The 115,343-nt window shown below is 73.0% G+C and carries 85 protein-coding genes, 2 pseudogenes and 1 riboswitch (2 of these 88 cut by a window edge); of the genes and pseudogenes, 49 read left to right on the forward strand and 38 right to left on the reverse strand.

Features of this window, described 5'->3' with window-relative positions:
• Together OG403_RS32445 and OG403_RS32450 are read left to right on the forward strand one after the other, a co-directional pair.
• On the forward strand, positions 1-2,158 hold the 3' portion of the coding sequence (locus OG403_RS32445) for a helix-turn-helix transcriptional regulator (protein ID WP_329570730.1). It extends 794 nt beyond the left edge of the window; only the last 2,158 of its 2,952 coding nucleotides appear in the window; its start codon lies beyond the left edge, outside the window; it ends in the stop codon at positions 2,156-2,158.
• 199 nt (positions 2,159-2,357) lie between these two features.
• Entirely contained in the window at positions 2,358-4,052 is a 1,695-nt protein-coding gene (locus OG403_RS32450; protein WP_329570732.1) for a hypothetical protein, read from the forward strand.
• Between the two features lie 132 nt (positions 4,053-4,184).
• Here the strand turns inward: OG403_RS32450 and OG403_RS32455 are convergent, their stop codons facing one another.
• The 3 genes from OG403_RS32455 to hppD all read right to left on the reverse strand — a co-directional run bounded on the left by OG403_RS32455 (position 4,185) and on the right by hppD (position 7,845).
• A complete protein-coding gene (locus OG403_RS32455; RefSeq protein WP_329570734.1) occupies positions 4,185-5,501 on the reverse strand; it encodes an aminotransferase-like domain-containing protein in 1,317 nt (438 codons plus the stop codon).
• A complete protein-coding gene (locus tag OG403_RS32460) occupies positions 5,498-6,598 on the reverse strand; it encodes an alpha-hydroxy acid oxidase (RefSeq protein WP_329572676.1) in 1,101 nt (366 codons plus the stop codon). Before OG403_RS32460 ends, OG403_RS32455 begins: the two co-directional genes overlap by 4 nt.
• An 80-nt stretch (positions 6,599-6,678) precedes the next feature.
• The gene (gene hppD, locus OG403_RS32465) at positions 6,679-7,845 is read right to left on the reverse strand and encodes a 4-hydroxyphenylpyruvate dioxygenase (RefSeq protein ID WP_329570735.1); all 1,167 of its coding nucleotides are present in this window, start codon (positions 7,843-7,845) and stop codon (positions 6,679-6,681) included.
• Positions 7,846-8,240: 395 nt separating this feature from the next.
• Here hppD and OG403_RS32470 point away from each other — a divergent pair, with 395 nt between their 5' ends.
• The 6 genes and pseudogenes from OG403_RS32470 to OG403_RS36805 all read left to right on the forward strand — a co-directional run bounded on the left by OG403_RS32470 (position 8,241) and on the right by OG403_RS36805 (position 30,613).
• Positions 8,241-19,280, forward strand: coding sequence for a non-ribosomal peptide synthetase (locus tag OG403_RS32470; protein ID WP_329570737.1), 11,040 nt, complete (start codon positions 8,241-8,243; stop codon positions 19,278-19,280).
• Between the two features lie 4 nt (positions 19,281-19,284).
• Positions 19,285-27,732 (forward strand): non-ribosomal peptide synthetase, encoded by an 8,448-nt coding sequence (locus tag OG403_RS32475; RefSeq protein WP_329570739.1) that lies wholly within the window; start codon positions 19,285-19,287, stop codon positions 27,730-27,732.
• An 83-nt stretch (positions 27,733-27,815) separates the two neighbouring features.
• Positions 27,816-28,037 (forward strand): MbtH family protein, encoded by a 222-nt coding sequence (locus tag OG403_RS32480; RefSeq protein ID WP_329570741.1) that lies wholly within the window; start codon positions 27,816-27,818, stop codon positions 28,035-28,037.
• Positions 28,038-28,132: 95 nt separating this feature from the next.
• Entirely contained in the window at positions 28,133-28,894 is a 762-nt protein-coding gene (locus OG403_RS32485; protein ID WP_329570743.1) for a thioesterase II family protein, read from the forward strand.
• A gap of 156 nt (positions 28,895-29,050) precedes the next feature.
• Positions 29,051-30,325 (forward strand): annotated as a pseudogene (locus OG403_RS36800) (right-handed parallel beta-helix repeat-containing protein); the annotation flags it as partial.
• 45 nt (positions 30,326-30,370) lie between these two features.
• On the forward strand, positions 30,371-30,613 hold the full coding sequence (locus OG403_RS36805) for a hypothetical protein (RefSeq protein ID WP_442911099.1): 243 nt from the start codon (positions 30,371-30,373) through the stop codon (positions 30,611-30,613).
• Positions 30,614-30,735: 122 nt separating this feature from the next.
• On the opposite strand, the gene OG403_RS32500 is transcribed toward OG403_RS36805, so the two are convergent.
• From OG403_RS32500 to OG403_RS32510, 3 genes are all read right to left on the reverse strand, one after another.
• Complete coding sequence (locus OG403_RS32500; RefSeq protein WP_329570745.1) at positions 30,736-31,575, reverse strand: bifunctional 5,10-methylenetetrahydrofolate dehydrogenase/5,10-methenyltetrahydrofolate cyclohydrolase; 840 nt, start codon at positions 31,573-31,575, stop codon at positions 30,736-30,738.
• Positions 31,572-32,192 carry a cyclodeaminase/cyclohydrolase family protein gene (locus tag OG403_RS32505; RefSeq protein WP_329570747.1) on the reverse strand — a complete coding sequence of 207 codons (621 nt, stop codon included), beginning with the start codon at positions 32,190-32,192 and terminating at the stop codon, positions 31,572-31,574. Before OG403_RS32505 ends, OG403_RS32500 begins: the two co-directional genes overlap by 4 nt.
• A 220-nt stretch (positions 32,193-32,412) precedes the next feature.
• The gene (locus tag OG403_RS32510) at positions 32,413-33,054 is read right to left on the reverse strand and encodes a hypothetical protein (protein ID WP_329570749.1); all 642 of its coding nucleotides are present in this window, start codon (positions 33,052-33,054) and stop codon (positions 32,413-32,415) included.
• A 124-nt stretch (positions 33,055-33,178) separates the two neighbouring features.
• Here OG403_RS32510 and OG403_RS32515 point away from each other — a divergent pair, with 124 nt between their 5' ends.
• Complete coding sequence (locus OG403_RS32515) at positions 33,179-33,592, forward strand: hypothetical protein (RefSeq protein ID WP_329570751.1); 414 nt, start codon at positions 33,179-33,181, stop codon at positions 33,590-33,592.
• A gap of 52 nt (positions 33,593-33,644) precedes the next feature.
• On the opposite strand, the gene OG403_RS32520 is transcribed toward OG403_RS32515, so the two are convergent.
• On the reverse strand, positions 33,645-33,773 hold the full coding sequence (locus OG403_RS32520) for a hypothetical protein (protein ID WP_329570753.1): 129 nt from the start codon (positions 33,771-33,773) through the stop codon (positions 33,645-33,647).
• A gap of 648 nt (positions 33,774-34,421) precedes the next feature.
• On the opposite strand from OG403_RS32520, the gene OG403_RS32525 reads away from it, so the two are divergent.
• The gene (locus OG403_RS32525; RefSeq protein WP_329570755.1) at positions 34,422-36,488 is read left to right on the forward strand and encodes a hypothetical protein; all 2,067 of its coding nucleotides are present in this window, start codon (positions 34,422-34,424) and stop codon (positions 36,486-36,488) included.
• On the opposite strand, the gene OG403_RS32530 is transcribed toward OG403_RS32525, so the two are convergent.
• Positions 36,382-37,260, reverse strand: a complete 879-nt coding sequence (locus OG403_RS32530; protein WP_329570757.1) for a LysR substrate-binding domain-containing protein — start codon at positions 37,258-37,260, stop codon at positions 36,382-36,384. The two genes, OG403_RS32525 and OG403_RS32530, sit on opposite strands and share 107 nt — an antisense overlap.
• A gap of 126 nt (positions 37,261-37,386) precedes the next feature.
• On the opposite strand from OG403_RS32530, the gene OG403_RS32535 reads away from it, so the two are divergent.
• The 6 genes and pseudogenes from OG403_RS32535 to OG403_RS32560 all read left to right on the forward strand — a co-directional run bounded on the left by OG403_RS32535 (position 37,387) and on the right by OG403_RS32560 (position 42,480).
• A complete protein-coding gene (locus OG403_RS32535; protein ID WP_329570759.1) occupies positions 37,387-38,424 on the forward strand; it encodes a bile acid:sodium symporter family protein in 1,038 nt (345 codons plus the stop codon).
• Between the two features lie 236 nt (positions 38,425-38,660).
• Positions 38,661-38,840 (forward strand): annotated as a pseudogene (locus OG403_RS36810) (YbaB/EbfC family nucleoid-associated protein); the annotation flags it as partial.
• A gap of 376 nt (positions 38,841-39,216) precedes the next feature.
• Positions 39,217-40,380 (forward strand): hypothetical protein, encoded by a 1,164-nt coding sequence (locus tag OG403_RS32545; protein WP_329570762.1) that lies wholly within the window; start codon positions 39,217-39,219, stop codon positions 40,378-40,380.
• A gap of 21 nt (positions 40,381-40,401) precedes the next feature.
• Positions 40,402-40,845 (forward strand): FtsK/SpoIIIE domain-containing protein, encoded by a 444-nt coding sequence (locus OG403_RS32550; RefSeq protein WP_329570764.1) that lies wholly within the window; start codon positions 40,402-40,404, stop codon positions 40,843-40,845.
• Positions 40,833-42,302 carry an FtsK/SpoIIIE domain-containing protein gene (locus OG403_RS32555; RefSeq protein ID WP_329570766.1) on the forward strand — a complete coding sequence of 490 codons (1,470 nt, stop codon included), beginning with the start codon at positions 40,833-40,835 and terminating at the stop codon, positions 42,300-42,302. Before OG403_RS32550 ends, OG403_RS32555 begins: the two co-directional genes overlap by 13 nt.
• Complete coding sequence (locus OG403_RS32560) at positions 42,232-42,480, forward strand: hypothetical protein (protein ID WP_442911020.1); 249 nt, start codon at positions 42,232-42,234, stop codon at positions 42,478-42,480. The genes OG403_RS32555 and OG403_RS32560 overlap by 71 nt, the downstream gene beginning before the upstream one ends.
• Positions 42,481-42,541: 61 nt before the next feature.
• Here the strand turns inward: OG403_RS32560 and OG403_RS32565 are convergent, their stop codons facing one another.
• The 9 genes from OG403_RS32565 to OG403_RS32605 all read right to left on the reverse strand — a co-directional run bounded on the left by OG403_RS32565 (position 42,542) and on the right by OG403_RS32605 (position 50,980).
• On the reverse strand, positions 42,542-43,870 hold the full coding sequence (locus OG403_RS32565; protein ID WP_329570770.1) for an ammonium transporter: 1,329 nt from the start codon (positions 43,868-43,870) through the stop codon (positions 42,542-42,544).
• Positions 43,870-45,246 (reverse strand): ammonium transporter, encoded by a 1,377-nt coding sequence (locus tag OG403_RS32570; protein WP_329570772.1) that lies wholly within the window; start codon positions 45,244-45,246, stop codon positions 43,870-43,872. The genes OG403_RS32565 and OG403_RS32570 overlap by 1 nt, the downstream gene beginning before the upstream one ends.
• 66 nt (positions 45,247-45,312) lie before the next feature.
• Complete coding sequence (locus tag OG403_RS32575) at positions 45,313-46,263, reverse strand: urease accessory protein UreD (protein WP_442911021.1); 951 nt, start codon at positions 46,261-46,263, stop codon at positions 45,313-45,315.
• Positions 46,260-46,880: an urease accessory protein UreG gene (gene ureG, locus OG403_RS32580; RefSeq protein WP_329570774.1), complete on the reverse strand. Its 621-nt coding sequence runs from the start codon at positions 46,878-46,880 to the stop codon at positions 46,260-46,262. The genes OG403_RS32575 and ureG overlap by 4 nt, the downstream gene beginning before the upstream one ends.
• A 45-nt stretch (positions 46,881-46,925) precedes the next feature.
• Positions 46,926-47,621 (reverse strand): urease accessory protein UreF, encoded by a 696-nt coding sequence (locus OG403_RS32585; protein ID WP_329570776.1) that lies wholly within the window; start codon positions 47,619-47,621, stop codon positions 46,926-46,928.
• Positions 47,618-49,342, reverse strand: a complete 1,725-nt coding sequence (gene ureC / locus OG403_RS32590) for an urease subunit alpha (RefSeq protein WP_329570778.1) — start codon at positions 49,340-49,342, stop codon at positions 47,618-47,620. Before ureC ends, OG403_RS32585 begins: the two co-directional genes overlap by 4 nt.
• Positions 49,342-49,776, reverse strand: coding sequence for an urease subunit beta (locus OG403_RS32595; protein WP_329570780.1), 435 nt, complete (start codon positions 49,774-49,776; stop codon positions 49,342-49,344). The genes ureC and OG403_RS32595 overlap by 1 nt, the downstream gene beginning before the upstream one ends.
• 4 nt (positions 49,777-49,780) lie before the next feature.
• On the reverse strand, positions 49,781-50,671 hold the full coding sequence (locus tag OG403_RS32600) for a cobalamin biosynthesis protein CbiX (protein WP_329570781.1): 891 nt from the start codon (positions 50,669-50,671) through the stop codon (positions 49,781-49,783).
• Between the two features lie 3 nt (positions 50,672-50,674).
• A complete protein-coding gene (locus OG403_RS32605) occupies positions 50,675-50,980 on the reverse strand; it encodes an urease subunit gamma (RefSeq protein ID WP_329570783.1) in 306 nt (101 codons plus the stop codon).
• A 719-nt stretch (positions 50,981-51,699) separates the two neighbouring features.
• On the opposite strand from OG403_RS32605, the gene OG403_RS32610 reads away from it, so the two are divergent.
• Complete coding sequence (locus OG403_RS32610; RefSeq protein ID WP_329570785.1) at positions 51,700-52,122, forward strand: hypothetical protein; 423 nt, start codon at positions 51,700-51,702, stop codon at positions 52,120-52,122.
• A gap of 158 nt (positions 52,123-52,280) precedes the next feature.
• Here the strand turns inward: OG403_RS32610 and OG403_RS32615 are convergent, their stop codons facing one another.
• Both OG403_RS32615 and OG403_RS32620 read right to left on the reverse strand, forming a co-directional pair.
• Positions 52,281-53,162, reverse strand: coding sequence for a polysaccharide deacetylase family protein (locus OG403_RS32615; protein WP_329570787.1), 882 nt, complete (start codon positions 53,160-53,162; stop codon positions 52,281-52,283).
• A gap of 67 nt (positions 53,163-53,229) precedes the next feature.
• Complete coding sequence (locus tag OG403_RS32620) at positions 53,230-54,489, reverse strand: chitinase (protein ID WP_329570789.1); 1,260 nt, start codon at positions 54,487-54,489, stop codon at positions 53,230-53,232.
• 388 nt (positions 54,490-54,877) lie between these two features.
• Between OG403_RS32620 and OG403_RS32625 the strand changes: the two genes are divergently transcribed.
• Entirely contained in the window at positions 54,878-55,804 is a 927-nt protein-coding gene (locus tag OG403_RS32625; protein WP_329570790.1) for an SURF1 family cytochrome oxidase biogenesis protein, read from the forward strand.
• Positions 55,805-56,035: 231 nt separating this feature from the next.
• Positions 56,036-61,495, forward strand: coding sequence for a pullulanase-type alpha-1,6-glucosidase (pulA, locus tag OG403_RS32630; protein WP_329570792.1), 5,460 nt, complete (start codon positions 56,036-56,038; stop codon positions 61,493-61,495).
• A 93-nt stretch (positions 61,496-61,588) separates the two neighbouring features.
• Here the strand turns inward: pulA and OG403_RS32635 are convergent, their stop codons facing one another.
• The 3 genes from OG403_RS32635 to OG403_RS32645 all read right to left on the reverse strand — a co-directional run bounded on the left by OG403_RS32635 (position 61,589) and on the right by OG403_RS32645 (position 67,451).
• Entirely contained in the window at positions 61,589-62,938 is a 1,350-nt protein-coding gene (locus OG403_RS32635) for a chloride channel protein (RefSeq protein WP_329570794.1), read from the reverse strand.
• A gap of 129 nt (positions 62,939-63,067) precedes the next feature.
• The gene (locus OG403_RS32640; protein WP_329570797.1) at positions 63,068-66,253 is read right to left on the reverse strand and encodes an NACHT domain-containing protein; all 3,186 of its coding nucleotides are present in this window, start codon (positions 66,251-66,253) and stop codon (positions 63,068-63,070) included.
• A 229-nt stretch (positions 66,254-66,482) separates the two neighbouring features.
• A complete protein-coding gene (locus OG403_RS32645) occupies positions 66,483-67,451 on the reverse strand; it encodes an aldo/keto reductase (RefSeq protein ID WP_329570799.1) in 969 nt (322 codons plus the stop codon).
• Between the two features lie 347 nt (positions 67,452-67,798).
• On the opposite strand from OG403_RS32645, the gene OG403_RS32650 reads away from it, so the two are divergent.
• Positions 67,799-69,262 carry a GuaB1 family IMP dehydrogenase-related protein gene (locus tag OG403_RS32650; RefSeq protein WP_329570801.1) on the forward strand — a complete coding sequence of 488 codons (1,464 nt, stop codon included), beginning with the start codon at positions 67,799-67,801 and terminating at the stop codon, positions 69,260-69,262.
• 141 nt (positions 69,263-69,403) lie between these two features.
• On the opposite strand, the gene OG403_RS32655 is transcribed toward OG403_RS32650, so the two are convergent.
• The 3 genes from OG403_RS32655 to OG403_RS32665 all read right to left on the reverse strand — a co-directional run bounded on the left by OG403_RS32655 (position 69,404) and on the right by OG403_RS32665 (position 73,022).
• On the reverse strand, positions 69,404-71,041 hold the full coding sequence (locus OG403_RS32655) for a cellulose binding domain-containing protein (protein ID WP_329570803.1): 1,638 nt from the start codon (positions 71,039-71,041) through the stop codon (positions 69,404-69,406).
• A 250-nt stretch (positions 71,042-71,291) separates the two neighbouring features.
• Complete coding sequence (locus OG403_RS32660) at positions 71,292-72,038, reverse strand: DUF5995 family protein (RefSeq protein WP_329570805.1); 747 nt, start codon at positions 72,036-72,038, stop codon at positions 71,292-71,294.
• Between the two features lie 96 nt (positions 72,039-72,134).
• Positions 72,135-73,022, reverse strand: coding sequence for an NAD-dependent epimerase/dehydratase family protein (locus tag OG403_RS32665; RefSeq protein WP_442911022.1), 888 nt, complete (start codon positions 73,020-73,022; stop codon positions 72,135-72,137).
• 183 nt (positions 73,023-73,205) lie between these two features.
• On the opposite strand from OG403_RS32665, the gene OG403_RS32670 reads away from it, so the two are divergent.
• Positions 73,206-74,057, forward strand: a complete 852-nt coding sequence (locus tag OG403_RS32670) for a helix-turn-helix transcriptional regulator (protein ID WP_329572681.1) — start codon at positions 73,206-73,208, stop codon at positions 74,055-74,057.
• Positions 74,058-74,115: 58 nt separating this feature from the next.
• On the opposite strand, the gene OG403_RS32675 is transcribed toward OG403_RS32670, so the two are convergent.
• Both OG403_RS32675 and OG403_RS32680 read right to left on the reverse strand, forming a co-directional pair.
• A complete protein-coding gene (locus OG403_RS32675; RefSeq protein WP_329570809.1) occupies positions 74,116-75,897 on the reverse strand; it encodes a CoA transferase in 1,782 nt (593 codons plus the stop codon).
• 305 nt (positions 75,898-76,202) lie between these two features.
• Positions 76,203-76,691: a hypothetical protein gene (locus tag OG403_RS32680; protein WP_329570811.1), complete on the reverse strand. Its 489-nt coding sequence runs from the start codon at positions 76,689-76,691 to the stop codon at positions 76,203-76,205.
• A 263-nt stretch (positions 76,692-76,954) separates the two neighbouring features.
• Between OG403_RS32680 and OG403_RS32685 the strand changes: the two genes are divergently transcribed.
• The 11 genes from OG403_RS32685 (at position 76,955) to OG403_RS32735 (ending at position 85,964) form a co-directional block, all read left to right on the forward strand.
• Entirely contained in the window at positions 76,955-77,398 is a 444-nt protein-coding gene (locus OG403_RS32685; RefSeq protein WP_329570813.1) for an ester cyclase, read from the forward strand.
• Between the two features lie 26 nt (positions 77,399-77,424).
• Positions 77,425-77,952, forward strand: coding sequence for a DUF5990 family protein (locus OG403_RS32690; RefSeq protein ID WP_329570815.1), 528 nt, complete (start codon positions 77,425-77,427; stop codon positions 77,950-77,952).
• Positions 77,953-78,123: 171 nt separating this feature from the next.
• A riboswitch (FMN riboswitch) is annotated at positions 78,124-78,251 on the forward strand.
• Positions 78,252-78,444: 193 nt separating this feature from the next.
• Positions 78,445-79,155, forward strand: a complete 711-nt coding sequence (locus OG403_RS32695) for a riboflavin synthase (protein WP_329570817.1) — start codon at positions 78,445-78,447, stop codon at positions 79,153-79,155.
• Positions 79,152-79,799 (forward strand): nicotinamide mononucleotide transporter family protein, encoded by a 648-nt coding sequence (locus OG403_RS32700; protein WP_329570819.1) that lies wholly within the window; start codon positions 79,152-79,154, stop codon positions 79,797-79,799. Before OG403_RS32695 ends, OG403_RS32700 begins: the two co-directional genes overlap by 4 nt.
• Positions 79,796-81,061, forward strand: a complete 1,266-nt coding sequence (locus tag OG403_RS32705; RefSeq protein ID WP_329570821.1) for a bifunctional 3,4-dihydroxy-2-butanone-4-phosphate synthase/GTP cyclohydrolase II — start codon at positions 79,796-79,798, stop codon at positions 81,059-81,061. Before OG403_RS32700 ends, OG403_RS32705 begins: the two co-directional genes overlap by 4 nt.
• 75 nt (positions 81,062-81,136) lie before the next feature.
• Positions 81,137-81,610, forward strand: a complete 474-nt coding sequence (gene ribH / locus OG403_RS32710; protein WP_329570823.1) for a 6,7-dimethyl-8-ribityllumazine synthase — start codon at positions 81,137-81,139, stop codon at positions 81,608-81,610.
• A 102-nt stretch (positions 81,611-81,712) separates the two neighbouring features.
• A complete protein-coding gene (locus tag OG403_RS32715; protein WP_327065557.1) occupies positions 81,713-81,985 on the forward strand; it encodes a phosphoribosyl-ATP diphosphatase in 273 nt (90 codons plus the stop codon).
• 63 nt (positions 81,986-82,048) lie between these two features.
• On the forward strand, positions 82,049-82,894 hold the full coding sequence (gene hisG / locus OG403_RS32720; RefSeq protein ID WP_329570826.1) for an ATP phosphoribosyltransferase: 846 nt from the start codon (positions 82,049-82,051) through the stop codon (positions 82,892-82,894).
• Between the two features lie 26 nt (positions 82,895-82,920).
• The gene (locus OG403_RS32725; RefSeq protein WP_329570828.1) at positions 82,921-83,391 is read left to right on the forward strand and encodes a PH domain-containing protein; all 471 of its coding nucleotides are present in this window, start codon (positions 82,921-82,923) and stop codon (positions 83,389-83,391) included.
• A 210-nt stretch (positions 83,392-83,601) separates the two neighbouring features.
• Positions 83,602-84,927, forward strand: a complete 1,326-nt coding sequence (locus OG403_RS32730; protein WP_329570830.1) for a hemolysin family protein — start codon at positions 83,602-83,604, stop codon at positions 84,925-84,927.
• A complete protein-coding gene (locus tag OG403_RS32735; RefSeq protein WP_329570832.1) occupies positions 84,924-85,964 on the forward strand; it encodes a hemolysin family protein in 1,041 nt (346 codons plus the stop codon). The genes OG403_RS32730 and OG403_RS32735 overlap by 4 nt, the downstream gene beginning before the upstream one ends.
• A gap of 84 nt (positions 85,965-86,048) precedes the next feature.
• Here the strand turns inward: OG403_RS32735 and OG403_RS32740 are convergent, their stop codons facing one another.
• Both OG403_RS32740 and OG403_RS32745 read right to left on the reverse strand, forming a co-directional pair.
• The gene (locus OG403_RS32740; RefSeq protein WP_329572684.1) at positions 86,049-88,127 is read right to left on the reverse strand and encodes an AAA family ATPase; all 2,079 of its coding nucleotides are present in this window, start codon (positions 88,125-88,127) and stop codon (positions 86,049-86,051) included.
• Positions 88,128-88,685: 558 nt separating this feature from the next.
• Positions 88,686-89,291: a uridine kinase family protein gene (locus tag OG403_RS32745; RefSeq protein WP_329570834.1), complete on the reverse strand. Its 606-nt coding sequence runs from the start codon at positions 89,289-89,291 to the stop codon at positions 88,686-88,688.
• Positions 89,292-89,533: 242 nt separating this feature from the next.
• Here OG403_RS32745 and OG403_RS32750 point away from each other — a divergent pair, with 242 nt between their 5' ends.
• On the forward strand, positions 89,534-90,709 hold the full coding sequence (locus tag OG403_RS32750) for an acyl-CoA dehydrogenase family protein (protein WP_329570837.1): 1,176 nt from the start codon (positions 89,534-89,536) through the stop codon (positions 90,707-90,709).
• A gap of 66 nt (positions 90,710-90,775) precedes the next feature.
• Here the strand turns inward: OG403_RS32750 and OG403_RS32755 are convergent, their stop codons facing one another.
• Entirely contained in the window at positions 90,776-91,252 is a 477-nt protein-coding gene (locus tag OG403_RS32755; protein WP_329570838.1) for a hypothetical protein, read from the reverse strand.
• Positions 91,253-91,502: 250 nt separating this feature from the next.
• Between OG403_RS32755 and OG403_RS32760 the strand changes: the two genes are divergently transcribed.
• From OG403_RS32760 to fxsA, 4 genes are all read left to right on the forward strand, one after another.
• On the forward strand, positions 91,503-91,943 hold the full coding sequence (locus tag OG403_RS32760; protein WP_329570840.1) for an Lrp/AsnC family transcriptional regulator: 441 nt from the start codon (positions 91,503-91,505) through the stop codon (positions 91,941-91,943).
• A gap of 44 nt (positions 91,944-91,987) precedes the next feature.
• Complete coding sequence (locus OG403_RS32765; RefSeq protein ID WP_329570843.1) at positions 91,988-93,625, forward strand: amidohydrolase; 1,638 nt, start codon at positions 91,988-91,990, stop codon at positions 93,623-93,625.
• Between the two features lie 171 nt (positions 93,626-93,796).
• Positions 93,797-95,605: an apolipoprotein N-acyltransferase gene (gene lnt, locus OG403_RS32770; RefSeq protein ID WP_329570845.1), complete on the forward strand. Its 1,809-nt coding sequence runs from the start codon at positions 93,797-93,799 to the stop codon at positions 95,603-95,605.
• Entirely contained in the window at positions 95,602-96,216 is a 615-nt protein-coding gene (fxsA, locus tag OG403_RS32775; RefSeq protein ID WP_329570847.1) for an FxsA family membrane protein, read from the forward strand. Before lnt ends, fxsA begins: the two co-directional genes overlap by 4 nt.
• A 93-nt stretch (positions 96,217-96,309) precedes the next feature.
• Here fxsA and OG403_RS32780 read toward each other — a convergent pair whose 3' ends face one another.
• The 3 genes from OG403_RS32780 to OG403_RS32790 all read right to left on the reverse strand — a co-directional run bounded on the left by OG403_RS32780 (position 96,310) and on the right by OG403_RS32790 (position 98,895).
• Positions 96,310-96,684, reverse strand: coding sequence for an RNA polymerase-binding protein RbpA (locus tag OG403_RS32780; protein WP_101384134.1), 375 nt, complete (start codon positions 96,682-96,684; stop codon positions 96,310-96,312).
• A gap of 296 nt (positions 96,685-96,980) precedes the next feature.
• On the reverse strand, positions 96,981-98,570 hold the full coding sequence (locus OG403_RS32785; RefSeq protein WP_329570853.1) for an FtsK/SpoIIIE domain-containing protein: 1,590 nt from the start codon (positions 98,568-98,570) through the stop codon (positions 96,981-96,983).
• 130 nt (positions 98,571-98,700) lie between these two features.
• Positions 98,701-98,895 (reverse strand): hypothetical protein, encoded by a 195-nt coding sequence (locus OG403_RS32790; RefSeq protein WP_035840595.1) that lies wholly within the window; start codon positions 98,893-98,895, stop codon positions 98,701-98,703.
• 496 nt (positions 98,896-99,391) lie between these two features.
• Here OG403_RS32790 and OG403_RS32795 point away from each other — a divergent pair, with 496 nt between their 5' ends.
• From OG403_RS32795 to OG403_RS32810, 4 genes are all read left to right on the forward strand, one after another.
• Entirely contained in the window at positions 99,392-99,817 is a 426-nt protein-coding gene (locus tag OG403_RS32795; protein ID WP_329570857.1) for an ankyrin repeat domain-containing protein, read from the forward strand.
• Between the two features lie 106 nt (positions 99,818-99,923).
• Positions 99,924-100,403: a GNAT family N-acetyltransferase gene (locus tag OG403_RS32800; protein WP_329570859.1), complete on the forward strand. Its 480-nt coding sequence runs from the start codon at positions 99,924-99,926 to the stop codon at positions 100,401-100,403.
• A 438-nt stretch (positions 100,404-100,841) separates the two neighbouring features.
• Positions 100,842-101,060, forward strand: a complete 219-nt coding sequence (locus OG403_RS32805) for a hypothetical protein (RefSeq protein ID WP_329570861.1) — start codon at positions 100,842-100,844, stop codon at positions 101,058-101,060.
• 11 nt (positions 101,061-101,071) lie between these two features.
• Positions 101,072-101,767, forward strand: coding sequence for an acyl-CoA thioesterase (locus OG403_RS32810; protein ID WP_329570863.1), 696 nt, complete (start codon positions 101,072-101,074; stop codon positions 101,765-101,767).
• A 77-nt stretch (positions 101,768-101,844) separates the two neighbouring features.
• On the opposite strand, the gene OG403_RS32815 is transcribed toward OG403_RS32810, so the two are convergent.
• The 3 genes from OG403_RS32815 to OG403_RS32825 all read right to left on the reverse strand — a co-directional run bounded on the left by OG403_RS32815 (position 101,845) and on the right by OG403_RS32825 (position 104,140).
• Entirely contained in the window at positions 101,845-102,252 is a 408-nt protein-coding gene (locus OG403_RS32815) for a RidA family protein (protein WP_329570864.1), read from the reverse strand.
• Between the two features lie 68 nt (positions 102,253-102,320).
• Positions 102,321-103,061 (reverse strand): IclR family transcriptional regulator, encoded by a 741-nt coding sequence (locus tag OG403_RS32820; RefSeq protein ID WP_329570866.1) that lies wholly within the window; start codon positions 103,059-103,061, stop codon positions 102,321-102,323.
• Positions 103,058-104,140 (reverse strand): sugar kinase, encoded by a 1,083-nt coding sequence (locus OG403_RS32825; protein WP_329570868.1) that lies wholly within the window; start codon positions 104,138-104,140, stop codon positions 103,058-103,060. The genes OG403_RS32820 and OG403_RS32825 overlap by 4 nt, the downstream gene beginning before the upstream one ends.
• Before the next feature lie 115 nt (positions 104,141-104,255).
• Between OG403_RS32825 and OG403_RS32830 the strand changes: the two genes are divergently transcribed.
• The 3 genes from OG403_RS32830 to OG403_RS32840 are packed head-to-tail and all read left to right on the forward strand — an operon-like array spanning position 104,256 to position 107,898.
• Positions 104,256-105,602: an alanine racemase gene (locus OG403_RS32830; RefSeq protein WP_329570870.1), complete on the forward strand. Its 1,347-nt coding sequence runs from the start codon at positions 104,256-104,258 to the stop codon at positions 105,600-105,602.
• Positions 105,602-107,212, forward strand: a complete 1,611-nt coding sequence (locus OG403_RS32835; RefSeq protein WP_329570872.1) for an N-acyl-D-amino-acid deacylase family protein — start codon at positions 105,602-105,604, stop codon at positions 107,210-107,212. The genes OG403_RS32830 and OG403_RS32835 overlap by 1 nt, the downstream gene beginning before the upstream one ends.
• On the forward strand, positions 107,209-107,898 hold the full coding sequence (locus OG403_RS32840) for a bifunctional 4-hydroxy-2-oxoglutarate aldolase/2-dehydro-3-deoxy-phosphogluconate aldolase (protein WP_329570873.1): 690 nt from the start codon (positions 107,209-107,211) through the stop codon (positions 107,896-107,898). The genes OG403_RS32835 and OG403_RS32840 overlap by 4 nt, the downstream gene beginning before the upstream one ends.
• Before the next feature lie 33 nt (positions 107,899-107,931).
• On the opposite strand, the gene OG403_RS32845 is transcribed toward OG403_RS32840, so the two are convergent.
• Together OG403_RS32845 and OG403_RS32850 are read right to left on the reverse strand one after the other, a co-directional pair.
• On the reverse strand, positions 107,932-108,807 hold the full coding sequence (locus OG403_RS32845; RefSeq protein WP_329570874.1) for an SGNH/GDSL hydrolase family protein: 876 nt from the start codon (positions 108,805-108,807) through the stop codon (positions 107,932-107,934).
• Positions 108,808-108,922: 115 nt separating this feature from the next.
• On the reverse strand, positions 108,923-109,801 hold the full coding sequence (locus OG403_RS32850) for a hypothetical protein (protein ID WP_329570875.1): 879 nt from the start codon (positions 109,799-109,801) through the stop codon (positions 108,923-108,925).
• A gap of 213 nt (positions 109,802-110,014) precedes the next feature.
• On the opposite strand from OG403_RS32850, the gene OG403_RS32855 reads away from it, so the two are divergent.
• From OG403_RS32855 to OG403_RS32875, 5 genes are all read left to right on the forward strand, one after another.
• Positions 110,015-110,512 carry a DUF6299 family protein gene (locus OG403_RS32855; RefSeq protein WP_329570877.1) on the forward strand — a complete coding sequence of 166 codons (498 nt, stop codon included), beginning with the start codon at positions 110,015-110,017 and terminating at the stop codon, positions 110,510-110,512.
• 446 nt (positions 110,513-110,958) lie between these two features.
• Positions 110,959-112,599: an APC family permease gene (locus tag OG403_RS32860; protein ID WP_329570879.1), complete on the forward strand. Its 1,641-nt coding sequence runs from the start codon at positions 110,959-110,961 to the stop codon at positions 112,597-112,599.
• An 84-nt stretch (positions 112,600-112,683) separates the two neighbouring features.
• Complete coding sequence (locus tag OG403_RS32865) at positions 112,684-113,571, forward strand: SAM-dependent methyltransferase (protein WP_329570881.1); 888 nt, start codon at positions 112,684-112,686, stop codon at positions 113,569-113,571.
• A 239-nt stretch (positions 113,572-113,810) separates the two neighbouring features.
• Positions 113,811-115,040 (forward strand): esterase/lipase family protein, encoded by a 1,230-nt coding sequence (locus OG403_RS32870; RefSeq protein ID WP_329570883.1) that lies wholly within the window; start codon positions 113,811-113,813, stop codon positions 115,038-115,040.
• Positions 115,041-115,054: 14 nt separating this feature from the next.
• Positions 115,055-115,343 carry the 5' end (the start) of an alpha/beta fold hydrolase gene (locus OG403_RS32875; protein ID WP_329570885.1) on the forward strand. Its footprint extends 746 nt past the window's final position, so the window shows 289 of its 1,035 coding nt (coding positions 1-289); its start codon is at positions 115,055-115,057; its stop codon lies off the right edge, out of view.

Genomic DNA, 115,343 nt, shown 5'->3' on the forward strand with positions numbered 1-115,343 from the left:
CGATCCGCTGCCGGTGCCGCGCGGGCTGCGCGAGCTGTTCGCCGAAGCGCTGCGGGCGCTCTCCCCGGACCTGCTGGGCACCCTGCTGCCGGTCGCGGTCGCCACCAGCGCGGGCCCGGAACGCCGTTGGCCCACCGGCCCGGCACTCCGCGAGGCGCTCGCCGCCGGCCTGCTCGCCCGCGCCCCCGGCGGCGAGCCGTGCTTCGCGCACCCGCTGCTGCGCGAACTCGTGCACGCCGAGGCCACGGTGGAGCAGTGCCGCCGGTGCCATGCCACGCTGGCCGAGCAGGTGGCGGATCCGTTGGAGCGCGCCAGGCACCGCGCGCTGGCCGACCCCGAGGCGGAACCCGAACGCGCCGCCCAACTCGCCGCCGAGCTGGCCGCGGCGGCCGAGCTGGCCGTGCGGCGCGGAGCACCCGCCCAGGCCGCCGAGTTGGCCCAGTTGGCTGCCGAACGCACCCGGCACGAACCGTGGTTGGCCGCCGAGCGGCTGCTGGTCGCGGCCCGGCACGCGCTCGACGCCGGGCAGACCGACCGGGCCGAGCAGGCCTGCGCCGCCGTGCTGCGCGGCGCGAACCGGGCCGCCCGGGTCGGCGCCCGGCTGCTGCTGATCGAGCTGGCGGGCGGCGACCGGTCCGGTGTGCCCGCGCTGCTGGACGCCGCGCAGGCCGAGGCCGGCGACCTGCCCAAGCTGCGTACGGCCGTCCAACTGCACCGGGCCGAGCATGCCTTGAGCACCGGGCGGCGCGATCAGGGGCTGGCTGAACTGGCCGAGGCGGCCCGCCACGCGGAGCGCAGCGGCGACCTGGACCAGCAGCTGGAGGTGATCGCGCTGCGGGCCCCGATCGAGATGCAGCTGCGGCCGGACCGGGTGCTGCCCGCGCTGCGCCGGGCCGCCGCCCTCGCCGCCGGCCTGCCGGGAGACTCGGGTCAGGCGAAAGACTCGGGGCGGCCGGGCGCGGTCGGCCTGTTGGACATCGGCGGCGAACTGCTGGGCACCGGCGCCGGTCGGCCGGGAGCCCTGGAACGTCCGGGAGCACCCGTCCGCCCGGCCCCCGCGCTGACCGCCGCCTCGATCCAGATCCGCAGCTGCCTGGTCGTCTGGCTGCTGCGGGCCGGTGCCGTCGGCGAGGCGATCGCGGAGGTCAACCAGCTGCGGGAGGAGGTCGAGCGCGCGGGCCGGGTCAAGGACCTGGCCAACGTCCTGCACCTGGTCGCCTCCACCCACGAGCGGGCTGGCCGCTGCGCCCAGGCGTACCAGGCGGGCCGGCTCGGCGGGCGGCTGCGCCGGGAGCTGGGCCCCACGCCGGCCCCGGGGCTGGTGCTGAGCGCCGCCGCCGAACTCAACGGCGGCACCGCCGAGTGCGCCACCGACCTGGCCACGGCCGCCGTGCGCGCCGCCGAGGCCGCGGGTGACGTCGAGTGGACCGCGTACGCCCTGGGCCTGCTCGGCCGCGCCGACCTGCTGGGCGACCAGTTCGCCCGGGCCGCCCAGCACCTGGGCCGCTGCCGCTCACTGCTGCGCGGCCTCGGCTTCACCGACCCGGCGCTCTTCCTGGTGGACGCCGATCTGATCGAGGCGCTGGCCCGGTCGGGGGCGGCCGGGGCGGCCGAGCGGGCCTGGCAGCTGCTGGCGGAGGCGGACGCCGAGACGGCCCGGCTGGACCGGCAGGTGCTGCGGCTCGGCCTGGTCCGGGCCAGGGCCGTGCTGACCGCCCGCGACGGCGATCCGCGCGGCGCCGCCGACGAGTTGCGTGCCCAGCTGCCGCCCGCCCACCCCTACCCGTTGGAGCGGGCCCGCGCGCTGCTCACCCTCGGCGACCTCGAACGGCGGGCCCGGCGCCGCGCCGCTGCCCGGGCGGACCTGCGGGCGGCCGGTGAGGCGTTCGCCGCCGCGCACTGCCTGCCCTGGCTGGCCCGCACCGAGGACCGGCTGGCCCGCCTGGACGGGCTGGACGGCGCCGGCGGCACGGGGCCGGCGCTCAGCGAGCTCGAGCGCCAGGTCGTCGCCCTGGTCCGGGACGGGGCGACCAACCGGCAGGTCGCGCTCGCCCTGCACGTCTCGGTGAAGTCGGTCGAGGGCACCCTGACCCGCCTCTACCGCCGGCTCGGGGTGCGCGATCGCGCCGGGCTGACGGCCTGTCGGCTCGCGCTCTGACGAGGTGCCGACAAGGGTCCGCCCTCAACAGGGCAAGTCCAGGGCAAGGGTGGCACTTTGACTTCGATTCATTGACCGGCTTCAGGGTGCGGGCTACGTTTTGCGCTCAACCCGGGAAGTGCAGCCCCCACGCCTTCGCTCCCACCCCACCCCACCCCACCCCACCCCACCCCACCCACCCCACACCAGAGGAATCCGCATGGACGACCGCCATCCGGAACGCCGCACACTCCGCTCGCCCAGATCCCCCCGAACCCGCCCGCTGGCCCCGCTCGCCGTCCTCGGCCTGCTGGTCGCCTCCCTCTCCAGCGCCTTCACCACCCCCGCCGTCGCTCTCCCCACCGGCGCGGACGCGGTCACCGTGACGCGCTCCTGCGCCGTCCCCAGCCGCCCCGGCGAAGAGGCCTGCCTGGCGCTCAAGCGCACCGACCTCCACCAGAACGCGCTCTCCCCGCAGGCGACCCCCTCCGGCTACGGGCCCAGCGACCTGGTGAGCGCGTACAACCTGCCCAGCGGTGGCGGCGCCGGCCAGACCGTGGCCCTGGTGGACGCCCAGGACGACCCGAACGCCGAGTCGGACCTGGCCGCCTACCGCGCCCAGTACGGCCTGCCGGCCTGCACCACGGCGAACGGCTGCTTCCGTAAGATCGACGAGAACGGCGGCGCCAACTACCCGACCGCCGACACCGGTTGGTCCGGCGAGATCTCGCTGGACGTCGACATGGTCAGCGCGGTCTGCCCGAACTGCCACATCCTGCTGGTGGAGGCCGACTCGGCCAACATGTCGGACCTGGGCACCGCGGTCAACCAAGCCGTCGCCCAGGGCGCGAAGTTCGTCTCCAACAGCTACGGCGGCTCCGAGGACTCCTCGATCACCTCCGCCGACTCGGAGTACTTCGACCACCCGGGGGTGGCGATCACGGCCAGCGCCGGTGACTCCGACTACGGCGCCGAGTACCCGGCGACCTCGCAGTACGTGACCGCGGTCGGTGGCACCTCGCTCACCAAGGCCGCCAACGCGCGCGGTTGGAGCGAGAGCGTCTGGAACACCAGCGCCACCGAGGGCACCGGTTCGGGCTGCTCGGCGTACATCGCCAAGCCGTCCTGGCAGCACGACACGGGCTGCGCCAACCGGATGGAGACGGACGTCTCGGCCGTCGCCGACCCGGCCACCGGCGTCGCGGTGTACCAGACCTACGGCGGCAGTGGCTGGTCCGTCTACGGCGGCACCAGCGCGGCCTCGCCGATCATCGCCTCGGTCTGGGCGCTGGCCGGAGCGCCGAACGCGGGCGACCGGGCCAACCAGTACCCGTACAACCACACCAGCAGCTTCAACGACGTCACCTCGGGCAACAACGGCTCCTGCTCGCCCTCCTACTTCTGCACCGCCGGCCCCGGCTACGACGGCCCGACCGGTTGGGGCACGCCGAACGGCACCAGCGGCTTCACCGCCGGGACGGCCGCCGAGAGCGTCACGGTGACCAACCCGGGCGGCCAGAGCAGCACCGCGGGCACGGCGGTCTCGCTGCAGGTCTCGGCGAGTGACTCGGCGGGCAAGGCGCTGACGTACTCGGCGACCGGTCTGCCGGCGGGGCTGTCGATCAGCTCCTCGGGTCTGATCAGTGGCACGCCGAGTGCGGCGGGGACCTCGAGCGTGACGGTGACCGCGAGTTCGGGCACCGCCTCGGGCAGCGCGGCCTTCGGCTGGACGGTCAGCACCGGCGGCGGGGGCGGCTGCGCGGGCCTGGCGGCCTGGAGCGCCGGCACCTCCTACGTGCCTGGCAACCAGGTCTCCTACGGCGGCCACAAGTGGCTCTCCACCTGGTACTCGACCGGCGCCACACCCGGGGCGCCGGCCTCCTGGTCGGTCTGGTCGGACCAAGGGTCCTGCTGACCGGCTCCCGGCCGGGCACCGCGGGGGAGCGGTGACCTGACCGGAGGGCAACGGGTCGCGATGGTGGGGCCCATCGCGACCCGTTGCCCTGTGCGCGCTGTCGCCCGGTGCGCGCAGGTCGGCCGGTGAAGGTCAGTCGGCCAGCCGGTCGTTGATCAGCTGGTCGTTGATCAGCCGGGCCAACCGCCGCAGCCCTTCGTCTACCTGATCCGGCGTCAGCAGACTGACCGCCAGCCGCAGTTGCCGGCGTGCCTCGGGCGCGTCGGTGAAGTGGTGCATCGGGGTCCAGAGCAGCCCGTAGTCGCGCGCCGAGGTCTCCAGCAGCGCGTCGTCCACCTCGAACGGCACACTCACCACCAGGAAGAACCCGCCGCTCGGGGTGTTCCACTTGACGCCCGAGCCGGCCGGGAACGCCTGGACCAGCCCGGCCAGCAGCCGGGCCAGGTTCTCCCGGTAGAGCGCGATCTCCCGGGCGTTGGCCCGCACCAGGCTGCCCTCGTGCTCCAGCAGCTTGCCGGCGATCACCGCCTGCGCGATCGGCGCGGTGTTCACCGTCAGCATGCTCTTCAGCTTGGCGAGTTCGTCGGCGAGCAGGGACTGCGTGCCGTCCGCCGCCGCGACCAGCTGGTCGGCGACCACGAACCCGACCCGGGCGCCCGGCAGTCCGGTCTTGGCGTACGAGCCGAGGTAGACCACCTGGCGCCGCCGGTCCAGCGCCTTCAGCGTGGGCGGCCGGTCCTGCGGGTCGCTGGCGAAGACACCGTAGGGGTTGTCCTCCAGCAGCAGCAGGCCTTCCCGCTCGGCCAGTTCGAGCAGCGCGTGCCGGGTCGGCAGGTCCAGGCTCAGGCCCGAGGGGTTGGAGTGGTCGGCCAACAGGTAGCAGGCGCGCGGGCGCAGACCCTGGGCGCGGGCCCGGGCGACGGTGGCCGCGAGGTCCTCCAGGTCGATCCCACCGGGGCCGCCGGCCACCGTGAGCACCGGCATGTCCACCAACTTGGCCGCGCCGGTCAGCCCGACGTAGGTCGGCGCCACGGCCAGCACGGCGTCCCGCTCGTCGCGCCGCAGCGCGCGCAGTATCAGGAACATCGCCTCCTGGCAGCCGACGGTCACCACGATCGACTCTGGGTCGACCGAGATCCCCTCGTCCACCGCCAGGTTGTCGGCCACCAGCTGGTGGATGATCCCCTTGGTGCGGCCGTACTGGAAGAACGCCCGCCGGGCCTGTTCCGGTGTCAGCTGCTGAGTCTGCGTCAGATGTCTTTCGTAGCGCTCGAGATAGCGCTGGATGTCGGAGATCTCGAAGAACTCCTCGTGCGGCCGCCCGGCGGCCAGCGAGAGTGCCTCGGGGTAGCGGTTCGCGACCTCGTTGAGGAAGTTCATCGACTCCAGGGCCGGGTCGGCGAGCGAGCCGTGCAGCTCCAGCAGGGCAAGGGTGGTCAGGTCGGTCACATCGACTCCAAGCGGTGCGGACGGATGACGGTGCGCAGCGTACGGGCCTCGGCGGGGGCCGCGCAGCCGGCCAGCCCGAGTGCGTCGTCGAACTCGAGGGCCAGCAGGTCCAGCACCCGCCGCGCTCCGGCCTCGCCGTCCGTCGCCAGGCCCCAGATCAGCGGGCGGCCGACCAGCACGCCGTCGGCGCCCCGGGCCAGGGCCCGCAGCACGTCCAGGCCGCTGCGGATGCCGCCGTCGAGCAGCACCTGGCAGTCGTCGCCGACCGCGGCACCGACCGCCTCGCGGACCTCGCCGACCAGCTGCACCGCCGGTACCGCGCCGTCCAGTTGCCGCCCGCCGTGGTTGGAGACCACCACGGCGGCCGCGCCGGCCCGGGCGGCCAGCACGGCGTCCTCGGGGGCCAGCACCCCCTTGAGCACGATCGGCAGCCGGGTGAGGGTGCGCAACTCCTCGACATCCGCCCAGGTCAGGTCCGGGGCGAAGGCCAGGGCGGTGTGCGTGGCGACCGCCGAGCCACCGCCGTCGGTGCGGTGCGCGGCCGAGCCGGCGGCCTCGGTCAGGTTGGCGGCCACCACGTCGGACGGCAGCGCGAAGGCGTTGCGCACGTCGCGCAGCCGGCGGCCCATCCAGGGGACGTCCACGGTCAGCACCAGCGCGCTGCAACCGGCCGCCTCGGCCCGGCGGATCAGCTCCAGACGGTGGCCCGGATCGCGCAGCCAGTAGAGCTGGAACCAGGTGTCGGCGCCGGTCGCGGTGATCTCCTCGATCGGATAGCTGCTCAGCGTTGCCGCGGTGAACGGCACGCCGGCCTGCGCGGCGGCTCGCGCGACGGCCAACTCGCCGTCGGGGTGGGCCAGTCGGTGGTAGGCGACGGGTGCCACGGCGAGCGGCAGCGCGGCCGGGGCGCCGAGCAGCCGGGTCGCGGTGGTCCGGGCGGAGACGTCCCGCAGCATCCGCGGCACCAGGAAGATCTCCTCCAGCGCGGCGCGGTTGGCCCGCAGCGAGAGCTCGCCCCCGCTGCCGCCGGCCACGAAGTCCCAGACTCCGGGCGGCAGTACGGCGCGGGCTTGGCGCTCGACGTCGGCCAGGCTCAGGGCGGCAGCGGCCGCGGTGCTCGCGGTGGTGTCGGTGGCGGTGCTCGCGGAGTCGGCGGCCGGGGAACCGCTGTTGCCGGTCACCGGGCGGTGTCCCCCGAGCGCTGGCGCTCGACCTCGACGGCCTCGTAGAGCGCCTTGATGTTGGAGCCGCCGAAGGTCTTCGCGCCGATCCGCTCGATCACCTCGTAGAAGAGCGTGCGCTTCTCGTGCTCGGTGCGGGTGAAGATCTGGAACAGCTGGCCGCCGTGGTCCTCGTCGATCAGCAGGCTCAACTCGCGCAGCTCCGCGACCGAGTGGGCCCTGGGCGTGACCCGCTCGGCCAGCGCGTCGTAGTAGGCGCCCGGCGTGCTGAGGAACCGCACGCCCCGGGCGGCCAGGGTGCGCACCGCGCGGACGGCGTCCTCGGTGCTGAACGCCAGGTGCTGGACGCCGGCGCCGCCGTGCCGCTTCAGGAACGCGTCGATCTGGCCGGGCTCGGCGCTGGTGTCGGGTTCGATCACGGTGAACGTGACGGTGCGCGAAACGCTCTGCACCACAGTGGAGTTCATCGCCTGGGTGCCGACCTTGATCTGCTCGGTGAAGGTCTCCTCGAAGCCGAGCACGGTGCGGTAGTAAGAGATGGTGGCCGCCAACTCGTCGGCCGGTACGCAGACCGCGAAGTGGTCGACCTCGGCCAGTGCGGGCGGCTCCTCGGCCGGGCCGCCGCTCGGAGCCGCCAGTCTGGCGGGTTCGTCGGCCGGGAGGTCGGCCTGTGCCAGTGCCTCCTGGAAGCCGGTGAGCGGCACGAAGCCGACCGGCAGCCGGGCCGGGTCGCCCGGCGCGCGCTGGACCAGGGTGTGCACCACGTCGCCGAAGCCGCCGATGGTCGCGGTCACGGCCGGGAACTCGCCCGGGTGCGCGACGGGTTCGGCGATCGGGCGCCCGCCCCGGGCGACCGCCTGGGCGAAGGCTTCGGCGGCGTCGGCGGTGCACAGCGCGATGTCGGCGATGCCGTCGCCGTGCGCCAGCACGTAGGCGGTGGCCGGGTGGTCGTCGACGGTGGCCTGGGTCAGCACCAGGGTCATCGCGCCCTGGGTGAGGGCCAGGCTGCGAAAGCCCTCGGCCGGGGAGCCCGCGCGCCCCGCCGGGGTGAAGCCGTACCGGTCGCGGAAGGCCATGGCCGAGGCCTCGGCATCGGCCACGTAGAACTCTACGTAGTCAAGCTCGAGGTCGGCCGGGAGAGCTGCGGTGGGCAAGGCACGCATGCTGAGTTCCTCTGCTCGCTCCAAGGGGCCGTCAGTGATCCGGACAGTAGTCGGGTCCGTGGGCCGCAGTGACCGGATGAGTGTGGGGCCAAAGGGGTCAGAAACCATCAAGTTGAACGTCAATCGGCCAAGTTACAGTCATAATCCGCCAACTTGAGCACCTAGTGCATGCTTTCGATGGGGTGATTGTTTGGATGATCTTCATGCTTGGTACGTCTGACCACGGTCAAGCTCGCGAGAGGTGCGCTTTAGATTGATCACCACGAAGCGTGACCAGGCGTCCGTGGGCGATCCCCGACGCCACCGCTTGTGAGTCATGACGCTGACGCGGCCCCTGCCACCAGCGGGCGGCCGTGTAGCACGTAACGCCGCCGACGAACCGGAGCACTGAAACCATGTCGGATTCGCCGACCACCCCCAGCTGGCCGCTGATGGCCGGGCAGTCCGGCATCTGGTTCGCCCAGCAACTCGATCCCGCCAGCCCGGCCTTCCAGATCGCGGAGTGCGTGGAGATCCACGGTGCGGTCGACCCCGAGCTGTTCGCGACCGCGCTGCGGCAGGTGCTGACGGAGGGTGAGGCGCTCCGGCTGGCCTTCCGCACCGAGGGCGGCGAGGTGCGACAGAGCGTGCGCCCGCCGGCGGATTTCCCGCTGCTGGTCGAGGATCTGGGCGCGCGGGCCGACCCGTGGGCCGCCACCCGGTCCCGGATCGAGGCGGACCTGGCCCGGCCGCTGGACCCGAGCACCGGACCGGCGTTGGTCCAGCAGCTCTTCCTGGCCGGCCCCGACCGGAGCTTCTGGTACCAGCGCGGGCACCACGCGCTGGTCGACGGCTTCACCGGGCCGCTGGTGGCCGGCCGGATGGCCGAGGTCTACAGCGCGCTGGTCGAGGGCCGCGAACCCGCTGCCGAGGGCGCGCTGTCCGGCTTCGGCGAGCTGGTGGCCGAAGAGCGGGCTTACCAGGGCTCCGAGCGGCGGGAGATCGAGCGCGGCTACTGGCTGGACCAGCTGGCCGACCGCCCGGAGCCGGTCGCCCTGGCCGGCCGCACCGCCTCGGCCGCCCATCGCCACCTGCGTCACGAGATCCAGTTGACGGCGCGGCACGCCGACACCCTGCGGGTGGCCGCCCGCGCGCTCGGCGTCAGCTGGTCCGCCCTGGTGCTCAGCGCGGTCGGCCTCTACACCGGCCGGCTGACCGGCGCCGACGAGGTCGTGATCGGCCTGCCGGTGCCGGCCCGGATCGGCCGCACCGCCCGCTCGGTGCCCGCGATGCTGACCAACGTGCTGCCGCTGCGGCTCGACGTCCGCGCCGAGCTGAGCCTGCGCGAGCTGGTCCGGCGGACCAGCGCCACGACCCGGGCGGCGCTGCGCCACCAGCGCTACCGGTACGAGGACCTGCGCCGCGAGCTGGGACTGGTCGGCGGCGAGGGCCAGTTGCTCGGGCCGACGGTCAACATCATGTCGTTCGACTACGACCTCGCGTTCGGCGGCCACCCGGCCACCCTGCACAACTTCGCCAACGGCCCGGTCGAGGACCTCTCCTTCGTGGTCTACGACCGGCGGGCTGGCCACGGCATGCGCCTGGTGCTGGACGCCAACCCCGACCTCTACGACCAGGAGGCGCTGGCCGGGCACGCGGAGCGCTTCCTGCGGCTGCTCGACACCCTGGCCGCTGGCCAACCGGACCACCCCGTCGGTCTGTTCGACCTCGTCAGCGCGAACGAGCGCGAGCTCGTCCTGCACCGGTGGAACGATACGGCGCGTGCGGTTCCGCCGGGGCTGATCCACCAGCACTTCGAGCGGCAGGTGGAGTTGGCGCCGGATGCGGTGGCGGTGGCTTGTGAGGGTGTGGAGTTGTCGTATGGGGAGGTGAATGGGCGGGCGAATCGGTTGGCGCGGTTGTTGATTGAGCGTGGTGCGGGTCCGGAGCGGTTCGTGGCGTTGGCGTTGCCGCGTAGTGAGTTGATGTTGGTGGCGTTGCTGGCGGTGTTGAAGTCGGGTGCGGGGTATCTGCCGGTGGATCCGGAGTATCCGGCTGACCGGATCGCCTACATGTTGGAGGATGCCGAGCCGGCGCTGGTGGTGACGGTCGCGGCGGTGGCGGGCGGGTTGGCGCTGGGTGACCAGGCGGTTGTGGTGGTGGATGAGCCCGGTGTTGGGGCGGAGTTGGCGCAGTGGTCGGACGCTGATGTCGAGGACGTCGAGCGGGCCGTGCCGTTGGTGGCGGATCATCCGGCGTATCTGATCTATACGTCGGGTTCGACGGGTCGTCCGAAGGGTGTGGTGATCGCGCATCGTGGTATTCCGGGTCTCGCGCACGCGAAGGTGGAGTGGTATGCGACGACGTCGGAGAGTCGGGTGCTGCAGTTCTCGTCGTTGAGTTTTGACAGTCATGTCTCCGAGGTGTGGTCGGCGCTGTTGGGGGGTGGTCGTCTGGTGGTTGCTCCGTTGGAGCGGATGATGCCGGGGGAGCCGTTGGTGGAGTTGGTGGCGGAGCAGGGGATCACGCATATCGATCTGCCGCCGGCTGGTTTGGCGGTGATGCCGGAGGGTTCGTTGCCCGAGGGTGGGACGTTGATTGTTGGTGGTGAGGCGAGTTCGCCGGCGTTGGTGGAGCGGTGGTATCGCAACCGTCGGATGATCAATTCGTATGGGCCGACTGAGGCGACGGTGTGCGCGAGTATGAGTGATCCGATCTCGGATGCGGCGATTCCGCCGATCGGTCGGCCGGTGTGGAACAAGCGGGTGTATGTGCTGGATGGGGGTCTGCGGTTGGTGCCGCCGGGTGTGGTGGGTGAGTTGTATGTGGCGGGGGAGGGTCTGGCGCGGGGGTATCTGGGTCGGCCTGGTCTGACGGCTGAGCGGTTCGTCGCCGACCCGTTCACCCCTGGCGCTCGCATGTACCGCACGGGTGACTTGGTGCGGTGGGGTGCGGATGGGCAGTTGGTGTTCCTGGGTCGGGCGGACAGTCAGGTGAAGGTGCGGGGTTTCCGGATCGAGTTGGGGGAGGTGGAGGCGGCGATCGATGCGCTGCCGGGGGTGGCGCAGGCGGTGGTGCTGTTGCATGAGGCTGCGGTGGGTGATCGGCGGCTGGTGGCGTATGTGGTCAGTTCGACGCAGAGCGCTGCCGGGTTGCGGGAGCAGTTGGGCCGGACCTTGCCGGATTACATGGTTCCGTCGGCGTTCGTGGTGTTGGACGCGTTGCCGTTGATGCCGAACGGGAAGGTGGACCGGCGGGCGTTGCCGGAGCCGGACTTCGCCGCCGCGGCCACCGGCCGCGCGCCGCGCACCGAGCGGGAGGCCCTGCTGGCGGAGATCTTCGCCGAACTGCTGGGCCTGCCGAGCGTCGGCATCGACGACGACTTCTTCACCCTGGGCGGCCACTCGCTGCTGGCCACCCGGCTGGTCAGCCGGGTGCGGGCCGCGCTCGGCGTCGAGTTGGCGATCCGCGACCTGTTCGAGGCGCCGACCGTGGCCGGCCTGGCCGAGCGGCTGGACCGCGCCGAGCTGGCCCGCCGCGCGCTGGTGCGCGCCGAGCGGCCCGAGCGGGTGCCGGTCTCCTCCGCGCAGCGTCGCCTCTGGTTCATCGGGCGGCTCGGTGCGTCCGGCGCCGCCTACCACATGCCGCTGGCAGTGCGGCTGACCGGCGCGCTCGACCGGGCGGCGCTGGTCGCAGCACTGGCCGATCTGACGCGGCGTCATGAGACCTTGCGCACCGTCTTCGCCGAGGGGCCGGACGGGCTGCCGCACCAGCGCGTGCTGCCCGAAGTCCACCCCGAGCTGCGGGTCGCCGGGGTCACCGAAGCCGAGTTGGACCGGGCCCTGGCCACCGAGGCGGCCCGACCCTTCGACCTGGCCATCGATGTCCCGCTGCGGGCGGCCCTCTTCACGCTCGGCGCGGACGAGCAGGTGCTGCTGCTGACGCTGCATCACATATCCGGCGACGGATGGTCGCTGGTCCCACTGGCCCGCGACCTGTCCACCGCCTACACCGCCCGGCTCGGCGGCGCGGTTCCGCAGTGGTCGCCGTTGCCCGTCCAGTACGCCGACTTCGCCATCTGGCAGCAGCAGCTGCTCGGCGCCGAGGATGACCCGAAGAGCCTGCTGTCGCGTCAACTGGACTACTGGCGGCGGGCGCTGTCCGAGCTGCCGGAGGAACTGGCGCTGCCTACCGACCGGCCCCGCCCGGCGACCGCCGGACACCGGGGCGCGACCGTCGCCGTGGAGCTTCCCGCCGAACTGCACCGCAGGCTCGCCACGCTGGCCCAGCAGCACGGCGCCACCCTCTTCATGGCCCTGCAGGCCGGCCTGGCCGCCTTCCTGACCCGGTTGGGTGCGGGGGAGGATATCCCGCTGGGGACGCCGGTGGCCGGGCGGACCGACGAGGCGTTGGACGAGTTGGTCGGGTTCTTCGTCAACACGCTGGTGCTGCGCACCGACACCTCGGGTGAACCGAGCTTCACCGAACTGCTGGCCCGGGTGCGGGAGTCGGACCTGGCGGCGTTCGCGCACCAGGACGTGCCGTTCGAGCAGCTGGTGGACGCGTTGAACCCGACCCGCTCGCTGGCCCGCCACCCGCTCTTCCAGACCATGCTGGTGCTGCAGAACACCACCGAGGCGGAGCTGGACCTGCCGGGCCTGCGCGGTACCGTGCAGCCGGTCGGCATCGACACGGCCAAGTTCGACCTGTTCTTCAACCTCGCCGAGCGGACCGGCCAGGATGGTGCCCCGGCCGGTGTCAGCGGCGTCGTCGAGTACGCCACCGACCTGTTCGAGCACCGCACCATCCAGCAGCTGGCGGACCGTTGGATCCGGTTGCTGGCCCAGCTGGTGGCCGCCCCGGCCCGGCCGATCGGGCAGGCCGAGCTGCTCGCCGAGGGAGAGCGGCAGCAGCTGCTCACCGAGTGGAACGCCACCGCCGCCGCCGTGCCCGCCGCCACGCTGCCCGAGCTGTTCCAGGCCCAGGTCGCGCGCACGCCGCAGGCGACCGCGCTGGCCTTCGAGGGCGCCGAGTTGAGCTACGCCGAGTTGAACGCGCGGGCCAACCGGCTGGCCCGCCTGCTGGTGGAGCACGGCGCCGGCCCGGAGCGGCGGATCGCGCTCGCCCTGCCGCGCACGCCCGAGCTGCTGGTCGCGCTGCTCGCGGTGCTCAAGTCCGGTGCGGCGTACGTGCCGATCGACCCCGAGTACCCGGCCGACCGGATCGCCTACGTGCTCGCCGACGCCGCCCCGGCCCTGGTGCTGGTCGCCGCCGCGACCGCCGGCCGGCTGCCGGCCGGCGACGGCGCGCCGGTGCTGGTGCTGGACAGCCCCGAGACTCTCGAGGCGCTGGCCGCGCGCGGCGAGGACGACCCGCGGCACGCGCCGCGTCCCGAGCATCCCGCCTACGTGATCTACACCTCCGGCTCGACCGGCCACCCCAAGGGCGTGGTGCTGCCGCACGCGGCGCTGACCAACTTCCTGGCCGACATGGCCCTGCGCTTCCCGCTGGAGGGGCACGACACCTGGGTGGCGGTCACCACGGTCGCCTTCGACATCGCCGCGCTGGAGCTGTACCTGCCGCTGATCAGCGGCGCCCGGGTCGAACTCGCGCCCCGGCACACGGTGATCGACCCGGCGGCGCTGACCGCCCTGCTGCGCGGCTCGGGTGCCACCGTGTTGCAGGCCACCCCCTCGCTCTGGCGGGCGCTCGCCGAGCGGGCCGAGGCGCTGGCCGAACTCCCGGGCCTGCGGGTCCTGGTGGGCGGTGAGGCGCTGCCGGGCCCGCTGGCCGCCACGCTCGCCGGCCTGGGCGAGGTCACCAACCTCTACGGCCCGACCGAGACCACCATCTGGTCCACCGCCGCCCGGATCACCGACGCGGCGATCCCGCCGATCGGCCGCCCGATCGCCAACACCCGTCTCTACGTGCTGGACGCGCGGCTGCGCCCGGTGCCGGTCGGCGTCGCGGGCGAGCTGTACATCGCGGGCGCGGGCCTGGCCCGCGGCTACCACGAGCGGCCCGCGCTGACCGCCGAGCGCTTCACCGCCGACCCGTTCGGCACGCCCGGCAGCCGCATGTACCGCACCGGCGACCTGGCCCGCTGGACGGCCGAAAGCGAGCTGCGGTTCGTCGGCCGGGCCGACACCCAGGTCAAGGTGCGCGGCCACCGGATCGAACTCGGCGAGATCGAGGCCGCGTTGCTCACCCACCCCGGGGTCACGCAGAGCGCGGTGCTGGCCCGCGAGGACCAGCCGGGCGATGTCCGCCTGGTCGGCTACCTGCTGTTCGGCGACCCGGCCTGCGGCGAGCCCCCGGTGGCGCCGCTTCCGGCGCCCGCCGCAGCCCCGGCGTCCGACACCAACACCCCGGCCGGCTCGCGCGACCTGGCGGGCCTGCTGCGCGAGCTGCGCGCGCACCTGGCCGAGCGGCTCCCGGAGTACATGGTGCCCAGCGCCTTCGTGGCGCTGGAGGCGATGCCGCTCACCCCGAACGGCAAGCTGGACCGCAAGGCGCTGCCCGCGCCCGAGCAGACCGGCGCCCAGGCCGGGCGTGCCCCGCGCACCGAACGCGAGGAACTGCTCTGCGCCCTCTTCGCCGAGGTGCTCGGGCTCGCCTCGGTCGGCATCGACGACGCCTTCTTCGCGCTCGGCGGCCACTCACTGCTGGCCATCCGGCTGGTGAGCCAAGTCCGCGCGGTGCTCGGCGTCGAGTTGGCGATCCGCGACCTGTTCGAGGCGCCGACCGTGGCCGGCCTCGAGCGGCGGCTCGCCGACGCGGGCGCCGCCCGGCCGGCCCTGCTGCCCGCCGAGCGTCCCGCCACCGTGCCGGTCTCCTACGCCCAGCGCCGGCTGTGGCTGCTGGAGAAGCTCGGCAGCGCCGGCGCCGCCTACCACCTGCCGATGGCGCTGCGGCTGCGCGGTCCGCTGGACCTGCCCGCCCTGGAAGCCGCGCTGGCCGACCTGGTGGCCCGCCACGAGGCGCTGCGCACCGTCTTCGGCGAGGGGCCCGACGGCCTGCCGTACCAGCGGGTGCTGCCCGCGGCGGTGTCCGTCCTCACCCGCGCCGAGACCACCGCGGCCGAGCTGACCGAGGCGCTGGCGGCCGAGGCCGCCCGGCCGTTCGACCTGGCGGTGGACGTGCCGCTGCGAGCGGCCCTCTTCGCGCTCGGCGCGGACGAGTGCGTGCTGCTGCTGACGCTGCATCACATCGCTGGTGACGGCTGGTCGCTGGCCCCGCTGGCCCGCGACATCGAGACCGCGTACGCGGCCCGGCTCGGTGGCGCGGCGCCGCAGTGGTCGCCGCTGCCGGTGCAGTACGCGGACTACGCGCTCTGGCAGCGCGAGCTGCTCGGTGACGAGGGCGAGGCCGAGAGTCTGGCGGCCCGTCAGGTCGACTACTGGCGCCAGGCGCTGGCCGGGCTGCCGGAAGAGCTGGAACTGCCCACCGACCGCCCGCGCCCGCTCGCGGCCGGCCACCAGGGCGCCGCCGTCTCGCTGACCGTCCCCGCCGAGCTGCACCGCAAGCTCGTCGACCTCTCCCGCGAGCACGGGGTCACCCTCTTCATGACCCTGCAGGCGTCGCTGGCCACCCTGCTGCACCGCCTCGGCGCCGGGACCGACATTCCGCTCGGCACCCCGGTCGCCGGGCGCACCGACGTCGCCCTGGACGAGCTGGTCGGGTTCTTCGTCAACACCCTGGTGCTGCGCACCGACCTGTCCGGCGACCCGAGCTTCACCGAACTGCTGGACCGGGTCCGCGAGTCGGACCTGGCCGCGTTCGCCCACCAGGACGTGCCGTTCGAGCATCTGGTGGACGCGCTCAACCCGACCCGCTCGCTGGCCCGGCACCCGCTGTTCCAGGTGATGCTGGCGCTGCGCAACAACACCGAGGCCGAGCTGGCGATGCCGGGCCTGACCGTCACCGCGCTGCCCACCCAGGTGCGCTCCGCCAAGTTCGACCTGTCGCTCTTCGTCACCGAACAGCGCGGCGCGGACGGTGCCTTGGGTGGGCTGCGCGGCGAACTGGAGTACGCCACCGAGCTGTTCGACCACTCGACGGTCGAGGTGCTGGGCGAGCGCTGGGTGCGGCTGCTCGACGCGCTGGTCGCCGAGCCGAAGCTGGCGGTCGGACAGCTCGACATCCTCGGCCCCCGGGAGCGCGAGCGGATCCTCCACGAGTGGAACGACACCACCCGCGAACTGCCCGTCGCCACGCTGCCCGAGCTGTTCCAGGCGCAGGCCGCCCGCACCCCGCGGGCGACCGCGCTGGTCTTCGAGGGCGCCGAGCTGAGCTACGCCGAGCTGAACGCCCGGGCCAACCGCCTGGCCCGGGTGCTGGTCGCCCGGGGCGCCCGGCCCGAGCGGACCGTGGCGCTGGTCCTGGAGCGCTCCACCGAGATGGTGGTGTCGCTGCTCGCGGTGCTCAAGTCCGGTGCGGCGTACCTGCCGATCGACCCCGAGTACCCGGTCGACCGGATCGCCTACCTGCTCGAGGACGGCGCCCCGGCGCTGGTGCTGGCCACCAGCGCGACCGCTGCGGCGGCGCCCGGCGGCGCCCTGGTGCTCGACACCCCGCGGCTGGCGGCCGAGTTGGCGGCCCAGCCGGACGCCGACCTCACCGATGCCGACCGGCTCGCCCCGCTGCGTCTGGCCAATCCGGCCTACGTGATCTACACCTCCGGCTCCACCGGTCGCCCCAAGGGCGTCGCCGTCCCGCACCGGGGCGTCGCCAACCGCCTGGCCTGGATGCAGACCGACCACGTGATGCGTCCGGGCGAGGACCGGGTGCTGCAGAAGACGCCGTTCGGCTTCGACGTCTCGGTCTGGGAGTTCTTCTGGCCGCTGTTCAACGGCGGGACCCTGGTGGTCGCCAAGCCCGGTGGCCACAAGGACCCGGTCTACCTGGCCGAGTTGATCCAGCGCGAGCGGATCACCATCGCGCACTTCGTACCCTCGATGCTCCAGGCCTTCGTGCAGGAGCCCGCGGCGGCCCGCTGCACCGGCCTGCGCGGGGTGTTCTGCTCGGGCGAGGCACTGACCGCCGAACTACGCGACCGATTCAGACAGTTGCTCGCCGAGGTCCCGCTGCACAACCTGTACGGCCCCACCGAGGCCTCCGTCGAGGTCACCGCCTGGACCTGCGAGGCGGGCGAGGGCGGCGTCGCGGTGCCGATCGGGCGGCCGGTGGCCAACACCCGGGTCTACGTGCTGGACGCGGCGCTGCGGCCGGTCGCGCCGGGCGTGCCGGGTGAGTTGTACCTGGCGGGCGTCCAGCTGGCGCGCGGCTACCTGAACCGCCCCGGCCTGAGCGCCGAGCGCTTCGTCGCCGATCCGTACGGCGCGGCCGGTACCCGCATGTACCGCACGGGTGACCTGGTGCGCTGGACCGCCGAGGGTGCGCTGGTCTTCGTGGGGCGCGCCGACGACCAGGTGAAGATCCGCGGCTTCCGGATCGAACTCGGCGAGATCGCAGCGGCTCTGACCAGCCATCAGGACGTCGCCCAGGCGGCCGTGCTGGTCCGCGAGGACCGCCCCGGGGAGAAGCGCTTGGTGGGCTACCTGGTGCCGGCGGTGGCGCAACCCGATCTGCCCGGCCTGCGGAAGCACTTGGCCGGCCTGCTGCCCGACTACATGGTCCCGGCCGCGCTGGTGGTGCTGGCGGAACTCCCGCTGACGGCCAGCGGCAAGCTGGACCGCACGGCGCTGCCCGCCCCGGACTTCACCGCCGCCGTCACCGGGCGGGCGCCGAGCACCGAGCGTGAGGAGGTGCTGGCCGGGCTCTTCGCCGAGCTGCTGGGTCTGGCGAGCGTGGGGGTCGACGACGGGTTCTTCGAGCTGGGTGGTGACTCGATCATCTCGATCCAGCTGGTGGCCCGGGCCCGGCAGGCGGGCCTGGTGTTCAGCGCTCGCGATGTCTTCAGCTGCCAGAGCGTCGCCGAGTTGGCGCTGGTCGCGCGGGGCGCCGAGGCGGCTGTCGCGGAGGACGCGGACGCCGGGATCGGTGAGCTGCCGGCCACCCCGATCATGCACTGGCTGCGCGAACGCGGCGGCCCGGTGGACGGCTTCCACCAGGCGATGCTGCTCCAGGTCCCGGCCGAGCTCGGCGCGGACCGGCTCACCGAGGCGCTGCGGACCCTGCTGGATCACCATGACGCGCTGCGCGCCAGGCTGCTGGTCGCCGAGGACGGCGGCTGGTCGCTGGTGGTGCCCGAGCGCGGCGCGCCGGGCGCGGCCGGGCTGGTCACCCGGATCGACACCGCCGACCTGGACCCGGCCGGGCTGCGCGCTCTCTTCGAGCGCGAGGCCGCCGCCGCACAGGACCGCCTGGCTCCGGCCGACGGGGTGATGGTCCAGCTGGTGTGGTTCGACGCCGGCCCGCAGCGCCCGGGGCGCCTGCTGCTGGTGGTGCACCACCTGGTGGTGGACGGGGTCTCCTGGCGGATCCTGCTGCCCGACCTGGCCGCCGCCTGGCGCGGCGAGCAACTGCCGCCGGTGGCCACCTCGCTGCGCAGCTGGGCCACCGCCCTGGTCGCCGAGGCCGGCCGCCGGGACGCCGAACTGCCGCTCTGGCAGGGCATGCTGGACGGCCCTGACCCGCTGCTCGGCAGCCGGGCGCTGGACCATGCCCGGGACACCCGGCAGACCGTCGGCCACCTGGAGCTGACGCTGCCGCCGGAGCTGACCGAGCCGCTGCTGACCAGCGTCCCGGCGCTGTTCAACGCCGAGGTCAACGACGTACTGCTGACCGGCCTGGCGCTCGCCGCCAACCGCTGGCGGGCGGACCGGGCGGGCCTGCTGTTCGAGCTGGAGGCGCACGGGCGCGAGGAGTTCGCCGAGCGCATCGACCTCTCCCGCACGGTCGGCTGGTTCACCAGCGCCTACCCGGTCCGGCTGGACCCGGGCGCGGCCGACTGGGGCGACGTCACCGAGGCCGGCCCGGGGCTCGGCCGCTCGCTGAAGGCGGTGAAGGACCAACTGCGCGCCATCCCGGACCACGGCCTCGGCTACGGCCTGCTCCGCCACCTGCGCGCCGACACCGGCGCGCGGCTCGGTGCGGCCGCCCGCCCGCAGCTGGGGTTCAACTATCTCGGCCGGTTTGCCATCGAGCAGCGCGGCGAGCCGACCGAGTGGGGTCCGGCGCCCGAGATGGGCGCGATGTTGGGCGGCGCCGACGCGCTCGCCCCACTGGCCCACAGCGTCACCGTCAACGCCCGCACCGAGGACCGGGCCGACGGCCCGAGCTTCGTGGCCTCCTGGTCCTGGGCGACCGGGGTGCTGGACGAGGCGCGGGTGCGCCGGCTCGGCGAGCTGTGGTTCGAGGCGCTGGCGGCACTGGTGCGGCATGCGAGCGGCACGGACGCCGGCGGGCTGAGCACCTCGGACGTATCCCTGGTCGAGCTGAGCCAGGACGAGATCGACATGTTCGAAGACGAGTTCGCGGATTGGGACCTCTAAGACCATGGCCAACGCACGTATCCAGGACATCCTGCCGCTCTCGCGGCTCCAGGAAGGCCTGTTCTTCCACGCCCAGTTCGATGCCGAGGGCGTCGACGTCTACTCCTCCCAGCTGACCCTGCACCTGGACGGCCCGCTGGACGCCGAGGCGCTGCGGGCGGCCGGCGCGGCGCTGCTGGAGCGGCACCCGAACCTGAAGGCGGCCTTCCGCCAGGCGGATTCGGGCAAGTCGGTGCAGCTGATCCCGCGCCAGGTCAAGCTGCCCTGGACCGAAGTGGACCTCGGTGACCTGCCCGAGGCCGAGCAGCGGGCCGAGGTCGCCCGGCTCTGCGTCGAGGACCGCGAGCGCCGGTTCGACCTCGGCAAGCCGCCGCTGCTGCGCTTCCTGCTGATCCGGCTCGGTGGGCAGCGGCACGTGCTGGTGCTCAACCACCACCACATCCTGTGGGACGGCTGGTCGAACGCGCTGCTGATGGCCGAGCTGTTCGCGCTCTACCAGAGCGGTGGGGACGCCAGTGGACTGCCCAGAGTCGCGCCGTACAAGAACTACCTTGCCTGGGCGGCCAAGCAGGACCGCGCGGCTGCCGAGGCGGCCTGGCGGGGTGCGCTGGCCGGGCTGGAGGAGCCGAGCCTGCTGGCGCCGAGCGGCGGCGAGGAGCGCGCCGCGGTGCTGCCCGAGCGGCGCGAGCTGGAGCTGTCCGAGGCCACCACCGAGGCGCTCGGCACCCTGGCCCGGCGGCTCGGGGTGACCGCCAACACCATCGTGCAGGCCGGCTGGGGACTGCTGGTGGCGCGGCTGACCGGCCGGGACGACGTGGTCTTCGGCGCCACCGTCTCGGGGCGTCCGCCGGAGCTGCCGGGCGTCGAGCGGATGGTCGGCCTCTTCATCAACACGCTGCCCGTGCGGGTCGGTTCGAGGCCGGCCGAGAGCGTGGCCGAGCTGATCACCCGGCTGCAGGCCGAGCAGTCGGCCCTGCTGCCGCACCAGCAGGTGGGCCTGGCCGACGTGCAGCGCTGGGCCGGCCTCGGTGAACTCTTCGACACCAACCTGGTGTTCGAGAACTACCCGCTGGACGCCGAGTCGCTCTCGATGGCCGGCTCGACGGTCAAGGTGACGGCGGCCGAGAGCCGCGAGGCGACGCACTACGCGTTGAACCTGGCCGTGGTCCCCGGCGCCCGGCTGAGCCTGCGGCTGGATCACCGCACCGACCTCTTCGACGCCGCCGCGGCCGACCGGCTGCTGGAGCAACTGGCACACACCTTGGGCGAGTTCGCCGAGGACCCGGCGCAGCCGGTCGGCCGGCTGCGCAGTGTGACGCCGGCCGACCGGCAGCGGCTGGTCCAGGAGTGGAACGACACGGCGGCCCCACTGCCCGGCGCCACGCTGCCCGAGCTGTTCCAGGCCCAGGTGGCCCGCGACCCCGAGGCCACCGCGCTGCTCTTCGAGGAGGGCGGCCGTTCGGCGGGCGGCGGCACGCTGAGCTACGGCGAGTTGAACGCGCGGGCCAACCGGCTGGCGCGGCGGCTGGTCGAGCTCGGCGTCGGGCCGGAGAGCGCGGTCGGTCTGCTGATGACCCGCTCGGTGGAGCTGGTGGTGGCGGTCCTCGCGGTGCTGAAGGCGGGCGGCTGCTACGTCCCGCTGGATGCCCGCTACCCGTTGGCGCACCGGCAGTTGATCCTGGCCGAGACTGCGGCCGCGGTGCTGCTGACCGATGAGGCACTCGCCGAGGAGGCCCGTGGTCTGGCGCAGCTGCCGGTGGTCGTGGTGGGCCGGGACGGCACCGAGGGCGACCCGGGCGACCTCGAACTCCCCTGTGACGGCGACCGGCTCGCCTATGTGATGTACACCTCCGGGTCGACCGGCCGCCCGAAGGGCGTGGCGGCCACCCACCGGGGCGTGCTGGCCCTGGCCACCGACCGGCGGTTCACCTCCGGCGCCTACCGGCGGGTGCTGCTGCACGCCCCGTACTCCTTCGACGCCTCGACGGCCGAGCTCTGGGTGCCGCTGCTCGGTGGCGGTCAGGTGGTGATCGCCCCCGACGGGCCGGTCGGCGCCGCCGAGATGGAGCGGCTGCTCGCCGAGTACGCGGTGACCGGCGTCTTCGTGACGGCCGGCCTGTTCGGGCTGATCGGGGAGGAGCGCCCGGAGTGCTTCAAGGGCGTGCGCGAGATCCTCACCGGCGGTGACGTGGTCTCCGCGACGGCGGTGGCCCGGGTGCGCGAGGTCTGCCCGGGGACCGAGGTGGTGATCGGCTACGGCCCCACCGAGGTCACCATGCTGGCCAGCACCCACACGGTGGACGGCACCGAGCCGGGCGCCGTGCCGATCGGCCGACCGCTCGACAACACCCAGGCGTACGTGCTGGATTCGGCGCTGCGCCCGGTGCCGGTCGGGGTCGCGGGGGAGCTGTACGTGGCGGGCGTCGGCACCGCGCGCGGCTACCTGAACCGCCCCGGCCTGAGCGCCGAGCGTTTCGTGGCCGACCCGTACGGGCTGCCCGGCTCGCGGCTCTACCGCACCGGTGACGTGGTGCGCCGACTGCCCAGCGGCGTGCTGGCCTTCGTCGGCCGGTCGGACGAGCAGGTGAAGATCCGCGGCTTCCGGATCGAGCCGACCGGCATCGAGGCGGTTCTCGCCGGTCACCCGGCGGTGGCCCGGGCCGTGGTGCTGGTGCGCCAGGACCGGCCGGGGGAGAAGAGGTTGGTCGGCTATGTGGTGCCCGCCGAGGGCGCCGAGCTGACCGTGGCCGAGCTGCGGGCCCACCTCGGCGCGGCGCTGCCGGAGTACATGGTGCCCAGCGCGATCGTGCTGCTGGCGACGCTGCCGCTGACGCCGAACGACAAGGTGGACCGGAAGGCGCTGCCGGCACCGGAGTTCGAGTCCACCGCCCCCGGCCGGGCGGCCCGCACCGCGCGCGAGGAGACCCTGGCCGGCCTCTTCGCGGAGGTGCTGGGCCGCGAGAGCGTCGGGATCGACGACGGGTTCTTCGAGCTGGGCGGTGACTCGATCACCTCGATCCAGCTGGTCGCCCGGGCCCGCAAGGCCGGCCTGGTCTTCACCGCGCGCGATGTCTTCACCCGCCAGAGCGTCGCCGAACTGGCCCAGGTGGCAAGGGGCGAGGAGAGCGCGGTCACCGAGGAGGGCGACGCCGCGCTCGGCCTGGTGCCCGCGCTGCCGATCACGCACGCGCTGCGCGAGCACGGCCCGATCGCCGACGGCTTCCAGCAGGCCGTGCTGCTCCAGGTCCCCGCCGGCCTCGACGCGGACCGGCTGACCGGCGCGCTCCAGGCCCTGCTCGACCACCATGACGCGCTGCGCGCCCGCTACCTGGAGAGCGAGGGCGGCGCGCTGCACGTCCCGCCGCGCGGCGAGGTGAAGGCGGCGAGCCTGCTCACCCGGGTGGACGTGACCGGCGCCGACGAGCGGACGCTGCGCACGGCCGTCGCCACCCAGACCCGCGCCGCCCGGGGCCGCCTGGCGCCGCGCGCGGGCGTGATGGTGCAGGCGGTCTGGTTCGACGCCGGGGACCGGGCGGCGGGCCGGCTGCTGGTGATGATCCACCACCTGGTGGTGGACGGGGTCTCCTGGCGGATCCTGCTGCCGGACCTGGCCACCGCGTACGCGGGCGGCGAACTCCAGCCCACCGGCACCTCGCTGCGCACCTGGGCCACCGCGCTGACCGCCGAGGCCCACCGCCGCACCGCCGAACTGCCGTTCTGGCAGCAGGCCCTGACCGGCGCCGAGCCGCTCTTCACGGCCGGCGGCGGCACCGCGTCCCGGCTGGAACTGACGCTGCCCGCCGCGCTCACCGAGCCGCTGCTGAGCACCGTCCCGGCCCTGCTGCACGCCGAGGTCAACGACGTGCTGCTCACCGGCCTGGCCCTCGCGGTCAACCGGGTACTCGCCCGCGACGGCGGGGTGCCGATCGAACTGGAGGGCCACGGCCGCCAGGAGCTGGGCGAGCGCACCGATCTCTCGCGCACGGTCGGCTGGTTCACCAGCGCCTACCCGGTGCGCCTGGAGCCGGGCACCGGCGGCGACCTCGGCCAGGCGCTGCGCGCGGTGAAGGAGCAACTGCGCGCGATCCCCGACCACGGCCTCGGCTACGGCCTGCTGCGCCACCTGAACCCCGAGACCGCGCCGGTGCTGGCCCAGGCTCCGTCCCCGCAGCTCGGCTTCAACTACCTGGGCCGGATCGGCACGGCCGCCACCGCCGGCACCGACTGGGCACCGGCCGCCGAGCCGCTCGGCGCCGACCCCGTGATTCAGCCGCACGCGCTCGCCGTCAACGCCTGGGCCCAGGAGGGCCCCGAAGGGTCGCGGCTGACCGCCGCCTGGTCCTGGAGCACGCCGGAACTCACCGAGGAGCGGGTCCACGAGCTGGGCCAGGCCTGGTTCGAGGCGCTGGCCGCCCTCGCCGAGCACGCCCGCACGCCCGGCGCCGGCCGCCTCACCCCCAGTGACGTCCCGCTGCTCCAGGTCGGCCAGGCGGAGCTGGACCGGCTGTCCGCCGACCGGCCGCTGGCCGAACTGCTGCCGCTCGCGCCGCTGCAGGAGGGCCTCTACTTCCACGCCCAGTACGGCCGGGCCGACGAGCTGGACGTCTACACCTCCCAGCTCACCCTCCGGTTGGACGGCCCGCTGGACAGCGCCGCACTGCGCGCGGCCACCGAGGCCGCGCTGGCCCGCCACCCGCAGCTGACCGCCTTCCTGGCCCAGCTCGACGACGGCCGCGCGGTCCAGGCCGTACCGCGCCGGACCGAGCTGCCCTGGCACGAGGTCGACCTGACCGAGAACGCCTCGGCCGAGCAGGAGTTGGACCGACTGCGGGCCACCGAGCGGGCGCACCGCTTCGACCTCGCCACCCCGCCGCTGCTGCGGATCACCCTGGTCAAGCTCGCCGCCGAGCAGCACGCCCTGCTGCTGACGAACCATCACATCATCTGGGACGGCTGGTCGATCGGCGTGCTGATCGGCGAACTCTTCACCCTCTACCGGGGCCAGGGGGGCGCCCTGCCGCAGGTCGTCCCGTTCCGTGACTACCTCGGCTGGGTCGCCGCCCACGACGAGAAGGCCGCCCGCGCCGCCTGGCAGCAGGCGCTGGCCGGCATCGAGGAGGCCACCCTCCTCGCGCCGCGCGACCACGGGCGGCAGAGCCTGCTGCCCGAGAAGCTGCAGACCCTGCTGCCGGAGGAGCTGACCGAGGCGCTCACCGCCACCGCCCGCCGGCACGGCGTCACCCTCAACACCGTGGTGCAGGCGGCCTGGGGACTGCTGCTGGGCCATCTGACGGGACGTCAGGATCTGGTGTTCGGCGCCGTCGTCTCCGGCCGCCCGCCGGAGCTGCCCGGTGTCGAGCGGATCGTCGGCCTGCTGATCAACACGCTCCCGGTCCGGGTGCGGATCGACCCGGCCGAACCGCTCGCCGCGCTGCTCACCCGCCTGCAGCGGGAGCAGACCGCGCTGCTCGCGCACCAGCACGTCCCGCTGGCGGAGCTGCAGCGCTGGACCGGCACCGGTGAACTCTTCGACACCGCCCTGGCGTTCGAGAACTACCCGGTGGACGCGGCCGCGCTGGCGGATACCGCGCAGGAGCTGCGGATCACCGACGCGAGCATCCAGGACGCCACCCACTACCCGCTCACCCTGGTCGCCATCCCCGGCGCCCGGCTCGACCTGCGCCTGGCCTACCGCCCCGACCTCTACGACCAGGCGGCGGCCACCCGGGTGCTCGACGGCTTCCGCACGGTCCTCGCGACCCTGGCCGCCACCCCCGAGCTGCCCACCGGCCGCCTCGACCTGCTGACCGAGGCCGAGCGCGCCGAACTGGTGCCCGCGCACCGCCCGTCGCCGGCCGCCGGAACGCTCGGGGCCGGCGCCACCCTGCCCGAGCTCTTCCAGGCCCAGGCCGCCCGCACCCCCGAGGCGATCGCACTCAGCAGCCCGGGGGAGCCCGGCCACCGCTACGCCGAGCTGAACGCCGCCGCCAACCGCCTGGCCCGCCTGCTGATCGCCCACGGCGCCGGCCCGGAGCGGGCGGTGGCCCTCGCGCTGCCGCGCTGCGCCGACCTGGTGGTCGCGCTGCTCGCGGTGCTGAAGACCGGCGCGGCCTACCTCCCGGTCGACCCGGACTCCCCGGCCGACCGGATCGCCTACATGCTGGACGACGCCGCGCCGACCCTGCTGATCACCCACCAGGAGGTCGCCGACCGGCTCCCGGCGGGCAGCCAGCTGCCCAACCTGCTGCTCGACACGGCCGAGACCGCCACCGCACTCGCCGACCAGCGTGCCGAGGACCTGACCGACGCCGAGCGCCTGGCCCCGCTGCTGCCCCAGCACCCGGCCTACATCATCTACACCTCCGGCTCCACCGGGCGCCCCAAGGGCGTGCTGATCCCGCACCAGAACGTGGTCCGGCTCTTCACGCGCACCGACCACTGGTTCGGCTTCGGCGCGGACGACGTCTGGGCGCTCTTCCACTCCTACGCCTTCGACTTCTCGGTCTGGGAGATCTGGGGCCCGCTGCTGCACGGCGGCCGCCTGGTCGTCGTCCCCTACCTGGTCAGCCGCTCGCCCGCCGACACCCTGGACCTGCTGCTGCGCGAGCGGGTCACCGTGTTGAACCAGACCCCCGCCGCCTTCTACCAGCTGCTCCAGGCCGAGGAGGAGCACGCCAGCGGCGCGCTCGCGGCGCTGCGCACGGTGGTCTTCGGCGGCGAGGCGCTGGACCTGGGCCGGCTGACCGCCTGGTACCGGCGCCATGCGTCGGGCGGGCCGCGCCTGGTCAACATGTACGGGATCACCGAGACCACCGTGCACGTCACCTACCGGCCGCTGGACGCCGAGACCGTGGCCACCGCGCCCGGCAGCCTGATCGGCGCCGCCATCCCCGACCTCGCGCTGCACGTGCTGGACGGCGCGCTGCGCCCGGTGCCGGCCGGCGTGGCGGGCGAGCTGTACGTGGCGGGCGCGGGCCTGGCCCGTGGCTACGCCGGGCGTCCGGGCCTGTCCGCCGAGCGCTTCGTCGCCGACCCGTTCGGCCTGCCCGGCACCCGGATGTACCGCACCGGCGACGTGGTCAAGCGGCGCGCCGACGGCGAGTTGGAGTACCTGGGGCGCGCCGACGACCAGGTGAAGATCCGCGGCTTCCGGATCGAGCTGGGCGAGATCGAGGCCGCGCTGCTCAGCCACCCGCAGGTGCGGCAGGCCGCCGTCGTCGTCCGCGAGGACCGGCCCGGTGACAAGGCGCTGGCCGGCTACACCGTGCCGGCGGTGGCGAGCGAGGAACTGCGCGCGCACCTGGCCGCGCTGCTGCCCGCCTACATGGTCCCGGCCGCGCTGGTCGGCCTGGCCGCCCTGCCGCTGACCGGCAACGGCAAGCTGGACCGCAAGGCGCTGCCGGCCCCCGGGTCCACTGGCGCCGGGAACGGCCGTCCGCCGCGCACCGAGCGCGAACGCGCGCTCTGCGGCCTCTTCGCCGAGGTGCTGGGCCTGGACGCGGTGGACCTGGACGGCGACTTCTTCGCGCTCGGCGGCCACTCGCTGCTGGCCATCCGCCTGGTGGGCCGGCTGCGCGCGGCGCTCGGCGCCGAGTTGGGCATCCGCGACCTGTTCGAGGCGCCCAGCGCGGCCGAGCTCGCCGAGCGCCTGGCGCGGGGGGTCGCGGGCGCCGGTGACCCGTTCGCCCCGCTGCTCCCGCTGCGCGCCACCGGCAGCCTGCCGCCGCTGTTCTGCGTGCACCCGGGCTACGGCCTCGGCTGGTCGTTCCGCGGCTTGGCCGAGCACCTGCCGCAGGACCGCCCGCTCTACGCCTTGCAGGCGCCGAGCCTGCGGCCGGGCGAGCCGCTGCCGGCCAGCGTTGAGGAGCTGGCCGTCGAGCACCTGGCGCGGATCCGCTCCGTCCAGCCGTCCGGGCCCTACCACCTGCTCGGCTGGTCGTTCGGCGGGGCGGTCGCGCACGCGATGGCCACGCTGCTCCAGGAGGCCGGCGAGCGAGTGGAGCTGCTGGCCGTCCTGGACGTCTACCCCGGAGTGCCGGTCGCCCAGGAGGACTCGCCCGAGCTGCGCCGCCGACTGACGGCGGACGTCCGGCGGGCGCTCGGCGACGGCGCGCCGGCCGCCGGGTCCGAGCTCTCCGACCTGCCCGACCTGCCCGAGTTGCCCGAGTTGCCCGAGCTGACGGTGCGGCAGGTGGACGCGGTGGTGGCGACCCTGGTGCGGAGCGCGAGCCTGCTGGACAAGTTCACCCCGAAGTCGTTCGACGGTGACCTGCTGTTCTTCCGCGCCGATCATGGTCGAGCGGACTGCGCACCCACCGCCGAGGTGTGGCGCGAGTACTGCACGGGCGAGCTGCGGGTCACCGGGGTCGACTGCGCGCACGACGACCTGACGCTACCCTCCGCCCTGGGTGTGATCGGCCCGATGGTGGCCGCCGCGCTGCGGGGAGAGTGAGCGTGACCGACCCCGACCGCTTTGCCCGTTGCCCAGATGTTCAGAGACGCTAGATGTTCAGACGTTAGAGAGGACGAAAACCCATGGCGAACCCGTTCGAGGACGCTGACGGAAGCTACCTGGTGCTGGTGAACGAGGAGAACCAGCACTCGCTCTGGCCCTCCTTCGCCGAGGTGCCGGCCGGCTGGACCGTCGCGCACGGCCCGGACAGCCGCCAGGCCTGCCTCGACCACGTGGAGGCCAACTGGACGGACATGCGCCCGGCCAGCCTGATCCGCGCGATGGCCGAGGCCGAGTCCAACTGACCGACTCGGGGCCCGGTGCGTTGAGCGGATCCTGTGATCCGATCAACGCACCGGGCCCTTTGCCTACCCACCCCGACACCTGAAAGGCTGCCGCCATGTCACTGCAGCCCACCTCACCCGCCGACGCCTGGGTCCGCCCGCTGGTCGCCCGCCCGCAGGCCCGCCTGCGGCTGATCTGCTTCCACCCGGCCGGGGCCGGGGCGTACCTGTACCGCACCTGGGCCAAGCTCCTGCCGGCGGACATCGAACTGCTCGCCGTCCAGCTGCCGGGCCGCGAGGCGCGGCTCGCCGAGCCCTGCCTGACGGACTACCAGGAGGCCGTCGAGCAGACGTACGCGGTGCTGCGCCCGCTGCTGGACCGCCCGTACGCGTTCTTCGGCCACAGCATGGGCGGGATGCTCGCCTACGGGGTGACCCGCAGGGCGGCCGAGCAGGGCGACCGGCTGCCGAGCCGGCTGCTGGTGAGCGGCTGCCCCGGGCCGGGGTCGGCCAGCCGCAGGCCCGGCCGGGAGGGCTGGTCGGACGCCGAACTGATCGAGGACCTGCGCGAGATGGGCGGCACCCCCGAGGAGGTGCTGAGCCAGCCCGACCTGCTGGAGCTGATCCTGCCGACGCTGCGCGCCGACTTCGCACTCTGCGCGGGCTACCACGCCGCGCCTCCGGTCGGCCCGGCCCTGGACGTACCGGTGTCGGTGCTCGCCGGAGTGGACGACACCATCACCGAGGCGGACCTGGAGCGCTGGATGGCCGTCACCCGCGCGGGCAGCTCGCTGCGGATGTTCCCCGGCGGCCACTTCTTCCTCACCGGCGAGTCGCAGGACCAGGTGCTGGCCGCCGTCACGGCCGACCTCGCCTGAGGCCCGACCTCGCCTGAGGCTCGTCAGGGCCCAGCGGGACAGGGACATCAGAACGGGGGACTGTCCGCCGCTGCCTGACAGGCTGCCCGTACACAGGCATCAGAGGCCCGGGAGCGCCGCCGACGCGGCCCCGGGCTCAGCGAGAGCGGCAAGGCCGGTGTGCTGGCCGGCGGCGAGGCGCTGGCGCGACTGCGGGACACCACCGTGGCCGCCGCCGAGCTGAGCGGAATCGCGGTGGAGGGCGGCGATCTGACGGCACGTCAGTGCACGGTCACGCGCAGCGGCACCGGGATCAGCCTGAGCGGCCCGCACCGTCCGCTGATCGATGGCTGCACGGTGGCCGACTGCGCTGAGACCGGCCTGCGGATCGGCGCGCGGAGCGGCGCGCTGGTGGTGGACACCACGGTCAGCGGCACCCGGTCGGCCGGCGTGCTGATCGGCGAGGGCGCCACCCCCTGGCTCAGCGACTGCGCGATCAGTGACACCGAGGGCAGTGGCCTGGTGGTGCGGGGCGAGGCCCGGCCCCGGTTGCGCGCGGTCACCGTGGCGCGGACCGGCAAGAACGGCCTCTACGTCGCCGACGGCGGCCACGGGGTCTACCGCGACTGCGAGTTCACCGCCACCGCGTTCCCCGCCGTCTACGCGGGCGCGGGCGCCGACCCGGTGCTGCGCGGCTGCTGGATCCACGCCACCGATGAGGACGTCAAGCTGGCCGAACAGGCCGCCGCGGTCTTCGAGGACTGCCTGGTGGAGGAGGTCAAGCTCAGCTCGCTGCCCGAGGCCGGCCGCGCCGCCACGACCGGCGCGGGCGCGGCGGGCGCACCGGCCCGGCGCGGGGCCTCGGCGGTCCGCACCACCGGCGCGGGCCCGGCCTACGGCACCGGCGAGCAGGAGCCCGCCGTCGGCCTGGAGGAGCTGCTCGACGAACTGCGCGCGCTGGTCGGCCTGGAGCGGGTCAAGCACGACGTGGAGACCCTGGTCAGCGTGATGCAGCTGGTCCGCCGCCGCACCGAGGCCGGCCTGCCGCCGCCCCCGCTCAGCCGCCACCTGGTCTTCGCCGGCAACAGCGGCACCGGCAAGACCACCGTCGCCCGGCTCTACGGCAAGATCCTGGCCGCGCTCGGCCTGCTCTCCCAGGGCCACCTGGTGGAGACCGACCGCGGCGACCTGGTCGGCGAGTACATCGGCCACACCGCGCCCAAGACCACCGCCGTCTTCCGGCGCGCGCTCGGCGGCGTGCTCTTCATCGACGAGGCCTACGCGCTGGTCCCGCCGGGCCAGGGCACGGACTTCGGGCTGGAGGCGATCGCCACCCTGGTCAAGCTGATGGAGGACCACCGCGACGACGTGGTGGTGATCGTGGCCGGCTACCCGGAGGAGATGTCCCGCTTCATCGACGCCAACCCCGGTCTCGCCTCCCGGTTCGCCCGGACCCTGGTGTTCGACGACTACGAACCGGCCGACCTGGTACGGATCGTGGCGGGCAATGCCGAGCAGCACCGCTACGAGCTGGCCGACCCGACCCGGCAGGCGCTGGCCGACTACTTCGCCGAACTCGGCCGCGACGACCGCTTCGGGAACGGGCGCACCGCGCGCCAGCTCTTCCAGCGGATGACCGAGCGCCACGCGCGCCGGGTGGCGGGGCTCGCCCAGGCCGCCACCGAGGACCTGGTGACGCTGCTGCCGCAGGACGTGCCGCCGCTGGAGGCGCTGGTCTGACACCGGGGCAGCACCGGCAGGAGCGATCGGGCGAACCCGGCCCACTCAGCCGTCCGGGCGCCGCGCCTGCCGCACGGCAGGCGCAGCGCCCGGACGGACCGCTCGTGCTCGCTGAGCGCCGGTCAGCGCTCGGCGGCCTGCACGGTGTGCCGCAGCAGCAGCGCGGTGGTGACCGGGCCGACGCCGCCGGGCACCGGGGTCAGCGCGCCGGCGACCTCGGCCACGGCCGGGTCGACGTCGCCCGCCAGGCCGCCGTCCTCGGTCGGGTTGGTGCCCACGTCGATCACGGTCGCGCCGGGGCGCACGTGCGCGGGGGTGATCAGGGCGGTCCGGCCGACGGCGGCGACCAGGACCTCGGCGGTGCTGGTCAGCGCGGCCAGGTCGGTGGTGCGGGAGTGGCAGACCGTCACGGTGGCGTTGCGGTCCAGCAGCAGGTGCGCGGCGGGCTTGCCGACCACGGTGGAGCGGCCGACCACCACGACGTGCTTGCCCTGCAGCTCGACCTCGTAGTGGTCGAGGATGGTCAGCACGGCCTCGGCGGTGGCCGGCGCGAAGGCGGGCAGGCCGGCGGCCAGGCGGCCGAGCGAGAGCGGGCTGGCGCCGTCCACGTCCTTGGCCGGGGTGATCGCACCGGCCAGCTCCTCCAGCCGGGCGCCGCTGGGCAGCGGGGTCTGCAGCATCAGACCGTGCATGCCCTCGTCGGCGGAGAGCCGCTCCAGGGTGGCGGTGATCTCCGCGGTGGAGGCCCCGGCGCCGAGGTCGACGATGTCGCAGTCGATGCCGACCTTGCCGGCGGCCTTCGCGATCGAACGGACGTACCAGGCGCTGGCCTCGTCGTCGGTGGCGGTGACCACGGCGAGCTTGGGCGTGCGGCCCTGCTCGGTGAGCTTGGCGGCGCGCTCGGCGACGTCGGTGCGGATCCGGGTGGCGAGCGGGCCACCGGCGAGCAGGTTCGCGGTCACTTGGTGATCTCCTTGCGCACCGCGCTGGTGACGGCCTCGGCCGCGGCGGCGATCTGGTCGACATCGGCGGTGGCGGCGAGCAGTTCGGCACGCACCGCCTCGTCCTTGATCCCGCCGAGGTTGATCTCGACGTTGACCCGGGCGGTGGTGGCGGCGGCCCGGGCCGCCTCGGTGGCGGCGGCGACGTCGGTGAGCACGTTGCGGTTGCCGATCGGCGCCAGCTCCTCGCCGAGTGCGACGAGGCGGCGGGCGGCCGCGATCGTGTCGGCGGGCGGCTGGGCCGCGCCGACCAGGGCCTGGGCGATGGCGGCCGAGCGGGCCGCCTTCTCCTCGGCGGTGGCCTTGGGCAGTTGGTAGGCGTCGGTGACCGCGGTGAACGCGGCGGCGTCCTCCTCGGCCAGCCGCAGCGCGGTGGCGCCCAGCTCCTCGGCCTCGGCGAGGATCCGGGTGATCGCGTCCTGGACCCCGGCGTAGCGCTCGCCGGTGCTGTAGCGGGCCACCATGCTCAGCAGGGCGGCGCTCTGCGCCGCGTGCAGCGCGGCACTCGCGCCACCGCCCGGGGCGGGCACCCGGGCCCCCAACTGCTGCAGGAACTCGCCGATCGTCAGGTCGCGCATCTGTCTCCCTCAGGGAGTCGGTGTGTCGTGGGGAGGGCGGATGCGCGCGGCGTTGCGGACAGCGCCCCGGGGCGTGATTCTACCCACGCCGCCTGCCGACGGTGCGTCCGGTGAGCGTGCCGCGCCCGCCCGTCCGAGCTGACGGTCCGTCAGCCCGCGGGAGTGCCGAAGATGCTGCGGGCCAGGTCGGCGGCCCGATCGGCCAAGTCGCCCAGGTTCCTCAGGTGGTGACCACCGGCGGGGGCGGGTCGGGGAAGAAGGAGCCGATGTCGGCGTGCGCGTACTGCTGGCCGGCCCGGTTGAGCAGCACCACGAACTGCCCGACGCTCTCGATCGCCGAGGCGACGTCGAACAGGACCTCGCTCATCACCGGGTTCATCACCTGCGCGTACGCGGTGCCCGCCTGCTGCACCGGGCCGTCCGCCTCCAGGGTGTCGGGGCGGGGCTGGACGTAGATCCCGTGCACCCCGACGGCCCCGCCGGGGTGGTGCACCTTCTCCATGGCCTGCTGGCCCCAGATGGCACCGCCGTCGATGGCGGCCCGGCACAGCTCCTTGAGGTGCATGTAGTCGGCCACCGAGGAGCGCGCCTGGCCCAGGATCCCGTTCTCGCAGTCCCGGATCGACTCCAGGTCCACGCTGATCGCGGGGTGGTTGCGGTGGCCGCCGCCCCCGTTGCCACTGCCCTGCGGGCCGACGTCGCCGGTGATCGCCGGGGCGTCGCCCCAGACCACCTGGAGGTACGGGTCGGCGGCATAGGCGGGGGTGGGCGCGTTCGGGTCACTGGAGCCGCCGGCCGTCGGGCCGTCCGTGTTGTCGTCCCGGGGCGGACCGTGGAGCGAGTTGTGCGGAGTGCTGGCCACTATCCTCCACGAGTGCGCGGGGTGCCGATCGAGCGCCATCCTCGCGGGCGCGCGAGGGGGCCGCCAGGTCCCCGTTCGGGGACGGTCGCCGGGCCGGAAGGGCGACATCACGGTGAGCGGTACGGTGACCAAGGCCACCACCGTCGGGGCCCTCAAGAAGGTGGAGTTCGAGAACGGCACCGACTCCTTCGCCACCGCCGGCTACTTCCGGGAGAGCCTCGGCCGGATCGGCGGCGGTGTCATCCTCAAGGGCAAGGCCACGCCCGAGACCCAGCCGAGCGGTCAGCTGGGCGTGACCCGGGACAAGATCACCGGCAGCGTCGTGTCAAGCTCCGGCCGGATCTTCAACCGGAGCAAGACGGCCGAGCCGGCGCTCAGGGTCTCGGCCCGGATCCAGCTGTCCTTCGACTTCTCGCAGGTCCAGCGCCATCACGACACGACGGTGCGCCGCTGCGTGGCACCGGCAGCACCAACGCGCAGTTCGGGCGCGACCGGACCGGGATCGAGCAGTCCTCGGTGCGCTCCGGCAGCGCGGTGAAGGTCAAGGCGCCGGGCGTGATCTTCAGCGGCGTGGCACAGTTGACGTTCAGTCACCTCGCTGACAGCTCGGCCGACAGCGCCACCAGCATGCCGCTCGGCACCGCTCCGCTCGGCTTCGAGTCGATCTCCGAGGCCGCCGAGTCCCGGCGGGTCGACGCGCCGCAGCGGTTCGACGCCACGGCCGCCACCCAACAGCCGTTGCAGGCACCGATGCTGGAGCCGGGCAGCACCGCCTGGCGGCCGAGGACGGAGCTCTGGGGTCTCGACCCGGCCGACCAGCAGGGCCTGCCGGAGGGCTCGGTGATCTACGACGTCCTCTACGACGGCGTCGCCGGGCCGTTCGGGAAGGCCGCCCACCCCGGGGCTGAAGTCGCTGGTCAACGACCTCGGGCAGGAGTTCTTCGGACCCGGCGCCTGGTCCGAGGTGCGGCCCTCGGTCCGGCAGGCCTTCCGGCGCGAGCGGGTGGCGGCCTGGCTGCCCTCGATGACCAGGAACCTGCCGGTGCAGAGCCCGCTGGTGACCCGTCCGCTGCGCAGCGACGCCCAACTCTCGGCCACCGCACGGCTGGACAAGCTGGAGTTCGTCCGGGTCATCGACAAGGCCGAACTCAACGTCCTGAACGAGACGGCCGAAGGCACCGCCGACCGCAGCGTCTTCTGGCGGGTGCTCAGCGGTCAGGCGCAGGGCGGCTACCAGGACACGCTGCCGAGCGGGCTCCTACTTCGGGCTGCCGCTGGTCGGCGGCGGCCGCGCCACTCGCCACCGCGAGGGCCCGCGCGCGGCCGAGGGTTCGAGCACCGTCTCCAGCGCCAAGTTCGCCGAGCCGATGGTGGTCTTCGTCGCCGAGACCCAGGTCGACGTCAGGATCGCCAAGCGGGGCAAGCCCGGCGAGGCGGTCTCCGGGCAGACGGACCTGCGGTTCGTCGTCACGGTCCCGCAGTCGGCCGCCGAGCAGTACGTGACGGAGGACGGGCAGCACAAGCGGGCGGTCTTCACCCGGGCCGCCGCAGCGGCGGCGCAGGCCGCCGCCGCTCAGGCCGCTGCGGCCGCGGCGGCTGCTGTCCCGACCGCCGGCACCGCCGCTGGCACCACCAGCGCGCCCGGCACTGCCACCACCCCCGTGCCGCGCCCGCCGCTCACCGTGCAGCCGCCCGAGCGGGTCACCGTGTCAGGGCAGATCGGACGGTCCGACGCGGTGACCGCACTGCCGGACGGCCAGGCGGTGATGTCCGCCATCCGCGGCGCCCTGGCGGACACCTACGGGGACCACTGGCCGCAGGTCGAGCTGCCGCTCGACCCGGCCACCCGGCAGAAGCCGGTACCCGCGCAGCACTACGCGCTGCCGCCCAGGATCGCGCAGTCGCTGCTGCTCAGCGGCACCGACATCGTGCTCGACGTGCGGCCGCTGACCCCGCCTGCCCCGGTCAGCCAGCCCGCGATTGTTGCCCAGCCCGCGACCGTACCCCAGCCCCAGGCCACCACCCCCGCCGCCACCCAGACCGTCCCGGTCACCCGCGCGCCCGGCGGCCAACTCGCCACCGCCGCCGTGCTCGACCAGCTCGACGCCACCGGCGAGCACGTCTTCGGCTCGCCCGCCGGGTGGGCGGCGGCGAAGCGCAAGCTGCGGAAGAAGTTCGACGCGGCGGCCCTGCAGCCCAGGATGCGCTCGCTGATGGCCGGTCAGCCGTGGGTGATCCAGCTCAAGGGCGGCAGCGTCACCGTCACCGCCAGCGTCCAGCAGCTGACCCACCAGGCCAACACCGAGGCGACCGAGTTCAACACCGGCAGCACCAGCGTCGTGGCGGCGGCCGGCAGCGACGGTCGGACCGCCGACACCGCGAGCACCACGCACACCACCAGCGTCCAAGCCGTCGGCACCTCCGACCCGTTGACCATCGCGCCGGTCGCGGTGGTGGCGGGCGGCACGATCACCCACACCAGTGCCAAGGACCAGACCGCCGAGAACCTCACCTCCGGGCGCACCGGTCTGGGCACCAAGACCAAGGTCCCCGGCAGCGTCTTCGACGGCATCGCCCAGCTGCACTTCGAGTTCCGCCGCCCGTGGCGCCCGTGGGGCCAGGCGGTCGACCAGCGGATCCCGGTCGAGACCGGCCAGGTCCAGCACCAACTCGACTGGCTGCAGGGCCAGATCGACCTGCTGTCCGCCGAGCCCGTCACCGAACCCGCCCAGCCCGCTGCCACCCGCGCGCCCGCCCCGTCCGTCCCCCTGCTGGTCAGCCCGGACCTGATCACCGGCCGCCTCGAAGCCGTCGCCTGGCAGTCCCCGACCCCCGAGGGCCTCCCGCACCCCCAGGACGGCCGGGCGCTCGGCCTGCTCCGCTACCGGATCGGCGACCTGGATCCCGCCGAACTCGGTGCCGACCACCCGGTCACCCCGCTCCCGGCGGGCACGGCGGACCGGCACGGCGGTGGCCGGCCGCCACGGGTGCCGCACGTGGCCTCCGTCCTGGCGGACGAGGGCGAGGGCCGCGCCCAGCAGATCGTGGACGCGCTCTTCCACCGCGCCGCCAAGGTCGCGCTGAGCGAGAACGCCGACCACCTGCTGGTCAGCACCAACGGCACCGAGGCCGACGCCGCCCAGCTGCGCCCGCTCGGCCTGCGGCCGCTCGACCCGGACCAGCGCCTGTGGCACAGCACCACCGCCGACCTCCAGCAGGCGCTCCGCAGCCGCCCGGCCCCGCCCGACCTCAAGGTCGGCAACTGCGAATCCCGCCGACCACCTCCGCACCCCAGCACCCCAGCGCTCCGACACCCCACCACGGCCGTCAGGGCACCTGCCGCTCCGGTGCCCGGTGCAGCCGGAACGCGTCGGCGAGGACGGCCTCGGCGAGCAGCCGCACGGGGCCGCGCGCCGTGGTGCGGCCGGTGCTGAGGACGAACTCGGTACTCCCGAGTTCCGGCAGGCCCACCTGGTCGGGCAGCACCCGCAGGTCCGGCGGAACCAGGCTGCTGGCGTGCGGCACCACCCCGAGCCCGGCCAGCGCGGCGGCCCGCACGCCGGAGAGGCTGGTGCTGGTGCAGGCGATCCGCCAGGGCCGCCCGGCCCGCTCGCAGACCTCCAGCGCGCGGACCCGGGTGAAGCTGGGCGGCGGGTAGACGATCAGCGGCAGCGGCTCCGCCGGGTCGACCCGGAAGCCTTCGACGCCGACCCACACCAGCTCGTCCTGCCAGACCAGCCGACCCGGTGAGCCGCCGGTCGGCGGGCGCTTGCCGAGCACCAGGTCGAGCCGCCCGTCGGCCAGCTGCTCGTAGAGCAACCCGCTGAGGCCGACGGTGAGTTCGAGGTCGACCTGGGGATTGCTGCGCCGGAACCCGCGCAGGATCTGCGGCAGTTCGGTGTAGACGAAGTCCTCGGAGGCGCCGAACCGGACCCGCCCGCGCACCTGGGTCTGCGCGAAGTAGCCGACCGCCTGCTCGTTCGCCTCCAGGATCGTCCGGGCGAAGCCGAGCATGGCCTCGCCCTCGCTGGTCAGCCGCACGGAGTGGGTGTCGCGCAGGAAGAGCCGCCGGTTGGCGGCCTCCTCCAGCCGTCGCACGTGCTGGCTGACGGTGGACTGCCGCAGCCCCAGCCGCTGGGCGGCCCGGGTGAAACCGCCGGTCTGGGCGACCGCGAGAAAGGACCTCAGCTGAACCGGATCGAACACGCGACCCATCCTATCTGCTGATATCACGATTCATGATGGCAGTAAGCGCGGCTAGCGGGATTCACAATCACTGTCACAGGGGGCAGGCTGAAGTCATTCCCGCCCGAACCGTTGTCTCGGAGAACCATGCCCAGCCCGAACCGTTCGCTCTGCTCCCAGATATCCCGGCGCCTGCGGGTGGACCCGTTCATCGCCTCGCTGCTGGGCACCGTCGCGCTGGCCGCCCTGCTCCCGGCCCGGGGCGCCGCCGCACCGGCCGTCTCCGGCGCCGCCGAAGGCGCGGTCGCCGTGCTCTTCTTCCTCTACGGCGCCCGGCTCTCCGCCCGGGAGGCGCTGGACGGGCTGAAGCAGTGGCGGCTGCACGGCTCCGTGACCGCCGTGACCTTCGGGCTCTTCCCCGCGCTCGGACTGGCCGCCCACCTGCTGGTGCCGTACGTGCTGTCGCCGGAGCTCTACCAGGGCCTGCTCTTCCTGACCCTGCTGCCCTCCACCGTGCAGTCCTCGATCGCCTTCACCTCCATCGCCCGGGGCAACACCGCGGCGGCGGTCTGCGGCGCGACCTTCTCCAGCCTGTTCGGCATCGTGCTGACGCCGCTGCTCGCCGCCGCCCTGTTGAACACCAGGGGCGGCGTGTCGGCCGGCTCGATCCTCCAGATCGCCGAACAGCTCCTGCTGCCCTTCCTCGCGGGCCAGGTGCTGCGCCGCTGGATCGCCGCGTGGATGGCCCGCCACCGCACCGTCCTCGGCCTGGTGGACCGCGGCTCGGTCCTGCTGGTGGTCTACAGCGCGTTCAGCGCCGCCGTGGTGGGCGGTGTGTGGAGCACCCTGTCGCTGCCCCGCCTGGGGGCGCTCTTCCTGGTCGAGGCGGTGCTGCTGGCGCTGGTCCTCACCGCCACCCTGCTGCTCGGGGGCCGGCTGGGGTTCGGCCGGTCCGACCTGATCGTGATGGTCTTCTGCGGCTCGAAGAAGAGCCTGGCCAGCGGGGTGCCGATGGCCAGCGTCCTGTTCCCGGGCCCGGCCGCCGGGATGATCGTGCTGCCGCTGATGCTCTTCCACCAACTGCAGCTGATGGTCTGCGCGTTCCTCGCCCGCCGGTGGGGCGCCGAGTCCCCGGCGGCCGAGGCGGGGCGGGCGGCGGTGCCGGCCTACGCCGGGCGGTCCTGACACGGTCCGTGCCGCACGGGGTCCCCGAACAGGGACCTGGGCGTTCGGGACGCCACCCGCCAGCATGGCACCAGGAGGCGTTTCGCACGACGCCCACCCACGCAGCCCGGCACGAGCGGCCAGCACGAGCGGCCGGCACGAGCAGCCCGCACGAGAAGAGAGCACGGCAGATGCCCGACCCCGGACAGCCCGACCTCGCCGGCCTCAGGCAGCGGGCGCAGCACCTCTACGAGGACATGCGGGACGTCCAGCACAGTCTGAGCGCGGTGCGGGCCGACGGGCGCAGCGGCGACGGGCTGGTCCTGGCCACGGTCACCGCCGACGGGCGGCTGCTGGACCTGCGGATCGACGCGTCCGTGATCGACCCGGACGACCCCGAGGGGCTCGCGGCCCTGGTCCGCGACGCCGTCGCCGACGCGCACCAGGCGGTCGAGCGGGCCCGGGACGAGCAGTTGGGCGCGATGACCGGGCGGGTGAACGGGCTGCTGGACGGGATCCGGGCGGCCACCCGCAGCTCGCTGAACTCCGCCGTCGCGTCGAGCCGCGCCCTGGCGACCCCGCCGCAGGCCGCGGTTCGACGGCCACCCGCAACCGGCCCGGCGGCGCCCGCCGCAGCCCCTGCCACAGCCGCCGCCCCCGCCGCAGCCGCCGCCCCCGCCGCCGAAGCCTCCGCCGCCGAAGCCGCCACTGAAGCCCCCGCCGGCACCCCCGCCTTCAGGCTCACCCGGCCCACCCTCGCCCCCACCGCCTTCGCCCCGTTCCGCACCCCTGGCCGAGAGTCCTGGATTCCTGATGTCCCGGATCGTCTTCCACCGGCCCGCCCGGGTCCACCCGCCGCAGCTGCCCACGGATCCCGTCGTGCTCGCCGCCCCGCCGCAGCCGGCCGGCAAGGACTCCAACGCGTCCTGGGTGATGCTGCTGATGCCGCTGCTCTCCAGCATCAGCATGGCCGGCTACATGATCGTGGCCGGCAAGAAGATGCTGATCCTGCTGGGGATCGCCTTCGTGCTGCTCTCCGTCGGCGTCACCGTCGGCGTGCGGATGCAGTTGCGCGGCACCCAGAACAAGGCGAAGGCCCGCGCCCGCGACCGCTACCTGGAGCACCTGATCGAGGTGCGCCGCACGGCCCGTCAGGTGGCGGCCGACCAGCGGGTGGTGGCGGCCTGGCAGCACCCGTCCCCGCACCGGCTGCGCGCGATCGCGGCGCGCCGGCGCCGGGTCTGGGAGCGGCGGGTGACCGACGCCGACTTCCTGAAGGTGCGGATCGGCGTCGGCCGGGCGCCGCTCACCACGCCGATCCGGCTGGCCTCGCGCAACGACCCGATGGTCGAGTACGACCAGCGCGCCAGGACCGCCGCCGAGCAGCTGATCGGCTCGATGGCCACGGTCGGCCGGCAGCCCGCCGTGATCGACCTGAACCGCGCCGGTGTGGTCAGCCTGCTCGGCCCGGCGCCCCAGGCCCGCGCGCTGGCCCGCGCCGTGATCGCCGAACTCGCCGTCGGCCACGCCCCCGACGACCTGGCGATCGCCCTGGTCACCGGCGGCGAGGACTGGGCCTGGGCCAAGTGGCTGCCGCACACCCACGAGCCGGAGAGCTCCGGCGAGGCGGGCGTGGTGCCGCTGGTCGCCGAGGACTTCGAGGGCATCGCCGACCACCTGCAGGCCCGGCTGACCGCCGCCCGGGAGCAGCAGTCGGCCCGGCGCGGCCTGGTCCCGGACCGGGGCGCGGCCGACACCCGGCAGCGCCTGGTGGTGCTGCTCGACGGGTACGACCCGCGCAGTGCCTGGGCCCGCTCGCCGATCGCCGCCCAACTGCTGGACGCCGCCGGGCCCGCCACCGCGATCACCGTGCTCTGCGTGGTGGAGCGCGAGTCGGACGAGCCGACCCGGGCCGACCTGCGGGTGCGGGTCGAGGCGGACGGGGCAGTGGCTGTCGAGGGCCGCCGCGCCGATTAGAGCGCGCAGGTCACCGAGGTGGTGGCCGACCAGCCGGAGGCCGAGCTGTGCGAGGCGATCACCCGCGCGCTGGCCCCGCTGCGGCTCTCCGCCGAGGGCGAGGAGATCCTGGCCCAGACCGTCTCGCTGCCCGCGCTGCTGGGCGTCGGCGACCTGGACACCTTCACCCCCGAGGAGCACTGGATCGAGCCGCACGACGAGGCCGTGCTCCAGGTGCCGATCGGCTTCGACGGCGAGGGCCTGCCGCTGGTGCTCGACCTCAAGGAGTCGGCGCAGGGCGGCATGGGCCCGCACGGCCTGGTGGTCGGCGCGACCGGCTCGGGCAAGAGCGAGCTGCTGCGCACCCTGGTCAGCGGGCTGACCACGACCCACTCGCCGGAGCTGCTGAGCCTGGTGCTGGTCGACTTCAAGGGGGTGGCGCCACCTTCGCCGGGGTCACCGAACTGCCGCACGTGGCAGGCCTGATCACCAACCTGGTGGACGACCTCGCGCTGGTCGACCGGGTCCGCGACGCGCTCCAGGGCGAGCAGCAGCGCCGCCAGAAGATGCTGCGCGACGCCGGCAACCTGGACTCGGTGCGCGAGTATCAGCTGCGGCGGGCGGCCGGGCAGAACGGTCCGGCCGGCCGGCCGCTGGAGCCGCTGCCCTACCTGCTGATCATCGTCGACGAGTTCGGTGAACTCCTCACCGGTCGGCCCGACTTCATCGACCTCTTCGTGCAGATCGGCCGGGTCGGCCGCAGCCTGGGCATGCACCTGCTGCTGGCCTCGCAGCGCCTCGAGGAAGGGCGACTGCGCGGCCTGGAGTCCAACCTGGCCTACCGGATCTGCCTGCGCACCTTCTCGGCCGCCGAGTCCCGCACGGTGATCGGCAGCCCGGACGCCTACCGGCTGCCGCCGATCCCCGGTTCGGCCTATCTCAAGGTCGGCGACGGGGAGTTGGAGCGCCTGCGGGTCGCCCACGTGTCCGGCCCGCACCGCTCGGCCGAGGAGCGCGCGGCCGACCAGGGCCAGGGCCGCCCCGAGGTGGCGGAGTTCGGGCTGCGCACCGCGCCCGACCCGCTGGCCGAGGCCGAGCGGGTCGCCGCCGAGCGGCGCGGGCCCGAGCGTCCCCGTCCGCTGCTGGCCGGGCCCACCGAGATGCAGGTGCTGGTGCACCGGCTGGCCAGGGCCGGGCAGCCGGTGCACCAGGTCTGGCTGCCGCCGCTGCCGCCCGCGCTGCCGCTGGACGCGCTGACCGGGCCCGTCTCGCTCAAGCCGGACCACGGCCTGCTCGCCGAGTGGTGGCCGCAGCACGGCGAACTCAAGCTCCCGGTCGGCGTGCTGGACGTGCCGCTGCGCCAGTCCCAGCACCCGGTGGTGCTCGACTTCGCCCAGGAACACGGCCACCTGGCGCTGATCGGTGCCCCGCAGTCCGGCAAGAGCACCTTCCTGCGCACCCTGCTGCTCTCCGCGATGCTCACCCACACGCCCGACCAACTCCAGTTCAGCTGCCTGGACTTCGGCGGCGGCACGCTGCTGCCCTTCGAGCGCTCGCCGCACGTCAGCGCGGTGGCGGGCCGGCACGAGAGCGCCAGGGTCCGCCGGTCGCTCGCCGAGGTCGCCCAGCTGATCGGCGAACGCGAGCGGCTGTTCCGCGAGTTGGGCCTGGACTCGGTGGCCGGGTTCCGCCGCCGTCGGGAGGCCGGCGAACTGCCGGCCGGCACCCGGGGCGCGGACGTCTTCCTGCTGATCGACAACTGGGGCGCGGCCCGCGCCGAACTGGACGACCTGGACGCGCTGCTGCTGGACATCGCCGCTCGCGGCGCTGGCCGACTACCTGCCGCAGGCCCGCGAGATCGTCCTGCACCTGGTGATCGCCCGCCGGGTGGCCGGCAGCAGCCGCACCCAGCTGACCGAACCGCTGCTCACCCGGCTGCGTGAACTGGGCGCCGCCGGGCTGATCCTCTCCGGTGACCCGCGCGAGGGCGTCCTGGTCGGCACCGAGCGGGCCGCCGAACGCCCGCCGGGCCGCGGCGTGCTGGTCCGCCGCAAGCACCCGTCCACCCTGATCCAGCTGGCCCTGCCGGACGACCCCGAGGAGCCGGACGGCGAGAGCTGAACCGCGCCGACGCGGCTGCCCCCGGACCCGAACGGGTCCGGGGGCAGCGGTAGTTGCCCGGCTACTCCGGGTCGGCCGCCAGCATCCGCCGGACCTGCTCCAGCAGCGCGCTCGCGTCCGGACCGGTCCGGGTCAGGGCCTGCTCCTCGCTGCCCCGCAGGGCGTCCGCGATCTCCTTGAACTGGGCGTCCCAGTCGTTCTGGTAGACCTGCTCGTGCTCCTCGGCCGCGGTCTGCTGGCGCAGGCCCACGGTGCGGTCGACCACCTTGCCGATCAGCGCGGTCATCCCGAACGAGAAGAGCCCGAGCACCAGCACCGCCACCAGCTGGCGCCCCAGCAGGTCCCAACCGCCGCCGTAGAAGACGCCCTTCTTGCCGGTCATCGCGCCGGTGGCCGCCAGGCCCACCATCACCATGCCGAACAGCCCGCCCCAGCCGTGGATGCCGACCACGTCCAGCGTGTCGTCCACCCCGAAGCGGTACTTCCAGCTGATCGCGAAGGCGCAGGTCAGACCGGCCAGGAAGCCGATCACCGTGGCCCAGGCCAGGCTGACGCCACCGGCCAGCGGGGTCATCGCGACCATTCCGGTGACCGCGCCCATGCACATGTCCAGCAGGCCGACCTTGCGAGCCCGCAGCCAGACGGTCAGCGCCCAGCCGGCCATCGCGGCGCCCGCCGCCAGCTGGGTGTTCATCACGCCCATCGCGGCCGCGCCCGGAGTCCCCAGCGAGGAGCCGGTGTTGAAGCCGAACCAGCCGAACCAGAGCAGCGAAAGCCCGACCACGACCAGCGGCAGGTTGTGCGGCCGGATCCTGGTCCGCTCGAAGTCCTGCCGCTTGCCGGCCACCAGGGCCAGCGCCAACCCGGCCGCGCCCGAGCTCAGTTCGACGACCGTGCCACCGGAGAAGTCGACCGCGCCGACCTGCCGGGCGACCCAGCCGTCCGGCGAGAACACCCAGTGCGCCATCGGGATGTAGACCAGCAGTGTCCAGGCGCAGACGAAGGCGATCCAGCCGCGCATCGTCGCCCGACCGGCGACCGAGCCGCTGATCAGCGCGACGGTCACGATGGCGAACGACATGTGGAAGACCGAGAAGGCCACGGTCGGCACGCCCGCGGTGGCGCTGTCCATGCCGACCCCGGACATGAACAGGTGGTCCACGCCGCCGATCACGCCGAGCCCGCCGGCGTCCTCGCCGAAGGCCAACGAGTAGCCGACGGTGAACCAGATGATGGTCACCAGGACCACGCAGACGAAGCACATCTTGAGCATGGCGATGACCTGACCGGTCCTCACCATGCCGCCGTAGAAGAAGGCCAGGCCCGGTGCCATCAGCAGCACCATGGCGGCGGCCATCATCAGCCAGGCGGAGTTGCCCGAGTCGAGCATCACTTCTCCTGATCCCGGCGCACCAGCACCTCGCGGAGTTCGGCGAGCAACCGGTGGTCGGCGGCGGCGGCGCCGCCGTCGGTGCCGGCCGCACCGACGGTCACCGGCACCCGGGCCGCCAGCAGGCGGTCACGGATCTCGGAGACCGTCTCGTCGTCATAGGCCTGCTCCTCCTCCTGGCCGGGGACGTGCTCGTACTCCTCGTCCGCGCGGAAGCCGACGGTCTTCTCGACCACCTTGGCGATCAGCCAGGTCGCCGCGAAGGAGAACGCCGCACAGGCCACCACCGCGACGGCCTGGCGCCAGAGCAGGCCGAGGCCGCCGCCGTAGAACAGGCCCTTCTTGCCGCTCATCTGGACGGTGGCGAACAGGCCGATGGCCAGCGTCCCGACGATGCCGCCGAAGCCGTGCACGCCGACCACGTCGAGGGTGTCGTCGTAGCCCATCCGGTACTTGAAGTTGATCGCGAACGCGCAGACCACGCCGGCGATGAAGCCGACCGCCAGCGCGCCGACCGGCGAGATCTCACCGCAGGACGGGGTGATCGCCACCATGCCCGCGACGGCCGCGCCGGCCACCCCGAGCATCTCCACGTGGCCGAGCTTCCACTTCTCGATCAGCGGCCAGCCCACCATCGCGCCGGCGGCGGCGAGTTGGGTGTTGAGGAAGGCCATCGGGGCGGTGCCGCCGGTCTGCAGCGCGGAGCCGGCGTTGAAGCCGAACCAGCCGAACCAGAGCAGTGCCAGGCCGATCACCACCAGCGGCAGGTTGTGCGGGCGGATGGTCTCCCGCTCGAAGTCCTTGCGCTTGCGCACCACGATCGCCACCGCCAGCCCGGCCGCGCCGGAGTTGATCTCCACCGGCAGGCCGCCGGCGAAGTCCAGCGCGCCGAGGTGCGCGGGCACCCAGCCGTCCGGCGCGAACACCCAGTGCGCCAGCGGCACGTAGACCAGCAGGGTCCAGGCGATCGCGAACCAGACCCAGCCGCGCATGGTGGCCCGGCCGGCGATCGAACCGCTGATCAGCGCCACGGTGATGATCGCGAAGGCCATCTGGAAGCAGGAGAAGATGACGGTCGGGATGCCCGTGCTGCCTTGCAGGCTGGTCATGCCGATGTCGTGCATCATCCAGTGCTCGGGGGTGCCGATCAGGCCGTAGCCGCCGACGTCCTTGCCGAAGGCGAGGCTGTAGCCGATGGCCAGCCAGAGCAGCGTGACGATGGCCAGGCAGACGAAGCTCATCTTCAGCATGACCAGCACGTGCTTGGTCTTGACCATGCCGCCGTAGAAGAAGGCGAGGCCGGGCGTCATCAGCAGCACCATCGCGGTACTGGCCATCAGCCAGGCGGTGTTGCCCGTGTCGATTGAGGTAGGCATCCGAAGTCTCTCTGCGGGGACGGGGATTGGGGACGGGGATGAGGGGTGGAAGCGGGGGACTGGGGGTCAGGCCTTGCGGATCACCGGAGCCGGCACGCCGATCAGCAGCCGCCGCACGGCGTCCCAGGCGCGCAGCAGGGCCGCGCCGACGGCGGGGGAGTCGTCGCCCAGCACCCGCAGCCAGGCCCCGGTGTCCTCGGGCAGCACGCTCGCGCCGTACAGCAGCCCGCAGTCGGCCAGCGCCTCGTGCAGGGTGTCGGCGACCAGCGCGGCGGGCGCCAGCGGTGTCACCACGAAGAACCCGGCGACCAGGTCGTGGCGGCCCAGCACAGCCGGTCCGCCGACCCCCGAGGCCGAGCCGCCCGAGGCCGGGCCGCCCGGTTCCAGCCGTACGGTGTCCAGGGCGAACAGCCGGCCGTCGGGCCGGCGCCACTCCAGGTCGGCGGCGAACACCTGGTACGCGTTGCGCTCGCCGCGGGCCAGCCGCCCGGCCAGCACGGTCTCGGCGGCCAGCACGGTGGCCGAGGGGTCGACCGTGATCACCGTGCGCTGGTAGAAGCGCGAGTCGCGGTACGGGATGGTCGGCTCGGGCAGGTACTCGACGTAGGCGCCCGCGTCGGCGGTCAGGAAGACCTGCTGGGTCGCGTAGTCGGCGTCCATCCGGTGGACCTTGGTGGCCGCCTGGGTGGTGAGGTGCACCGCCGTGTCCGCACCGCAGCGCAGGTCCAGGCGCAGCCGGTCGGCCTGCACGATGCCGCCGCCGGTGGACATCAGATAGGTGATCGCCAGGTCCGGGCGGCCCGGGTCGAAGTACAGCGGGCGCATGATCTGCAGCGGCGACTTCTGGTAGTGGCTCACCAACTCCGTTCGGCCACCGCGCTGTTCGAAGCCGAGTTCGAGCAGGCCGACCTTGCCGGGCGCACCGACGCCGAGCGCGTCCGGCCGGCCCGCGTACCGCCGCAGCTGGGCGGGGACGCGAGCCGGCTCGTAGTGCGCGGGCGCCAGCCGGACCGTCACGCGGGGACCCTGCGGTAGCTCTCCAGCAGATCGGCGACCTGCTCGATGCCCGCGCCGGTCAGGCTGTTGGTGAGCACCACCGGGCGGCCCTCGCGGACCCGGTCCGCGTCGGCGGACATCACCGTGAGGTCGCACCGCACGTACCGGGCGATGTCCACCTTGTTGATCACCAGCACGTCCGAGTCGGTGATCCCCGGGCCTCGCTTGCGGGGCATCTTCTCGCCCTCGGCGGTGTCCAGCACGAAGAAGAACATGTCGACCAGCGCCGGACTGAAGGTCAGCGTCAGATTGTCGCCGCCCGACTCGTAGAGCAGCGTGTCGATGTCCGGGAAGCGTTCCAGGAGTTCGGCGCCGGCCGCCAGGTTCATCGTCGGGTCGTCGCGGACCGCGGTGTGCGGGCAGGCACCGGTCTCCACGCCCACCACCCGCTCGGGGTCCAGCAGTCCGGCCAGGTTGCGGCGCACGTGCTGGGCGTCCTCCTGGGTGTAGATGTCGTTGGTGACCACCGCCGGGCGCCGGCCCCGGGCGATCAGGACCGGCACCAGGGCCTCGATCAGCGCCGTCTTGCCGGAGCCCACCGGCCCGGCGATGCCCACCCGGAGCACGTCGTCCGTCATGTCGTTCCTTCTCCCTCACTGCTGGGCAACTGTTCTGATGGCGGCTCAGGAAGCGAACATCCTGGCCTCCGCCCGCTCGTGGCGGGCCGACATGGCGTCGGCGATCGGCACGCAGCCGCCCAGGTCCGCCAACTCCCGCCGCAGCGCGTCCCCGGTGACCTCCTTGATCACCGGCGCGATCCCGCGCAGCGTGCTCTGGGCCCGCCGGTGGTCGGTCAGCCGCAGCCGCAGCGCCGCCGAGACGAAGCTGACCGAGAAGGCGAACAGGTCGCTCGCCACCGCCTGTTCGGCCGCCACCCCGCCGGCCGCGTACGCCACCCCGGCGGCCACCGCCTGGCAGCCGGGCGAGCGCTTGGCCGTCACCAGCTCGGCATAGCGCTCCAACGCCTCCCCGCCCAGGGCCAGTTGGGCGGTGTCCAGCAGCTGCCGCCCGGTCCGGACGGCGGCCAGCCGCAGCTCGCGGTTGAGCTTGCCGGCGAACAGTCGCTGGTCCACCTCGGCCACGGCCGCCCAGTCCCCGTCCAGGGCCGCCCGGTTGGCCAGCGCGAGCGCGGTGGCGTCCGCCGGGCCGACCGCGTGGCGCAGCAGGTCGACCAGCAGCTCCGGCATGCTCCGCTGGTCCACCCGCTTGGCCTGCAGATAGCCCTCCAGGCCGTGCGAGAGGGTGTAGAGGCCGCTGGGGAAGGCGGAGTCGGTCAGCTGCAGGCTGACCAGCAGGGCGTCCAGCGCGGTGGCGGTCACGCGAGGTAGAACAGGTGGTTGAGCGGCAGCGTCTCGGCCGGCGCGATGGTGGCCGGGACGCCGTCCAGGGTGACCCTGTAGGTCTCCGGGTCGACCTCGATCCGCGGTGTGGCGTCGTTGCGCACCATGTGCTGCTTGCCCACCGTGCGGCAGCTCCGGACCGGCAACACCCGGCTTTCCAGGCCGAGTTCGGCGGGAACCCCGCGCTCGACAGCCGCCTGCGACATGAACGAGACCCGGGTGGCCTGCCGGGCCCTGCCGTAGGCGCCGTACATCGGGCGGTAGTAGATCGGCTGGGTGGTCGGCAGCGAGGCGTTCGGGTCGCCCATCAGCGCCCAGTTGACCATGCCGCCCTTGATCACCAACTTGGGCTTGGCGGCGAAGGAGTTGATCGGCCAGAGCACGATGTCGGCCAGCTTGCCCGACTCCAGCGAGCCGATGTACTCGGCGGTGCCGGAGGCGATCGCCGGGTTGATGGTGAGCTTGGCCAGGTAGCGCAGCACCCGGAAGTTGTCGTTGCGCTCCCTGTCGCCGGCCAGCTTGCCGCGCTGGTCCTTGCAGTGGTGCGCGGTCTGGAAGGCCCGCGCGAAGGACTCGCCGATCCGGCCCATCGCCTGCGAGTCCGAGGAGAAGATGCTGATCACGCCCTCGTCGTGGAGCACCGTCTCGGCCGCCACCGTCTCGCAGCGCACCCGGGAGTCGGCGAACGCGACGTCCTCGGGGATGTGGTGGCTCAGGTGGTGGCAGACCATCACCATGTCGAGCAGCTCGTCGATCGAGTTGACGGTGTAGGGCAGGGTCGGATTCGTCGACGAGGGCAGCACGTTGGGCTCCCCGGCGATCCGCATGATGTCCGGGGCGTGGCCGCCGCCCGCGCCCTCGGTGTGGAAGGTGTGGATGGTGCGGCCGTCGATCGCCGACAGGGTGTCCTCGTAGAAGCCGGACTCGTTGAGCGTGTCGGTGTGGATCGCCACCTGCACGTCGTACTCGTCGGCCACCTTGAGCGCGGTGTCGATCGCGGCCGGGGTGGTGCCCCAGTCCTCGTGGATCTTCAGGCCGCAGACGCCCGCCTCGACCTGCTCGCGCAGCGCCTCGGGCAGCGAGGCGTTGCCCTTGCCGAGCAGGCCGACGTTGACCGGCAGGTCCTCCACTGCCTGGTACATCCGCCCGATGTTCCAGGGACCGGGCGTGCAGGTGGTGCCGTTGGTGCCGTCGGTCGGGCCGGTGCCGCCGCCGATCAGCGTGGTGATGCCGTTGCTCAGGCCCTCCTGGACCTGCTGCGGGGCGATGAAGTGGATGTGGGTGTCGATGCCTCCGGCCGTGGCGATCAGGTGCTCGCCGGAGATCACCTCGGTGCCCGGACCGATCACCAGTTTCGGGTGAACTCCGCTCTGCAGGCGCGGATTTCCCGCTTTGCCGACCGCGGTGATGAAGCCGTCCCGGACACCGATGTCGCCCTTGACGACGCCGAGCACCGGGTCCAGCACCACCACGTTGGTGATCACCAGGTCGAGCGCGCCGTGCAGGTTGGTGGCCGCCGGATCCTGGGCCATGCCGTCCCGGATGCCCTTGCCGCCGCCGTAGACGGCCTCGTCGCCGTAGTGGCCCTGGTTGTGGTCCCGTTCGACCTCGACCACCAGGTTGGTGTCAGCCAGGTGGAAGCGGTCGCCGACCGTGGGGCCGAACAGATCGGTGTACTGCCTGCGGGGGATGACCGCCATCAGAGTTCGCCCTCCTGGTGCTGCTGCTGATCCTGCTGGAACGGGCCCGGCGCGGGCTCCAGGCGCGCGCCGCTGAAGCCCAGTTCCACCGCACGCCGTATCGCCCTGGCCCGGGTGTCGGCCGAGCCGAGTCCGCCGTCGACCAGTGAGCTGAAGCCGATCAGCCGCCGGTGGCCGGCGAACGCGGCCAACTCCACCTCCCGGGTGTCGCCGGGCTCGAACCGCACGCCGGTCCCGGCCGGCAGGTCCAGATGCATGCCGAAGGCCTGGTTGCGGTCGAAGTCCAGGGCGCGGTTCACCTCGAAGAAGTGGTAGTGCGATCCGACCTGCACCGCGCGGTCGCCGGTGTTGCTGACCGCGAGCCTGACCTTGGCACGGCCGGCGTTGATCTCGACCGGTTCGTCTCCGTACAGGTATCCAGGCCTGCCTGACATGGCGTCATCTCTTTTCGGCGGTGGAGTTGGGGTGGTGGTGGGGGTGCGGGTGCTGGTGGTGGTCGGCCGGCCCGTGCGAATGAGGGAAGCCGTGCCCGTGCTCGGCGTCCAGCCCGGTCGCGATGCCGTCCTCCTGCCGCCGCAACCGGTCCAGCGCACCGGCGACCCGGGCCCGCAGCACGCCGGCCACGGCCCGCGCCGAGAGCAGCGGCCCACCGTCCTCGCCACCCGCCACCGCCGGCGCGGGGCCGAAGCCGGCCGGCAGCAGCACGACCCGTCCGGCGCCGAGCCGGCGGCAGCGCTCGACGCCCTCGGCGAGGTCCGGATCGCCGCCCTCGAAGGCCACTTCCACCCAGCGATGCGTCCGGTACTGGCGTACCAGCCGGGCGATCCGGAACAACTCGGCGTCCTCGAACGGTCCGGAGCGGGGAGCGGTGACGAGCACGGCGGTCTGCTCGGTCGCGGCAGAAGCATTAGCGGAAGCAGCGGAAGCAGCAGCGGCAGTGGCAGCGCGCTCGGCGGCGGCGCGCAACCAGCCGATCAGATGGGCGGGTTCGCCGAACGGAGCGCAGAGCGCCAGTCGACCGGTCCCGGCCGCCCCGGTGAGCCGGCGCAGCGTCCGGGCGGTGTCGGCGACCAGCCGGGGATCGCGCCCCAAGGTCATCGGCACCACGCAGACCGGGCGCTCCGAGCCGGCCAGCGCCCGATCGACGGCGGCCGCCAGCTCCCGGCCCACGCCGACCGCGCCGGCGGCGATCCCATCCCGGACCAGCGGACGCAGTCGGTCGGCGGCGCCGCTCTCGTGCCCGCCGACCAGCAGCACCGAGGCGGCCGGAGCTTCCGCCCTGGTGCGCGCGGCGGCGTCCGTGGCGGCGTTCGCGCAGGCGTGCGGCATGGCTCAGGCACCGACCGGATCGTGGCAGGAGACCAGCTTGCTGCCGTCCACGAACGCGGCCTCGATCTGCAGCAGCGGCAGCATCTCCCGCACACCGGGCAGCACCTCGTCGCCGGCGACGATCTTCTTGCCGATCTCCATGCACTCGGCGACGGTCCGGCCGTCCCTGGCGGACTCCAGGATCGCCTCGCTGATCAGCGCCACGGCCTCGCTGTAGTTCAGCTTGACCCCGCGATCACGGCGGCGGCGTGCGAGATCGGCCACCACGTAGACGTAGAGCTTGTCGATCTCCCGTGGGGCGAGATTCATGGGGTGGTCCTTCCGGCTGCGGGGGCGATCAGGTGCACGGTCCGACGGACCCGGGGCTTCGGGGCGGGGGTGCCAGGTGCGTCTGCCGTGCCGGGAGTCCAGGTCAGGAGTCCGAGCAGCGTGACGATTCCATTATGTGGAAAAAGGTTTCCGAATGGAAGAAACGTAGAGCGACCTGCAGCGATCGTCAACACGTTGTTGAAAGGCTTGGCCATCTCTTGGGAGGTTTGGCCAGCTCTTTAGACCCCGGCTCGGCCGGGCGCGACGGAGTGCCGCGCCCCGGTCACCGGGCGTGCGGAGCTGCTGCACCCTGGGCCGCTCGGCCGGCGAGGGTGGACGGTTCGGCATGCACGGCGCTGCTCGGCGCGACCGGGGGTGGGGGTGTCGGTGGCTGGAGCGGCGCCCCATGGGCGCCGTTCATGATCCATGGCAGCCGCAGTATCGCTGCCGCAAAAGTCGATAGGTCACTTCGGCAATGCATGGAAAGTCCATTTCCGCTAGCCCGTTCAGGTGAATTTGGGTCCGACTGAACGAGGCCAGAAGAATCGATTCGCCTGGCATGGAAGAGGTATCCGGAAAGATCGTCCCAAGATGTCGCGGCGAACCCTGGAAAAGTGCGTCTTGTCCCTTCTTCGGAGCTCTGCGAAGCTCTTTGTCAATCCCGGTTATCGAGTCGGTGGAGACGCCGCTCGAACCCTCGCAGGAAGAAAGGGATCAAGGTGAAGATTCTCAAGTCCCTCGGCCTGGTCACGGCGACCGTGCTGCTCGGCCTCGGCATGAGCGGCGGGCCGGCCATGGCGGCCACCGTCATCAGCCAGGCGCACCAGTCGACCAGGGCGGCGGAGGCCAACGCCACGTCCACCAACCTCAACACCGGCGAGACCAGCAGCGACGTCGCCCCGGGCGCGCCCGGGGCGACGGACGACGCGCTGCCCGCGAAGGCCGACTCGCTCAGCTGCTGGGACGCCACCTTCAACGGCAGCACGTTCGCCATCTCCTGCTCCGGCAACTACTTCTACGTCTACGTCAACTGCTCGAACGGCTACCGGTACACCTACGGTCCGCTGGACGGCAGCTACCGCGTCTCGCTGACCTGCCCCAACCGCTCCCGGGCACTGAGCGGCGGCGCGTACGGCAGCTGATTCCGCTGGAATCACCGGCCGGTAGCAAACCGATTCGCCTTGCCGGAAAGTCGGCAAGGCGAATCGGGCTGCCCGGACCTCGGCGCACCGGCGAAAGTCGGAATAGCCGCCGGCGGTCACGGAAGTCGGCTCAGGAATTCGATCCGGGGAATTCGATCTCAGGAATTGTCGGGAACGGTGAACCGGTAGCCGGCCTCGAGGAGTTTGGGCAGATAGGCGCGGAGTGCGTCGACGGTCTGCGAGCGGTCGCCCGGCCCGCCCGGTGCGGTGATCAAATTGTCGGTCAGGCAGCCGTCGTGGTTGAGCACGATCGAGCCGGTCCTGGTCGCCGTGAGCACCCGGCTGGCGATGGTGCCGACGCCGGGGTCCGACCAGTCCTCCGGGTCCACGTTCCAGCAGATCGAGCGCAGCCCGAGATCGGCGCAGACCGCGTAGGAGTTGCGGGTGAAGTGCCCGCCCGGCGCGCGGAACAGCACGGGCCGGACGCCGCAGATGCCGGCGATGGTCTCGCTGGTGCGCTCGATCTCCCGGTGGACACCCGACCTGGAGAGCGTCCCGAGGTCGGGATGGGACCAGGTGTGGTTGCCCACCAGGTGTCCGGCCTCCACCACCTCGCGCGCCGTGTCCGGATAGCGCGCCACGTTCTTGCCGATCATGAAGAACGTCGCCGTGACGCCGTGCTCGCGCAGCAGGGCCAGCACGTGCGGGGTGTCGATCGGGCTCGGTCCGTCGTCGAAGGTCAGCGCGATCACCTTGGGACCCGCGTGCACGCCGGTCTCGGGATGCCCGGCGGCCACGGCTCCGCTGCCGGCGGGCACGTTCAGGGCGGCGGTCGGTGAGGCCGGCCCGGCCGAGGGCGTCGCCGACGGTGTCGGTGATGGCGTCGGTGCCGTCGGTGTCGGCGAGGCCGGCGCCGAGGGATGGACCGGGACGGGCGCGGCCCCCTTCGCGTGGGCGCGGCGCCCGCAGGCGCACAACAGGCTCGCGCCGCCCGCGGTGAAGAGCAGGCGCCTCGTGGTCTGGATCTGACTGAACATCATGTCGCGCTACCTCCGGTGACGCGTATCCCCCCTGCCTACCGGGCATCCGTGGCCGGACCGGGCTCCCTCAGCGGGCCGCCCGTCCGTCGCACCAGAGGGCCGGCTCTTCCCAGCCGCTCGCACACGAGCCGGCCCGGACCGTGCCGCCGGCCCACACCGCGGGGCTGGCCCACACCGCGCCGCCGCCCGCACGAGGTGCGCCGGCCGGATCACCGTTCGTGGGCCGCTCGGCGCAGGACGGGCTGAGCGGGCTGCCGAGCGGGCCGAGGCAGCGCGGCGACTGCGGTTCCGGCGCGGGGCGCGGTCGGGGCCGACCGCGTGACTGGGGGCGGCTCAGCAGGTGGGAGAACTCGCCCGGCTGCTGCCGGGTGCCGCTGCAGGTGCCGGAGAGGGTGCCCTCGACCGCACAGGGCCGGTCCCGCCCCACTGCCCAGAACGAGAGCAACTGGATGCCCTTGTCGTTGGCGAAGTTCGCCAGCGTGCCGGCGTCCTCGGTGGAGAAGACCTCGTTGGTGGCGTCGTTCACGCCGATCATGGGGGTGTTGCCCTGCATCTCCCACAGCTCCGCGGCGCTCTTCTCCGGCCAGATCTGGGCCATCTGGTCGTGCAGTCCGTCGGCGGCCTCGGTCGCGACCCGGCCCATGTTCAGATCGGGGCCGTAGTCCATGGTCATGATGTTGACCAGCGAGACGACCAGGCCCCGGTCCTTGGCGTTGCGCAGCAGGCGCAGCGACTGCTGCCCTAGCCCGTCCGGATTGGCGGGGAGGGTGTAGTGCACGGTCAGCGCGCGGCCCGCGGCGGCGTACTCCCGCTGGAGGTCGGCCAGCGCCCGGTCACGGCGGTCGATGGCCGTGCTGTTGCCCAGTGCGTCGCCTTCGACGTCGAAGTCGAGCACGGTCAGGTTGAGCGTGTCGATCACCCGGCGGTAGGCGGCCTTCAGCGAGTCCACCGAGTCGCAGACCTCGGCCAGTTCGCTCCCGGCACCGCCGCCGAAGGAGCCGATGGCGTCGCCGCCACCGGCGCGTAACTGGTTCAGGGCGACTTCCCACCCCTGGTCCGTCACCGGGACGGTGCCGTCGAAGGCACCGTTGCAGGTGCCGTCGCTGATCACGAAGGCGAGCGTGAAGTACTGGAGTCCGGTGGCGGTGCGGGCCTCGGTCAGCGAGGAACCGGCTCGCCAGGTCTCGATGTACGGGGCGGTGTAGCGGGCCGGGAACCCCGGTCCGGGGAGGGCGGCGGCGTGTGCGGTACTGGGGTTGATCAGCAGGAGCCCCGCGCTCAGCGCGAGAGGTCCCAGGGCCGAAGCCAGGCGGGGAGGGGGGCGCATCGGTGTCCTTGCGTCAGGCCGAACGGCGCAGCGGCAGCGCACCGGGGACGGGTGCGTTGCTGATTGCGGGTGATGGCCCGTCAGCGAGAAGCCCTGCCGGAACGGACTCGTACAGGAGGCCAAACCTTCGGGGTGATCATCTGCTGATATGAGGAATGGCGAGCCATCCGCAGCACGGTAAGCCGTGCACCCGCCGAAGCCGGTCCGCGAATCGCCGCGAACGTGCGGCTTCCCCCGTTCGGCGGCAGCCGGTTGTGACGCCCATCACGGAGGCCCACCACGTGCGGGCCGCCGCTGCTGGCGTGATCGGACCGGTCCGGTGGCCGGACCGATGCGTCGAGGCGGGGCCGGTTCGTGGTGGCGGTGTAAACGGAGATACGGTCGGCCGGTGCTCCGAATCCTCATGACCCGGCGCTGGGTGATCCTGACCCTCGTCTTCTTCGCGATCATCCCCGCCATGATCTTGCTCGGGCAGTGGCAGTACCACCGCTACGAGCAGACCAACCGGCAGAACGGCAGCATCGCCGCAGCGATGGCCGCGCCCCCGGTCGCGATGGACGTGATCTCCCACCCCGGCGCCACCGTGCCCGGCTCGGAGACCTACCGCACGGTCAGTGCCACCGGTCACTACGACCCGGCGCACGAGTTCGTGGTCCGCCAGCGCACCGACGCCGCCGGGGACTCGATCGGCTACTACGTGATCACTCCGCTGGTCACCACCTCCGGCGATGTCGTCCTGGTCAACCGAGGCTGGGTCGCCTCGGGCGCGGATGCCACCGTCTACCCGACGGTGCCGCCGGCGCCGACCGGCGAGCTGACGGCCACCGGACGCCTGCGCCCCGACGAGACCTCCAAGAGCACCGGGATCCGCGAGCGCGGCGGGTTGCCGGACCGCCAGTTCATGCTGATCAACAGCGATGAGCAGGCCAACCGTCTGGGGCAGCCGGTGGTCGCCGGCTACCTGGAGCTGACCGGGACCAGCCCGACAACGCCGTCCGCCGACCAGGCCGAGCTGGTGCCCAGCCCCAGCGCCACCAACACCAGCGACGACGCGGTGGTCGGCAAGGGCGTCCACCTGCCCTACGCGATCCAGTGGTGGCTCTTCGCCCTGCTGATCCCGGCCGGCTGGGTGGTCCTGCTGCGCCGCGACATCCGCGACGCCCAGGAGCAGCGCGCGGCGCGGGAGGCGGCTGCTGCCGAGACCGAGACCGACCTCGAGCCTGAGGCCGGGGCCGACCCCGAGGCCGACCCCGAGTCCGACCCCGGCTCCGAAGGTCAGCCGGACGAAGCCCTCACCGCACCACCCGCGCGGTAGCCGCCAGACACAGCAGACTCCTTGACGCCAGGGGCCCGAACCGGGCCCCTGGCGTCTTTGCGTTGCGAGGCCAAGAGCGACGCTCGACCCACTCACCGCGCCCGGACGCCCACTGGAAACAGTTTCAGCATCTTGCTGAAACTTCTTGCCAACAGTACGGTCCTCGCTAGTCGCCGCACGCACGCACACGCGCCCGCCCGCACCGCTGATGCCGCCTCAAGGAGAGCCCGCGTGGCCAGAAGAGCAAGAATCCGTAGCCTGATCGCCTCGGTCGCGTTACTCGCGCCCGCACTCGTCGCGGCGGCGCCGGCCGCTCCACCGGTGGCCGCGCCGGTGGCCGCCCCGTCGGACGCCTCGCTCGCCGCGACACCGGATCGGCACGATCTGACCCGCGAGCAGTACTACTTCGTGCTGCCGGACCGCTTCGCCAACGGCGACCCGTCCAACGACACCGGCGGGATCACCGGCAGCCGGATGGACAACGGCTTCGACCCCACTGACAAGGGCTTCTACCACGGTGGCGACCTCAAGGGCCTGATCGGCAAGCTCGACTACATCAAGAAGCTGGGCACCACCGCGATCTGGATGGCGCCGATCTTCAAGAACAAACCGGTGCAGGGCACCGGTGCCGAAGCATCGGCCGGCTACCACGGTTACTGGATCACCGACTTCACCCAGGTCGACCCGCACTTCGGCACCAACGCGCAGCTCAAGGAGCTGATCGACAAGGCCCACGCGATGGGCATGAAGGTCTTCTTCGATGTCATCACCAACCACACCGCCGACGTCATCGACTACGCGCAGCAGACCTACGACTACCGTTCCACCGGCGCCTACCCGACCCTGGACGCCACCGGCCGGCCGGTCGACACCACCGCGATCGCCAATGCGAACGCGGCCGCCGGAACCGCCGACTACCCCAAGCTGACCACGGACTCCTTCCCCTACACGCCGGTCTTCGACTCGCCCGCCGACGCCACCGCGAAGTCGCCGGCCTGGCTCAACGACCCCACGCTCTACCACAACCGGGGCAACTCCACCTTCACCGGCGAGTCCGGCACCGAGGGCGACTTCGGCGGCCTGGACGACCTCGACACCCAGGACCCGCGCGTGGTCCAGGGCTTCGAGAAGATCTACGAGGACTGGGTCAAGAACACCGGCGTCGACGGCTTCCGGATCGACACCGTCAAGAACGTCGACATGGCCTTCTGGCAGCAGTGGGCGCCGGCCCTCAAGAAGTACGCGGCCGACCACGGCAACAAGCGGTTCTTCATGTTCGGCGAGGTGTACGACAGCGACACCTCCACCACCTCGTCCTACGTCACCCAGGGCAAGTTGCAGGCCACCCTGGACTTCCCGTTCCAGGCGGCCGCGCAGAGCTACGTCGCCAACGGCGGCTCCGCGCAGGCGTTGTCCGCGCTCTACGCCGACGACTACAAGTACACCACCGCCGACACCAACGCCTATGAGCTGCCGACCTTCCTCGGCAACCACGACATGGGCCGGATCGGCTACTTCCTGCAGTCCGCCAATCCGAACGACAGCAGTGCCCAGTTGCTGCGGAAGGACCAACTCTCCCAGCAGCTGCAGTTCCTGACGCGTGGTCAGCCCGTTGTCTACTACGGCGACGAGCAGGGCTTCACCGGCACCGGCGGCGACAAGTCGGCGCGGCAGGACATGTTCGCCTCCAAGGTCCAGGAGTACAACACCGACACGGTGATCGGCGGCACCCCAGGTGCGGCCGACCGCTACAGCACCAACACTCCGCTGTACCAGACCATTTCCGCCCTCGCCCAGCTGCGCCAGGCCAACCCGGCGCTGGAGGACGGCGCGCAGATCGAGCGCTACGCCGCGAACGGCCCCGGCGTGTACGCCTTCTCCCGGATCGACGCCAAGCAGCAGGTCGAGTACCTGGTCGCGGTGAACAACGCGACCACCGCGCAGAGTGTCAGCGTGCCGACCTACTCGGCCGCGATGACCTTCGACCCCGTTTACGGTGGCCCGAGCGGCGCGCTGACCACCGGCGCCGACAGCAAGCTCGCGATCACCGTCCCCGCGCAGTCCGCCGTCGTCTACCGGGCCGCCGCCAGACTCGCCAAGCCCGCGAGCGGACCCGCGATCACCCTCGCCCCGCCGGCCGCCGGGGCGACGGGCACCGCCACCGTCGCCGCCACCGTCCCCGGCAGCGGCTTCGACCGGGTCACCTTCGCCGCCGCCGTGGGCACCGGCACGTGGCAGGTGCTGGGCACCGCCGACCACGCGCCCTACCAGGTCACCCAGAACCTCGCGGGCGTCGCCCCGGGCACCACGGTCCGCTACAAGGCCGTCGTCCAGGACAGCGCCGGCCACCTCGCCGACGCCACCGGTGCCAGCACCGTCGGCACCCCCGCGCCGGTGCTCAAGCCCACCGCGTCCAGCCGCAGTTACGCGGTCGTCCACTACCACCGCGCCGACGGGGACTACGCCGGCTGGAACCTCTACGCCTGGGGCGACCTCGCCGACGGCGAAGGCACCAGCTGGCCGGCCGGCCACCCCTTCATCGGCCGCGACGCGTTCGGCGCCTTCGCTTACGTGAAGGTGAAGCCCGGCGCGGCCGACGTCGGCTTCATCGTGGAGGACAACGGCACCAAGGACGGTGCCGCCGACCGCTCGATCGACCTGTCGAGAACCGGTGAGGTGTGGGTCAACTCCGGTGACCAGGCCACCTACACCAGCGATCCGGGCACCACCTCAGCACCGCCCCCGGCGAACACCGCGATCCTGCACTACCATCGCGCCGACGGGAACTACAGCGGCTGGGGCCTGCACGACTGGACCGGCGCGGCCACCCCGACCGGCTGGACCAGCCCGCTCCAGCCGTCCGGCACCGACGCGTTCGGCGATGTCTTCACCGTGCCGCTGGCGCCCGGGGCCACCGTGCTCGACTACATTCTGCACAACGGCGACACCAAGGACCTGCCGGACAACCAGGAGTTGAACTTCGCCGTCGACGGCCGCGAGGTCTGGATCACCAGCGGCACCGCCGGCTACATCCTGCCGCAGTCCACCGTCACCGCCGCCGACCTCGACCTGACCCAGTCCAAGGCCCAGTGGATCGACGCGTCCACCGTCGCGGTCCCGGCCAACTGGGGCTTCGGCCAGAACCTGGCGGCCGGCGGCTCCGCCGAACTCGTCTACTCGCCCACCGGGTCGCTGGCCGTCAAGGACGGCGACCTGACCGACCCGGGCTACTGGCTGCGCCTGCTGCCCCGGCCCGCCGGCCTGACGGAGGCTCAACTCGCGGCCCATCCCGAGCTCAAGGGCTATGCGGCGTTCACCGTCGACCCCCGGGACACCGCCCGGGTGAGCACCGCGCTGCGCGGCCAGCTGATCATGACCGAGCGCGAGGCGAACGGCGCGCTGCTCGCGGGGACCGGGGTGCAACTCCCCGGCGTGCTGGACGCCGTCTACGCCTCGAACGCCACCCACGCCCAACTCGGGCCGCAGGTCAACGGGAACACCGTCAAGCTGTCCCTCTGGGCGCCGACCGCGAGCACCGTCAGCCTGGAGCTCTACGACAGCCCCAGCGCCCCCACCGCCCACCTGGTCGCCATGCACCGCGACGACCGCACGGGGATCTGGACGGCGAGCGGGGACCGCTCCTGGAAGGGCAAGTACTACCTGTACCGGGTCACGGTCTGGGCCCCGTCCGTGCAGCGGATCGTCACCAACCACGTCACCGACCCCTACTCGCTGGGGCTCTCCACCGACTCCAAGCGCAGCCAGATCGTCGACCTGGGCGACCCCGCCACCGCACCGGGCGGCTGGCCGGGCGAGACCTCGCCCAAGCCGATCACCGCAGCCCAGCAGGAGATCCAGGAACTCCACGTCCGCGACTTCTCGGTGGCCGACAGCACCGTGCCCGCCGCCGACCGGGGCAGCTACCTGGCCTTCACCGACCTCGCCTCGGACGGTATGAAGCACCTCGCCGAACTCGCCAAGTCCGGCGTCACCACGGTCCACCTGCTGCCCAGCTTCGACTTCTCCTCGGTGCCGGAGGCCAAGTCCGAGCAGTCCAGCCCGACTTGCGACCTGGCCGCGCTGCCGCCCGACTCCGCGCAGCAGCAGGCCTGCATCGCCAAGACGGCCGCCACCGACGCGTACAACTGGGGCTACGACCCCTACCACTACACCGTCCCGGAGGGCTCCTACTCGACCGACCCGGACGGCACCGCCCGCATCCTGCAGTTCCGTCAGATGGTGGCCGCACTGCACAAGGTGGGGCTGCGCGTGGTGATGGACGTGGTCTACAACCACACCGCAGCCTCCGGCGAGGACCCGCGATCGGTGCTCGACCAGGTCGTCCCCGGCTACTACCAGCGGCTCTCCGCCACGGGCGCCGTCACCACCGACAGCTGCTGCGCCGACACCGCACCCGAGCACGCCATGATGAACAAGCTGGTGGTGGACTCCACCCGCACCTGGGCCACCGAGTACCACGTGGACGGCTTCCGCTTCGACCTGATGGGGCTCGACCCCAAGCAGACCATGCTCGACGTGCAGTCCTCGCTGAACGCGACCGGGCGCAGTGAGTTCCTCTACGGCGAGGGCTGGAACTTCGGCGTGGTGGCGAACAACGCCCGCTTCGTCCAGGCCACTCAGGCCAACATGGCCGGCACCGGCATCGCCACCTTCAACGACCGCCAGCGCGACGCGGTGCGCGGCGGCGGCCCGTTCGACACCGACCCGCGCATCCAGGGCTTCGCCTCCGGCCTGTACACCGACCCCAACGGAGCTGCCGCCAACGGCAGTCCGGACCAGCAGAAGGCCGCGCTGCTGCACGAGACGGACCAGCTCGAGGTCGGCCTGACCGGGAACCTCGCCGCCTACTCCTTCACGGACAGTGCCGGAAAGACCGTCACCGGCGCGGAAGTCGACTACAACGGCTCGCCGACCGGCTACACCGCGAGCCCGGGGGAGGCGATCACCTACGTGGACGCGCACGACAACCTCGACCTCTACGACGCGCTCGCCTACAAGCTGCCCACCGGCACGTCGATGGCCGCCCGGGCCCGGATGCAGTCCCTGGCGCTGGCCACCACCGCGCTCTCCCAGGGCCCCGGGTTCGCGGTGGCCGGCAGCGACCTGCTGCGGTCCAAATCGCTGGACGCCAACTCCTATGACAGCGGTGACTGGTTCAACGCGATCCAGTGGAACTGCGCGCAGGGCAACGGCTTCGGCCACGGCCTGCCGTCGGCGGCCGCCAACCAGTCGTTCTGGCCGTTCGCCCAGCCGCTGCTCGCCAACCCGGCGATGGTGCCCGGCTGTTCGGCCGAGCAGGCGGCCTCGGCCCAGTACCAGGAGTTCCTGCGGATCAAGCAGTCCACCCCGCTCTTCTCGCTGGGCACGGCCGCCGCCGTGCAGCAGCGGCTGAGCTACCCGCTCTCCGGCACGCCGGGCGAGACCCCGGGCGTGATCACGCTGCACCTCGACGGGGCGGGCCTGCACACCTACGGCTCGGTCACCGTCGTCTTCAACGCCACCCCGACCACCCAGCGCCAGACCGTCGCCACCCTCGCGGGCACCGCCCAGCGCCTGCACCCGGTGCAGGCCGAGGGCGCGGACCCGGTGGTGAAGACGGCCGCCTTCGACCCGGCCACGGGTACCTTCACCGTGCCCGGGCGGACCGTGGCGGTCTTCGTCCAGTCCTAGACCCCGACCCGCTCCGACCCGCCCTGCCCTGCCCTGCCCTGACCGTGCGCCGATCTCGCGACCCCGCGAGGTCGGCGCACGTCGTGCGGCGGGCTAGCTCGCGGGGGTGGCCGACGGTGCGGGCGTCGCGGGCGGTGGCGTGAGCCTGGACGAGATGACATGCGCGACCACCACCGCCACGATCACCAGCGGCATCAGTGTCACGCCGTCCTGGCCCAGCAGCAGCGTGGCGAGCAGGACGGAGGTCATCGGCAGCCGGAGCATGGCCACCGCCAGCGCGCCGATGCCCATCGCGGCACCGGCGATGGTGGGCAGGCCGGGCAGGTGGGAGAGGGCGATCCCGCCCGCCGCGCCCAGGAACATCGCGGGGAAGATCGGCCCGCCGCGGAAGGCCGCCAGCGACACGCAGTAGGCGAGCCACTTGCACACCAGCAGCAGCAGCAACGCCCCCACCGAGTAGCTCGCGCTGTCGACCAGCAGGTGGGGCAGCTCGGCCTGACCCGAGAACAGGACATCGGACCAGGCCTTCCCGGTGCCCTCGGCATAGGCGATGGCGAGCCCGGCCACCACCAGGCCGGCCAGTGGCGTCAGCAGCAGCCGCCTGTGGTTGACGCGCGGCTGGGCCAGCAGCGACAGCCGATGCAGGCCGGTGCCGGCCAGCGCCGCCGCCAGGCCGATCACCAGCGCCCAGCCGAACTGGGCGACGTCGGGCGGGCGCACCACGCTCAGGCTGGGAATCGTCAGCGTGCTGGCCTGGACCCCGGTCCAGTCCCCGAGACCGGTGAAGATGAGCGCCCCCACCCCGGAGGCCAGCAGGCCGGGCAGCAGCACGACCCCCATCATCGGGCCGCCCAGCCCTGAGGCCTCCATCAGCAGGAAGGCCCCGAGCAGCGGCGACCCCAGCAGCGCGCTGATGGCGGCGAAGCTCCCCGCCGCGCCCACCACCGCCTGGGTCTTGGCATCGACCCCGGGCCGGAGCAGGCGAATGGCGTACACCGCCACGCCCCCGCCGAGCGCGATCAGCGGCGCCTCCGGCCCGATCACCGCACCGAAGCCCAGCGAGGCCAGCGCCGCCAGCAGGATGCCGGGAAGCTCGGCGGCCGCCGCGACGCCCGAGGTGTGCAGCCCCTCGGCCGGCTGGTGGCCGCCGTTGCCGGGCAGGTACTGGACGATCAGCGCGACCAGCAGACCCGCCAACCCCAGCAGCGGCAACGGCCACCAGGGCGGCGCCCCGTGAAAGCCCAAGCCGCTGGGCAGGTCGGTGTAGAGCGCCTTCTGGAGCCGATCCACGGCCCGCAGGAACCCGTACGCGCCGGCCGAGAGCACGACACCGAGGACCGCCGCGATCAGCAGGAGCACCAGGTACCCCCGGGTCCGCAACGGCGCGAACGGATCCGGCAGGGGTGCTGCCGCAGGTACTCCCACCGACTCGCCCGATGACATCAGGGCCGCCTCCTCAGCGCCGCATCCGGTGCCCCGGCTCTCGGTCGATGGTGCCAGCCGAAAGCCCGTCAACTGCGCATTTCGCCCACCTTCCGCCCGATCGGCGGACCGGGGCGCACCGCTACCAGGTCAGGCGAGGACTTCGCGCCTGTCGATCGTCAGCTGATCCTCGGCCAGCCGCTCGCTGCCGATCACCCGCAAGGGCCCACGGCGCTGGCCGCTGAACACACTGACGCGGAGGTCTTCCCGGTCGCCGAGCGGTCCGACGTCGATGACGGAGCAATCCACCCCAAGGTCCAGTGTCAGGCGGCTGAGCCCGGGAAAGACGTCCAGGAGCTGTTCGACGGGGTACTCCTCCCCGACGTCGATCAGCAGCAGGTCCCGCAACCCCGTAACTGCCGGGAGATGTCGGAGCGCTGACACCTCGGGAGCGCTGATCGTCAGGCTGACCAGCCCGGGCATGGTGCTGACCAGCTCGTGCAGGAGCGGAAACGGAAACTCGGGCTCGGCCCGGACCGCCAAGGACGGCAAGCGGCTGCCCCGCAAGGCTGACAGGTCACGCAAGTCGGGGCAGTAGTACAGCCCGAGGTGCTCAAGGCCGGTACAGCTGCGGAGGAAGGCCAGGTCACGCACTGCGGCGACACCGGAGAGCGTGAGATGGGGCACCTGCTCCGCGAGAGCTGTCAGACCCGGCGAATCCGTTGCCATCGGCGCGGCCACCAACGCCATCCGCAGCCGTCCGCGCCCGGCCAGTTCGGTCAGCCTGGTCAGCTGACCGGCTGTCCGGGCAGCGACCTGCACCCGGTCCAGATCAGCCGGCTCCAGCACGCGCTCCGCGAAGCGGTCCTCGTCGAATCTCGACCACTTCCGGGCCGCCTCGGCTGTCAGCCTGGGATCGCCCAGCATGACGAGTTCGGCCAGGGCGTCGAGCGCATCGTTCCCGCCGATGCTCCCCAGGACCCCCGGGATTCGGATTCTGGCGACCTCCGACTTCTTGACCAGCCCCGGCCCCAGCTCGCGCAGCAGCGGCAGCAGATCCTGCCCCACCGCCGCGAGCCGCTCGGCCGGCGCGTACCCGGCCGTCAGGTAGTGCCGGACCGGCTCCCGCAGCCGTTCCAGGATGGTGTTACGCAGGGCGCCGTCCAGCTCCGGAGCGTAGGGCAGGCAACTCGCCGCCAGCAGCTGGATGTCCGACCGCTGCTCGGGGTCGGCCCGGTCGGCCCGCTCCAGCAGGCGGGACAGCAGGTCGAACCGGTCACGCGGCCCGCAGTGACCGACCGTCAGTCGGATGACGTCCCACCACTGCTGCTCCGCGGCGCGGTCGGCGAGCAGCCCGAAGTCGCGTTCCTCCTGGAGTTCCATCGCGGCCAGGTAGTCCTGGAAGGTCCGGTGGATGAACTGGAAGTTCGCCACGCCGGTCTCCGCCAGCAGGCCGCTGCGGTTCAGCAGATGACGGTACGCGTGGTCGGCATCGCCGAGTTCGGCGGCCGAGCGGAGGTTGGGCAGCACCTTGCCGATCTGCGCGATCGCGTCCTCGCGCCGGCCCTCCGCCTGGTTGTTGCGGACCAGCCAGTGCGCGATTCGCCGCAGCATCGCCAGCTGTTCGGCCTCGGAGAGCTGCACCCGCTCGGAGCCCCGGACCCGGCGGATCTCGTCCCGCTTCACCAGCAGCATGGTCAGCGCGTCCCGGTAGATCTCCATCCGGTGGTGCGGCAGGACACCGTCGGACTCCCGGTTGAGCGCGCAGACCATCGCACAGAGCAGCGGGCTGTCGGTGAGCTGGGCCAGCTCGGGTGAGGTCTCCAGGGTACGCAGCAGGTCCCGCTCCAGCTCGCGCAGGTCCGTGCGCCAGCGCTGGGCCTCGGCCACGCTGTGCTGGTCGGCCAGGAGTTCGGCCAGGGCGGCCCGGTGCCACCGCTCGATGAACAGCTGCCGGTCCGCGTCGCCCATCGGGAGCAGCGAGACCTCCTCGAAGCTCAGATGCGCGAGCCAGTCGGGCGCCACGGCCGACGGTCGCACCGTCGCCAGGATCCAGGTCTTCGGATAGTGGTCGAGCAGCTGCTCCAGCCAGGACAGGCTCTCCTCGCGCTCCGCCTCCGGCACCTCGTCCAGCCCGTCCACCAGGAGCAGGCCGCGGCCGGCGCGCAGCACGCGGTGCGCCCAGCCGTCAGGTTGGCGGTCGGCGCACAACCGGCCGTCCAGGGCGAGGAACTCCTCCGGACGAGGACGCATCACACCTCTGAGGAACAGCTTGCGCAGCTGGAGGACGAACGGAATCCGATGGTTCAGGCCGGCAAGCTCGGTACCGAGGGTGCCGGCCATCGACTGGACGGCCAGCCACTGCACCAGCGTGGTCTTGCCCGATCCGGCCTCGCCTCTGAGCAGCACGCGTCTGCGGCCGTGCAGTACCGCCTCGACGCGACGCGGCGGCGGGGCCTGCGCCGAGCTGCCAGGCCCGGTGACGGTCCCACCTCGTTCGATGGCCTGAAGGCTCTCGGTCGCCTGCAGACTGAGGTAGGCCGAATCCAGCTCCCAGCCCCGCCGCCCCTGCGCGGACGCCTGCCGAAGTCCGAAGATCCGGGTGCGCCCGTAGTCGGCCCGGATGGCCTGCCCGTATTCGCGTTCGAAGCGCGGGTCGTAGGCGCTGTCGGAGGAGACATCGAGCAGTACGGGAGTCTCCGACAGGTGATTCGCCAGGATCCCGCAGAACTCCTGATCGCTGAGCAGGCCCGCGACGGGGACCGCCTCGATCCTGGTGTGGCCGTGGACCTGCGGCCGATGGTCCGCGACCACGACACCCAGCAGGAAGTCCTGGTGGAAGAGCGCCGCCCCGGACAGCCCTGCCCACGGTGACCCGCCGTCCTGCTCCACCGCCGGCACCCCGTGGGTGTCGGCGAGGATGTAGCGGCCGGCGAGGACGGCCGCACCCGGTAGGAAGGTTCCGGCGGCCTGCGCACTCTCCAGGCGCCGGTCGAGCCCCCGGGCGAACCGCGGGAACCCGGTGGCGTGGCAGCCGGCGAGCGGTGTGCTCTTCGACGCCCAGCCCCAGTGGATCGGGTCGAATGCCTCCGCGACCGCCGCCGACACCAGCTCGGACCGGGCCCGCAGCAGGGCCACATCCTGGGCGCCGGTTCCCTGGCTGCCCCGCCAGACCACCGAGCAGGGTACGAACCCGGTTCCCCCGGGTGCGGCGGCCTGGATCCGACCGGTCCCCAGGAAGTGCTCGGCGGTCAGGATCAGACGTGGAGCCAGCAGGAAACCACTGCCCTGACCCGCCGCCCTGACCGCCACCAGCCGTGTCAGGTTCGGGCTCACGAGGTACTACCGCCCTCGACCTCGGCCGTCGGTGTCCCGCCGGCCGCACGAGCACGATCGATCGAGCTGCTCATCCCCACCCCGCCTGTCCAACTGGCCGCGTCGCGCGGCGCGTCGAGCCTAGGACACGGCACTGCCGGGCGTCCGGGGTTCTCGGTGGCCACCCGGATTCCGGTCAGGTCTCCGGTGTCGGGCTACGGGTGGCGCGCGGTGGCGGTGGTGGGCGCGGTCAGCTCCAGGGCAGCTCCGACCGGTGCTGCCAGTACGCCTGGGCGGGCTCGGCCAGGGTGGCCAGCCGTGCCAGCTGGTCCGCGTCGAGCAGCAGCGAGGCGGCTCGCAGGTTGCTGGTGAGCTGGTCGACGGTGGCGGCGCCGGACAGCACCGCGTCGGCCCAGGGCTGGTGCAGGATGGCGGCCAGCGCGACCGCGTCACAGGTGCTGCCGGTCTCCTCGGCCACCTGGTGCAGGAGAGCGAAAGCCGCCGCGTCGGCGAGACGTCCGTTGGCCATGCCCTCCTTGACGATGACCACGCAGCCGGCTTCCTGCGCCGCGCCGAGGGCCTCGCCCGCCGAGGGCTCCAGCAGGTTGTAGGTGGCCTGCACACTGCGGAACAGCGGCGCCCTGTCCACCGTCACGTTGAGCGCGGCCCGGATGGTGTCCGCCTGGGACGGGCCGCTGGTCGACAGGCCGATGATCACGCCCTCGGCGGCCAGCTCGGCCAGCCGGTAGTGCAGGTCGGGGTCGGTGAGCGCGGGGCTGTCCGGCGTGACGGAGTGGATCTGGTACAGGTCCAGCCGCTTGCCGAGCAGGTCCCGGGTCTCGGCCACCTGGCGGTCGTAGGTCGGCACGCTGTGGTCCTTGACCTCGTGCACCTCCGCGTCGGCGCGCCAGTCGGCCGTGTAGGTGTAGCCCCACTTGCTGCCCACCACGACGTCGCGGGTGTCCGGCCGGCGTTCGAGCCACTCGGCGACGAACTCCTCCGAGCGGCCGTACGAGCGGGCGGTATCCAGGTAGCGCACGCCCTGCTCGTAGGCGGCGTCGAGCACCTCGTAGGCGCGTTCGCGCATCGCGGACACCGTGCGCTCGACCGGGAGATCCTCGGTCCTGCCGAGGTTGATGTAGCCGGGACGGCCCAGCGCGGCGAGGCCCAGCCCGAACCGAGGCGTCGGCGCGGCGGCTACGAGTTGCTCGAAGGACACGGGTGGATTCTCCCTGCTCGGAGTTGACGTCCCCTCACCGTACCCACCTCGAGCGGCACACCATGACGGACGCCGCGCCGGACCACGGGCGACCGGAGTCGCAGCGCACGCCTGCCGGCGCGGGCGGCTTGCGGGGCGCCTCCCCGCAGTCGGTTGTAGGTACCTACAAAGCCCAGCGGCACCTGGGCGGGACCGCTTGTGTGGATCTTCAAGCTTCGCGTGTGAACTGGCTTTCGAGCCGGGTATCGATCAGGATCGACGGTTGGGTGCGGGGCGCCCGAGTGCGCTCGGCCGGCCGGACCTAACCGCACCTGAGGTCTACCCTCCCGAAGTCAGAGAGCTCCTTCATGCGCTTCTTGAACCCCCAGACCGGCAGCATCGACGACCGTTACTCGGGACCGTACGACCTGACGTACGACGACGTCTTCATGGTCCCCAGCCGCTCCGCCGTGGGCTCCCGCCAGGGCGTCGACCTGTCCTCCAACGACGGGACCGGCACCACCATCCCGCTGGTGGTGGCCAACATGACGGCGGTCGCCGGTCGGCGGATGGCCGAGACGGTGGCCCGGCGCGGTGGTCTGGTGGCCATTCCGCAGGACATCCCGACCGAGGTGATCGCCGAGGTGATCGACTGGGTGAAGCAGCGGCACCTGGTGTTCGACACCCCGGTCACGCTGGAGCCCGGTGCCACGGTGGCCGACGCGCTGGCGCTGCTGCCCAAGCGGGCACATGGGGCGCTGGTGGTGGTCGAGGGCGGCAAGCCGGTCGGCGTGGTGACCGAGAGCGACTGCCAGGGCGTGGACCGGTTCACCAGCATCTCCCAGGTGATGTCGCGCGACCTGCTGCTGCTCGACGAGGGCATCGACCCGCGCGCCGCCTTCGAGCGGCTGAACGAGGGCCACCGCAAGCTGGCGCCCGTGGTGGACGCGGCGGGCCAGCTGGTCGGCATCCTGACCCGCAAGGGCGCGCTGCGCGCCACCCTCTACACCCCGGCGGTGGACGCCAACGGCAAGCTGCGGGTCGCGGCCACCGTGGGGATCAACGGCGACGTGGCCGGCAAGGCCAAGGCGCTGCTCGACGCCGGTGCGGACGTGCTGGTGGTGGACACCGCGCACGGGCACCAGGAGACGATGGTCAGCGCGCTGCGCGCGGTGCGCGGCCTGGACCCGCGGGTGCCGATCGTGGCCGGCAACGTGGTCTCGGCCGCGGGTGTCCGCGACCTGGTCGAGGCGGGCGCGGACATCCTCAAGGTCGGTGTCGGGCCGGGCGCGATGTGCACCACCCGGATGATGACCGGCGTGGGCCGCCCGCAGTTCTCGGCGGTGCTGGAGTGCGCGGCCGAGGCGCGCCGGCTGGGCAAGCACGTCTGGGCGGACGGCGGCGTGCGGCACCCGCGCGACGTCGCGATGGCGCTGGCCGCCGGCGCCTCCAACGTGATGGTCGGCTCCTGGTTCGCCGGCACCTACGAGTCGCCGGGCGACCTGCAGACGGCCGCCGACGGCCGCCAGTACAAGGAGAGCTTCGGGATGGCCTCGGCCCGCGCGGTGCGCAACCGCACCGCCGAGGAGTCCGGCTACGACCGGGCCCGCAAGGCGCTCTTCGAGGAGGGCATCTCCACCTCGCGGATGTTCCTCGACCCGGCCCGCCCGGGTGTCGAGGACCTGATCGACTCGGTGATCGCGGGCGTCCGCAGCTCCTGCACCTACGCGGGCGCCAACAGCCTGGCGGAGTTCCAGGAGAAGGCGATCGTCGGGATCCAGAGCGCGGCCGGCTTCGCCGAGGGCAAGCCGCTGCACTCCAGCTGGGCCTGACCCGGCCCGAACGCGGGCGCCGAGCCCCCGGCCGGTGGCAGCTGCCACCGGCCGGGGGCTCGGTCATGCGGTGCGTCAGGCCGTGCGGTGCGTCGGGTCGGGTCGAGTGTCGGCCGCCCGGTGCGTCCGCCGGGCGCGGGCTCAGCCCTGGTAGGTGGCCCACATCTTGGAGAACTCGTACGGCGTCTGGGTGATGTTGGTGCACTTGAACAGGCTGCCGGTGCAGGCGTTCCCGTCCCGGGTGACCTCCCAGAAGGAGAGCTCGCCCAGGTGGTTCTGCTGGGCGAAGCTGAGCAGCTGCTGGGCGTCCGAGATGCCGAACACCTCGTCGGCGTTGTCGTTCTGACCCAGCATCGGGGTGACGCCGACCATCGCCCAGGTCTGCGCGGTGGTCAGGTTCGGCCAGACCTGGGCGATCTGGGCCTGGGTGGACTGGGCCGCCTGGATCGAGTAAGTGCCCATCTGGCCGGACGGGTTGGGGGCCTCGGTGTCGCCGAAGTCCATCGCCATCACGTTGACCACGTCCACCTGCACCCCGGCGGCCTTGGCCGACTGCAGGACGTAGAGGCCGTCGGCGGTGAGGCCGCTGGGCAGCACCGGCAGGGTCAGGCTGACCTTGAGGTCGCGGCCCTTGGCCCGCTGCGCGGCCTGGACGGCGGCGATCGCGGCCGAGCGGCGGTCCACCGAGGCGTGGTCGGAGATCGCGGAGCCCTCGATGTCGAAGTCGATCCGGTCCAGGCCGTAGGCGTCGACCACCTTCTGGTACTGCGCGGTCAGGCTCGGCACGTCGGTGCAGGACTGGGCCAGCTCGGTGCCGTTGGCGCCGCCGAAGGACGGGCGGACGTCGCCGCCGGCCGCCCGGACGGCGTCGAAGTCCGCCTTGTCCCAGCCGCTGCCCGGGTCGTAGGCGTTGAACCAGCTCGCGGTACAGGGGGTGGTGCCGTTCACGATGAAGCCGAGCGAGAACTGCTTGAGCCCGGTGGTGGCGGCGATCTGCGGCAGGCTGGGGGTCGGGTAGGCGCCCAGGTCGACGAACGGGGCGGCCACCCCGGGGGTGCTGCCGCTGCCGGCCACCCCGGTCACCGCGGCGGACTGGGCGGACTCGTTGCCGAGCGCGTCGAAGGCGGTGACGGTGAAGGTGTGACTGCTGCCCGCGAGCAGGCCGTTGACGGTGACCGAGGTCGCCGTGCTGGTCGAGGCGACCACCGAGGAGCCTTCGTAGACGTTGTAGCCGGCCACCCCCGAGCTGTCGGTGGAGGCGTTCCAGGAGAGTGAGATGGCGTCCGGGCCGGTACCGGAGACGGCCAGACCGGTGGGGACGGTCGGCGGCGTGTTGTTGACCGGCACCCCGGCGCACGGCTGGTTGTTGATCAGGCAGTTGGCCGGCAGCACCTGGCTGCCGGTGGTGGTGATGTCCATCCCGACCGCCGGCGCGCTCGCGCCGGGGGCCAGCGGGGAGGCCCAGCTCGGCGAGGTGACCGTGTAGTGCGTGCCGCTGCTGGTCGAGCTGCTGGTCAGGGTGGCGTTCCAGGAGCTGCTGACGCTCTCACCGGTGGGCAGATCGAAGGTGACCGACCAGGAGTTGACGGTCGCCCGGGTGTCGTTGGTGATCGTGTAGTCGGCCTCGAAGCCGTTCGACCAGCTCTGCGGCTCGGTCAGGTTCGCGACCAGGCCGCTGATACCGCTGGCGGCCTGCGAGGTCGCGGGGAGCGAGAGAGGCAGGACGACACCGGTCAGGAGCGTGGTGGCGATGAGGGTGGGCAGGGTGACACGCCTCATGGGCGAGCCTCCTCGGCATGGGGCGGCGCACAGGGCACGCCGCCAGGACAGTGTGGGGGGCCTGCCGCGGCACCCCCACATTGGTAGAGACCAATGCCGTGCGTCAATAGAGCTGTGGTGAACCGGTCATGATTTAAGGTCAGCTGAAGGTCAGACCCTTGTCACCCGCTCGACCACTGCTGGCCAGGCCCTTGCCGTACCCTTGCGCGGCCCCGCGCGCTGCCGTCAGCCGTCAGCCGTCAGCCGTCGGTCAACTCAGCGTGGTGAGCAGGGCGCGGCTGACCATGCCGACCGAACCGTCCAGTGCGGCGACCAGGGCGCGGTAGGCGAGCGGTGCGTTGCGCAGACCGCGCAACGTCAGCACGGTGCCCCAGGCGGCCTCCCGGGCCCGGTCGATACTCCAGACGTCGATCACGTGCAGCAGCGGTTCGACGACCTGGAACCGATCGGGCTCCGGCAGCAGCTCACCGCGGACCTGGGCCTCCACCTGGGCCAGCAGGTCGTTGATCCGCTGGTAGTCGGCCTCGAAGGAGAGCGGATCGCGGCCGAGTTGCCGGGCGGCGTCCAGCACGGCGAGCGGCAGATCGTGCTCGATGTGCGTGTTCATCCCCGAGAGGGCGGCTTGCAGCGGGTGGATCCCGGGTCTTCGGCGCAGCTCGAAGAGGGGTCGCCAGCAGGCCTGCGGGAGCTGCCCGGCGGCGTCCGCGTCCACCGCGGCCAGATAGCGGCCGGCGAACAGCGCGTCCAGCACGGCCAGCGCGGCGGGGTCGGCGAAGTACCCGGAGTCGAGCTTGGCCGCGATCAGCTCGGTCACCGTCAGGTACATCCGGTGGAAGACGCCGACCCCGTCGCCCGGCGGGAAGCCGGGCGCGAGCGCGCGCATCCGCGCCAGCACCTGATCGATCGTCAGGATCGGCTGCGAGGACCGGGGCGGCCAGAGGGTATCGGCCGTGCTGGTGCCGACCGCACCAGCCGTGTCCATCGTCGTCTCGGTCATGGCTTCACCTCCATCGCCGCGGAGCCTCAGCCTGTCAAATCGAGCTGCTGTCCGAAATCGGCCGGGCGAGTGATGAATCATCAGACCGGTGGACCGTCACAGCGCCCCGGCGTCCCGTGCCGTCCAGAGCGACGGGTAGAGCGGCCGCCAGCCCAACTCGGCGCGGAGCAGCGCGTTGCTCGCCATCCCGGACCACGGGTCCTGGTCCGTTGCCCCGGCCGCGCCGGCCGGCAGCGGCAGCCCGTGCAGCGCGTGGATGTCGTAGGCGGTGACCGGCGCGTCGTCCACCGCGTTGTAGGTCCGCCCGGCCGCGCTCGGCATGCTCAGGGCCCGCCACAGCGCCTGCGCGACATCCGCGTGGTGCACCACCGGCAGCCGCTTGTGCGCGGGCCAGTGCGCGAGCCGGGGCAGGAAGTCACTCAGGTGGCTGTCCCCCTCCCCGTACACGAAGGCCAGCCGCACCACCGTCAGCTCCATCGCCCCGGCCGGGTCCCCGGGGAGGTTCGCGACCAGTTCCCGCAGCCCGGTCTCGGCCTGCGCCTTGGACCTCGGGTAGACGCCGAACCGCGGGCTCGGTCCGACCGGATCGCTCTCCAGAGCCGGCCGGCCCAGCCCGTCCGGGTAGACCAGATTGGTGCTGGCCTGCACGAACCTGCGCACCCCGGCCGCGGCGGCCTCCCGGCCCAGCGCGACGGCCGCGTCCCGGTTCACCGCCAGCGCCTCCTCGTCCGGCACGCCGCGGAAGGCGGCTGCCACGTTCACCACGGCCGTCGCGCCGGCCAGCGCCTTCGCCCGATCGCCGGGCTCGCGCAGGTCACCGGTCACCACCTCGACACCGGCCCGGGCCGCCTGCGCGACCCGGGCGGGGTCCCGGACCAGCACCCGCACCGCGTCGGGGCCCGCCCACTGCACCAGGCGCGGCAGGAACCGCCGGCCGACCTGTCCGGTCGCCCCGGTCAGCAGAATCCTCGTCGTTCCCGTCATCATCGCTCCCTCTCTCGACCGCACGTCCCGGCTGGCTGTCGCAGCGCTGCGTCCACCGGGCTCGCCGACCACTCTGCGGCGGGCGGGCGCCGGACGGGAGAGACCTGTCGACCCGAGGTCCGGCTATCCAGGGACTGGCAGACCCTGGATCCGCCGGAGCGCGGGAGTCATCCTGGAAGCATGATCGACCGCCGGGAACTCGCCGACTTCCTCAGCCGCAGCCGGGCCCGCCTCGCGCCCGTCGACGTCGGGCTGCCGCCCGGCGCCCGGCGCCGCACCCCGGGGCTGCGCCGGGAGGAGGTGGCGGGCCTGGCCGGACTCTCGGTCGACTACTACGCCCGCCTGGAGCAGGCCCGCGGCCCGCAGCCCTCGCCGACCCTGCTGGCCGCGCTGGCCCGCGCGCTGCGGCTGAGCGGGGACGAACGCGACCACCTCTTCCACCTGGCGGGCCACGAACCGCCACGTGGTGCCGGCCGGTTGAGCCACGTCCGGCCCGGGCTGCTGCTGATCCTGGACCGCCTCTACGACACCCCGGCCCTGGTGGTCTCCGAACTCGGCGACGTCCTCGCGCAGAACGCGATGTCCGCGGCACTGAGCGGGGCCGTGACCGAGTTGCCGCCGCGCGAGCGCAACCTGGTGCGGCGTTGGTTCCTCGAACCGGCCTGCCGCTCCCGGTTCCCGGCCGCCGACCACGAGCACCTGGCCCGCGCCCAGGTGGCCAACCTGCGGGCCCTGCACGCGGCCAGGTCCGCCGACCCGCAGGTGCGCGAGCTGGTCGAGGACCTGCTGGCGGCCAGCGCGGAGTTCCGCGAGCTGTGGGCGCGGCACGATGTGGCGGTGCGCCGGGTGGACCGCAAGACCTTCCTGCACCCCGAGGTCGGCGCGATCGAACTGGACTGCGAGGTGCTGGCCGGGGCGGGGGAGAACCAGCGGCTGGTGGTCCTGACGGCCCGCCCCGGCAGCGAGTCGGCCGGGCGCCTGGAACTGCTCCGGGTGATCGGACAGCAGCGGATGACCGAGGCGCGGAGCAACTGACCTGATCGGCACGGAAGATGAGGACCTGAGCGGGGGCCGACCCGATGTGCCGCAGCGCTCAGCGGAACTCCCATGGTGAGCGGGGCAGCGGGCAGCCGTCGCGCCCCAACGCCGCGGCGAAGCGCGGGTCGCTCGCCACCTCTTCGACGGTCGCGCAGCGCAGGCCCCGCCCCGCCGTGCCGGTGGCGGTCGCGGTGGGGGTGGCGGTGTCCAGCAGGGTGACGGCGGCCGACCAGAGCGAGGACTCGATCCGCTGGCCGAACCCGGTGGCCGCCCGCGCCAGCAGGCCCGCCAGGACGCCCTCGGCGCTGATCAGGCCGCTGAAGATCTCGGTGATCGTCATCAGCGACGGGGTGACGGGGTGGCCCGGCGGCGTGACCAGTGCGGCCAGTCCGCTGTGCGCCTGGACCAGGTAGTCGCTGCCGAACGGGGGGTGGTCGCCGAAGAGTTCGCCCCACGCCGAGACCCGGGCGTGCACCAGCCCCGGCTGCTCGGTGAGCAGCCGTTCGGCGTCCAGCCCCAGCGCCGTGTCCTCGCGGGGGGCCAGGTTGTGCAGGAACACGTCCGCCCCGCCGACCAGTTCGCGGATCGTCCGGCGGCCCTCGGCCGAGCGCGGGTCCGCCTGGACCACCCGCTTACCGTGATCGAGCGGGTGGCAGCGGGCCGGGAGCTCGCCGGCCGCCGACCGCAGCGGGCGCGGCGGCTCGCCACCGGGCGGCTCGATCCGGACCACCTCGGCGCCGAGCAGCGCGAGCAGCCGCCCGGAGAGCGGCCCGGAGAGCCGGCGGGTCAGCTCGACCACCACGACTCCCTCGAGCGGGCGCGTCGGTGCGGGCGCCCCCGGCGGATCGGCGGGCAGGGCTGGACTGGTCGGCAGGGCAGGATCGGTGGACAGGGCCAGACCGGTGGACAGGGCCGGACCGGTGGGCCGCACGGGACCGGTGCGCGGTGACGGCACGGTCTGCGGCCAGGGCTCGGCGGCGCGGGCGATCCGCCACGGCGGAGCCGGGTAGCCGCAGGGGCCGCCGGCCCGCACCGGGACAATGCTCAGGCCTGCCCCGGCCGCCACCGCTGCCAGCTGCTGGTAGGGCAACTCGGCAGCGGCGAGTGACAGTTCAATCGGCAGTCGACAGCGTGCCGTGGCGAACCGGAGCTGGAACGGCGGCCAGCCGCGCCCGATCACCGGGTCGGCCACGCCCAACCGGCTCCAGAAGGCCAGCCACTGGCCGGGCCCCAGCGCTTCGATCTCGAACCGCACGCCGTCGCGACTGGTGAACGGCGGTGCCCCGCCCCCGGCGGGTGCGGCGACCACAGCCCGATCGCCCGCCCGGTCCTCGGCCGTGGACACCGTTGCCGCCGACAGATAGTGACTGACCGTCAGCAGTGCCGCTTCCGCCACCGAGGTACGCACCTCGCGTACCGCCGAGCCTCGCAGCAGTGCGTACCGGGCGGCCAGCAGTCCCTGGACGGCGAGTACGGCGGCCACCGCACTCGCGTAGTCGATGCCGAGCGGCCGCGGGCCGCCGTAGCGCCGGCCGTGCAACTGGGCGATCCCGCAAGCGGCCTGCACCTCGGTCTCGTGGCGCAGCGGCAGCGCCACCGGCCCGGCCCAGTCGATCGAGCAGCTCAGTCGGCCGAGCTCCAACCGCCCGGCCTCACCCGCCCGAAGCTCGCCGCGTGGTCCCAGCTGGCAGCCCAGGGCCCACAGGTGACGGGCCGCCAGCTCGGTCGCCACGCCCGCACCCGCCGCGACCAGTCGGACCCCGGCGAGCGGGCCGGCCGTGCCAACGCTGCTGCCCGGTAAGCGAAGTAGCGGCCGGTTGGTGCGGATCCGGGTCATCGGTCCTCAACGTCTTCACGGTGCTGAAGGGGGTGGCAGGAGGCGGAAGGAGGCAAATGGGGGTCCGGTGCACGCGCTCCGTGACGAAGCTATCACACGAGGTGACGGTCGATCGCTCGCCGCATCACCCGCCCGTGCACCGCCCGCACTGACATCTCCACCCAGCGCGGTACCCGGATCCCCATCGCACGGTGGATGCCCACTGTCCTTCACTGTCGCCAGGGTTCGGCCCCGGAAGCCACAGCCGCCGCCCTGGCCGTTGACCCGCCCGGCGAGCCCGCCCGGCAGGATCCCAAGGAGCGGGCCTAGTAGTGCCAGTGGTTCGCGCCGCTCTCCGGGCCGCAGGTGATGGCGGTGCCGTGGCTGTCCACCGTGGACTTCCCGAGGTCGTCGGTCGGGCAGAACTCGCCGGCGCGATAGAAGTGACCGGTCGGCGACATGATCACACCGGTGGTGGCGGGCCCGCCGGCGCCGGGTGCCGGGCTCTGGGGTTGGTCGGTGGCCGGCTCGGACTCCGGGGTGGGAGTGGGGGTCGGCTTGGTGGCCGGGGGAGTTGCCGGTGCCGGTCGGGTGGGCGCGGGGGTGGCGGGCCTGGCGGCCGGGGTGGGCGGATGCGTCGGTGCGGCGGCCGAACCGGCGGCGGGCGCGGGCGCGGGCGTGGCGGTGGACGGATGCGTCGGCGCGGTTGACGGAGCGTGCGAGGCCGCCGAGGCGATGGGGGCCGCGCTCCTGGCCACCGAGGCGACCGTCTTGTTCGATCCGAAGGCGCCGAAGATGCCGAGCAGCAGGAACAATCCGAGGGGTATCCCGCACCCGAGACCGGCTATCTTGAGCCCCTTGCGCTGCGGCCGCTGCGGTGCTTCCCGTCGCGGTTGAGCCCAACCGGGCTGCGGGGGAATGGTCTTGGGCATGGCGATCCTCTGTGCGAAGGGTGGACAGCTGATGGAGGGACAGCCTGTCAGTTCGCGCTGACCGATCGTCAGGTTGTGATCATGCTGTTACGCGGATCGCCGAACTTCCCCTGGTGGCAGCGGCGTGCGCCGTATACGGTCCTTCCATGACCGACGCCACCGACGTTGCCGCCGCCACCGACCCGACCGATGCCGCCGGTCGACGCAACGCCGAAGTGGTGCGCCGCTACCTCCGGGTCTTCGAGACGCGGGATCTCGCCGAGCTCGAGGAGGTCGTCGCCGAGGACGTCCTGGTGCACGGCGCCGGGCACCACGTCCAGGGCCGGCAGTACCCGCAGGGCTCGATCATGACGCCGGGCCTGTCCGACTGCCGGGTCCGCATCGACGATCTCTTCGCCGCCGGGGACCGGGTCACCGTGGCCTTCACCCTGACCTACCGGCACGACCGCACCGGCCGCGACCTGACCATGACGGGCGTCAAGTCCTACCGGCTCCAGGACGGTGTGATCGTCGAGTTCTGGGGTGAGACGGACCTGTACGGTCTGCTCCGCCAGCTCGGCCTGGTGCCCGAGCAGGTTCCGGCCTTCTGACCCGTCCACCCGGCATGATGGGGTCCATGCCGTCCCCCATGCAGCTGCGGATCGAAGCCTTCGACCTCCCCGGTCGCGACTGTGCGGCCGGCCCAGACTTCCCGGGGTTCGCGAACATCCACGTCGCGGTCCAGCGCCGCGCTCGCCCGAGCGAGCTGCTCGACCTCCAGCCCGGCGACGCGGCCACCGCTCGGTGGACCTTCGACTGCACCGCGACCCGCACCGGGGAGAGCGTGGAGCTGACCGGTCCGTACATCCAGGGCCGACCGGGTGAGCGGTTCATCTACCTCTCCTGGGGCACGGTGGACGAGGGCGGCACCTTCACCATGTTCCGGCGCGCCAAGCTGATCCTCGGCGCGATCGAACCGGCCACCGTCGAGGCCGCGTTGGCCGCCGGCCGGCTGGTCGCCCGGCTCGGCCTCACCGACGCCAAGGGCCACCCGCTCTGCGCCCGGGTCACGCCGCCGCGGATCGCCTGGTCAGCGGAGAAGGCGGAGGCGGCGGAGGCGGCGGAGGCGGCGGAGAAGGCGGAGACGGCGCAGCCGGGGGCGTAGCGGGACCGGCGGGGGAGCGGCCCGCGTCGATCGGCCGACCTGCCGCAGTACGCATTCCCACCTGCCGCGTGAAACAGAGCACAGCACGGCCCTCTGCCGTAGCGGTTGCGGATCATGGCACAATGTCGGCAGAAGCAAGTCCGTACTGAGAAGTACGAACCAATGACGTTCAGCGCACTCCGGGGTCGGTGAAAATCCGAACCGGCGGTTACAGTCCGCGACCCGTCCGCAGCCAGCGGCCGGTTGACCAGGTGAAATTCCTGGACCGACGGTTAAAGTCCGGATGGGAGGCGTGCGCGACGGACCAGATGTGGTGCCGCGGTTCCCCCTCACTCGGGGTGCCGCGATCGGTTGGCGACGTTCGGCGTCCGCCCTCGCCCTCGACGGGTGCTGGGTGTTCCGTCGCCCGTCAGCCCACCACACCCGGGCCGTGTTGTCTTCCCATGTCTTTGCCGCCCCGGAGTCCGCGCCTCTAGCGCGAGGAGAACCCGGGTGTTCACCGGCATCATCGAAGAGCTGGGCGAGGTCGTCTCCATCGAGGAGTTCGGCGACTCCTCGCGGATCCGCCTGCGCGGTCCACTGGTCAGTGCCGACGCCCGGCACGGCGATTCCATCGCGGTCAACGGCGTCTGCCTGACCGTGGTCGACACTCCCGAGGAACTGGCCGCCGGTACCGGTGAGTTCAGTGCCGACGTGATGGCCGAGACGCTCAACCGATCCAGCCTGGGCGCCCTGGGTCCCGGTTCGCGGGTCAACCTGGAGCGCGCGATGGCGCTCGGCGCCCGGCTCGGCGGCCACCTGGTGCAGGGGCACGTGGATGCCACCGGCACCCTGCTCGGCCGGGCGCCGGGCGAGGTGGACGAGGACGGGCTGCCGCGCTGGGAGGTGCTGCGCTTCTCGCTGCCGCAGAGCATCTCGCGCTACCTGGTCGACAAGGGTTCGATCACCGTCGACGGCATCAGCCTCACCGTGGTCGAGGCGGCTGCCGACACCTTCACGGTCAGCCTGATCCCAGCCACCCTCGCGCTCACCACGCTGGGCGGCAAGGCGGTCGGCGAGCCGGTCAACCTCGAGGTGGACGTGCTGGCCAAGTACGTCGAGCGGCTGCTCGGCGCCGGCACCGTCCCCAACACCGCCGCCTTCGCCGCGCTCGGCACCGCTCCGGTCGGCACCGCTCCGGTCATCACCGAGGACGCCTCGTGAACTGGCTCAACAGTGTCGCCTTCTCGATATTCGGCGAGCACGTGAAGTGGACCGACATGATCGGCAACCTGCTGGGCCTGGGCGCGCTGGCGCTCGGCTGGCGGCGCTCGATCTGGAGCTGGCCCACCCAACTCCTGTCCGGCGTCGTGCTGTTCGGCGCCTTCGCGTCGGGCCACCTGTCCGGGCTCGCGGGTAAGCAGGTGATCGTGATGGTCACCGCCGTCTGGGGCTGGTTCCAGTGGCAGCGTGGGCGCCGCGACACCGGCGAGGTCCAGGTGCGGTTCGCCAGTTGGACCGAACGCGCGGTCCTGGTCGGCGCCACCGCGCTGGCCACGGTGGGTGTGGCCCTGCTCTTCACCCACTACTCCTGGATGTCCTGGAGCCCGTGGTCGGACGCCTACATCTTCACCGGCACCCTGGCGGCGATGGTCGCCCAGGCCCGGGGCTGGGTGGAGTTCTGGATCGCCTGGATCGCCGTCGACGTGGTCGGCGTCCCGCTCGCCTTCAACAACGGCTACGCCTTCTCCGGCCTGACCTACTGCATCTACTTCGTGCTGGTGCTGCTGGGCCTGCGTGCCTGGTGGCTGCGCAGCCGGGTAACCCGTCCGACCCCCACCTCGACCCTGCAGGGAGCAACGGCATGAGCGGCACCAGCATGAGCAGCACTGCCACCGACCTCACCCTCGACCCGGTCGAGCGCGCCGTCGCCGACATCGCGGCGGGCCGCGCCGTGATCGTGGTGGACGACGAGAACCGCGAGAACGAGGGCGACCTGATCTTCGCGGCCACCGCCGCCACGCCCGAACTGCTCGCCTTCACCATCCGGTACACCTCCGGGGTGATCTGCGTGCCGGTCACCCAGGCGGACGCCGACCGGCTCAACCTGCCGCCGATGACCCGGGTGAACGAGGACCGCAAGGGCACGGCCTACACCGTCTCGGTCGACGCCCGCGAGGTGGAGGCGACCGGTATCTCCGCCGTCGATCGCGCGCTGACCGTCCGGCTGCTGGGTGAACCGACCAGCACCGCACAGGACTTCACCCGTCCGGGGCATGTCTTCCCGCTGCGCGCGGTGGACGGCGGGGTGCTGGTCCGCCCGGGTCACACCGAGGCCGGCGTGGACCTGGCCCGGCTCGCGGGGCTGCCCCCGGCCGCCGCGATCTGCGAGGTGGTCAACGACGACGGCACCATGGCCCGGCTGCCCGAGCTGGTCGCCTTCGCCCGCGAGCACGGCCTGGCGATCATCTCGATCGAGGACCTGATCGCCTACCGCCGCCGCACCGAGCTGCACGCGGAGCGCGTCGCGGTCACCAGCCTGCCCACTGTGCACGGCGAGTTCACGGCGGTCGGCTACCGCGGCACGATCGACGGCACCGAGCACATCGCGCTGGTCGCCGGCGGCCTGGATGCTGCCGGGCGGCTGCCGGACGGCGAGGACGTGCTGGTCCGGGTCCACTCCGAGTGCCTGACCGGCGATGTCCTCGGCTCGCTGCGCTGCGACTGCGGCCCGCAGCTGCAGGCCTCGCTGGAGCGGGTGGCCGAGGCGGGCCGGGGCGTGGTGCTCTACCTGCGCGGCCACGAGGGGCGCGGCATCGGCCTGGGCCACAAGCTGCGCGCCTACCAGCTGCAGGAGCAGGGCCACGACACGGTGGACGCCAACCTCGAGCTGGGCCTGCCGGCCGACGCCCGGGAGTACAGCGTCGCCGCCCAGATGCTCACCGACCTCGGGGTCCGCTCGCTGAGCCTGCTCACCAACAACCCGCAGAAGCTGGCCGCGCTCACCGAGCACGGGCTCAAGGTCAAGGGCCGGGAGCCGATCCCGGTGCAGGCGGGCGAGCACAACCTGGCCTACCTGCTGGCCAAGCGCGACCGGATGGGCCACGACCTGCCGTGGCTCGTCGGCTGACCTGCCGACCGCCGACCCGCAACCAACCCACCGACAACGTCGCAACCAACCCACCGACAACGTAAGGAACCCAACGTGAGCGGCCACGGAGCCCCCGAGCTGACCGTCGACAACGCCCAGGACCTGAAGGTCGCGGTGATCGCCGCCCAGTGGCACACCCAGGTGATGGACGGGCTGCTGGACGGCGCCCGGCGCGCCCTGAAGGAGCTGGGCATCACCGAGTCCACCGTCGTGCGGGTGCCCGGCACCTTCGAGCTGCCGGTCGCCGCCCAGCGGCTGGCCGAGCGCGGCTACCACGCGGTGATCGCCCTCGGCGTGGTGATCCGCGGCGGCACCCCGCACTTCGACTACGTCTGCCAGGCGGCCACCGTCGGGCTCACCGAGGTGAGCGTGCGCACCGGCGTGCCGGTCGGCTTCGGCGTGCTGACCTGCGACAACGAGGAGCAGGCGATCGACCGGGCGGGTCTGCCGGGGTCGGCCGAGGACAAGGGCCACGAGGCGGTCACCGCGGCGGTGGCCACCGCGGCCACGCTGCGCGCGCTGGGCTGAGCCCTCGGCCGTGGGAAGGTCCCGGCGCGGTGTCCAGCGCCGTGTCCACCGTCCGGGACGCTTCCCACCCACCGCGCGATACCCCGTATGGTGAATGCCATCATGGCTTCCAAGACATTCGAGGAGCTCTTCGTCGAGCTCCAGCAGAAGGCCGCCACTGGCGACCCCGCGTCCTCCCGTACCGCCCAGCTCGTCGAGCAGGGGGTCCATGCCATCGGCAAGAAGGTGGTCGAGGAAGCGGCCGAGGTCTGGATGGCCGCGGAGTTCCAGACCAAGGAGCAGACCGCCGAGGAGATCTCGCAGCTGCTGTACCACCTTCAGGTGATGATGGTCGCCCGCGGCCTGACGCTCGACGACGTCTACGCCTACCTCTGACCCACCCCTCTTACACTCCGCAAACCCCACCGCACCGCTCCCACAGCGAAGGATCGTCCTCTCATGCTGCGCATCGCCCTCCCCAACAAGGGTTCGCTCTCGGGTCCCGCGGCGGAGATGCTCCATGAGGCCGGGTACCGCCAGCGCAAGGACCCCAAGGAACTGGTGCTGGTCGACCCCGAGAACCAGGTGGAGTTCTTCTTCCTGCGTCCGCGTGACATCGCGGTCTACGTCGGCTCCGGCCGGCTGGACGTCGGCATCACCGGCCGCGACCTGCTGCTGGACTCCGCCGCGGGCGCCGAGGAGGTCCTCGCGCTCGGCTTCAGCGGCTCGACCTTCCGGTTCGCCGGTCCGGCCGGCTCGCCCAAGGACGTGCACGGCCTGCAGGGCCTGCGGATCGCCACCTCCTACACCGGCCTGGTCGAGCAGCACCTGGCCGAGCACGGTGTCAGCGCGACCGTGACCAAGCTGGACGGCGCGGTGGAGACCGCGGTCCAGCTGGGTGTGGCCGACGTGATCGCCGACGTGGTCGAGACCGGCACCAGCCTGCGCAACGCCGGCCTGGAGGTGTTCGGCGACCCGATCCTGATCTCGGACGCCGTGGTGATCCGGCCCAAGGGCGCCGGCGAGGACTCCCGGGTCGAGCAGTTCATGCGCCGGCTGCAGGGTGTCCTGGTGGCCCGCCGCTACGTGCTGATGGACTACGACATCCGGGCCGAGAAGGTCGGCGAGGCGGTCGCGCTGACCCCGGGCCTGGAGTCGCCCACCGTCTCCCCGCTGCACACCGAGGGCTGGGTGGCGGTCCGCTCGATGGTGCTCCGCAAGGAGGCCCAGCGGATCATGGACGACCTGTGGGGCATCGGCGCCCGCGGCGTCCTGGTGACCAACATCCACGCCTGCCGCCTCTGATGCGCACGTCCGGGAGCCCCGCCGCCATGTCTGCCGCCGCCACCGAACTGCCCGCCCTGCCGCTCAGCTGGGCGCCGCGCCGCAACCGCCTGGTGCTGCTGCCGGCCAGTGCGGTGCTGATCGTGGTCTTCGTCGGCATGGCGCTGCTGCTCCCGGCGAGCTGGCAGCTGAACGACCGGATCATGCTCACTCTGCTGGGCCTGGTCTTCTCCGGGGTGGGCCTGATGCTGGCCCGCCCCCGGGTGGACGCGGACGCGGACGGGGTGACCGTGGTCAACTTCGTCCGCACCCGCCGCCTGCACTGGGCCGAGATCGTCCGGGTGAACCTGCGCCAGGGCGACCCCTGGGTGACCCTCGACCTCACCGACGGGACCTCGCTGGCCGCCGTCGGCATCCAGCCCGGTGGCGGGCACGAGCAGGCGGTCCGGGCCGCCCGGGGGCTGCGCGACCTGGCCGAGGCGCACGGTGTCACCGGCGAGCCGGCCACCACGGCCTGAGGCCGCTCACCCTCTGGGATCGTTCGCGGTACCCCTGCGCGGGCCCTTGCCAAAACATCGAACAGGTATCGTCTAACCTGGTAAAGACAGGGCAAAACCGGCCCTGACCCTGGGCCCGCGACCTGAGGAGTGACTCTCCCCCTCGATGGACGATCCGTCCGGTAGTACCCCCGCCGCCTGCCTCTGCGAGCCTCGAGAGCGAGCGGCGCTGTGACCACCGCCTGGCTCCTGCTGCTCGCGGCCTTCCTGCTGATCCTCGCCAACGGCCTCTTCGTCGCCGCCGAGTTCTCCTTCGTGACCGTGGACCGCGGCTCGGTGGAGCGGGCCGCGCAGGCCGGCGACCGGCGCGCGGTGGGTCTGCGCAAGGCGCTGCACCGCCTCTCCTTCGAACTCTCCGGCGCCCAGCTCGGCATCACCATCACCTCGCTGGTGGTCGGCATGCTCGCCGAGCCGGCCCTCACCACGCTGCTCGGCCCGGTGTTCAGCGGGCTCGGCGTGCCCTCCGGTACCGCCACCGGGCTGGCCGTGGTGGTGGGCCTGCTGGTCGCCACCGTGCTGCAGATGGTGATCGGCGAGCTGGTCCCGAAGAACTGGGCGATCTCCCGCCCGCTGCAGGTGGCCCGTGCGGTCGCCGCGCCGCAGCGCCTCTTCTCGATCGTCTGCCGGCCGCTGATCGCGGTGCTCAACGGCTGCGCCAACCGCCTGGTGCGAGCGTTCGGGATGGAGCCGATGGAGCAGCTGGGGCACGCCCGCACCCCCGGCGAGCTGGCCTTCCTGGCCCGGCACTCGGCCAGGGCGGGCGCGATAGAGGAGGACGCCGCACTGCTCTTCGTGCGCACCCTGAACCTGGCCGAGCTGACCGCCGAGAGCGTGATGACGCCCCGGGTCGACGTCGCCGCGCTGCAGCACGACGCCACCGCCGCCGACGTGGTCAACCTCACCCGGGCCACCGGCTTCTCCCGGTTCCCGGTCTACCTGGACAGCCTGGACGAGGTCACCGGGACGATCACCCTCAAGGACGCCCTCGCGGTGCCGGCCGAGCGCCGCGCCGAGGTGCGGATCGCCGAACTGGCCGGCCCACCGCTGCTGGTGCCCGAGACGCTGCCGGCCGAGCGGCTGCTCGAACAGCTGCGCCGCCGCCAGCCGATGGCGATCGTGATCGACGAGTACGGCGGCACGGCGGGCGTGGTCACCCTGGAGGACATCGTCGAGGAGCTCGTCGGCGAGGTGCGCGACGAACACGACCCGGGCAGCGCCCCCGAGTTGCTCGCCGTCCCGCCGGTGGCCGGAGCGCCGGCCTGGCTGGCGGACGGCCGGGCCAGGATCGACCAGCTGGCCGGGATCGGGCTGAACGCCCCGCACGGCCCGTACGAGACGCTGGCCGGGCTGCTGGCCGACCTGCTGGGCCGGATCCCGGCCCCCGGCGACCAGGTCTCGCTGCCCGGCTGGGAGTTGACCGTGCAGGCGGTGGACCGCCACCGCACCACCCGGGTGCGGCTGCTGCGCCTGCCCGAGGCGGGGAAGGACCGGCTGTGATCTTCCTCCAGCTCTTCGCCTCGCTGCTGCTGCTGCTCGGCAACGCCTACTTCGTCGGCGCCGAGTTCGCGGTGATCTCGGTGCGCCGCAGCCAGGTCGAGCCGCTCGCCGAGGCCGGTGACCGGCGGGCCCGGCAGGTGCTGCACGCGCTGTCCAATGTCTCGGCCCTGCTGGCCGCCGCCCAACTGGGCATCACGGTCTGCTCGCTGCTGCTCGGCGCGCTCGCCGAGCCGACCATCGCCCACCTGCTGGAGGGGCCGTTCCAGGCCGTCGGCATCCCGGCGGGCCTGGTCCACCCGGCCTCCTACGCGCTGGCGCTTGCCCTGGTGGTCTTCCTGCACATGGTGATCGGCGAGATGGTGCCGAAGAACGTGGCACTCGCCGCGCCGGAGCGGGCCGTGCTGCTGCTCGGCCCGCCGCTGGTGCGGCTGGCCCGGCTGCTGGCGCCGGCGATCCGCTTCCTGAACGCCTTCGCCAACCGGCTGCTGCGGCTCTTCAAGGTCGAGTCGAAGGACGAGGTGGAGTCGGTCTTCACCGCTGAGCAACTGCTCTGGATCCTCGCCGAGTCACGGGCCGCCGGGCTGCTCGCGGCCGCCGAGCAGGAGCGGCTGGAGGACGCCCTGGAGCTGGGCCACCGCCCGGTCCGCGAGGTGCTGCTGCCGTTCGACCAGTTGGTGACCGTCGACCCGGCGGTCACCGCCCGCGGGCTGGAGCAGCGGGCGCTGGCCACCGGCTTCTCCCGCTTCCCGGTGGTCGACGCGGACCGGGAGATCCTCGGCTACCTGCACCTCAAGGACGTCCTGGAGATGGAAGACCCGGACGCCCCGGTCCCGGTCCGGCTCTGGCGCCCGGTCACCGTGGTCGGCGACCACCTCCCGCTGGACGACGCTCTCACCGCGATGCGCCGGGCCGCCGCCCACGTGGCGGCGGTGACCGATGCGCGGGGGCAGGTGCTGGGGCTGGTCACGCTGGAGGACGTGCTGGAGGAGCTGGTGGGGGAGATGCACGACCCGGACCACCGGCATGTGACGGCCTGACGCGCGGGCTCGGACGGTGTGACGCCGGGGCTCGGACGGCCTGGCGTTCGAGCCCGGGGAGTCGCCGATCGGCGGCCGGGGCGGTCAGTTCCGGCCGTCGATCAGCTCCCCGTAGGCCTGGACCAGATCGGGCAGCCGCAGGGTGGCCAGGTCCTCGCGGGTCGGCAGCTCGCGGCACAGGGAGAGCCGCAGGTCGCGGTAGGCGCAGGACTTCTCGTAGAGGGTGCGGATGAAGCGGCCGTTGCCCAGCTCGTCTATCCAGCCCTCGCCGACCACGTGGGCGCAGATGCTGGCCAGTTCGTCCGCCGCGTCCTCGTCCCAGGCGTCACCGTCCCGGGCGGCCAGCGCGCTGCCGATCGCGGTCAGTTCGGCCGGGCGGTAGCTGGGGAAGTCCACCCGGGTGGTGAAGCGGGAGTTGAGGCCGGGGTTGGCGGCCAGCAGCCGGTTCATCCCCTCGGGGTAGCCGGCCAGGATCACCACCAGCCGGTCCCGGTTGTCCTCGGCCCGCTTGAGCAGTACCTGCAGCGCCTCGTCACCGTAGGCGTCGCCCTTGCTGTAGCCGGAGTTGGCCAGGCTGTACGCCTCGTCGATGAAGAGCACGCCGTCCAGCGCGGAGTCGATCAGCTCGTTCGCCTTGACTGCGGTCTGCCCGAGGAACTCGCCGACCAGGTCGGCGCGTTGGGCCTCCACCAGGTGGTCCCCGGAGAGCAGGCCGAGCGCGTGGAAGACCTGGCCGAGGATCCGCGCCACGGTGGTCTTGCCGGTGCCGGACGGGCCGGAGAAGACGAAGTGCCGCTTGGGCGGCTGCACCGGCAGGCCCTGCTCGGCGCGCAGTCCGGCCATCCGCAACTGCGCGGAGAGCGCCCGGACCTGGCGCTTCACCGGGTCCAGCCCGACCATCTGCTCCAGCGCCGCGAGCGCGGCGTCGAGCCGCTGCTGCCCGCCGGCCGAGACCTCGGGGGCGACGGGCCCGGGGGCGGTGCCGGCCCGGACCTCGGCTGCGGGCGTCGCCTCGGTGGCCGTCTCCTGGGCGCTCTCCGGCGCTGCCTCCGGTCCGATGGGCCCGTTCTGGCCGTTCTGGCCATTGGCGCTGTTGGGGCTGCCGGCCGGGCCCTCGCCCGAGCGCTCGGCCACGGGGGAGCGGCCGGCCACCTGGAGCGGCCCGGCGTCCGGCTGGTCCGAGTAGCCGGCCTCCTCGGTGAAACTCGTCTCCTCGAAGCCCGCCTCGCCGAAGCCCGTCTCGCTGTAGGCCGCCTCGCCGAAGCCTGACTCGCCGAAGCCCGCCTCGCCGTAGGCCGTCGACTCCAGCACGCCGCCGATCCCGCTCAGCCCGCTGATCCCGCCGACGTCGCCGAGCCCGGCGATCAGGTCCAACGCGGTGGTGTCCGGCTCGGGCGCGTCCTCGGTCAGCCCGTCACCCGCGCCGAAGGCGGGCAGCTCCTCCAGCAGTCCGAGACCGTCCTCGGCGGCGATCGCGGCCAGCCGTGCGGCGGTGTCCATGAAGGCGGGGTCGGCCCGGTGCACCGCGCGGTAGAGCGGCAGTGCGGCGGCGCTGCGCCCGGCGCCCTCGTAGGCCCGGGCCAGCCAGTAGCGCAGCTCCTTGCGCTGCGGCTGCTCGGAGCGGCAGCGGGCCAGCGAGGCGGCCAGCGGGGCCTGGGCCTGGGCGCACATGTCCAGGCGCACCCGGGCCATCCCGCCGAACAGTCCGGCCTCGATCCCGAGCAGCGGGTCGTCCAGTAACTGGTCAGTGTCCCGGATGAGTTGCTCCCAGTCCTTGAGCAGGTAGGAGCGGCAGGCGTGCAGGAAGCGGACCGACGGGTCCTGCGCGGCGGGCGGGCACTGGGCCAGCGCCCGGTCCAGCTCGGTCAGGTGTCTTCCGTCCAGCCAGTGCGAGGCGTGCGCCAGCGCCAGGTCGCGCTCGTCCTCCAGCACCGGCTGCACCCACCAGCCGAGCCAGTACCAGGAGCTGAGCGGTCGGGCATGGCTGCGGCGCTGCTCGCCGAAACGTTTCTTGTGGCGGTACATCGACAGCAGGGCGCCCGAGGTGTCGCAGCGCAGCGCGTGCAGGCCGAGCCAGGCGTCCGCCATGCCGGGGTCGAGCCGGACGGCGGTGCGGAACTCCTCTTCGGCCCGGGCGTAGGCGCCGGCCGTGTAGGCGTCCATCGCCCGTAGCCAGGCCCGGTCGGCGGGCCCGTGCGGCCTGCCGGTGCTGCCGGAGTTGTCAACAGTGGTCACTCACGCCCCCCGTGGTGTGCACCGAGGCCCGGTCAAATGGCGGGACAGCGCCGTGCACCCGGGACGCTTCTGCGCCTGTGCGGAATCGTACCCGTGTGGCGCTGATCCGGAAGGGTGTGGCGCAGGTCCAAATCACTGGTGTGCGTTGATCGTTGGTGTGCTGACGGTCATCGCGAGGGCCTGCTGGCACGATGCCCGGGGAAACCGGCGGGGAAACGGCGCCGGGGTGGCAGGCCGGGCGCAGGGCGCGGAAAACCGCCAGCTTGCCCGCGCGGAAAACAGAGCGGCACCTCCGGCTCACGGGGGAACGAGCCGGAGGTGCCGCATCTAGTTGCGGGATCAACAATCCCGCTGGGCGGAGAACATAGTTCAAATCCGCACTCCTGGTCAAGCGGCCGCTTAGCCCGCTGGTCAGGGGCGGTCAACCCGGTTGGTGGCAGGGCTCGAGCGACGGTCCGGCCGGTGCCGAGCGACCGCTCAGCCGGCTCAGAGCGCCGCGCTGCCGGGTGCCGCCGCCGGGCCCCGGGGTGGCAGCAGCGCGCCGCTGCGCCCGTCCACCAGCAGGCCCGCGTACGGCCGGCTGGGGTCGGCGGCGAAGTGCGCGGACTCGGCGACCGTCCACCGCTCCCAGAAGGCGGCCAGTTCCGGCCCGTCGCGGCGCAGTCCTCGGTCCCGGGCGTCGGCGGCCGGCAGCTCCATCCAGACCAGCTCGGCCAGCGCGGGCCGCACCGCCCGTCGTCCGGCGCCCACCCCCTCCAGCAGCACCACCGGAGCGGGCGGCACCTCGCGCGCCCCCTGGAAGCGCTGGGCGACCCAGTCGTATGCCTCGAACCGGGCGACCTCGCCCCGGGCCAGCGGTCGCAGCACCCAGTCCCGCAGCCGCCCGGTCCACTCGAAGAACTCCCGATGGGTGGCCAGGTCGTCCAGGTGCACCACCGGTGCCCCGCCGAGCGCCTCGGCGAGCCGGTCCGCGAAGGTGGTCTTCCCGCTGCCCGCGTGCCCGTCCACCGCGACCAGCCGCACGCCACCGCACGACGGTGCGAGGGCGCGCAGCCGGGCGGCGAGTTCGGGCAGCGCGTCCGGGTGATCCATGGGCGTCACTGTACGGTCCCTGACCTGCTCTTTGGCCGGATGGGCGAGAGTAGCGGGCAGATCGGCGGGCGACGGCGGTGCGGACGGCGGGCGGCAGTGACGGGAGGCGCGCGATCGGGCATACTCGCTTCGCCAGACGGGTGAACGCCCGTTCACCGCGACCCGGTCGCGGGCGTGCACCGAACTCCCCCCACCGCGCGCACCGGACACCCCGGGGCCCGATCGAGGAGGCGACCACCCTCATGAACGCCGCACCCCCCAAGCCCGTGGAACGTCAGCTGCCCAGCGACGAGGCCCGCGAACTGCTCACCCTCACCCGTGAGCTGGTGCACCGCGAGCTGCTGCCCCGGGCCGCCGAGGAGGAGGCGGCCGGCCGCTTCCCGCGCGAGGTCTTCCGCACCCTGGGCGAGGCGGGCCTGCTCTCGCTGCCCTACCCGGAGGCGGTGGGCGGCGGCGAGCAGCCCTACGAGGTCTACCTGCAGGTGCTGGAGGAGCTGGCGGCCGGCTGGCTCGCGGTCGGCCTCGGGGTCAGCGTGCACACGCTCTCCTGCCACGCGCTGGCCACCTTCGGCAGCCCGGAGCAGCGCGAGCGCTGGCTGCCCGGCATGCTCGGCGGTACCCAGCTCGGCGGCTACTGCCTCTCCGAGCCGCAGTCCGGCTCGGACGCCGCCGCGCTGCGCACCCGGGCGGACCGCGACGGGGAGGGAGCCGCTGCGGATTACGTCGTGCGCGGCACCAAGGCCTGGATCACGCACGGCGGGCGCGCCGACTTCTACAGCGCGATCGTGCGCACCGGCGAGGAGGGCCCGCGCGGCATAAGCTGCCTGCTCGTCCCGGGCGACGCCGAGCACCTGTCGGCGGCGCCGCCGGAGCACAAGATGGGCATGAACAGCTCGCCCACCGCCCAGCTGCACTTCGACGGCGTCCGGGTGGCCGCCGACCGGCTGATCGGCGAAGAGGGTCAGGGCTTCCAGATCGCGCTCGCCGCGCTGGACTCGGGCCGGCTCGGCATCGCGGCCTGCGCGATCGGCGTGGCCCAGGCGGCGCTGGACCTGGCGGTGGAGTACGCGGGCAGCCGGCGGCAGTTCGGCCGTCCGATCGCCGACTTCCAGGGCCTGTCGTTCATGCTCGCCGACATGGCCACCCAGATCGAGGCCGGGCGCGCGCTCTACCTGTCCGCCGCCCGCCGCCGCGACGAGGGCCTGGCGTTCTCCAAGCAGGCGGCGATGGCCAAGCTCTTCTGCACCGACGCCGCGATGCGGGTGACCACCGACGCGGTCCAGGTGCTCGGCGGCTACGGCTACACCCAGGACTTCCCGGCCGAGCGCTACATGCGCGAGGCCAAGGTGCTGCAGATCGTCGAGGGCACCAACCAGATCCAGCGCCTGGTGATCGGTCGTCACCTCACCAAGGGCTGACCCGAGTCACCTGACAGAGCGGCGGGGCGGGAGTCGATGCGACCCCCGCCCCGCCGTGTCGGACTCTCAGCGCCGGACCAGGCCCCGCTGCGGCTGGCGCATCGGCGGCACCCGGTCGGCGAGCCGGTTCAGCGGCGTGGGGCCGGGGGCGGTCGCGTGCGAGAACGGCTGGGTGCGCCAGTCCAGCTCGGCCGGCAGCGTGAGCAGCGCGTCCAACGTGCCACCCGCCTGCGTGCCGGGCTCGGGGGCGCACTCCTCCAGGTCGTCGGCCGGCAGCCCCGAACCCGGGCAGAGCGCGGGCGAGAACGGGTGCCAGGCCGTGCGCAGCACCGCGTGCTGGGGCAGCAACTCCTCGTCGCCCAGCAGGGCGATCGGGCGCTGGCACTCCGGGCAGTGCACTCGGATGATCTCCCAGGTGTCGGCCTCGCCCGGATCGGTGCCGGGGGCGAAGCCGAAGTCGGCGAGACGATCCTCGCCCTCCGGTTCGTCGTGCGAGGTCAGGGTGCTGTCGGCGCCGAAGGCGCGCTGCTCAGCTGCAGGCATGTGATCCCCCTTGGATCGGGACGGGCCAACTCGGCCCGAGCCACCAGCAGCCTTTCCCGGCTCCGGGGGTTGATAACCCTGCAGGTCGGCGCAGGGTGATGCACGCCGGTGTGGCCTTCGCCACATTCCTGCGGCATATGCCGGGCGTACTGCGGCAGGTGGCCCGACGTGAGCGCCGTGCTGCGCCCGGTGAGCGGAGCGAAGCCGTCCGTGTTCGATGTGCGCCGGGCGTCGGGTAGGTTTGCGCCTTGTGGAGGATCTAGACCAGCGCATTGTCCAGCTGCTCGTCCAGGACGGGCGGATGAGCTACACCGACCTGGGCAAGGCCACCGGCCTGTCCACCTCGGCCGTCCACCAGCGGGTGCGCCGCCTGGAGCAGCGCGGGGTGATCCGCGGCTACTCGGCGATCATCAATCCGGACGCCGTCGACCTCGCGCTGACCGCCTTCATCTCGGTCAAGCCCTTCGATCCCAGCGCCCCCGACGACGTGCCCGATCGGCTGGCCTCGCTGCCCGAGATCGAGGCCTGCCACAGCGTGGCGGGGGACGAGAACTACATCCTCAAGGTCCGGGTCGGCGCCCCCGGCGACCTCGAGGACCTGCTGGCCCGGATCCGCAGCGCGGCCGGCGTCTCCACCCGCACCACCGTCGTCCTCTCCACGCCGTACGAGGCCCGCCCGCCCAAGCTGTAGGGGCAGGTCGGGCGCACGGTGCCGGCGGGTGCAGACTGTCCCTCATGACCGAACGCACCTCCCGCACCGTGCTGCTGCGCGGTGGCACCGTCTACAGCCCGGCCGACCCCTTCGCCACCGCGATGCTGATCGAAGGCGAGCAGATCGCCTGGGTCGGCAGCGAGGGCGCCGCCGACGCCTACGCGAGCGTCGCGGACGAGGTGCTCGACCTGGCCGGTGCGCTGGTCACCCCCGCCTTCGTGGACGCTCATGTGCACGCCACCGCCACCGGCCTGGCGCTCACCGGCCTGGACCTGACCGGCTGCCCCTCGCTGCCCGAGGCGCTGCGGCGGATCGCCGACCACGTGCGGGACCATCGGCACGAGGGCGTGCTGATCGGCCACGGCTGGGACGAGACGGGCTGGCCCGAGGGCCGCCCGCCGACCCTGGCCGAACTGGACGCCGCCGCGCAGGGCGCGGCCCTCTACCTCTCGCGCACCGACGTGCACTCCGCGCTGGCCAGCTCCGCGCTGCGGGCCCGGACTCCGCAGCTGGCCGAGCAGCCCGGCCACCACCCGAGCGCCCCGCTCACCCGCGACGCCCACCACGCCGTGCGCCGCACCGCGCTCGCCGAACTGACGGACGATCAGCGCCGGGCCGCCCAACTCGCCACCCTGGAGCGGGCCGCCGCCCTGGGTATCGCCGCGCTGCACGAGTGCGCCGGCCCCGAGATCTCCTCCGAGCACGACCTGGCCGCGCTGCTCGCGCTGGCCGCCGAGCAGCAGGGCCCCGAGGTCTACGGCTACTGGGGCGAGCTGAGCGAGCGCGGCGGCGTGGAGACCGCCCGGCGGCTCGGCGCGGTCGGCGCCGGCGGCGACCTCTTCGCGGACGGCGCCTTCGGCTCGCGCACCGCCTGCCTGCACAGCCCGTACCTGGACACCCCCGAGGACGGCGACGGCCACGGCACCGCCTATCTGACGGCCGCCCAGATCGCCGACCACGTCACCGCCTGCACCGAGGCGGGCCTGCAGGCCGGCTTCCACGCGATCGGCGACGCGGCCGTCGACGCGGTCATCGAGGGCATCCGCACCGCCGTGGACCGGCTCGGCCCGGCCCGGGTCAAGGCGATGCGCCACCGGGTGGAGCACACCGAGGCGCTGGACGACAAGGCGATCGCCGCCTTCGCCGAGCTCGGTCTGACCGCCTCCGTCCAGCCCGCCTTCGACGCCGCCTGGGGCGGCCCGGCGGGGATGTACGCCCAGCGCCTGGGCGCCGAGCGGGCGGCCGGGCTCAACCCGTTCGCCGCGCTGCTGCGGGCCGGGGTGCCGCTCGCCCTCGGTTCGGACGCGCCGGTCACCCACCTCGACCCCTGGGGCACGGTGCGGGCCGCCGCCTTCCACCGGACCCCCGAGCACCGGATCTCGGTGCGCGCCGCGTTCGCCGCCCACACCCGTGGCGGCTGGCGGGCGATCGGCCGGGACCAGGAGGGCGTGCTGGTCCCCGGCGCCCCCGCCAGCTACGCCGTGTGGCGGACCGGTGAGCTGGTGGTCCAGGCCCCCGACTCCCGGGTGGCCGGCTGGTCCACCGACCCGCGCTCCGGCACCCCCGGCCTGCCCGACCTCACCCCGGGCACCGAGCTGCCGACCTGCCTGCGCACGGTGGTCCGCGGGCGGACCGTGTACCGGTCCGAACTCGCGGGCTGACCTGCGGATTCTCACAGTCCGCGACTTCCGGTGCGCGGCCGGCGGCAGGTACCGTCGTGCTTTACCGCCGGTGCCCGCCACCGGCCGGGGGCGCTCCGATCCGGCCGTGGACCGGCCCGGGGGCCGGCCGTCAACCGATCCAGTCAGCTCAGTCAGAGAGATGGTGCCCAGGTGGCTCTGCCCGTCGACGCGGACTCGCCCGACCCGGACGACGGGACGGCCACCGCGCAGACCCCGCAGGACGGGCAGGCCCCGCAGCCTCCGAAGCCCCCGCAGGACGGGCAGGACGGGCAGCTCCCGCAGGCCGCGCGACCCGGACGCCTCGCCCGGCTGCGCGCCAAGGTGCGGGCCGGCTGGCGCCGCAGCGCGCTGGCCGCGGCGGCCGGGCTGGCGCTGGCCGCCGCCTTCCCGCCCTACGACCTGTGGCCGCTGTCGATCCTCGCGGTGGCGGCCCTCTCGCTGCTCACCCGGGGCCGCAGCTTCCGGCAGGGCGCCTGGACGGGCTTCGCCTTCGGGTTCCCGTTCTTCCTCTGGCTGCTGGTCTGGATCCGGGTGATCGGCTCCGACGCCTGGGTCGGCCTCTCGGCCGCCGAGGCGGCGTTCCTCTGGGCGCTGGGCGGCGCGCTGGCCCTCACCTCGCGGCTGCGGGCGTGGCCGCTCTGGGCGGCCTGCCTCTGGGTCGCCGAGGAGTGGGCGCGCGACCGGCTGCCGTTCGGCGGGTTCCCGTGGGGCCGGCTCGCCTTCGCCAACACCGCCAGCCCGTTCACCCCGCTGGCCGCGCTCGGTGGCGCGGTGCTGGTCACCTTCGCCGTCGCGCTGACCGGCACGCTGCTCGGCTACCTCGCGGTGCCCGTGCTGCGCCGCCTGCGCGCCCGCCGGGCCGCCGCTCCGCTCGCCCCGCTGACGCCGCGCCGGGTGCTGCTGCCCGCCGGTGCCGGTGCCTGCGCCGCGCTGATCGCGATCAGCGGCTTCGCCGTCCCGGTGCCCACCTCGGGCCAGAGCGCCGGCGGCCCGGCCAGCGCCCAGGTGGCGCTGATCCAGGGCAACGTGCCGCACCCCGGCATGGACTTCCTCGGCCGCCCGATGCAGGTGCTGGACAACCACGCGGCCGAGACCGAGAAGCTGGCCTCGCAGGTGGCCGCGGGCCAGGCGCCCAAGCCGCAGCTGGTGATCTGGCCGGAGAACTCCTCCGACCTCGACCCGTACGGCGATCCGCTCACCTACGAGGTGATCACCGAGGCGGTCCGCTCGATCGGCGTCCCCACCCTGGTCGGCGCCCTGGTCGACGGCCCGGACCCGCAGCACGTGCAGAACGAGGGCATCGTCTGGAACCCGATCAGCGGGCCCGGCGCGCACTACACCAAGCAGCACCCGGTCCCGTTCGGCGAGTACGTGCCGTTCCGCTCGGTGCTGATGAAGGTGATCGGCCGGCTGAAGCGGATCTCCCGCGACTTCTACGCCGGCAAGGGCACCGGCGTGATGCAGCTCGGCCCGGCCCGGATCGGCGACGTGATCTGCTTCGAGGTCGCCTACGACGAGATCGTCCGGGACACCGTCAACGACGGCGGCCGGGTGATCGTGGTGCAGACCAACAACGCCACCTATGCCAAGAGCGGCCAGCCCGACCAGCAGCTCGCGATGTCCCGGCTGCGCGCGGTCGAGCACGGCCGGGCCGTGCTGATCGCCGCGACCAGCGGGATCAGCGCCGTCATCCGCCCGGACGGCAGCATCGAGAGCCGCACCGCCGAGCTGACCCCCGCCACGCTCAGCGCCGACGTGCCGCTGCGGGACAGCAAGACGGTGGCCGACCGGGTGGGTGCCGCGCCGGAGTGGGCGATCTCCGTCATCGGACTGCTGGCCTGCGGCGCGGCGGTGCTGACCGGTCGTCGCCGGCGTGGCGGGAACGGCGGCGCGAGCGGTGCCGGGAGTGGGACGGCGGCTGGAACACCGGCGAGCGCCGAACCGTTGTCCGTTTCGTGACACAGCACGTGAACCCCACCCGGGCCGGCCGTCCCAGCCGGCTGCGCCGCTTCCTGCCGTTGCTCCTGGCCGCCTGGCTGGTGCTCGAGATCTGGGTGATGATCCAGGTCGCCTCGGTGACGGGGTGGCTGCTGGTGCTGATCCTGCTGCTGCTCGGCCTGGTGGTCGGGATCCGGCTGGTCAAGCGGGCCGGTCTGGACGCACTGCGGGCCGCCACCGCCGGCACCCCGTTCGAGAACCCGGGTGCGGGCGCCGGCCCGACCGCGAGCGCCGGCGAGCGCCGGCCGTCCAGCGGAAACGCCGGGCTGATGGCATTGGCCGGGGCCTTCCTCGCGGTGCCCGGTTTCCTCTCCGACCTGCTGGGCCTGACCATGCTCTTCCCGCCGACCCGGGTGCTGTGGCGGGCGGCCGGCCGCGGGCTGGCCCGCCGGGCGGTGCGCTCGGTGCCGACCGGCGATCCGCTGGCCGACGCGCTGCGGTTGCAGCAGCAGATCCGGATCCACCGCCCTGACGGCAAGGTGGTCCAGGGCGAGGTGGTCGACCCGGCCGACGAACCCGGCCCGGCCCGGGGCCCGCAGGACGACGATCCGCGCCCGCCGCTCAGCCGCTGAGCGACCTGCCGCAACGCGACCGTAGAAACGTAGGAACAACGCGGTGGGGCCCCGGTCCAATTGGATCGGGGCCCCACCGCGTTGTTCCTACGTTCAGGCGCTCTTACGGGTGTCCCGCGGGTGTACCGCGAGGTTCATCCCGCCGGAGCGGAGCACGGCCAGCCGCTCGGCCAGCACCTCCTCCAGCTCCTCGCGGGTCCGGCGCTCCATCAGCATGTCCCAATGGGTCCGGGTCGGCTTGGTCTTCTTCTCTTCCGGCTCGTCACCGTCGAGCAGGACGGCCTCGGTGCCGCAGAAGCGGCACTCCCATACCGACGGAATCTCCGCCTCAACGGAGAAGGGCACCTCGAACCGGTGTCCGTTCTGGCAGGCGTACTCGACGGTCTGGCGCGGAGCCAGATCAATGCCACGGTCGGTCTCGTAGCTAGTGGCGCCGAGTCGCGTGCCTCGGAGAGCTCGCTCGCTCATGAATCGTGCCTCCAGGGCTTATGGCCCACAGGACTAGTTGGGGTCGCTGTCTTCGTCGTTCGGTCAACGCTCGGCTTGCGACGAAGATTCCCGACCGGGACATGCGTCGTCTGTCGTGCCGTCCCTGTTTGTACCCATCTCCGTCCGATTTGTCACATCTGGACAGAGATATCACCCTGGGTGTCACGAATTTCGCGCCCAGTGACCGAATCGCTTTACTGGCTTGCCGGAGCGTACTGGGGGTGCCGCCGAATTGGCCATTCGCACAGCTCATCCGGACGGGTCGGGTCGCCGGCTCAGCGCGGTTTGCTGAGCTCGACCCGGGTGGCGCCGTTGGCGGGCGGCTGCTCGGTGGTCTCCGGCACCTGGGGCGGGTGGGTCGGCAGTGGTGGGGCGGCGGCCTCGATCCGGGTGTCGCGGTGCGGCAGCAGGGCGATCACGGCGTCGCGCAGCCGGGCCGGCGCCTCCTCGTCCAGCGGGTCGAGGGTGGCGGGCACCTGGAGCCTGGTCGGGGGCTGGGCGCCGATCCGGGCGTAGCCGCGGCCGGGCGGTGTCTGCGCGGCCGGGGCCAGGTCGAGCGGGACGCCGAGCGCGCGGTGCAGGTCCTGCGGGTGCTGGCCGCCGAGCACCACCCGGGCCCGGGTGGCGGAGCGCAGGGCCGGCGAGAGCCTGTCGAGGGCCTCGACCGACTCGGCCACCACCACGGTGACCCGGGCCGCCCGGCCCTGGCGCAGCGGCAGCTCCAGCAGGTCCTGCGGGTCCGGGCGGCCCTCGGCCTGGGCCAGCTCGCTCAGCTCGGTGGGGTGGTCGAGCAGCAGCCAGAGCGGGCGGGTGGCATCGGCCGGGGCGGGCTCGCCCCGGTAGCGGGCGGCGTTCAGTGCGGCCAGCCGGCGCTCGGTCTCCTGCGCCGCCCAGTCCAGTGCGGCCAGCGCGCCGTGCAGGCTGGTCTCCACCGTGTGCACGCCCGGACGGTTCACCAGGCAGGCGTGCTCACCGGTGCCGGCACCGTCGATCACCAGCAGGTCGCCGTGGGCCAGCGCCTGCAGCGCGACGGTGCGCAGCAGCGTGGAGGTGCCGGACCCGGCCGTGCCCAGGGCCAGCAGGTGCGGCTCGGCCGAACGCGGACCGGTGCGCCAGATCACCGGGTGCTGGTGGCCGGTGCCGCCGTCCTGGGTGACCGGGATCATCCGCTGGGTGGCCTGGGCGTCGGTGAAGCCGAGCACGATCTCGCCGGGCGTGGTCACCCAGGTCTGCGCGGGGACGTCCTGCGGCAGTGGCGCCAGCGCGGTGACCTGGAGGCGGTTGCACTCCTGGTCCCAGTCGAAGCGGTACTCCCGGGCCCGGCCCGCCTTGCCCTGCACCACCTGCTCGATCCGGGCCCGGGCGGCGGGCTCGGTGTCGGTGAAGTGGGCCGGGTAGCCGATCTCCAGCGCGGCCAGCCGGCCCTCGGCGTCGAAGGTCCAGCCCGCGAACGCGTCCTGGTAGCCGCCGTCGGAGCGGTAGAGCGGGCAGACGTCGTCCGGGGAGGCCAGGTACGGGGTGAGCGCGGCGTACAGGGCGGGCAGTTTGACGTCGGCCGGGTCGGGGGGCGGCGTTGCCGGCACCTTGGGTTCGCGCCCCTTCCAGGCGGCGCTGGCCACCAGCGCGATCACGGCGAGCACCGGGCCGTGCGGCAGCAGCAGCACGCCGATCGCGGCGGCGAGGGTGAGTAGCAGGGTCGGGCCGCGCCGCTCCTTGGGCGTGGCCTGCCAGCGGGTCCTGGCCCAGCCGGCGTGCCGGCGCAGGCCCCGCGCGATCAGGGTGAGCGGCGCGAACATGTCGGCGGCGTGGTCGCCGGCGGTGCGGGCGAGGTCGCGGCTGCGGGTCAGGTGGCGGTTGAGGGACATGGTCCTGGACTCCCCGGGCGATCGGACGGGCGTGGGACGAGGCTGGCGAGGGGGACACGAGCGGCGGCCCGGGGCGGTGGGACCGCGCCCGGGCCGCCGGTCTCGACGTGCGGTGCGACAGACGCGCGGCTCAGAACTTGATGCCGCCGAGCAGGTTGGCCAGGCTCGCGCCGCCGGCCTGGATGCTCGGCGCGATCGCGGTGCCCGCCAGGTAGAAGCCGAAGAGGGCGCAGACCAGGGCGTGCGAGACCTTGAGCCCGTCCCGCCGGAAGAAGAGGAACGCGATGGTGCCGAACAGGACGATGCCGGAGATGGACAGGATCACGGGGACTGCTCCTCGGTGAGGCGGGACAGGGTGCCACTGCCGGGGCATGGCAGCGATGGGGTGGTCCGCGAGGCCATACAGGGGACAGTGTCACGGAGAGTGCCCTAATCCTGACAAAAAGTAATAGATGACGGAACGGGGCAAATGGGTGGTCTTCGCTCGAAGTCGCAGGCCGGGGGTGGGAACGAAGGTTCGGGCGGGCGTCCGGCGCTGGCGCGGTGGACGGATTTCACGGACTTTCGGGTGCGCCGGACGCGACCGGAGCGAGCGCCGGGCGACGCGCCCGAATTCGCTCGAACGGTGGCGCGACCCCGGTTCCGGTGCGTCGTGTCCGGTCGCCCGGCAGCCGGATCGCGGCTGGCACTGGCCCGGGCGATCACGGACGGCTACCGTTCCGGTGGCGCAACCCTGAGTGTCAACTGAACCCTGAGCTTCGCTCGAACGCTGAGCAGCGCTCGAATCCCTGAGCTTCGCTCCCGACCCGAAAGGGCCCGTGATGGCCGACTCGTCCGAATCCCTGCCGCCCGCCACCGAGGAGCCCGACGAGGCCGAGCTGATCGAGCTGGCCGGCCGGATCTTCGACGCCGCCCGGGGCGGCGACGCCGAGGCGCTCGGCGCCTTCCTGGCCGCCGGGGCGCCGGTGAACCTCGCCAACGACCGCGGCGACACGCTGCTGATGCTGGCCGCCTACCACGGTCACGCGCCGGTCGTCCGGCTGCTGCTGGCCGGTGGTGCCGACCCGAACCAGGCCAACGACCGCGGTCAGACGCCGCTGGCCGGGACCGTCTTCAAGGGCGCCGCCGAGGCGCTGGACGCGCTGCTGGAGGGTGGCGCCGACCCGCACGCGGGGCGCCCGTCGGCCTTCGAGACCGCCCAGATGTTCGGCAAGGAGGACCTGCTGGTCCGCTTCGGCGGTCGTTGACCCGGGCGCGCTCCCGACCCGCCCCCGCCGGTCTCGATCGGGTTCGACTCTTCCGGGAAAAACGTAGAATCATCGGATGATCGGGTTGGTCGTTACCCTGACGGTCATGGAACTTCGCATCACCGGGTACGACCACCCCGACGCCGACCTGCTGACCGCCGCGGTCCAGCAGGAGTACATCCAGCGCTACGGCGACGTGGACCACACCGAACTGCGGGCGGAGCACTTCGCCGACCCGCACGGGATCTTCGTGGTCGGTTACCTGGACGGCGCGCCGGTCGCCTGCGGTGGTTGGCGCGCCAAGGACGGCGACTACCCCTTCCTGAGTGACGGCGATGCCGAGCTCAAGCGGATGTTCGTGGTCCCGTCGGCTCGTGGCCGGGGCCTGTCCCGGACCGTGCTGCGCCACCTGGAGACGCTGGCCGGCCAGGCCGGGCGGCGGCGCATGGTGCTGGAGACCGGCACCGAGCAGCCGGAGGCGGTGGCGCTCTACGAGTCCGAGGGGTACCAGCCGATCACCAAGTTCGGCATCTACCGCGAGGCCCCCGAGTCCATCTGCCTGGGCAAGGAGCTGACCGCCGGCTGAGCTCCGCCCGGTGGGCGGACCGGACAGGGGACCGGCAGGCGGATCGACCGGCGGATCGACTGGCGCAATTACGTGCGATGCCGTGTTTCGGCAGCGGTGCGCAGCTGCGACCGGCGCCGATCGGCGGATGGCGCTTCCGCCGATCGGCCGGTTACTTGACTGGTGCCGGTGAATTATCCGTACTCCGGTCGTGGGGTCCTGCCACCGGGTGGCGGATAAACCGCGAATTGGGTGGTTGGGCTGGGCTAGCGTCATACCCGCTGCGTCCTCGGGTGCTGCCGGAAAACCGGGAGCACTCGTCCCCTGTCCATCCGCTATTTCTCGGGAGACATCGTGCACGACAATTGCCAGCCGGAAAGCAGTGCGGCCGCCGCCGACGGAGTCCAGCTCGCCGTGAACGCGCTCGCCGAATTCCCCGTCCGGGGCGGGACCGGAAACATGGCGGGCCGCATTGCCGCGACCGCCGAGCTGTGCCGGGCAGTGGACAAGGCGCTGGACGCCCTGGTGGTCCGGATCGCCGCCGAGGCGGCCGAGGAGGGCTGGACCAGTGGCCGGATGCGCGACACCAGCGCCGACTACCACGACCGCCTGCAGCAGGCGCTCGTCGGTCCGCGCCGAGTGGCCGACGCCCGGCTCCAGGCCCAGGCACAACGGTGAGCGGGGCCACGATGACGACGCACAGCAACGCCCACGTCCTGCGCTGCCCGACCCGCTGGGCCGATGTCGACCAGAACGGGCACATCAACAACGCCCGGTTGGTCGGCTACATCCAGGAGGGAATCTACGACCTCTTTCACCACCACGCGCAGGCGGTCCGGGAATCGCTCTTTTCGGCCGGATTCCTGATCGCGCGGCACGAGATCGATTATCTGGAACAGTTGCACCACCAGCCGGAGCCGCTGCTGGTCCGGCTGATGGTGGAACGGCTCGGCCGCAGTTCCGCACACGTTCGGGTGGACGTCTGCCGCGACCCGTTCACCTACATGACGGCGCGGACCGTGGTGGTGGCCCGGGATCGGATCTCCGGGCGGTCGCGCAAGCTGAGCCAGTCGGAGCGGCGCTTCCTCTCCGACTATCTGACGGATGTTCCGTCGGCTGCCCCCGCGATTCCCCGGCCGGCCGGCGGGCCGCCCGCCGAATCAGCGGGTGCACCGGCGGTTGCGCCGAGCCGGGTGTCGCTGCCGGCGCCGATCGTTGTGTCGGCCCGGCCGGCGGTCACGCCCTCGGTGATGGCGCGCACCAAGCCGCTGTCGGCCCGTTCGCTGCCGGCCTATCAGGGTGCCGGCCGGCGTGGTCCGGGCGGCCAGGCCCGTAAGGTGCCGGCGCCGAGCCGGGGGCCCGGGCGGGTGCTCTGCGAGGTCTGAGCGCCCGGGTGCCGTGGTCGGGGCGGGCCGGGTGACGGCCCGCCCCGACCACGGCCGGTCGTCCGGACCGGGCGGGCTCAGTCCAGCACGGCCTGCGCGTCGATCTCGACCAGCATGGCCGGGTGCGGCAGTTCGACGAAGACCGTGGTGCGGCAGGGCTTCACCGCGCCGGTCGCCAGGTGCTCCGCCAGGAACGCGGCATAGGCCTCGTTCATCGCTCCGAAGTGGGCGCGCTCGGTCAGGTAGACGCGGAACATCACCACGTCCGCCACGCTCGCGCCGCCCGCCGTCAGGACCGCGTGGACGTTCTCCAGGGTCCGCCGGGTCTGCGCCTGGACGTCGCCCGGGTGGAGGTAGTCGCCGGTCGCCGGATCCTGCGGGCCCTGCCCGGAGACCTGCAGGATCGGGCCCTTGCGGACGCCCTGGGAGAACACCCAGGCCGGGGCCGGGGCGCCGTCGGTGCGGATCTCGGTCTTCTCGCTCATTGCCGCTGTCCTTCGGTCGGTGGTTCGGTTGGCGGGTTCGGCGGGTTCGGCCGGTGCTGCCGGTCGGCTCAGGGGGCGCCGCAGTCGGCGGAGATCGCGGCGGTGGTGGCGCGCAGCTGGGGCAGCAGCTCCAGGACCTGCTCGTAGGGCAGCACCAGGTCGGGCACCGAGAGCGAGGCCGCCGCGACCACCCGTCCGGTGGCATCCCGGATCGGGGTGGCCACGCAGTTCATGAAGGGCTCGTGCTCGGCGCGGTCCTGGGCCCAGCCCTGCTCGGCGACCCGGGCCAGTTCGGCCAGCAGCGCCTTCGGGGTGGTCAGGGTGCGGTCCGTGAACGGCGTGAACTCCAGTGAGCCGACCAGTTTCTGACGCTCCGACAGCTCGAGGCCGGCCAGCAGCACCTTGGCCACCGCGGCACAGTGCATCGGCACCGGCAGCCCGATCCTGGAGTACATCCGGACCGGCTGCCGGGACTCGTACTTGTCGATGTAGACCACCTCGCCGCCCTCCAGCGCGGCCAGGTGGACGGTCTGTCCGGTTGCCGCGTTCAGTGCGGCGAGGTGGGCGGCGGCGGCCCGGCGCACCGAGCGCTGCTCCAGGGCCCGGCTGGAGAGCGCGAAGAGCCCCGCGCCCAGGTGGTAGCGGTACTCGCCGTCGCGGTAGACCAGCCGGGACTCCTCCAGGCTCTGCAGCAGCCGCAGCGCGGTGGTCTTGTGCACGCCGAGCAGGGCCGCCAACTGTTCCAGGGAGCGCTCGCCCTCGGCGAGTTCGGCCAGCAGGGCGAGCGCCCGGCTCACGGTCTGGCTCATCGTCCACCGATCCCGGGGGAGTTGTGGGGCAGCGGGGCCACCGGGGAGTCGATGCCGTCCGCGGTGATCCGGGTGGCCGCCCACTGCGCCTGGTCGGCCGCCAGCAGTGCCGCCACCAGCGCGGGTGGCGGCAGCGTGCCCTGATCGCCCGGGGAGGTCAGCGTGGCGGCTGCCGCCAGGTGGCCCAGTCGCAGCCGGCGGCGCTGGTCGAGCCCGCGCAGCGTGCCGGCCAGGTAGCCGGCGGCGAAGGCGTCGCCCGCGCCGGTCGGCTCCACCACCTCGACCCGCAGCGCCGGTTCGGTGACCTGCCGGCCGTCCCGGTCGAGCGCGGTCGCCGATCGCCCGGCCTCCTTGACCACCAGCGTGGCGGGGGAGGGCAGCAGGGCGCGCAGTGCCTGCGGGGCGCCGGTGCCCAGCGCCTGTTCGGCCTCGTCGGAGCCGAGCAGCACCAGGTCGGCGGCGTCCAGCAGGGCCGGCAGGACGGCCGGATCGCGCTGCCGCCACAGCGCCGGGCGCCAGTTGAGGTCGAAGCTGACCAGCCGCTCACCGCGCGGCGCCGCGAGCAGCGCGCGGAGCAGGGCGAGGCAGCTGTCCGAGAGGGCGGCGGTGATGCCGGACAGGTGCAGCAGCCGGGCGCCGGCCAGCAGGGCGGCGGTGGTGGGATCGTCGAGCAGTTCGGGGCCGAGCGCGGCGGCGGCCGAGCCGGTGCGGTAGTAGTGCAGTCGGCTGTTGCCGCTGCCGAGGTCGTGCGGGTGCTCGTCGGCGCCGCCGGTCTCCTTGACGTAGAGGCCGGTCGGCCGGTCCGGGTCGACCGCCACGGCCGAGGTGTCGACCCCGTGGGCGGCCAACTCGCCGAGCAGGCGGCGGCCGAAGCCGTCGGCGCCGACCCGGCTGAGCCAGGCGGTCGGTATGCCGAGCGCGGCCAGCGCGCAGGCGACATTGGACTCGGCGCCGCCGACCGTGCTGCGGAAGCCGTGGACCGTCTCCAGTGGCCCCGGGCGGTCCGGGAGCAGTACCGCCATCGACTCGCCGAGGCAGAGCGCCTGCGCCGCCGTGCCGGCCGCCCGCACTGCTGTCATCTGGCGCTCCTCCGCATCGACTTCATTGACCGGTGTCGCCGTGCATGTTAGAACGTCAACGACAGCATATGCAATGGTCGTTGCAGATAGTGCAACGTCCCTGTTCAGAAGCGCGGTGACGAGGAACATGGGGCAGTCGGCGAGCAGGGCGAGCTGGGCGGGCGAGTCGGGTGAGGCCGCAGCGGCGGGTGGGATCGACCGGGCCCGGGTCGCCGAGCTCGCGGCGGAGCGGCTGGACTGGCGGTTCAAGGCCGTCCCCTCGGCCGCATATGGCCTGACGATGCGTCAGTACCTGGCCACCGAACCGACCCTGGACCAGTTCGCCACCCCGTTGGTGACCCTCGACGCGGGCGCGCTGGCGCACAACCTGCGCACCATGGCCGACTGGTGCGAGCGGGCCGGCGTCGCGCTCGCCCCGCACGGCAAGACCACCATGGCCCCGGCGCTCTGGCAGGCCCAACTGGACGCCGGCGCCTACGGGATCACGCTGGCCAATCTGCCCCAGCTGCGGGTCGCGCGGGCCTTCGGGGTGCGTGAGCTGCTGCTCGCCAACACGCTGCTCGATCCGCTCGGACTGGCCTGGTTGGCAGCGGAGTTGGCGGCCGACCCGGAGTTCCGGTTCAGCTCCTGGGTGGACTCGGTGGCGGCGGTGCGGCTGATGGACCAGGCGTTGCGCGCCGCGGGAGCGGTGCCGGGGCGGCCCGTCGAGGTGCTGGTCGAGCTGGGCGGACCGGGCGGGCGGACCGGGGTGCGGGACCTGGCGACCGCGCTCGAGGTGGCCCGGGCCGTCGCGGCGGCGCCGACCCTGCGGCTCGCCGGAGTCGGCGGCTACGAGGGCGCACTGGCCCACGACGCCACCCCGCGCGGGCTGGCCACCGTTGAGGCGTACCTGGCCGGCCTGGTGGAACTGCACGACGCGTTGCGCGCCGAGGGCCTGTTCACGGCGGGCGAGCGGGTGCTGGTGAGCGCGGGCGGCAGCGCGTACTTCGACCAGGTGGCCCGGGTGCTGGCGCCGCTGGGCGCCCACCCCGACACCACGGTGGTGCTCCGCTCCGGCGCCTACCTGGCGCACGACGACGGCTTCTACCGCGGCGTCTCCCCGCTGGTGCGCGGCGCGGGTGACGAGCCGCTGCGCGCGGCGCTGCACGGGTGGGCGCGGGTGATCTCCCGGCCGGAGCCGGGGCTGGCCCTGCTGGACGGCGGCAAGCGCGACTTCCCCTACGACGACGGCCTGCCGGAGCCGCAACTGATCCGTGGTGGTCGGGTGTTGGGTGGCACGGTGACCGCGCTCAACGACCAGCACGCGTTCCTGCGGGACAGCGACGCCGAGGTCGGCGAGGTGGTCCGGCTCGGACTGTCGCACCCGTGCACCGCCTTCGACAAGTGGACCCTGCTCCCGGTGCTGGACGACGTCTCGGCGCCCTCGCCGAAGGTGGTCGACCTGGTGCGGACCTTCTTCTGATGGCGGCCCTGCACTTCCGCGGCGCGAGTGTGGTCGACGGAACCGGGGCCGAACGCTACCGGGCCGACGTGCTGGTGCGGGACGGGGTGATCGCGGAGATCGGTGCCCGGCCGTCGGACGTCGCGGGGGCCGAAGTGGTCGACGCGGACGGGCTGGTGCTCGCACCCGGGTTCATCGACATGCACAGCCACTCGGACCTGCGGCTGCTGGTCGAACCGGACCAGCCGTCCCGGGTGACCCAGGGCGTCACCTGCGAGGTGCTCGGGCAGGACGGGCTCTCCTATGCCCCGGTGGACGAGCGCACGCTGCCCGCCCTGCGCCGTCAACTCGCGGGCTGGAACGGCGATCCCGAGGGGTTCGACTGGAGCTGGCGGACCGTCGCGCAGTACCTGGACCGGCTGGACGAGCAGGGCATCGCGGTCAACGTCTGCTACCTGGTGCCGCACGGCACCCTGCGCGCGCTGGTGCTGGGCTGGCAGCGGCGGGCCCCGGACGCGGGCGAACTCGACCGGCTGCGCGCCCTGTTGGCCCAGGGGCTGAGCGAGGGTGCGGTGGGGCTGTCGAGCGGGCTCAGCTACCCGCCGGGGATGTACGCGGACACCGAGGAGCTCACCGCGCTCTGCACGGTGGTCGCCGAGTACGGCGGCTACCACTCGCCGCACCAACGCTCCTACGGCGCCGGGGCGCTGGCGGGCTACGCGGAGATGGTGCAGATCTCACGCCGCTCCGGCTGCCCGCTGCACCTGGCCCACGCCACCATGAACTTCGGGGTGAACGACGGGCGGGCGGGGGAGTTGCTGGCCCTGCTCGACGAGGCCGCCGCCGAGGGCTGCGACCTGAGCCTGGACAGCTACCCCTACCTGCCGGGCTCCACCTCGCTGGCCGCCCTGCTGCCCAGTTGGGCGGCTGAGGGCGGTCCCGGGGCGACCTTGGCCCGGCTCGCGGACGACGCGGTGCGGGAGCGGATCCGGGTCGCGGTGGAGGAGGCGGGCAGCGACGGCTGCCACGGGGTGGTCGCGGACTGGCGAACGGTGCAGGTCGCCGGGGTGCGGAACGCCTCGCTGGCCGCCGCCGTCGGGCGGACGATCGCCGAACTGGCCGCCGAGCGAGGGTGCGCCGGCAGCGAGGTCTTCTTCGAGCTGCTGCGCGCCGACGAGCTGGGCACCACGATCCTGTGGCACGTCGGCCACGAGGAGAACGTGCGCGCGATCATGCGGCACCCCGCGCACACGGCGGGCAGTGACGGCCTGCTGGTCGGGGCCCGGCCGCACCCACGGGCCTGGGGCACCTTCGCCCGCTATCTGGGCTACTACAGCAGGGAGTTGGGCGTGCTGACACTGGAGCAGGCGGTGGCCCGGATGACCGGTCGCCCCGCGCGCCGGCTGCGCCTGGAGCGGCGCGGCACGGTCCGGCCGGGCCACCACGCCGACCTGGTGCTCTTCGACCCCGACACGGTCGCCGACACCGCGACCTTCGAGCAGCCGCGCCGCCCGGCGGTCGGTATCCAGCACGTCTACGTCAACGGCACCGCCGTGCTGCGCGACGGCCGCCCCACCGGTGCGCGGCCGGGGCGGACGCTGCGGCGGGTGACAGGAGGGCACGTTCGATGACCTGTTTCACCAGCCGGCTCGCCGCCGACCGGGTGATCGCGGTGGTGCGGGCGCCACGGATACCCGATGCCGCCGCGCTCTGCGCCGCGCTGCTGGCGGGCGGCATCCGTTGGGTCGAACTCACCTGCACCACGCCGGAAGTGATGGACAGCCTGGCTTCGGCGGTGGCCGCCGACCCGGGCGTCCGGCTCGGCCTGGGCACCGTGCTGACGGCTGACCAGGCGCGTGCCGGGATCGCCGCCGGGGCCGAGTACCTGGTGACGCCCGGCTGCCGCGCCGAGGTGGCGCAGGTGGCACGCGCGGCGGGTGTTCCGGTCCTGCTCGGCGCGCTCACCCCCACCGAGGTCGCCCGGGCCGCCGACCTGGGCGCCGCCGCCGTCAAGGTCTTCCCGGCCCGCGCCTTCGGCCCCGGCTACTTCAAGGACCTGCGCGGGCCCTACCCGGACATCCCGCTGATCGCCTCCGGCGGCGTCGATGCCGCCACCGCCCCGGCCTATCTCGGCCACGGCGCGCTGGCCGTCTGCGCGGGCGGCGAGGTCGTCCCGGCCGCGGCGGTGGCGGCCGGTGACTGGCCCGAACTCACCCGCCGCGCGAAGGCGTTCATCGCGTCGCTGGATGACGCCGGACCCGGCCCGAGCCGTGCCCGTCAGGGCCTTGGGGCGCCGGAGGGGCCGGGCGCGGGCTGAACCGCGCTGCTTCCCCGAGGCCCTGACGTCACGTCAGGACAGCTTCGCCAGGAAGGTGTCCGCGATCACCTGGTACCCGGTGTCGTTCGCGTGGATGTCCTTCCGGGCCATGTTGGTCCAGGTCATGATCCGCGCCACGTCCAGCGGGACCTGCTGGCCGTCCAGCGGGACCAGGGGCAGCAGCGAGTTGGTGTCGAAGGCCTTCGACACGTCGGCCGTGGGCACCCCGTGCAGCGCGTCGACGACGTCCAGGGTCCCGTTGAGGGTGTCGGCCAGCGGGATGGAGAGCCCGGCCAGCACCTCGCCCTGGGCGCCGGTCATCCAGTCCGCCAGGAAGGGGTCGTAGAGGTTCATCCCGACGAATCTGGTGCGCGGACCGGCGGCGGCCTTCAGCTTGCCGAGGATGGTGTTGAGGTCCCAGCCCGCCGTCGCTATGCCCTTGGCCGCGCAGGCGGCGTCCAGGCTGCCGCCGGTGGCGCAGCCGTCCACGTCGTTGGCGCCGATGTCCAGGGTGACGGTCAGGTCGTCGCCGTGATGGGCTTTCAGGAAGGCTATGGCGGTGGCCAGTTGGGTGCCGGCGTACGGATGGGGGTAGGAGCAGCCGCCGTTGATCATCGAGCCGGTGGTCTCGCCGGGGCAGCCGAGGTCGGTGAAGGAGAACGGGTGACCGGCCTGTTCGGCCCGCCGGCCCAGCGTCGCGGCCAGGTCCTGGGCGTAGCCGTGGCCGACCTCGGAGCCGCCGCCGGGCAGCGTCTGGAAGCCGGCCGCGAGGGAGTCGCCCAGCGCCAGGTAGTAACGGGTGCCGGGGGCGGCGGCCGAGGCGGGGCCGGCGCCGAGGGCGAGCAGGGTGGCGCCGAGCGCGGTGGCGCAGGCAGCGGCGCGCAGACGGCGGCTGAGAAGAGAACGCATGAGCCCTCCCGGGGCGACCCGGCGCGGCCCGGGTGGCGGCGGCGGGTCGAACCCGGCGAGGTTACTGCCTGGTACAGGGGAGGGTAAGGGGTGCGGAACGGTCAACCGTCGCAGATCAAGGAATCGTTACCAGGCCCAGGGCGATCAGGTCCGCCAGCGGCTCGGCGATGCTGCAGGTGCCGAAGCCGGTGAAGGCCGCCCGGGCGGCACCGGCCTGCTGCTCGTCCAGCTCGGCCAGGCGTGCGGCGATCACCTCGCCGTCCCGCTCGCCCAGCAGCGCGGCCAGGTCGCCGTGCTCCGCGCCGCCGAGCGCCGCGTGGGTGGCCAGCAGCACGTTGAGGAAGCCGTGGTGCTCGAAGCCGGTGGCCGCATCGGTGTGCCGCAGCGCGTGGTGCAGTCCGGCGGTGCACTTGACGGCGAGGCGCCGGTAGACCGCGGCGTAGAGGAAGGAGGCCAGCTCCAGCTCGCCGGGGAAGGCGGCCTCGGTGGTGCCGCCGGTGCGGAACTTGGCCCGGTAGCCGCTGCCCTCCAACTCGTCCAGCGCGAGCAGCAACTCGGGGCCGCGGGCCACCTCGACGGCAGCCGTGATGTCCGGCGCGTACTGGGGCAGCAGCTTGTCGAGGGTGGTGCGGACCTTGCGCACGCCCTCGGCGGCGGTGCCGTCCTGGTCGGCCAGTACCTCCAGGCCGGCGATCCGCAGCCGGGGGTCGGCCGCGACCGCGCGCAGCGCCGGCTCCAGTCCCGTGCTGCCGTTCGGCACGATCAGGCCGATCGCCAGCTCGCCCTCGCCCACCTGCTCGGCGAGCGCGTCGAGCCGGCCCGCGCCGCAGAGGAAGGGGCCGACCAGCTCCGCGTACCAGGCCGTGCGGTGGGCCAGGTGGGCCGGGACGGCCTGCGGCAGCGGCAGGTCGCCGGGCGGGAAGATCGCCGCGTCGTCGCAGAGCCCGGCGAAGAGCGGTGCAATCACGCTCCGGGGGGCCTGGGGGATCGTCATCGGTGCTCGTCCTTCGGGGTCGCGGCGGGGCACGGCCGTACCCCTGGAGCCCGAGCCTGCCGCAGTTCGCCGGGCCGGGGCAAGGGGCCCGCTGCCCCGGGGGTGGACACGCGCTGAACGGGTGAGAATGCGCCGCCCGTATATCAGTGGGCGATACCTGTAGGCCAGGACGCGCCATCACCTGGTGCGCGTATCTCGTCACTGGAGGTAGTCATGCGGATTGCTCCCGCTCCGCTCCGCGGCCGGGCCCGTTCCCGTTCCGCCGGGTCACGCGCCGCCGGGCTGTTCGGCGCCACGGCCCTGCTCGCGCTCTTCGCCGGCGCCGCTCCCGCCGACGCGGTCAACGGCGCCGTGCACGGCGCGCTCGCCGGCTCGGCGGTGAGCGTGGACAGCCAGGGCACCGTGGCCCCGGACGGCACGGTCACGCTCTCGGGCAGCTACCAGTGCATGACCGGCGGTGCGGTCTTCGTCAGCAGCAGCCTGCGGATCGGCAACCAGAGCAGCAGCATCGGCAACGGCACCCAGGCCACCTGCGACGGGGCGCAGCACCGCTGGATCAGCCAGGGCAAGCCGGACCAGCTCCTCGTCAAGCCCGGAGCCGCGCAGGTGCAGGCGACTCTTGTGCATCTCACCGAAGGTGCGCTGGTGCCGATGCCCGAGTTCCTCGCTGCTCAGAGCCAGGACATCACCCTGGTCGCGGACGGTAGCTGAGCCAAGTCCCCCGGGGCTCGCGGGCGGCGGCTGAGGCCGCGTCAAGCAGGGCCGGGGGCTTGCGCGGCGGCGTGTGCGCCGGTGCCCCATTGGGCACACCTGGTAAACCGGCGCACCGCATCGCTATACAGCAATTATGAGAAATATGATCGCGCCGGCCGACAATAATGCACCCAAGGCTGGAGAAGGCTCAACAGAAGCTCAAATGTTGGTACGGACTTGCCGGGCTGTAAGTGGTCAACTGCCCCGATGCCGCTGACCTGTGGCGATCCAGCCGGACCCGGGCGATTCCCGGTCCTGGTGTGATCAACCGAATTCGATCGCCGTGGAGCAGACCGGGGGACTCGTGAACATAACTATTCGGTCGAGGGGTCTTTGCAGATCCTTAATGGCCCGCTAGCGTTCACCGCACTCTCACCCGCCATCTTTGAAGAGGGTCCCCCCACATGGCAGTTGTTGACAAAATAACGAACCCCGGTGCTTCTTCCACCAAGCTCCGCCGGGACATCGGCCTGATCGGCCTGCTCTGGGCCTCGGTCGGCTCGATCATCGGGTCCGGCTGGCTCTACGGTGCGAAGAACGCAGTGGTGGTCGCCGGTCCGGCGGCCGTCATCTCGTGGGGGATCGGCGCCGTCGCCATCGTGCTGCTCGCACTGGTCCACGCCGAGCTAGGCGGTATGTTCCCGGTCGCCGGTGGCACCGCCCGTTACCCGCACTACACCTTCGGTGGCCTGGCCGGCATGAGCTTCGGCTGGTTCTCCTGGCTCCAGGCGGCCACGGTCGCGCCGATCGAGGTCGAGGCGATGATCGGCTACGCCGGTCACTGGAGCTTCGCCCAGGGCTTCGAGCACGCCAACGGCACCCTGACCCCGTCCGGCTTCGTGGTCGCGGTGGTGCTGATGGCGGTCTTCGTGGCCGTGAACTTCCTCGGGGTGCGCCTGCTGGCCCAGACCAACAGCGCCGCGACCTGGTGGAAGGTGTTCATCCCGCTGGTCGCGATCTTCGTCCTGGCGTTCACCCACTTCCACGCGAGCAACTTCACCTCGCACGGCTTCATCCCGTACGGCATCAAGGGTGTGCTCGGCGCGATCAGCACCAGCGGCATCATCTTCGCCCTGCTCGGCTTCGAGCAGGCGATCCAGCTCTCCGGTGAGAGCAAGAACCCCAAGCGCGACATCCCCCGCGCGGTGCTCGGCTCGGTCTTCATCGGTGCCGCGATCTACACCCTGCTGCAGATCGTCTACATCGGCGCGCTGCCCGGCAGCTCCTTCGTCAAGGGCTGGGCGAACCTGGCCTACCAGGGCATCAGCGGCCCGTTCGCCGGTCTGGCCACCGTCATCGGCCTGGGCTGGCTGGCCTGGATCCTCTACATCGACGCGCTGATCTCGCCCGGTGGCACCGGCCTGATCTACACCACGTCCACCTCGCGGATCTCCTACGGCCTGAGCCGCAACGGCTACGCCCCGCAGCTGTTCGAGAAGACCGACAAGCGCGGCGTGCCGTGGTTCGGCCTGCTGATCTCCTTCGTCACCGGCGTGGTCTGCTTCCTGCCCTTCCCGAGCTGGCAGCAGCTGGTCAGCTTCATCACCTCGGCCAGCGTGCTGATGTACGCCGGTGCTCCGCTCGCCTTCGGGGTGCTGCGCGGTCGGCTGCCGGAGCGGAACCGTCCGTACCGCCTGCCGCTGGGCAACGTGGTCGCTCCGGTCTCCTTCGTGGTCGCCAGCCTGATCATCTACTGGTCCGGCTGGAACACCCTGTGGCGCCTGGGCTTCGCGATCCTCTTCGGCTACCTGCTGCTCGGCAGCTACGCCTTCTACGCGACGAAGAAGAACCTGCCGAACGCGCCGCAGATGAACTGGAAGTCCGCGCAGTGGCTGCCGGTCTACCTGATCGGCCTGGGCATCATCTCCAAGCTCGGCGGCTTCGGCACCGGCTCGCTCAACGACCTGACGCTCGGCTGGGACATCCTGGTGATCACCGTCTTCTCGCTGGGCATCTACTACTGGGCCCGCGCCGTGGGCCTGCCGGCCGAGGACATCGAGCGCAACATCGAGGACGTCGAGGTGGTTGACGAGGGCGGTCACTGACCGTCCGTCAGTTTCTGACAGTGCGTCGGGCCCTGCTCCGGAAAGACTCCGGAGCAGGGCCCGACGCGTCGTAGCATGCGCGGTATGACTAGTGAGACGAGTGGCCGGCCCACCGAAGCCGGCGGCATTCCCGAGGGCGTCGGCCGGACCGCGATCGGCGTGGCCCGCGCCCGCGCGATGGAGAGTGCCCGGCCCGACCGCCTGTTCAACGACCCGTACGCGGCGGCCTTCGTCACCGCCGCGCGGGCCGGGCAGCCCGAGACGCCCCGGCCCAACCCCTCGCCGGCGCTGATCGCGATGGGCCGCCACCTGGTCATCCGCACCCGGTTCTTCGACGACTACCTGCTGCGCGCCGCCCGCGAGGGCTGCCCGCAGGTGGTGGTGCCCGCCGCCGGGCTGGACACCCGGGCCTTCCGGCTGGACTGGCCGGCCGGCACCCGGGTCTTCGAGATCGACATGCCCCCGGTGCTGGCCTTCAAGGAGCGGGTGCTCGCCGAGCAGGGCGCCGTCGCGCCGGTGCCGCGCACCGTGCTCGCCGCCGACCTGCGCGAGGAGTGGGGCGCGGCGCTGATCAAGGCGGGCTTCGACCCGGCGGTGCGCACCGTCTGGCTGCTGGAGGGGCTGCTGGTCTACCTCAGCTCCCAGGAGGTCGCCGCGATCCTCGGCACCATCGGCGAACTCAGCGCTCCGGGCAGCCGGTTGGCCTTCACCCACGGGCGCGGCAACAAGGAGCACCAGCACCCCGGCGGTCCGGCCGCGGACGACGCGGCGGCCCCGGAGCTGGCCGCCGTCTACGCGCTGTGGCGCGGCGGGCTGGACGAGGACCCGGTCGGCTGGCTGAACCGGCACGGGTGGCGGGCCGAGCGCCACAACCGCGCCGAACTGGCCGTCGGCTACGGTCGGCCGGCCGACTACGTGGGCCCGAACCGCAGCTTCGTCACCGCCGAGCTCCCGGTCGGGCCGGCCGCGTGAGAGCGCGGTACCGGTCCTAGTGCCACGTCAGGCAACCTTCGCCCCGTCGGGCAAAGGCTGCCTGACGCGGCACTAGACCCTGGGTGCCGTCCCACATGTGACGGCCGCCCCGGATGTGGGCGACCCACCTGTCGGCCGCGCCCCGCCGCCCCTACGGTGGCGGGGCGCGGGCCACCAGGGCCTGTCCGAGCGCGGGGAGTTGACGCGGCGTGCGAGCTTGGTGCCGATGGCTACTGGCGATGCTGCTGGCCCTGACCGGCCTGGGCGCGGGAGCCCTGCCGGCCACGGCGGCCGTTCCCGGCTACCTGACCCTGGAGGCGAACTACACCAGCGTCGCCAACGGCTGGGACCATGTCGAGCGCTACCTCGACACCACCCCCGGCTTCACCCAGGAGCAGTACCCGCCGGACGGCCGGGGCGACCAGGACGGCCAGCGGCTGACCTTCTTCGGCGGCGTCGCGGAGCCCTTCTCCGGCCGCTTCCTGCTCTACTCCGCGCCCGGTTGGAACACCGGCACGCACCAGGTCCCGGTGCTGCTGGTGCACGGTGCCAACGACAACCCCGACCGCGCCTGGGCCGACCCGGGCGAGTCCGGCGGCTACGGCTGCGGCACCACCCCGTGCCCCGACACCGGCCTGATGCAGTACCTCTCCTCGCGTGGCTACCGGGTCTTCGCGATCGGGTTCGCCCAGAAGCAGGGTGACAACCTGATGCAGGCCCAGGAGGTGGGCGACGCGATCGCGCTGATCCGGGCCAAGCTGAACGTCCCGCAGGTCGACCTGGTCGGCTGGAGCAAGGGCGAGGTGTCGGCCCGCGCCTACGTCTCCTCGCTGGCCCCGAGTTGGGGACGCCCGTACGCGGGCGACGTGCGCAAGCTGATCACCCTCGGCGGCCCCAACGGCGGCTACGACTACCCCTTCGCGCACGGCTGGGCGCACGACTTCAGCATCTGGCCGGAGTGCGGCGGCACGGTCAACGCCCCTTCCCCGCACCTGGACATGACCTGCTACGGCACCTACACCGCACACCCCGAGTTCGCCTTCACCCCGACCGACGGCTACGACGACTACCCGGGCCAACGCCAGATGCTGGCCCGCTGGGACGGGACCTACGGCGTGGACGAGACCCAACAGGACTGGTACACCACGTACTACGGCGGTACCGGCGTCTACACCAGCGGCACCGGCATCCAGGCCGCGATCGACGCCGGCTCGCTGATCGCCCCGCTGCAGCGGGCCGGGGTGCCCGCCTCGATCAGCACCTACCTGCTGGCCGGCGGCACCCCGAACGTGCTCGGCATCTTCAACGAGGACCGCGGCCCCAGCGACGGCGTGGTCTTCGAGGCCAGCGCGCTGGACACCGCGGGCATCGGCGATGTCGCGGGCACCGCGCTGATCGCGGGCGCCAACCACCTGGAACTCGGCTGGGACGGCGCGGCGAGCGCGCAGGTCGTCAGCTGGCTGAACTGACAGGAGCGCCTCGGATGCCCCGGATTGGCACCACCCGACTGACCGTCAACTACGCCGAGATCGAAGGGCGTACGGGAGAACCCGTGCTGCTCGTGCACGGCAACGTCTCCGACAGCCGGTTCTGGCGGCAGACCATGCGCGACCTGCCCGAGCAGTTCCGGCCGATCGCCCCCGACCTGCGCGGCTTCGGCGCCACCGACCCGCTGCCGGTGGACGCCCGGCGCGGCGTGCGGGACTACGCCGAGGACCTGCTCGCCCTGATCGAGGCGCTGGAACTGGGCCGGCTGCACCTGGTCGGCTGGA

The organism is Kitasatospora sp. NBC_01266, assembly GCF_036242395.1.
Lineage (GTDB): Bacteria > Actinomycetota > Actinomycetes > Streptomycetales > Streptomycetaceae > Kitasatospora.

Bases quoted from the DNA above. Each gene is read 5' to 3' on its own strand.
- OG403_RS32450 (WP_329570732.1), top strand. From the start codon at position 2,358: ATGGACGACCGCCATCCGGAACGCCGCACACTCCGCTCGCCCAGATCC.
- hppD (WP_329570735.1), bottom strand. From the start codon at position 7,845: ATGCGTGCCTTGCCCACCGCAGCTCTCCCGGCCGACCTCGAGCTTGAC.
- OG403_RS32470 (WP_329570737.1), top strand. From the start codon at position 8,241: ATGTCGGATTCGCCGACCACCCCCAGCTGGCCGCTGATGGCCGGGCAG.
- OG403_RS32475 (WP_329570739.1), top strand. From the start codon at position 19,285: ATGGCCAACGCACGTATCCAGGACATCCTGCCGCTCTCGCGGCTCCAG.
- OG403_RS32480 (WP_329570741.1), top strand. From the start codon at position 27,816: ATGGCGAACCCGTTCGAGGACGCTGACGGAAGCTACCTGGTGCTGGTG.
- OG403_RS32485 (WP_329570743.1), top strand. From the start codon at position 28,133: ATGTCACTGCAGCCCACCTCACCCGCCGACGCCTGGGTCCGCCCGCTG.
- OG403_RS32505 (WP_329570747.1), bottom strand. From the start codon at position 32,192: ATGCGCGACCTGACGATCGGCGAGTTCCTGCAGCAGTTGGGGGCCCGG.
- OG403_RS32525 (WP_329570755.1), top strand. From the start codon at position 34,422: ATGGTGGTCTTCGTCGCCGAGACCCAGGTCGACGTCAGGATCGCCAAG.
- OG403_RS32535 (WP_329570759.1), top strand. From the start codon at position 37,387: ATGCCCAGCCCGAACCGTTCGCTCTGCTCCCAGATATCCCGGCGCCTG.
- OG403_RS32545 (WP_329570762.1), top strand. From the start codon at position 39,217: ATGTCCCGGATCGTCTTCCACCGGCCCGCCCGGGTCCACCCGCCGCAG.
- OG403_RS32565 (WP_329570770.1), bottom strand. From the start codon at position 43,870: ATGCTCGACTCGGGCAACTCCGCCTGGCTGATGATGGCCGCCGCCATG.
- OG403_RS32570 (WP_329570772.1), bottom strand. From the start codon at position 45,246: ATGCCTACCTCAATCGACACGGGCAACACCGCCTGGCTGATGGCCAGT.
- ureG (WP_329570774.1), bottom strand. From the start codon at position 46,880: ATGACGGACGACGTGCTCCGGGTGGGCATCGCCGGGCCGGTGGGCTCC.
- ureC (WP_329570778.1), bottom strand. From the start codon at position 49,342: ATGGCGGTCATCCCCCGCAGGCAGTACACCGATCTGTTCGGCCCCACG.
- OG403_RS32595 (WP_329570780.1), bottom strand. From the start codon at position 49,776: ATGTCAGGCAGGCCTGGATACCTGTACGGAGACGAACCGGTCGAGATC.
- OG403_RS32600 (WP_329570781.1), bottom strand. From the start codon at position 50,671: ATGCCGCACGCCTGCGCGAACGCCGCCACGGACGCCGCCGCGCGCACC.
- OG403_RS32605 (WP_329570783.1), bottom strand. From the start codon at position 50,980: ATGAATCTCGCCCCACGGGAGATCGACAAGCTCTACGTCTACGTGGTG.
- OG403_RS32615 (WP_329570787.1), bottom strand. From the start codon at position 53,162: ATGATGTTCAGTCAGATCCAGACCACGAGGCGCCTGCTCTTCACCGCG.
- OG403_RS32620 (WP_329570789.1), bottom strand. From the start codon at position 54,489: ATGCGCCCCCCTCCCCGCCTGGCTTCGGCCCTGGGACCTCTCGCGCTG.
- OG403_RS32635 (WP_329570794.1), bottom strand. From the start codon at position 62,938: ATGTCATCGGGCGAGTCGGTGGGAGTACCTGCGGCAGCACCCCTGCCG.
- OG403_RS32650 (WP_329570801.1), top strand. From the start codon at position 67,799: ATGCGCTTCTTGAACCCCCAGACCGGCAGCATCGACGACCGTTACTCG.
- OG403_RS32655 (WP_329570803.1), bottom strand. From the start codon at position 71,041: ATGAGGCGTGTCACCCTGCCCACCCTCATCGCCACCACGCTCCTGACC.
- OG403_RS32660 (WP_329570805.1), bottom strand. From the start codon at position 72,038: ATGACCGAGACGACGATGGACACGGCTGGTGCGGTCGGCACCAGCACG.
- OG403_RS32665 (WP_442911022.1), bottom strand. From the start codon at position 73,022: ATGACGGGAACGACGAGGATTCTGCTGACCGGGGCGACCGGACAGGTC.
- OG403_RS32675 (WP_329570809.1), bottom strand. From the start codon at position 75,897: ATGACCCGGATCCGCACCAACCGGCCGCTACTTCGCTTACCGGGCAGC.
- OG403_RS32685 (WP_329570813.1), top strand. From the start codon at position 76,955: ATGACCGACGCCACCGACGTTGCCGCCGCCACCGACCCGACCGATGCC.
- OG403_RS32690 (WP_329570815.1), top strand. From the start codon at position 77,425: ATGCCGTCCCCCATGCAGCTGCGGATCGAAGCCTTCGACCTCCCCGGT.
- OG403_RS32705 (WP_329570821.1), top strand. From the start codon at position 79,796: ATGAGCGGCACCAGCATGAGCAGCACTGCCACCGACCTCACCCTCGAC.
- OG403_RS32715 (WP_327065557.1), top strand. From the start codon at position 81,713: ATGGCTTCCAAGACATTCGAGGAGCTCTTCGTCGAGCTCCAGCAGAAG.
- hisG (WP_329570826.1), top strand. From the start codon at position 82,049: ATGCTGCGCATCGCCCTCCCCAACAAGGGTTCGCTCTCGGGTCCCGCG.
- OG403_RS32725 (WP_329570828.1), top strand. From the start codon at position 82,921: ATGTCTGCCGCCGCCACCGAACTGCCCGCCCTGCCGCTCAGCTGGGCG.
- OG403_RS32740 (WP_329572684.1), bottom strand. From the start codon at position 88,127: ATGGACGCCTACACGGCCGGCGCCTACGCCCGGGCCGAAGAGGAGTTC.
- OG403_RS32745 (WP_329570834.1), bottom strand. From the start codon at position 89,291: ATGGATCACCCGGACGCGCTGCCCGAACTCGCCGCCCGGCTGCGCGCC.
- OG403_RS32750 (WP_329570837.1), top strand. From the start codon at position 89,534: ATGAACGCCGCACCCCCCAAGCCCGTGGAACGTCAGCTGCCCAGCGAC.
- OG403_RS32755 (WP_329570838.1), bottom strand. From the start codon at position 91,252: ATGCCTGCAGCTGAGCAGCGCGCCTTCGGCGCCGACAGCACCCTGACC.
- OG403_RS32765 (WP_329570843.1), top strand. From the start codon at position 91,988: ATGACCGAACGCACCTCCCGCACCGTGCTGCTGCGCGGTGGCACCGTC.
- OG403_RS32780 (WP_101384134.1), bottom strand. From the start codon at position 96,684: ATGAGCGAGCGAGCTCTCCGAGGCACGCGACTCGGCGCCACTAGCTAC.
- OG403_RS32785 (WP_329570853.1), bottom strand. From the start codon at position 98,570: ATGTCCCTCAACCGCCACCTGACCCGCAGCCGCGACCTCGCCCGCACC.
- OG403_RS32795 (WP_329570857.1), top strand. From the start codon at position 99,392: ATGGCCGACTCGTCCGAATCCCTGCCGCCCGCCACCGAGGAGCCCGAC.
- OG403_RS32800 (WP_329570859.1), top strand. From the start codon at position 99,924: ATGGAACTTCGCATCACCGGGTACGACCACCCCGACGCCGACCTGCTG.
- OG403_RS32805 (WP_329570861.1), top strand. From the start codon at position 100,842: ATGGCGGGCCGCATTGCCGCGACCGCCGAGCTGTGCCGGGCAGTGGAC.
- OG403_RS32810 (WP_329570863.1), top strand. From the start codon at position 101,072: ATGACGACGCACAGCAACGCCCACGTCCTGCGCTGCCCGACCCGCTGG.
- OG403_RS32815 (WP_329570864.1), bottom strand. From the start codon at position 102,252: ATGAGCGAGAAGACCGAGATCCGCACCGACGGCGCCCCGGCCCCGGCC.
- OG403_RS32820 (WP_329570866.1), bottom strand. From the start codon at position 103,061: ATGAGCCAGACCGTGAGCCGGGCGCTCGCCCTGCTGGCCGAACTCGCC.
- OG403_RS32825 (WP_329570868.1), bottom strand. From the start codon at position 104,140: ATGACAGCAGTGCGGGCGGCCGGCACGGCGGCGCAGGCGCTCTGCCTC.
- OG403_RS32835 (WP_329570872.1), top strand. From the start codon at position 105,602: ATGGCGGCCCTGCACTTCCGCGGCGCGAGTGTGGTCGACGGAACCGGG.
- OG403_RS32840 (WP_329570873.1), top strand. From the start codon at position 107,209: ATGACCTGTTTCACCAGCCGGCTCGCCGCCGACCGGGTGATCGCGGTG.
- OG403_RS32845 (WP_329570874.1), bottom strand. From the start codon at position 108,807: ATGCGTTCTCTTCTCAGCCGCCGTCTGCGCGCCGCTGCCTGCGCCACC.
- OG403_RS32850 (WP_329570875.1), bottom strand. From the start codon at position 109,801: ATGACGATCCCCCAGGCCCCCCGGAGCGTGATTGCACCGCTCTTCGCC.
- OG403_RS32855 (WP_329570877.1), top strand. From the start codon at position 110,015: ATGCGGATTGCTCCCGCTCCGCTCCGCGGCCGGGCCCGTTCCCGTTCC.
- OG403_RS32860 (WP_329570879.1), top strand. From the start codon at position 110,959: ATGGCAGTTGTTGACAAAATAACGAACCCCGGTGCTTCTTCCACCAAG.
- OG403_RS32865 (WP_329570881.1), top strand. From the start codon at position 112,684: ATGACTAGTGAGACGAGTGGCCGGCCCACCGAAGCCGGCGGCATTCCC.
- OG403_RS32870 (WP_329570883.1), top strand. From the start codon at position 113,811: ATGCTGCTGGCCCTGACCGGCCTGGGCGCGGGAGCCCTGCCGGCCACG.